74 protein-coding genes, 1 tRNA gene and 1 pseudogene are annotated in these 90,778 nt (G+C 72.9%); 54 read left to right on the top strand and 22 right to left on the bottom strand.

The genetic code is table 11. From position 1 onward, the window contains the following. Positions 1 to 103: 103 nt before the first annotated feature. The 6 genes from ACZ58X_RS13300 to ACZ58X_RS13275 all read right to left on the bottom strand — a co-directional run bounded on the left by ACZ58X_RS13300 (position 104) and on the right by ACZ58X_RS13275 (position 8,611). Entirely contained in the window at positions 104 to 1,183 is a 1,080-nt protein-coding gene (locus ACZ58X_RS13300; RefSeq protein ID WP_470333772.1) for a PadR family transcriptional regulator, read from the bottom strand. Between the two features lies 1 nt (position 1,184). Continuing rightward, positions 1,185 to 2,108, bottom strand: coding sequence for a DUF4097 family beta strand repeat-containing protein (locus ACZ58X_RS13295; RefSeq protein WP_470333771.1), 924 nt, complete (start codon positions 2,106 to 2,108; stop codon positions 1,185 to 1,187). Positions 2,109 to 2,303: 195 nt separating this feature from the next. Beyond that, positions 2,304 to 2,486 carry a DUF6104 family protein gene (locus ACZ58X_RS13290; protein WP_350504423.1) on the bottom strand — a complete coding sequence of 61 codons (183 nt, stop codon included), beginning with the start codon at positions 2,484 to 2,486 and terminating at the stop codon, positions 2,304 to 2,306. Positions 2,487 to 2,637: 151 nt separating this feature from the next. Then, positions 2,638 to 6,375, bottom strand: a complete 3,738-nt coding sequence (locus ACZ58X_RS13285; RefSeq protein ID WP_470333770.1) for a multifunctional oxoglutarate decarboxylase/oxoglutarate dehydrogenase thiamine pyrophosphate-binding subunit/dihydrolipoyllysine-residue succinyltransferase subunit — start codon at positions 6,373 to 6,375, stop codon at positions 2,638 to 2,640. Positions 6,376 to 6,662: 287 nt separating this feature from the next. Continuing rightward, positions 6,663 to 7,793 carry a sensor histidine kinase gene (locus tag ACZ58X_RS13280; RefSeq protein ID WP_402481259.1) on the bottom strand — a complete coding sequence of 377 codons (1,131 nt, stop codon included), beginning with the start codon at positions 7,791 to 7,793 and terminating at the stop codon, positions 6,663 to 6,665. A gap of 80 nt (positions 7,794 to 7,873) precedes the next feature. After that, positions 7,874 to 8,611, bottom strand: a complete 738-nt coding sequence (locus ACZ58X_RS13275) for a response regulator transcription factor (protein WP_094742879.1) — start codon at positions 8,609 to 8,611, stop codon at positions 7,874 to 7,876. 564 nt (positions 8,612 to 9,175) lie between these two features. On the opposite strand from ACZ58X_RS13275, the gene ACZ58X_RS13270 reads away from it, so the two are divergent. The 4 genes from ACZ58X_RS13270 to ACZ58X_RS13255 all read left to right on the top strand — a co-directional run bounded on the left by ACZ58X_RS13270 (position 9,176) and on the right by ACZ58X_RS13255 (position 14,461). After that, positions 9,176 to 10,027, top strand: a complete 852-nt coding sequence (locus tag ACZ58X_RS13270; protein ID WP_470333769.1) for a rhomboid-like protein — start codon at positions 9,176 to 9,178, stop codon at positions 10,025 to 10,027. 166 nt (positions 10,028 to 10,193) lie between these two features. Then, positions 10,194 to 12,605: an endopeptidase La gene (lon, locus tag ACZ58X_RS13265; RefSeq protein WP_470333768.1), complete on the top strand. Its 2,412-nt coding sequence runs from the start codon at positions 10,194 to 10,196 to the stop codon at positions 12,603 to 12,605. A 79-nt stretch (positions 12,606 to 12,684) separates the two neighbouring features. Continuing rightward, on the top strand, positions 12,685 to 13,236 hold the full coding sequence (locus tag ACZ58X_RS13260) for a GtrA family protein (RefSeq protein ID WP_470333767.1): 552 nt from the start codon (positions 12,685 to 12,687) through the stop codon (positions 13,234 to 13,236). 10 nt (positions 13,237 to 13,246) lie between these two features. Beyond that, positions 13,247 to 14,461 (top strand): ROK family transcriptional regulator, encoded by a 1,215-nt coding sequence (locus tag ACZ58X_RS13255; RefSeq protein ID WP_470333766.1) that lies wholly within the window; start codon positions 13,247 to 13,249, stop codon positions 14,459 to 14,461. A gap of 117 nt (positions 14,462 to 14,578) precedes the next feature. Here ACZ58X_RS13255 and ACZ58X_RS13250 read toward each other — a convergent pair whose 3' ends face one another. Next, positions 14,579 to 15,628 carry an ABC transporter permease gene (locus ACZ58X_RS13250; protein WP_470333765.1) on the bottom strand — a complete coding sequence of 350 codons (1,050 nt, stop codon included), beginning with the start codon at positions 15,626 to 15,628 and terminating at the stop codon, positions 14,579 to 14,581. A 420-nt stretch (positions 15,629 to 16,048) separates the two neighbouring features. Between ACZ58X_RS13250 and ACZ58X_RS13245 the strand changes: the two genes are divergently transcribed. Beyond that, positions 16,049 to 17,545 carry an MDR family MFS transporter gene (locus ACZ58X_RS13245; RefSeq protein WP_470333869.1) on the top strand — a complete coding sequence of 499 codons (1,497 nt, stop codon included), beginning with the start codon at positions 16,049 to 16,051 and terminating at the stop codon, positions 17,543 to 17,545. 91 nt (positions 17,546 to 17,636) lie between these two features. Here the strand turns inward: ACZ58X_RS13245 and ACZ58X_RS13240 are convergent, their stop codons facing one another. Beyond that, positions 17,637 to 17,885: a hypothetical protein gene (locus ACZ58X_RS13240; protein ID WP_470333764.1), complete on the bottom strand. Its 249-nt coding sequence runs from the start codon at positions 17,883 to 17,885 to the stop codon at positions 17,637 to 17,639. A gap of 26 nt (positions 17,886 to 17,911) precedes the next feature. Beyond that, positions 17,912 to 19,093 carry an inorganic phosphate transporter gene (locus ACZ58X_RS13235; RefSeq protein WP_470333763.1) on the bottom strand — a complete coding sequence of 394 codons (1,182 nt, stop codon included), beginning with the start codon at positions 19,091 to 19,093 and terminating at the stop codon, positions 17,912 to 17,914. A 392-nt stretch (positions 19,094 to 19,485) separates the two neighbouring features. Here ACZ58X_RS13235 and ACZ58X_RS13230 point away from each other — a divergent pair, with 392 nt between their 5' ends. Further along, complete coding sequence (locus ACZ58X_RS13230; protein ID WP_470333762.1) at positions 19,486 to 21,051, top strand: NlpC/P60 family protein; 1,566 nt, start codon at positions 19,486 to 19,488, stop codon at positions 21,049 to 21,051. Between the two features lie 75 nt (positions 21,052 to 21,126). Here the strand turns inward: ACZ58X_RS13230 and ACZ58X_RS13225 are convergent, their stop codons facing one another. Continuing rightward, positions 21,127 to 23,412, bottom strand: coding sequence for an FdhF/YdeP family oxidoreductase (locus ACZ58X_RS13225; protein ID WP_470333761.1), 2,286 nt, complete (start codon positions 23,410 to 23,412; stop codon positions 21,127 to 21,129). Between the two features lie 159 nt (positions 23,413 to 23,571). Between ACZ58X_RS13225 and ACZ58X_RS13220 the strand changes: the two genes are divergently transcribed. Both ACZ58X_RS13220 and ACZ58X_RS13215 read left to right on the top strand, forming a co-directional pair. Then, the gene (locus ACZ58X_RS13220) at positions 23,572 to 25,431 is read left to right on the top strand and encodes a serine/threonine-protein kinase (protein WP_470333760.1); all 1,860 of its coding nucleotides are present in this window, start codon (positions 23,572 to 23,574) and stop codon (positions 25,429 to 25,431) included. A 70-nt stretch (positions 25,432 to 25,501) separates the two neighbouring features. Further along, complete coding sequence (locus tag ACZ58X_RS13215; RefSeq protein WP_470333759.1) at positions 25,502 to 27,370, top strand: serine/threonine-protein kinase; 1,869 nt, start codon at positions 25,502 to 25,504, stop codon at positions 27,368 to 27,370. A 16-nt stretch (positions 27,371 to 27,386) separates the two neighbouring features. On the opposite strand, the gene ACZ58X_RS13210 is transcribed toward ACZ58X_RS13215, so the two are convergent. Together ACZ58X_RS13210 and ACZ58X_RS13205 are read right to left on the bottom strand one after the other, a co-directional pair. Continuing rightward, entirely contained in the window at positions 27,387 to 29,315 is a 1,929-nt protein-coding gene (locus ACZ58X_RS13210) for an FAD/NAD(P)-binding protein (RefSeq protein WP_470333758.1), read from the bottom strand. Next, positions 29,312 to 30,277 carry an amino acid ABC transporter permease gene (locus tag ACZ58X_RS13205; protein ID WP_470333757.1) on the bottom strand — a complete coding sequence of 322 codons (966 nt, stop codon included), beginning with the start codon at positions 30,275 to 30,277 and terminating at the stop codon, positions 29,312 to 29,314. The genes ACZ58X_RS13210 and ACZ58X_RS13205 overlap by 4 nt, the downstream gene beginning before the upstream one ends. A gap of 759 nt (positions 30,278 to 31,036) precedes the next feature. Here ACZ58X_RS13205 and ACZ58X_RS13200 point away from each other — a divergent pair. The 7 genes from ACZ58X_RS13200 (at position 31,037) to ACZ58X_RS13170 (ending at position 37,898) form a co-directional block, all read left to right on the top strand. Further along, positions 31,037 to 32,191, top strand: coding sequence for an LLM class flavin-dependent oxidoreductase (locus tag ACZ58X_RS13200; RefSeq protein WP_470333756.1), 1,155 nt, complete (start codon positions 31,037 to 31,039; stop codon positions 32,189 to 32,191). Then, positions 32,188 to 32,685: a GNAT family N-acetyltransferase gene (locus ACZ58X_RS13195; RefSeq protein WP_470333755.1), complete on the top strand. Its 498-nt coding sequence runs from the start codon at positions 32,188 to 32,190 to the stop codon at positions 32,683 to 32,685. The genes ACZ58X_RS13200 and ACZ58X_RS13195 overlap by 4 nt, the downstream gene beginning before the upstream one ends. 10 nt (positions 32,686 to 32,695) lie before the next feature. Further along, positions 32,696 to 33,643, top strand: a complete 948-nt coding sequence (locus ACZ58X_RS13190; RefSeq protein WP_470333754.1) for an ABC transporter substrate-binding protein — start codon at positions 32,696 to 32,698, stop codon at positions 33,641 to 33,643. Positions 33,644 to 33,671: 28 nt separating this feature from the next. Further along, positions 33,672 to 34,709 (top strand): amino acid ABC transporter permease, encoded by a 1,038-nt coding sequence (locus ACZ58X_RS13185; RefSeq protein WP_470333753.1) that lies wholly within the window; start codon positions 33,672 to 33,674, stop codon positions 34,707 to 34,709. A 65-nt stretch (positions 34,710 to 34,774) separates the two neighbouring features. Then, positions 34,775 to 35,527, top strand: a complete 753-nt coding sequence (locus ACZ58X_RS13180; RefSeq protein WP_360233704.1) for an amino acid ABC transporter ATP-binding protein — start codon at positions 34,775 to 34,777, stop codon at positions 35,525 to 35,527. A 71-nt stretch (positions 35,528 to 35,598) separates the two neighbouring features. Further along, positions 35,599 to 36,582 carry an ABC transporter substrate-binding protein gene (locus tag ACZ58X_RS13175; protein ID WP_470333752.1) on the top strand — a complete coding sequence of 328 codons (984 nt, stop codon included), beginning with the start codon at positions 35,599 to 35,601 and terminating at the stop codon, positions 36,580 to 36,582. A 107-nt stretch (positions 36,583 to 36,689) separates the two neighbouring features. Continuing rightward, positions 36,690 to 37,898, top strand: coding sequence for a serine/threonine-protein kinase (locus ACZ58X_RS13170; protein WP_470333751.1), 1,209 nt, complete (start codon positions 36,690 to 36,692; stop codon positions 37,896 to 37,898). Here ACZ58X_RS13170 and ACZ58X_RS13165 read toward each other — a convergent pair. Beyond that, positions 37,854 to 38,552, bottom strand: a complete 699-nt coding sequence (locus ACZ58X_RS13165; protein WP_470333750.1) for an MBL fold metallo-hydrolase — start codon at positions 38,550 to 38,552, stop codon at positions 37,854 to 37,856. The two genes, ACZ58X_RS13170 and ACZ58X_RS13165, sit on opposite strands and share 45 nt — an antisense overlap. Positions 38,553 to 38,843: 291 nt before the next feature. Here ACZ58X_RS13165 and ACZ58X_RS13160 point away from each other — a divergent pair, with 291 nt between their 5' ends. Further along, the gene (locus ACZ58X_RS13160; protein ID WP_470333749.1) at positions 38,844 to 39,695 is read left to right on the top strand and encodes a fumarylacetoacetate hydrolase family protein; all 852 of its coding nucleotides are present in this window, start codon (positions 38,844 to 38,846) and stop codon (positions 39,693 to 39,695) included. Between the two features lie 107 nt (positions 39,696 to 39,802). Here the strand turns inward: ACZ58X_RS13160 and ACZ58X_RS13155 are convergent, their stop codons facing one another. Continuing rightward, the gene (locus tag ACZ58X_RS13155; protein WP_470333748.1) at positions 39,803 to 40,561 is read right to left on the bottom strand and encodes a TetR/AcrR family transcriptional regulator; all 759 of its coding nucleotides are present in this window, start codon (positions 40,559 to 40,561) and stop codon (positions 39,803 to 39,805) included. 164 nt (positions 40,562 to 40,725) lie between these two features. Here ACZ58X_RS13155 and ACZ58X_RS13150 point away from each other — a divergent pair, with 164 nt between their 5' ends. From ACZ58X_RS13150 to ACZ58X_RS13140, 3 genes are all read left to right on the top strand, one after another. Continuing rightward, the gene (locus ACZ58X_RS13150; RefSeq protein WP_470333747.1) at positions 40,726 to 42,432 is read left to right on the top strand and encodes a DUF885 domain-containing protein; all 1,707 of its coding nucleotides are present in this window, start codon (positions 40,726 to 40,728) and stop codon (positions 42,430 to 42,432) included. 215 nt (positions 42,433 to 42,647) lie between these two features. Continuing rightward, positions 42,648 to 44,267, top strand: coding sequence for an MFS transporter (locus ACZ58X_RS13145; protein WP_470333746.1), 1,620 nt, complete (start codon positions 42,648 to 42,650; stop codon positions 44,265 to 44,267). A 256-nt stretch (positions 44,268 to 44,523) separates the two neighbouring features. Then, a complete protein-coding gene (locus tag ACZ58X_RS13140) occupies positions 44,524 to 45,525 on the top strand; it encodes a trypsin-like serine peptidase (protein ID WP_470333745.1) in 1,002 nt (333 codons plus the stop codon). 139 nt (positions 45,526 to 45,664) lie between these two features. Here the strand turns inward: ACZ58X_RS13140 and ACZ58X_RS13135 are convergent. Beyond that, positions 45,665 to 45,736: transfer RNA gene (locus ACZ58X_RS13135), tRNA-Arg, on the bottom strand. Positions 45,737 to 45,917: 181 nt separating this feature from the next. Here ACZ58X_RS13135 and ACZ58X_RS13130 point away from each other — a divergent pair. The 26 genes from ACZ58X_RS13130 (at position 45,918) to ACZ58X_RS13005 (ending at position 73,841) form a co-directional block, all read left to right on the top strand. Beyond that, the gene (locus ACZ58X_RS13130) at positions 45,918 to 46,337 is read left to right on the top strand and encodes a response regulator (protein WP_470333868.1); all 420 of its coding nucleotides are present in this window, start codon (positions 45,918 to 45,920) and stop codon (positions 46,335 to 46,337) included. A gap of 84 nt (positions 46,338 to 46,421) precedes the next feature. Continuing rightward, positions 46,422 to 48,077 (top strand): arginine--tRNA ligase, encoded by a 1,656-nt coding sequence (argS, locus tag ACZ58X_RS13125; protein WP_470333744.1) that lies wholly within the window; start codon positions 46,422 to 46,424, stop codon positions 48,075 to 48,077. Positions 48,078 to 48,168: 91 nt separating this feature from the next. After that, a complete protein-coding gene (lysA, locus tag ACZ58X_RS13120) occupies positions 48,169 to 49,560 on the top strand; it encodes a diaminopimelate decarboxylase (protein ID WP_470333743.1) in 1,392 nt (463 codons plus the stop codon). Positions 49,561 to 49,697: 137 nt separating this feature from the next. Then, positions 49,698 to 50,990, top strand: a complete 1,293-nt coding sequence (locus tag ACZ58X_RS13115; RefSeq protein ID WP_470333742.1) for a homoserine dehydrogenase — start codon at positions 49,698 to 49,700, stop codon at positions 50,988 to 50,990. Between the two features lie 10 nt (positions 50,991 to 51,000). Then, positions 51,001 to 52,098 (top strand): threonine synthase, encoded by a 1,098-nt coding sequence (gene thrC / locus ACZ58X_RS13110; RefSeq protein WP_375892994.1) that lies wholly within the window; start codon positions 51,001 to 51,003, stop codon positions 52,096 to 52,098. A 366-nt stretch (positions 52,099 to 52,464) separates the two neighbouring features. Further along, positions 52,465 to 53,403, top strand: a complete 939-nt coding sequence (gene thrB, locus ACZ58X_RS13105) for a homoserine kinase (protein WP_470333741.1) — start codon at positions 52,465 to 52,467, stop codon at positions 53,401 to 53,403. 577 nt (positions 53,404 to 53,980) lie between these two features. Further along, entirely contained in the window at positions 53,981 to 56,104 is a 2,124-nt protein-coding gene (gene rho / locus ACZ58X_RS13100; RefSeq protein ID WP_470333740.1) for a transcription termination factor Rho, read from the top strand. Positions 56,105 to 56,244: 140 nt separating this feature from the next. Further along, a complete protein-coding gene (locus ACZ58X_RS13095) occupies positions 56,245 to 57,369 on the top strand; it encodes an LCP family protein (RefSeq protein ID WP_470333739.1) in 1,125 nt (374 codons plus the stop codon). Positions 57,370 to 57,565: 196 nt separating this feature from the next. Then, positions 57,566 to 57,787 (top strand): 50S ribosomal protein L31, encoded by a 222-nt coding sequence (gene rpmE, locus ACZ58X_RS13090; protein WP_350504385.1) that lies wholly within the window; start codon positions 57,566 to 57,568, stop codon positions 57,785 to 57,787. A gap of 151 nt (positions 57,788 to 57,938) precedes the next feature. Then, complete coding sequence (gene prfA / locus ACZ58X_RS13085) at positions 57,939 to 59,015, top strand: peptide chain release factor 1 (protein WP_470333738.1); 1,077 nt, start codon at positions 57,939 to 57,941, stop codon at positions 59,013 to 59,015. 63 nt (positions 59,016 to 59,078) lie between these two features. Continuing rightward, on the top strand, positions 59,079 to 59,945 hold the full coding sequence (gene prmC, locus ACZ58X_RS13080) for a peptide chain release factor N(5)-glutamine methyltransferase (RefSeq protein ID WP_470333737.1): 867 nt from the start codon (positions 59,079 to 59,081) through the stop codon (positions 59,943 to 59,945). A 129-nt stretch (positions 59,946 to 60,074) separates the two neighbouring features. Beyond that, entirely contained in the window at positions 60,075 to 60,722 is a 648-nt protein-coding gene (locus ACZ58X_RS13075; protein ID WP_360233605.1) for an L-threonylcarbamoyladenylate synthase, read from the top strand. Between the two features lie 32 nt (positions 60,723 to 60,754). Beyond that, positions 60,755 to 61,396 (top strand): arsenate reductase/protein-tyrosine-phosphatase family protein, encoded by a 642-nt coding sequence (locus ACZ58X_RS13070; RefSeq protein ID WP_360233710.1) that lies wholly within the window; start codon positions 60,755 to 60,757, stop codon positions 61,394 to 61,396. 88 nt (positions 61,397 to 61,484) lie between these two features. Then, entirely contained in the window at positions 61,485 to 62,765 is a 1,281-nt protein-coding gene (locus ACZ58X_RS13065; RefSeq protein ID WP_470333736.1) for a serine hydroxymethyltransferase, read from the top strand. A 173-nt stretch (positions 62,766 to 62,938) separates the two neighbouring features. Further along, entirely contained in the window at positions 62,939 to 64,219 is a 1,281-nt protein-coding gene (locus tag ACZ58X_RS13060; protein WP_470333735.1) for an MraY family glycosyltransferase, read from the top strand. A gap of 301 nt (positions 64,220 to 64,520) precedes the next feature. Further along, positions 64,521 to 64,964, top strand: coding sequence for a hypothetical protein (locus ACZ58X_RS13055; protein WP_470333734.1), 444 nt, complete (start codon positions 64,521 to 64,523; stop codon positions 64,962 to 64,964). 285 nt (positions 64,965 to 65,249) lie between these two features. Next, positions 65,250 to 66,065, top strand: coding sequence for a F0F1 ATP synthase subunit A (atpB, locus tag ACZ58X_RS13050; protein WP_470333733.1), 816 nt, complete (start codon positions 65,250 to 65,252; stop codon positions 66,063 to 66,065). Positions 66,066 to 66,149: 84 nt separating this feature from the next. Then, a complete protein-coding gene (atpE, locus tag ACZ58X_RS13045) occupies positions 66,150 to 66,383 on the top strand; it encodes an ATP synthase F0 subunit C (protein ID WP_350511999.1) in 234 nt (77 codons plus the stop codon). A 37-nt stretch (positions 66,384 to 66,420) separates the two neighbouring features. Beyond that, entirely contained in the window at positions 66,421 to 66,981 is a 561-nt protein-coding gene (locus ACZ58X_RS13040) for a F0F1 ATP synthase subunit B (protein ID WP_470333732.1), read from the top strand. Then, positions 66,978 to 67,793 (top strand): F0F1 ATP synthase subunit delta, encoded by an 816-nt coding sequence (locus ACZ58X_RS13035; protein ID WP_470333731.1) that lies wholly within the window; start codon positions 66,978 to 66,980, stop codon positions 67,791 to 67,793. Before ACZ58X_RS13040 ends, ACZ58X_RS13035 begins: the two co-directional genes overlap by 4 nt. A 162-nt stretch (positions 67,794 to 67,955) precedes the next feature. Beyond that, positions 67,956 to 69,530 carry a F0F1 ATP synthase subunit alpha gene (gene atpA / locus ACZ58X_RS13030; RefSeq protein WP_363429370.1) on the top strand — a complete coding sequence of 525 codons (1,575 nt, stop codon included), beginning with the start codon at positions 67,956 to 67,958 and terminating at the stop codon, positions 69,528 to 69,530. A gap of 32 nt (positions 69,531 to 69,562) precedes the next feature. Next, positions 69,563 to 70,477 carry a F0F1 ATP synthase subunit gamma gene (locus tag ACZ58X_RS13025; protein ID WP_375892970.1) on the top strand — a complete coding sequence of 305 codons (915 nt, stop codon included), beginning with the start codon at positions 69,563 to 69,565 and terminating at the stop codon, positions 70,475 to 70,477. A gap of 2 nt (positions 70,478 to 70,479) precedes the next feature. Further along, positions 70,480 to 71,925 carry a F0F1 ATP synthase subunit beta gene (gene atpD / locus ACZ58X_RS13020; protein ID WP_470333730.1) on the top strand — a complete coding sequence of 482 codons (1,446 nt, stop codon included), beginning with the start codon at positions 70,480 to 70,482 and terminating at the stop codon, positions 71,923 to 71,925. 184 nt (positions 71,926 to 72,109) lie between these two features. Continuing rightward, on the top strand, positions 72,110 to 72,493 hold the full coding sequence (locus tag ACZ58X_RS13015; protein ID WP_470333729.1) for a F0F1 ATP synthase subunit epsilon: 384 nt from the start codon (positions 72,110 to 72,112) through the stop codon (positions 72,491 to 72,493). Positions 72,494 to 72,642: 149 nt separating this feature from the next. Then, positions 72,643 to 73,143: a DUF2550 domain-containing protein gene (locus ACZ58X_RS13010; protein WP_030057523.1), complete on the top strand. Its 501-nt coding sequence runs from the start codon at positions 72,643 to 72,645 to the stop codon at positions 73,141 to 73,143. A gap of 125 nt (positions 73,144 to 73,268) precedes the next feature. Beyond that, a complete protein-coding gene (locus tag ACZ58X_RS13005; protein WP_470333728.1) occupies positions 73,269 to 73,841 on the top strand; it encodes a cob(I)yrinic acid a,c-diamide adenosyltransferase in 573 nt (190 codons plus the stop codon). Between the two features lie 31 nt (positions 73,842 to 73,872). Here the strand turns inward: ACZ58X_RS13005 and ACZ58X_RS13000 are convergent, their stop codons facing one another. Continuing rightward, entirely contained in the window at positions 73,873 to 74,478 is a 606-nt protein-coding gene (locus ACZ58X_RS13000) for a hypothetical protein (RefSeq protein WP_470333727.1), read from the bottom strand. Between the two features lie 157 nt (positions 74,479 to 74,635). On the opposite strand from ACZ58X_RS13000, the gene ACZ58X_RS12995 reads away from it, so the two are divergent. The 5 genes from ACZ58X_RS12995 (at position 74,636) to ACZ58X_RS12975 (ending at position 80,863) form a co-directional block, all read left to right on the top strand. Further along, positions 74,636 to 75,838, top strand: coding sequence for a sensor histidine kinase (locus ACZ58X_RS12995; protein WP_470333726.1), 1,203 nt, complete (start codon positions 74,636 to 74,638; stop codon positions 75,836 to 75,838). Further along, entirely contained in the window at positions 75,835 to 76,485 is a 651-nt protein-coding gene (locus ACZ58X_RS12990; RefSeq protein WP_470333725.1) for a response regulator, read from the top strand. Before ACZ58X_RS12995 ends, ACZ58X_RS12990 begins: the two co-directional genes overlap by 4 nt. A gap of 178 nt (positions 76,486 to 76,663) precedes the next feature. After that, on the top strand, positions 76,664 to 77,533 hold the full coding sequence (locus ACZ58X_RS12985) for a 3-hydroxyacyl-CoA dehydrogenase family protein (RefSeq protein WP_470333724.1): 870 nt from the start codon (positions 76,664 to 76,666) through the stop codon (positions 77,531 to 77,533). A 390-nt stretch (positions 77,534 to 77,923) separates the two neighbouring features. After that, complete coding sequence (locus ACZ58X_RS12980; protein WP_470333723.1) at positions 77,924 to 78,241, top strand: STAS domain-containing protein; 318 nt, start codon at positions 77,924 to 77,926, stop codon at positions 78,239 to 78,241. 285 nt (positions 78,242 to 78,526) lie between these two features. Then, on the top strand, positions 78,527 to 80,863 hold the full coding sequence (locus ACZ58X_RS12975) for an ATP-binding protein (RefSeq protein ID WP_470333722.1): 2,337 nt from the start codon (positions 78,527 to 78,529) through the stop codon (positions 80,861 to 80,863). A 4-nt stretch (positions 80,864 to 80,867) separates the two neighbouring features. Here ACZ58X_RS12975 and nucS read toward each other — a convergent pair whose 3' ends face one another. Next, positions 80,868 to 81,527 carry an endonuclease NucS gene (gene nucS / locus ACZ58X_RS12970; RefSeq protein ID WP_465717726.1) on the bottom strand — a complete coding sequence of 220 codons (660 nt, stop codon included), beginning with the start codon at positions 81,525 to 81,527 and terminating at the stop codon, positions 80,868 to 80,870. 481 nt (positions 81,528 to 82,008) lie between these two features. Here nucS and ACZ58X_RS12965 point away from each other — a divergent pair, with 481 nt between their 5' ends. Beyond that, on the top strand, positions 82,009 to 82,401 hold the full coding sequence (locus ACZ58X_RS12965; protein ID WP_350504362.1) for an SCO5389 family protein: 393 nt from the start codon (positions 82,009 to 82,011) through the stop codon (positions 82,399 to 82,401). Positions 82,402 to 82,468: 67 nt separating this feature from the next. Here ACZ58X_RS12965 and ACZ58X_RS12960 read toward each other — a convergent pair whose 3' ends face one another. Beyond that, positions 82,469 to 83,776 carry an LLM class flavin-dependent oxidoreductase gene (locus tag ACZ58X_RS12960; protein ID WP_470333721.1) on the bottom strand — a complete coding sequence of 436 codons (1,308 nt, stop codon included), beginning with the start codon at positions 83,774 to 83,776 and terminating at the stop codon, positions 82,469 to 82,471. A gap of 230 nt (positions 83,777 to 84,006) precedes the next feature. Between ACZ58X_RS12960 and ACZ58X_RS12955 the strand changes: the two genes are divergently transcribed. Beyond that, positions 84,007 to 84,330, top strand: a complete 324-nt coding sequence (locus ACZ58X_RS12955) for an ATP/GTP-binding protein (RefSeq protein ID WP_470333720.1) — start codon at positions 84,007 to 84,009, stop codon at positions 84,328 to 84,330. 37 nt (positions 84,331 to 84,367) lie between these two features. On the opposite strand, the gene ACZ58X_RS12950 is transcribed toward ACZ58X_RS12955, so the two are convergent. After that, a complete protein-coding gene (locus ACZ58X_RS12950) occupies positions 84,368 to 85,135 on the bottom strand; it encodes an ABC transporter permease (RefSeq protein WP_470333719.1) in 768 nt (255 codons plus the stop codon). 1 nt (position 85,136) lies between these two features. Next, positions 85,137 to 86,141 carry an ABC transporter ATP-binding protein gene (locus ACZ58X_RS12945; RefSeq protein WP_470333718.1) on the bottom strand — a complete coding sequence of 335 codons (1,005 nt, stop codon included), beginning with the start codon at positions 86,139 to 86,141 and terminating at the stop codon, positions 85,137 to 85,139. Between the two features lie 92 nt (positions 86,142 to 86,233). Between ACZ58X_RS12945 and ACZ58X_RS12940 the strand changes: the two genes are divergently transcribed. After that, complete coding sequence (locus ACZ58X_RS12940; RefSeq protein ID WP_470333717.1) at positions 86,234 to 87,031, top strand: alpha/beta fold hydrolase; 798 nt, start codon at positions 86,234 to 86,236, stop codon at positions 87,029 to 87,031. Continuing rightward, positions 87,028 to 87,339 carry a hypothetical protein gene (locus ACZ58X_RS12935; protein WP_470333716.1) on the top strand — a complete coding sequence of 104 codons (312 nt, stop codon included), beginning with the start codon at positions 87,028 to 87,030 and terminating at the stop codon, positions 87,337 to 87,339. The genes ACZ58X_RS12940 and ACZ58X_RS12935 overlap by 4 nt, the downstream gene beginning before the upstream one ends. Positions 87,340 to 87,427: 88 nt before the next feature. Here ACZ58X_RS12935 and ACZ58X_RS12930 read toward each other — a convergent pair whose 3' ends face one another. Beyond that, the gene (locus ACZ58X_RS12930) at positions 87,428 to 88,357 is read right to left on the bottom strand and encodes a coiled-coil domain-containing protein (RefSeq protein WP_188306039.1); all 930 of its coding nucleotides are present in this window, start codon (positions 88,355 to 88,357) and stop codon (positions 87,428 to 87,430) included. Between the two features lie 117 nt (positions 88,358 to 88,474). Beyond that, positions 88,475 to 90,778 (bottom strand): annotated as a pseudogene (locus ACZ58X_RS12925) (hypothetical protein); the annotation flags it as partial.

Below are 90,778 nucleotides of genomic sequence, written 5' to 3'. Positions count from 1 at the left end.
TCTCATTAAATTCCCTCCCCCCCCCCCCCCCCCCCCCCCCCCCCCCCCCCCCCCCCCCCCCCCCCCCCTTCCCCCCCCCCCCGGGCCCGGGCGGGCGGTCGGCTCAGCCGAGCAGCCGCTTCAACCGTTCGCCGGCGGCGCCCAGCACCGCGCGGGCCTCGGCCAGCCGGTCGGCGCTCACCGCGCCGTCCCGGGCCGCGTCGCGGACCTGGTCGCGGAAGCGGTCGAGCAGCCGCTCCAGTTCGCGGGCCGGGTCGCCGTCCGGATCGGTGTGCGCCCACGGCGGCAGGTCGGCGGTGGCGGTCGGCCCGTCCTGGCCCTTGCCCGAGTCCTTGTCCAGGTCGATCCGGGTGGCCGTGATCCGCTCGGACGACTCGGCGCCCTCGGCCGCCCCGGTGGCCTGGCCGGCCTCACCGGTCGGGTGGCCCCAGCGGGCCGCGTCGGCCAGCCCGGCCAGGCCCTTGGTCAGCTCGGACAGGCCCTCGGCCAGCCCAGTCGGCCAGTCGCCCTTGGCGGCGTGCTCGCGGACCTGCTGCTCGACCCGGCGCTTGATCCGCAGCGCCTCCTGCTGGGCGGCGGTGCGGGAGGCCTTGGCCTGCTCGCGCAGCCGGCGGGCCTCCTCCTCGGCGGCCTTCGCCTTGGCCTTGGCGGCCAGCTCCTGCTCCCGGGCGCGCTTGGCCTGCTCCTTGGCCTGCCGCTTGAACTGGGCGAACTCCTCCTTGGCGCGCTGCCAGGAGTCGTTGTCGCCCCAGGGCCCGGCCCACGGGTCGCCGCCGGTCTCGGCGCGGCCCGGCCGGGGGGCCTGCTTGGCCGCCTGCCAGAGCTCCTCGCGCAGGTCCTTGGCGCTGTCCCGGACGTCCTCCCGGATCGCGCCGGCGAGCTGGGCCACCGAGTCGTGGATCTCCAGCTCCAGCTCGTCCAACTCGACCTGCCGGGCTTCGAGTTCGGCGCGCCCGGCGTCGGTCAGCCGGTAGACCTTGCGGCCGCCCTCGGTGCTGTGGCTGACCAGGCCCTCCTGCTCCAGCTTCGCCAGCCGCGGGTAGACCGTGCCGGCGGACGGCGCGTACAGGCCCTGGAAGCGCTCCTCCAGCAGGCGGATCACCTCGTAGCCGTGCCGCGGGGCTTCGTCCAGCAGCTTGAGCAGGTAGAGCCGGAGCCGGCCGTGACCGAAGACGGGGCTCATCTCAGGCCTCCTTGGTGAGGTCGGGGCCGGTGGGCGCGTCGGAGGCGGGGCCGGCCGGGAGCTCCCGGACCACCACCGGGGCGTCGTCCTCCGACTCGGGGCGGCGCAGCACGGTGACCGCGCCGGAGACGGTGGTGACGTTGAGGCTGCCGCGGCCCTCGCCGAGCTGGCCGGTGATCTTCTTGGCGCCCCAGGTGCTGCTCATCGTGAGCTCGTCGAAGGTGCTGGAGACGTCGCCGCTGGTGGAGCCGGCCTCGACGGTGGCGTCGGCCAGCGAGGGAATCCGGACCACGACCGGGCCGCTGACCGTGTTGACCTTGACGTCGGTCTCGCCCGCCACGTCGAGGTCCAGGGTGACGGCGCCGGTGACGGTGTTGGCCTGGACCCGGTCGGCGGTGCCCGCGATCACGGTGAGCTGCCCGGAGACGGTGTTGACCTTGAGCTGGCCGCCGACCGCCTGGGCGTCCACGTCGCCGGTGACGGTGCTGGCGTCGATCCGGCCGGTGACCCCGGCCAGGGTGGTGTCGCCGCTGGCGCTCTGCACCGAGACGTGGCCGTCGATGCCGCTCACGGTGGCGTGCGCCGACACGGTGCCGACCTTGACCTCGGTGCCGGCCGGCACGGTCAGGGTGACGCCGACCGAGCGCTTGCGCTTGAAGGAGTCGAAGAAGCTGCGGACCGAGCCGACCGACTTGATCCAGTTGCCGAACTCGCCCCAGCTGTTGATGTCCTTGTAGGTGACGGTCAGGACGCCGTCGACCAGCGTCAGGTGCAGCGGGTCGCCGGTGAGGTCGGTGACCTCCAGGCGGGCCGGGCCCTCGGCCGCGACCACGTTCACCGTGCCGTCGATGACGCGCACGTGCAGCGCGCGGACCGCGTCCTCGAACGTGGTCCTGCCCGGCTCCTCGATCGTCCACTGGCTCATCTCTGCCGCCTCCCGTAGCGGATCGCGATGTATCGCGTTCTCTTCCAAAGACGATATATCGCGTGCCGGGAAAAGCAAGCGGTTCCACCCCTGAACCCGGCCCGGATGCGTCCCGGAGCCGTCCCCTACGGGAGACGCGCGAAGGGCCCGGGAGGCGGTCGCCTCCCGGGCCCTCTCACGAGCGGCCGCCGGGGCTCACTCGTCGTCGTCCTCGTCGTCGAGCCGGGCCAGCCAGGTGGCCAGCCGCTCGACCGGGATCTCGAAGTCCGGGTTGAGGTCGACGAACTCGCGCAGGCGCTCGGCGAGCCACTCGAAGGTGACCTCCTCCTCGCCGCGCCGGCTCTCCAGCTCCTCGATGCCTCGGTCGGTGAAGTACACGGTTCGCTCCGGTCGGATGGGGATTGACCCGGTCAGGATAGTCGGGGCCGGCCGACCGGTGCGGTGCCGGCCGGCCGGTACGCCCGCGGCCCCGCCCCCCTGGTCGGGGGCGGGGCCGCGGGCGTCGCTGGTGCTGCGGAGCCTGCGCGCGTCAGAGCGCGAAGATCTCCTCGAGCAGCGCCTGCTGCTCGGCCGCGTGCCGCTTGGCGGAGCCGACCGCCGGCGACGAGGCCGCGGTGCGGGCCACCCGGCGCAGACGGGCGTCGCCGCCGCTGCGGCCGATCACGACCTGGAGGTGGTCGACCAGGTTCATCGCGATGAACGGCCAGGCACCCTGGTTGGCCGGCTCCTCCTGCGCCCAGACGAACTGGACGTCGTCGCCGTAGCGGGCCAGCTCCTCCTGGAGCTCGGCCACCGGCAGCGGGTAGAGCCGCTCGACCCGGACGATCGCGGTGTCGGTGACACCGCGCTCGGCGCGGGCGGCCGCCACGTCGTAGTAGAACTTGCCGGCGGTGATGACCACCTTGCGGACCTGCGCCGGGTCGACGGTGGTGTCGCCGATGACCGGGCGGAACGAGCCGGACAGGAACTCCTCGGTCGCACTCGCCGCGGCCTTGAGACGCAGCATCGACTTCGGGGTGAAGACGACCAGCGGCTTGTGGTGCGGGTTGTGCGCCTGCCAGCGCAGCAGGTGGAAGTAGTTCGACGGCAGGGTCGGCATCGCGACCGTCATGTTGTCCTGCGCGCACATCTGCAGGAAACGCTCCGGGCGGGCGGACGAGTGGTCCGGCCCCTGGCCCTCGTAGCCGTGCGGCAGCAGCAGGGTGACGCCGGAGTGCTGGCCCCACTTCTGCTCGGCGGAGGCGATGTACTCGTCCACCATGGTCTGCGCGCCGTTGACGAAGTCGCCGAACTGCGCCTCCCACATGACCAGCGCGTTCGGGCGGGTCAGCGAGTAGCCGTACTCGAAGCCCATGGCCGCGTACTCCGACAGCAGGCTGTCGTAGACGGTGTAGCGGGCCTGGTCCTCGGTGAGGTACTGCAGCGGGGTGTAGTCCTCGCCGGTCTTGCGGTCGATCAGCACGGCGTGCCGCTGGCCGAAGGTGCCGCGGCGGCTGTCCTGGCCGGCCAGGCGGACCGGGTGGCCCTCCATGAGCAGCGAGCCGATGGCGAGGGTCTCGCCCATCGCCCAGTCGATGGTGTTGTCCTCGACCGAGGCGGCGCGGCGCTGCAGCTGCGGCAGCAGGCGCGGGTGGACGGTCAGCCAGTCCGGCAGGTTGACCTGCGAGGCGGCGATCCGCTTGACCATCTCCTGGGAGATGCCGGTCTGGATGTTGACCGGGAAGTCGGCCTGCGGCTTGCCGCCGGCGGTCGGGGCCGGCGCCTGGGCGGCGTCGCGGACCTCGGCGAAGACCTTCTCCAGCTGGCCCTGGAAGTCCTGGAGTGCCTGCTCCGCCTCTTCCATGGTGATGTCGCCGCGACCGATCAGGCCCTCGGTGTACAGCTTGCGCACCGAGCGCTTCTTGTCGATCAGGTCGTACATCAGCGGCTGGGTGAACGACGGGTTGTCGGCCTCGTTGTGACCGCGGCGGCGGTAGCAGATGAGGTCGATCACGACGTCCTTGTGGAACGCCTGGCGGAACTCGAAGGCGAGCCGCGCGACGCGGACCACGGCCTCCGGGTCGTCGCCGTTCACGTGGAAGATCGGGGCCTCGATCATGCGGGCCACGTCGGTGCAGTACATCGAGGAGCGCGAGGACGCCGGGGCGGCGGTGAAGCCGACCTGGTTGTTCACCACGACGTGCACGGTGCCGCCGGTGCGGTAGCCGCGCAGCTGCGACATGTTCAGGGTCTCCGCGACGACGCCCTGGCCGGCGAAGGCCGCGTCGCCGTGGATCTGGATCGGCAGCACCGGGAAGGTGGTGCCGCCCTGGTCCAGGATGTCCTGCTTGGCGCGGGCGATGCCCTCGACGACCGGGTCCACGGCCTCCAGGTGGGAGGGGTTCGCGGCGAGCGAGACCTTGATGGTCTCGCCGTCCAGGCCGGTGAAGGTGCCCTCGGCGCCCAGGTGGTACTTGACGTCGCCGGAGCCGTGCATCGACTTCGGGTCGAGGTTGCCCTCGAACTCGCCGAAGATCTTGCCGTACGGCTTGCCGACGATGTTGGCCAGCACGTTCAGGCGGCCGCGGTGGGCCATGCCGATGACGGCCTCGTCCAGGCGGTGCTCGGCGGCGGCGTCGATGGTCGCGTCCAGCATCGCGATCAGCGACTCACCGCCCTCCAGCGAGAAGCGCTTCTGGCCGACGTACTTGGTCTGCAGGAAGGTCTCGAAGGCCTCCGCCGAGTTCAGCCGGCGCAGGATCCGCAGCTGCTCCTCGCGCTCCGGCTTCGAGTACGGCTTCTCCAGGCGCTCCTGCAGCCACTTGCGCTGCTTCGGGTCCTGGATGTGCATGTACTCGATGCCGACGGTGCGGCAGTAGGTGTTGCGCAGCAGGCCGAGGATGTCGCGGAGCTTCATCATCCGCTGGCCGCCGAAGCCGCCGACCGCGAACTCGCGCTCCAGGTCCCACAGGGTGAGGCCGTGGGTGGTGACGTCCAGGTCGGGGTGCTTGCGCTGCTTGTACTCCAGCGGGTCGGTGTCGGCCATCAGGTGACCGCGGACCCGGTAGGAGTGGATCAGCTCCATGACGCGCGCGGTCTTGTTGACCTCGTCGTCGTGGGTGGTGGCGACGTCGGTGGCCCAGCGGACCGGCTCGTACGGGATCCGCAGCGACTCGAAGATCTCGTCGTAGAAGCCGTTCTCGCCGAGCAGCAGGCGGTGGATCTCGCGCAGGAACTCGCCGGACGCCGCGCCCTGGATGACGCGGTGGTCGTAGGTCGAGGTCAGCGTCATGATCTTGGAGACGCCCAGCCGGGACAGGGTCTCCGGAGCGGAGCCCTGGAACTCGGCCGGGTACTCCATGGCGCCGACGCCGACGATGGTGCCCTGGTTCTGCATCAGGCGCGGCACGGAGTGCACGGTGCCGATGCCGCCGGGGTTGGTCAGCGAGACCGTGACGCCGGTGAAGTCGTCCATGGTCAGCTTGTTGGCGCGGGCCCGGCGGACGATGTCCTCGTAGGCCTGCCAGAAGCCGAAGAAGTCGAGGGTCTCGGCCTTCTTGATGGCCGCGACGACGAGCTGGCGGTCACCGTTCGGCTTGACCAGGTCGATCGCCAGGCCGAGGTTGACGTGCTCCGGCTTGACCAGGAAGGCCTTGCCGTCCTCCACCTTGTAGCTGTGGTTCATGCCCGGGGCGGCCTTGATGGCCTGGACCAGGGCGTAACCGATCAGGTGGGTGAAGGAGACCTTGCCGCCGCGGGCGCGCTGCAGGTGGTTGTTGATGACGATGCGGTTGTCGATCAACAGCTTCGCCGGGACGGCGCGGACCGAGGTCGCGGTCGGCACCTCCAGCGAGGCGTCCATGTTGGTGGCGACGGCCTTGGCCGGGCCGCGCAGCTGGACCAGCTCGGGGCCGGCCGCGGCGGTGGCGGCGGGCGCGGCCGGGGCGGCGGCCTTGGGGGCCGGGGGCGCGGCGGGCGCGGCGGCGAGCGGGGCGGCGGCGGCCGGGGCCGGAGCGGCCGGGGCGGCGGGTGCGGCCGGCGCAGCAGCTGCGGCGGGCGCGGGGGCAGCGGCAGGGGTCGGCGTGGGGCCGGCCTGGGTCGCGGCCTGGGTCACTGGGGTCACCTCGGTACCGGGCTTGTAGTCGGCGAAAAAGTCCCACCAGGCTCGGTCGACCGAGTTCGGGTCCTGGAGGTACTGCTGGTAGATCTCATCGACGAGCCACTCATTGGGGCCGAAGCCAGTGGAACTTGCCGAGCTGTTGGGGGTTTCAGGGGACTGTGGCGACACGGCGGCAACCGCCCTCTTCCGCTTCCTTTTGGGATGTTTGGACAGCGGGGATTAAGGCTACGCCCCTGACCAGTGATCGCGCAGTCCCCGGGCCCCAGGCGTCGCCCAGATCACAGTCCTGACCTGCAGATTGGCTGAAAAAGCACGTTAGAAAGCCGTATCTGAGGGGAACCGATCGGGCCCGATCACCCCCTAAAGCAGGGCGAAACCGGACAAACGCCCAGGTTCATCCGTCGACGATCTTCGTATGCGTCTGTGTCGGATCTGTGACAAATGTCCCGCCCGGCTCAGGACTGCCCGGGCAGCCGGACCTCGATCCGGCAGCCGCGCGGCGACTCGGCGACGGCGATCCGTCCGCCGTGCAGGTCCACCGCCCAGCGGGCGATCGCCAGGCCCAGCCCGGTGCCGCCGTCCGAGCCCGGCCCGGAGGCCGTCGCGGTGCCGCTGCGGCTGAACCGCTCGAAGACCCGGCCGCGGTCGGCCGGCGGGATGCCGGGCCCCTCGTCCTGGACCTCCAGCAGCAGGCCGCCGTCCTCGCCGTCGGGCCGGGCGCGCACCGTCACGGTGCCGCCGGGCGGGGAGTGCTTGCAGGCGTTGTCGACCAGGTTGGCGACCACCTGGTGGAGGCGTTCCGGGTCCGCCACGGCGGTCAGGCCGACCGGGCTGACCTCCAGGGCGAGCCGGACGTCGCCGCGCCGGGAGAAGGCCCCGCCGGCCGTCGCGCCGTCCACGGTGACCCCGCGCAGCACGCCGTCCAGGAACTCGCGCACCTCGAACGGGCGGGCGTCCAGGTCGACCACGCCGTCGTCGATCTTGGAGAGGTCCAGCAGGTGGGTGACCAGGCGGCCGAGCCGCTCGGTCTGCTCCAGCGCGGCCCCCAGGGTCGCCGGGTTGGGCTGGACGACGCCGTCCACCACGTTCTCCAGCACGGCGCGCAGCGCCGCGATCGGCGTGCGCAGCTCGTGCGAGACGTTGGCGACCAGCTCCCGGCGGTGCCGGTCGGCGGCCTGCAGGTCGGCGGCCATGCCGTTGAAGGCGGCCGCCAGTTCGCCGATCTCGTCGCGCGAGTTCACCTCGACCCGGCGGCTGTAGTCGCCGGAGGCCATCGCGCGGGCGGCGTCCGTCATCTCGCGCAGCGGGGCGGTCAGCCCGTGCGCGAGGAACTGCATGAACAGCAGCGAGGCGATCATGGAGAAGACCATGATGATCCGGATCTGGGTCTCGGACCGGATCGCCACGACCACCATCCCGGTGGCCAGGAACACGGAGACGATCACCAGCAGGGCGAGCTTGCCCTTGATCGAGCGGACCGGGTCGAGCGGACGGATGTCGGCCCAGACCCGGCTGGCCGCCCGTGCGGCCAGGGTCTGCGGGCGCGCGCCGTCGGCGTCCCCGTTGCGTTGCTGTGGAAAGGTCATTGGTCCCCTGTGATCCCCGCGTGTTGTCACGGCGGTGCCGGGACACGGGCCCCCCGGTGGCCCGTCGCCCGAAGCCCCCGTCAGGAGAGCGGGGCCTCCAGCGCGTATCCGACGCCGTGGACGGTGCGGATCCAGCTGGCGCCGATCTTGCGCCGCAGCGCCTTCACGTGGCTGTCCACGGTCCGGGTGCCGGACGCGTCGGTCCAGTCCCAGACCTCGGCCAGCAACTGCTCACGGGTGAGCACCGCGCGCGGCTGCGCGGCCAGGCAGGCCAGCAGGTCGAACTCGGTCGGCGTCAGGTGGACGTCGCCCGAGGCGAGTCGCACCCGGCGCTGCACGTGGTCGATCTCCAACTCGCCGAAGCGCAGGCTGCCGAGCGCGGGCGTGCGGGCCGCCTGCTGGGCACGCTCGACGCGGCGCAGCAGCACGTTGACCCGGGCGGCCAGTTCGCGCATGGAGAACGGCTTGGTCATGTAGTCGTCGGCACCGACGCCGAGGCCGACCAGCAGGTCCGTCTCGTCGTCGCGGGCGGTCAGCATCAGTACCGGCACCGGGCGTTGGGCCTGGATCCGGCGGCACACCTCCAGCCCGTCGAAGCCGGGCAGCATGATGTCCAGGACCACCAGGTCCGGCTGCCAGGTGTGGAAGCCGTCCACCGCGCCGGGGCCGTCGTGGGCCACGGCGACCTTGAACCCCTCGGCGCCCAGTCGCGCCGCGATCGACTCGGCGATCGTGGGTTCGTCCTCCACCACCAGCACTCTGCGCTGGCTGCTCACAGTGCCGCCGGTGTTGGGGTTGTCCTGCTGAATTTCTGTCACGGTCACGCCACCGCCCCCAGGGCTGCGGGCCGGCCACCTGTGGGGATGGCGGGGCTCCGCTCGTAGTCTTGTTCCGTCGTGGACTGTGCCGGGTCCGCCGTCCCGTTCGTGCACCGGGGAGTGGAGGACGGATGGTCTTCCGCCCACTCCTCCCACGCACTTCGCAGCGTACGGACAGCGGATGCCTCCCGGCAGGCGGACCGGACGTTTCCGGCCCGCTGGGCCGGCTGTCCGGCCGCCCTCGGGCCCACCGCACGAGTGGGCACGGGCCGATACCTTACCCGGCGAATTTTCACTGCGTAACGGTACGTATGCAGTCCAGTTGACGCCAAGTCGCCGGTCAGAGGCCCTACTGACGCGTTAATCGGGAGAAGGTCTGGACCAATGTCGGGAATCCGGCCGCTTCCGCCGTCGACGGTCTTCACGGGCTTTTCTCAGCTGCCTCTCAGAACCTCGACGTAGCGTGGCCGCGACAACGCCCCGCAGGGCGGAATCCGGCCTCCGCGCCGGGGCGTCGGGCGCCTCCGGGCGCCGTGCGGCTGCGGGTGTGGGAGCGGAGGCGTCATGGCTGGACTGCGGTGGGGTGCCGGCGGGCGCGCGCCTTCGGGGGCGCCGTACGGAATGCTCCCGGCCCGGCTGCGCGGCGGTGCCGTCGAATGGCTGCTGGAACGCGTGCCGACACCTCGGCGCACCCCGTTCACGATCGGATATCTCGCGGTCGTCGGACTCACCTCGACCTTCGCCGGGATCGCCGATCCGGAACTCGTCCAGCGTTTGCAGGAAGCTTCCAGCTCGGACGGCCACAACCTGCTCCAGCACCCGCTGCGCGCCCTGCTGCTCAGCGGCTTCTGGGTGGCCGGGGGATCGTGGCTGCCCTACCTGTGGGGTTTCGCCGTCACCCTGGCCCCGCTGGAGCGCCGGGTCGGTCCGGCCCGGGCGGCGGCGGTGTTCGCCGCCGGGCACGTCGCGGCCACCCTGCTCTCCCAGGGCGTGGTGATCACCGCGGTGGAGACCGGACGGCTGGCCCCGGCGGCGATGGACCAGCTGGACATCGGCGTCAGCTACGGCGTGCTCGCCTGCCTGGGCGCGGCGGCCGGGGCGCTGCCGCCGCGTGCGCGGGCGGTGGCGCTGGCCGGCGTCGGGCTGCTGCTCGCCCAGCAGATCGCCACCCAGAAGGACCTGGTCACGGCGGTGGGGCACCCGGCCGCGCTGCTCACCGGGATGGCGCTGTGGCGCTGGCTGGGCCGGATCGAGCGGCGTCCGCCCGGGCCTCGGCCGCGGCCGGCACGGGTGCGGGCGGTCGGCTCCGCCGCTTCCCGGTCCGCCTCCTCGGTGCTCTCCTCGGTCGCCTCCCCGGTCGTCTCCCAGGCCGCCGCGGTGGTGCGGGCCGGGCGCCGGCCGTCCACCGCGCGCTGAGGCCGGGGTCCTCTTGGGCCGTTCTTTCCGCTCTCTTTTGACGGGGCCTCCCCCCGGCCGTTCCGGTGACGGTCCTGTTCGCTCACAGCGAACACGATGGGGGGAACAACCGGCGCTCGCGAATCCTTAGTCAGGTCGACTCAAGTTCACTGACCGGGGAGAGATCATGGCATCGACGTCCACACCGCTCACCCTGCCCGTGCTGCCCCTCGACGACGAGGTCGTGCTCCCGGGCATGGTCGTCCCGCTGGACCTCAAGGACACCGAGGTGCGCGCCGCGGTCGAGGCCGCCCGCGCCGCGGCCACCGGCTCCGGCAAGCCCCAGGTCCTGCTGGTCCCGCGGGTGGACGGCTCGTACGCGGCGGCCGGCACGCTGGCCACCGTGGAGCAGGTCGGCCGGCTGGCCGACGGCCCGGGCACGATCGGGCAGCCGGCGGCGCTGGTGCGCGCCGTGCGCCGGGTCCGGATCGGGGTCGGCACCACCGGCCCCGGCGCCGCCCTCTGGGTGGAGACCACACCGTTCAAGGAGTCCTCGGTCGGCATGCCGGTGGCCGGGCGGGCCGCCGAGCTGGTCAAGGAGTACAAGGCGCTGTCCACCCAGTGGCTGCGCAAGCGCGGCGCCTGGCAGATCGTCGACCGGGTGGCGCAGATCGAGGGCGTCGGCGAGCTCGCCGACAACATCGGCTACGCGCCCTTCGCCACCGCCGAGCAGAAGCTCAAGGTGCTGCTGGAGGCCGACCAGGTCGCCCGCCTGGAGTACGCGCTCACCCTGCTGCGCGACCACCTCGCCGAGGAGGAGGTCAACGACACCATCCGCAAGGACGTCGAGGAGGGCGTGGCCAAGCAGCAGAAGGAGTTCCTGCTCCGCCGCCAGCTGGAGGCCGTCCGCAAGGAGCTGGCCGAGCTGAACGGCGACCCGGCCGACGAGGAGGGCGACTACCGCGCCCGGGTCGAGGCCGCCGACCTGCCCGAGAAGGTCCGCGAGGCCGCGCTCAAGGAGGTCGACAAGCTGGAGCGCTCCTCCGACCAGTCGCCCGAGGGCTCCTGGATCCGCACCTGGCTGGACACCGTCCTGGAGCTGCCCTGGAACGAGCGCACCGAGGACGCGTACGACATCGCCGGCGCCCGCGCCGTGCTCGACGCCGACCACGCCGGTCTCACCGACGTCAAGGAGCGGATCGTCGAGTACCTGGCCGTCCGCAAGCGCCGGGCCGACCAGGGGCTCGGCCTGATCGGCGGCCGCCGGGGCGGCGCGGTGCTCGCCCTGGTCGGGCCGCCCGGCGTCGGCAAGACCTCGCTCGGCGAGAGCGTGGCCCGCGCCATGGGCCGCACGTTCGTCCGGGTCGCGCTCGGCGGCGTCCGGGACGAGGCGGAGATCCGCGGCCACCGGCGCACCTACGTCGGCGCGCTGCCCGGCCGGCTGGTCCGGGCGATCAAGGAGGCCGGTTCGATGAACCCGGTCGTCCTGCTCGACGAGATCGACAAGGTCGGCTCCGACTACCGGGGCGACCCGTCCGCCGCCCTGCTGGAGGTGCTGGACCCGGCCCAGAACCACACCTTCCGGGACCACTACCTGGAGGTCGAACTCGACCTCTCCGACGTGGTCTTCCTCGCCACCGCCAACGTGCTGGAGGCCATCCCCGAGCCGCTGCTCGACCGGATGGAGCTGGTCCGCCTGGACGGCTACACCGAGGACGAGAAGGTCGTCATCGCCCGCGACCACCTGCTCCCGCGCCAGCTGGAGAAGGCCGGCCTGGCCGACGGACAGGTCAGCGTGGACGAGGAGGCGCTGCGCCGGCTCGCCGGGGAGTACACCCGGGAGGCGGGCGTGCGCACCCTGGAGCGCTCGATCGCCCGGGTGCTGCGCAAGATCGCCGCACAGGCCGAGCTCGGCGAGCGCGAGCTGCCCGCCGCGGTCGGCGCGACGGACCTGCCCGCCCTGATCGGCCGCCCGCACCACGTGCCGGAGGCCGCCCAGGCACCCGCCGAGCGGCGCACCGCCGTCCCCGGGGTGGCCACCGGCCTCGCCGTCACCGGCGCCGGCGGCGACGTCCTCTACATCGAGGCCTCGCTGGCCGACGCCGAGACGGGCGGCACCGGGCTGACCCTGACCGGACAGCTGGGCGACGTGATGAAGGAGTCCGCGCACATCGCGCTCTCCTACCTCCGCTCGCGCGGCGCCGAGCTGGAACTGCCGGTCACCTCGCTGCGCGACCGCGGCGTGCACCTGCACGTCCCGGCCGGGGCCGTCCCCAAGGACGGGCCGAGCGCCGGCATCACCATGACCACGGCGCTGGCCTCGCTGCTCTCCGGCCGAAAGGTGCGCACCGACGTGGCGATGACGGGCGAGGTGTCGCTGACCGGGCGGGTGCTGCCGATCGGCGGGGTGAAGCAGAAGCTGCTCGCCGCCGACCGGGCCGGCGTCACCACGGTGATCATCCCCAAGCGCAACGAGGCCGACCTGGACGACGTCCCGGCCGAGGTGCTGGAGCGGCTCACCGTCCACCCGGTGGCCGACGTGCGGGAGGTGCTGGCGCTGGCCCTGGAGCCGGCCGGGGTGCTGGTCGCCGCGGCCTGAGGTGGCCGCCGGGCCGACGTGACCGCCGGCCCGGCGTGATCGACAGGGGGACGGCGGCTCCGCGTGCCACACTGCGGAGATGCCGTCCCCCACGCAGCGCGTCCTGGCCCGGGTGCCGGCGCGGCTGCGGCCGTTCCTGGTGCGGCACCGCCGGCTGGTGAAGTTCCTGACGGTGGGCAGCGGCTGCTTCGTCCTCACCACGGTGATCGACGTCGAGCTCAAGTTCACCGTCCTGCAGCACCAGCCGGTGGTGGCCCTGACGGTGGCGACGGTGATCGCCACCGTCGTCTCCTACGTGCTCAACCGCCGCTGGGCCTTCCGGACGGACGGGCGCCGGCCGGAGGCCCTGCTGTTCTTCCTGGTCAGCGTGGTGGCGATCGGCGTCAACGACATCCCGCTGGCGCTCTCCCGGTACGCCCTCGACCTGCGCGAGCCGTACGTCGACCCGTTCCAGCAGGAGGTCGCCGACTTCCTCAGCGGGATGGTGGTCGGCACCTTCGTCGCCATGCTGTTCCGCTTCTGGGCGATGCGGCGCTGGGTCTTCACCAGCCCCGCCGCCCGGGCGCACGCGGAGCCGGAACCCGGTTACGCTGCACCCGAGATGCCACGGGATGTGCCGGAAAGACCGTGAGGTGAGGGTTATGCGCGGGGAGCCGGACGGCGTCCGGACCGGGCCCGCCAGTCAGCAGGGGATGCGCCGGGCCAACCTGGCCCTGGTGCTCGGCCTGATCGCGCGCGGCCCCCGCTCGCGCGCCGAGGTGGCCGCCGGAACCGGGCTGACCAGGGCCGCGGTCTCCTCGCTCGCCGAACAGCTGATCTCGGCGGGCCTGGTCGTCGAGGAGGGCCCGGCCGCCCCCAGCGGCAAGGTCGGCCGCCCCGGCACCGCGCTCGGCCTCAACCCGCTCGGGCCCGGCGGCCTCGGCGCCGAGATCGGGGTCCGCCACCTCGGCGTCTGCGTGGTCGACCTGCGCGGTGAGGTCCGGGCCTGGCGGCGCGAGGAGAGCGCCAACCACGGCCGGGAACCCACCGCCGTCATGGCCGACCTGGCCCGGTTGGTGCGCTCGGCCGTCGCCGAGTCCGGTCTGCGCCCGGCCGGGCTGACCCTGGCCGTGCCCGGGCTGGTCGGCAGCGGCGGGGTGCTCCAGCGGGCCGCCAACCTCGGCTGGCAGGACGTCCCGCTGGCCGCCGAACTGCGTCCGGCGCTGCGCGTGGTCGGCGACGGCCTGGCGGAGCTGCCGGTCGACGCGGACAACGAGGCCAACCTCGGCGGCCTGGCCGAGCGCTGGCTGGGCGAGGGCCCGGAGGACTTCCTCTACGTCTCCGCCGAGGCCGGCGTCGGCGCCGCCGTGGTGGTCGGCGGCCGGCTGCTGCGCGGGTCGCGCGGCTACGCGGGCGAGCTGGGCCACGTGCCCGTCCACCCGGAGGGGCGGCGCTGCGCCTGCGGGTCGCACGGCTGCCTGGAGCAGTACGCGGGCGAGGCGGCGGTGCTGCGGGCGGCCGGGCTGGCCGGGGTGCGCGGCGACTGGGTGGCGCTGCTCGCCGAACGCGCCGGCGCCGGCGACGAGCCGGTGCGGGCGGCGCTGGCCGGTGCGGGCGCCGCGCTCGGCATCGCCGCCGCCGGGGCGGTCAACCTGCTGGACCCGGCCGAGGTGGTGCTGGGCGGCGGCTACGCCCGGCTGGCGCCCTGGCTGCTGCCGGCGATGCGGCACGAGCTGGCGGCCCGGGTGACGGTCCGGCCCTGGGCGGAGGGCCGGCTGACGGTCTCCCGGCTCGGTCGGCGCGGGCCGTTGCTGGGGGCGGCGGTGGGCGTGGTGCGCGCGATCGTCGCGGACCCGGGGCCGCTCGCGGGCGGCTGAGCCGACCGCCCCGGAACGGGAACGGGCCCCCGTAACGGGAACGGGCCCCGGAACGCGACCGGGCCCCCGACCACTGCGGTCGGGGGCCCGGTCGGTGCTGCGGGCGGTGGGCCGGGCTCAGGCCGCGGCGGGGGCCCCGGCGTCGAGTTCGCGCCCGGCCTCGCGCGGGGTGCGCAGGACGGCGAGGAAGGCGACGGCGACGCCGACCAGCGCCCAGATCACCAGGACCAGGATCGGCATGCCCAGGTTGGTCGAGCCGAAGTAGGCGATCGACTTGGTGGCGCTGGTACCGGCGCCGTTCGGGATCAGCGAGCCGATCGCCCGCCAGAACGGCGGCATCATCGGGGCCGGGTAGACACCGCCGGCGCTCGGGTTGCCGAGCACCACGAAGACCAGCACCGCCAGGCCGATGCCGATGATGCCGAACAGGCACTGCAGCGCCATGGTGAAGGCGCCGACGGCGAACACCACGAGGGCGCCGATGGCGGTCAGCGACAGGATCGAGCCGGGCATCGCGTCCAGCACCGGCCCGGCGATGATCGTGCCGCCGAGGCCGGCGCCGACCGAGTACAGCGCGAGGACGCCGAGGCGGATCAGCAGGCGGTGGACGTTGGCGGGCTTGGAGCCGGCGCTGATGCCGAGGATGGAGGCGACCAGGTAGCCGCCGACGCACCAGCCGATGACCAGGTAGAAGCCGGTGAGGCCGTTGGTGTCGCCCTTGGCCAGCGGCACGACGTCCTCGACCTTGACGGTGCGGCCCTGGGACTTGTCCAGCGCGGTGGTGATGCTCTCGGCGGCCTTGGCGGCCGAGGTGCCGCGGGCGCCGGCGGTCAGCAGGGTGTCCTGGGTGCCGTTCGGGTCCACGACCAGCGCGGCGTAGATCTTCTGGTCCTTGATCTGCTGGGTCGCCGTCTCGGTGTCCGGCGCGGTGACCGGCTTGACCGCCTCGTCCGGCACCGACTCCAGGGCCTGGACCAGCTTGGGCGTGACCTGCGGCGGGGCGACCACCGCGATCGACAGCTTGTGCGGGGTCGGGTGGTGCAGCGCCCCGACGTACGAGGTGATGAACCCGAGCTGCAGCAGCAGCACGCCGATCACCAGCAGTGCCGCACGCGGTGTGACCGCGCCCTTCAGTTCGGCGACGAATCCCTGCCCCGGGGCGGTCATCCAGATCTCCTTCGCGTATCGGTGGAAAACGGATACTTAATACCATGAACTAACTCGCTTGTCCTACCCCACGCGCCGGTTCTCGGCCACTGCCACCGGGCGGCGCCGGTGCCGCGGCGGACGAGGAGCGCCTGGTGGTGACGGGGTGTCGGGTCGGGGCAGGGGCCTGGCGGGCCGCGCCGGAGTGGCGGAACTCTCACGCCGGACGGGGGCTTTGCTTGGGCTTGAAGAAGGTTGCCTTACTCAACTATCAGTCGTATGGTTGCTTAAGGCAACAAATTGTCCGGCCCATGTACCCAGCACCCCGCACGCCGCGCCCTGTGCCCCGCGCCCCGTAGCCGCCCGCCTCGCCGAAGGACCCAGATGACCGTGACCACCCAGGCCTCGACCGGCGCCGCAGCCGCCGTCGACGACCGCCCGATGACCCACCGGCAGGTGATGGAGGCACTCTCCGGCCTGCTGCTCGGCCTGTTCGTGGCCGTGCTCTCGTCGACCGTCGTCTCCAACGCCCTGCCGCACATCCTCACCGACCTGCACGGCGGCCAGTCCGCCTACACCTGGGTGATCACCGCGGCCCTGCTCACGCTGACCGCCTCCACCCCGATCTGGGGCAAGCTCTCCGACCTGGCCAGCAAGAAGCTGCTGCTCCAGATCGCCCTGCTGATCTACATCGCCACCTCCGCGCTGGCCGGGCTCTCGCAGAACACCGGCGAGCTGATCGCCTGCCGCGCCCTCCAGGGCATCGGCGCCGGCGGCGTCGTCGCGCTCGGCCAGATCTGCCTGGCCGCGATGGTCCCGCCGCGCGAGCGCGGCCGGTACAGCGGCTACTTCGGCGCGGTGTTCGCCCTCGCCACCATCGGCGGCCCGCTGATCGGCGGCGTCATCGTCGACACCTCCTGGCTCGGCTGGCGCTGGTGCTTCTACGTCGGCATCCCGTTCGCGCTGGCCGCGATCCTGGTGGTGCAGCGCACCCTCAAGCTGCCGGTGGTCAAGCGCCCGGCGAAGATCGACTACCTGGGCGCGCTGGTCATCACCGGCGCCGTCAGCCTGCTGATGATCTGGATCACGCTGGCCGGCACCAACTACCCGTGGCTGTCCTGGCAGACCGCGGCCATGGTCGGCGGCGGCCTGCTGCTGGCCGCGCTGGCCGTGGTGGTCGAGCGTCGCGCCGCCGAGCCGATCATCCCGCCGTCGCTGTTCAAGTACCGCACCGTCACCCTGGCCGCGATCGCCAGCGTGCTGGTCGGCGTCGGGATGTACGGCGCGACCACCTTCCTCAGCCAGTACTTCCAGCTGGCCCGGGACAAGTCCCCGACGACGGCCGGCCTGATGACGCTGCCGATGATCATCGGCCTGGCGGTCTCCTCCGCGGTGGCCGGCCGGCTGATCACCAAGTACGGCAAGTGGAAGGCCTACCTGGTCGCCGGTACCGCGCTGCTCGCGATCGGCTTCGGCCTGCTCGGCACCGCCCGGGCCGACACCGACTACGGGCTGCTCTCCCTCTACATGGCGCTCACCGGCATCGGCCTCGGCCTGACCAGCCAGAACCTGGTGCTCGCGGTGCAGAACACGGTGCCCCGGCACGAGCTCGGCGCGGCCAGCTCCGTCGTCACCTTCTTCCGCACCATGGGCGGCGCGATGGGCGTCTCCGCACTGGGCGCGCTGATGTCCAACAAGGTCGGCCACTACCTGGCCGAGAACCTCGCCGCCGCGCACATCCCGGCCGGGGCCGCGGCCTCCGGCGGCGGCATCCCGGACCTGGCGAAGCTGCCGGCCCCGATCCTGCCGCTGGTCACCGACGCGTTCGGCCACGGCGTCGGCACGGTCTTCCTGTGGGCCGCGCCCTTCGCGGCGCTGGCCTTCGTCACCGTGCTGTTCATCCGGGAGACCGCGCTGCGGACCACCCAGGAGAGCTGACCGGGGCGGGGAACGCGCGGGCGTGACGCCGACGGGCCGGGGAGAGTTCGACTCTCCCCGGCCCGTCGGCGTTGCTCGGTGCCGTGACGCCCTACGGCGCGGCGATCAGTACCAGGCCGTAGACCACGGCGCAGGCGCAGAGCGCGAAGCAGGTGTACGCGCCGGCCAGCAGCGCGGGCTTGCCGCCGCCGGCGGCCTGGCCGCCCGCCTCGCGGGAGCTCAGCGCGGCCTCCCGGCGGGACAGCGCCAGGATGCCGAGGGCGAAGACGGCGACCACGGCGACGGTGACGCCGAAGCTGATGCCGGCGGTCTGGGCCAGGGCGTTCCACTTGATGTGCATGGTGAAGGCTCCTCGGTCTGCGGCGCTCAGGCCGCGACCGTGGTCGAGGCGGGGGTGGGGGCGGCGGTGGCCGGGGTGGTGGCGACCTCGACCGGGGTGACCTCGGGGACGTCGTTGACGTTGTCCGCGCCGACCGGCTGGCGGCGGGAGATGACCCACATCGTGGCCGAACCGGCCACCAGCACGGCACCGACCAGGGCGACGCCCCAGGCGCCCTGGCGGGCCAGCACGGCCGCCCCGCCGGAGACCAGGCCGGCGGCCGGCAGGGTCAGGCCCCAGGTGTAGACCATGCGGCGGACCAGGCTCCAGCGCAGCTCCGGCTTCGGGCCGCCGAGGCCGGCGCCCATGATGCCGCCGGTGCAGACCTGGGTGGTGGAGAGGCCGAAGCCCATGTGCGAGGAGGTCAGGATGACGGTGGAGACGGCCGACTCGGAGGCGAAGCCCTGCAGCGGCTTGATGTCCGCCAGGCCCTTGCCCATCGAGCGGATGATCCGCCAGCCGCCCATGTAGGTGCCGAGCGCGATCGCGGCGCCCGCCGAGACGATCACCCAGGTGGGGGGCAGCGCGCCGTGCGGCAGGGCGCCGACCGAGACCAGGGTCAGGGTGATGATGCCCATCGTCTTCTGGGCGTCGTTGGTGCCGTGCGCCAGCGAGATCAGCGAGGAGGAGAAGATCTGGCCGGTCTTGAAGCCCTTGTCGGTGGCGGCGCCGTTGCCCTTGCGGGTGATCGCGTAGGCCAGCTTGGTGGCGCCCCAGGAGGCGAGGCCGGCGACCAGGGGGGAGGCGACCGCCGGAATGATGATCTTGGTGATCACGGTGTCGAAGTTGACGCCGTTCATGCCGACGCCGACGATCGTGGCGCCGATCAGGCCGCCGTACAGGGCGTGCGAGGAACTGGACGGCAGACCGCGCAGCCAGGTCAGCAGGTTCCAGAGGATCGCGCCGGCCAGGGCGGCGAAGATCACCTCGGGGTGGATGCCGGCCTTCTCGTTGACGATGCCACCGGAGATGGTGGTGGCGACCTTCACCGACAGGAACGCGCCTGCGAAGTTGAGCAGGGCCGCGATGGTGACCGCGACCTTCGGACGGAGGGCCCCGGTCGCGATCGCGGTGGCGGACGCGTTGGCGGTGTCGTGGAACCCGTTGGTGAAGTCGAAGGCGAGCGCCGTGATGATCACAACGGCTACCAGGAACGAGATGTGTTCCATACCCAAACAATCGTCGTAGTTGTCGCACGGACGTTGATGACGTCGCGACCGTAGGTCTGTTGGGTAAACGGAAGGTGAACTGAGCCGGGAATCGTGGTTCCGCTGGTGACCCACCGGTGTCCGGGAGCTTTCCAGGGAGTGACCCGGGCCGCGCTGAGCTGGACATTAGCGGAGAACGTCCGGGTTCGCCCCCGTTTGCTGAGACCTGTCTCACAGCTGCCGGGCAGGTCGGCTTCCGCGCGGATCAACAGATCAATCGAGAATTAACCTCCCGGTCCGCGTGCGCTCTGTTTCCGACGAGTAACCCGTGGGAGGATCTGCGGGATCGTCCCCGGGGAGCCCGCGGACGGCGCCACCGGGGCAGGGCAGGGCAAGGGCGGGGAGGACCACCCATGGGCGGGGCTGCACAGCGCACGGAGACGTCAGGAGTGCGCCCCTGGGTGCGGGCCGCCCTGCGGTGCGGAGCCGTCCTCGCGGCCGCCGCGCTGGCGCTGCCGCTCGCCGCCCAGGCCGCCTACGCGGCGCCCGACCCGGGCGCCGGCATCGCCGTCGCCCCCGGAGCCGACCCGCTCGCCGCGGCCAAGGCCACCCTCGGCCCGCTGCTCGACCAGCTGCACGGGCTCTACCAGAGCGCCGAGGCCGCCACCGAGCAGTACAACGGCGCGGTCGCCAAGGTCACCGAGCAGCAGACCGCGCTCACCGACCTCCAGGGCAAGCTCGACAAGCAGCAGAAGCAGGTCGACGCCGGGACGGACATCGCCTCCCAGCTCGCCGCCGCCCAGTACCGCAACGGCGCCTCCTCCGCCTACGCCGAGCTGCTGCTCTCCAAGGACCCGTACGAGGCCGTCACCATCGCCGAACTGCTCGCCGCGGCCAGCCGCTCGCAGTCCGAGTTCCTGGACAAGCTCAAGGCCGACCGGGACGCGCTCGACGGCTTGAAGAAGCAGACCGAGGAAGCCCTCAAGACCTCGCAGGCGCTGGTCGTCCAGCAGGACGCCGCCAAGGCCAAGGTCACGGCCGACCTCGCCTCGGTCGAACAGCTGGTCTCCTCGCTCACCGGCGCCCAGCGCACCGAACTCGAACAGCTGGAGAAGGCCAAGGCCGACGAGGCACAGCTCGCCTTCCTCGCCTCCGGTGCCCTCGGCAAGGGCGAGCGCACCCCCTCGCTGGCCGGCCGCGGGGCCGTCGCCTTCGCCCTCGCCCAGCTCGGCAAGCCGTACCTGTGGGGCGGTACCGGCCCGGACTCCTACGACTGCTCCGGCCTCACCTCGCAGGCCTGGCTGCACGCGGGGAAGCCGATCCCGCGCACCAGCCAGGAGCAGTGGGCCCAGCTGCAGCACGTCCCGCTGAACCAGCTGCGGCCCGGCGACCTGGTGGTCTACTTCCAGGACGCCTCGCACGTCGCGATGTACATCGGCGGCGGACTGGTCGTCCAGGCGCCGCGGCCGGGTGCGTTCATCAAGGTCTCGCCGATCGGCTCGATGGCGATCCTCGGCGCCGTCCGCCCCGACCCGGACGGCGCGGCCGACGACGCCGGCGGCGCCTGGAAGGTGCCGGACCTGCCCAAGGGCTGGGACACCGTCACCCCGATCGCGCCGAGCCCGGCCAACCAGACGCCGGCCCCGCCGGCCACCGGCGGCACCCCGGCCACGCCCACCCCGGGCGGCACCGGCACGCCGACCGGGACGCCGTCCGGCACCGGCACGCCGACGACGCCGACCGACCCGGGCACGCCGACCGGCACGCCCACCGGGACCCCGACGGGCACGCCGACCCAGACGCCGAGCGACAAGCCCACCCAGACCCCGACCGGCACCCCGACCGGCACCCCGACCGGCACGCCGTCCGGCACCGGGACGCCGTCCGGCACCGGCACCCCGAGCGGCACCGGCTCGGCGAGCGCCCCCGTCCCGGGCAGCCCCAGCGCGACGCTGCCGCTCGGTGGCCTGCCGCACTGACCGCGTACGGCTCCGGCATCAGGAGGCCGCCCCGCGTCCCAGGACGCGGGGCGGCCTCCGTGCCGTCCGGGGGCGCTACCCGGCCGCGCCGGTGTCGGGCTCGAAGCGGATCACCACGGCCTTGGAGGTCGGGGTGTTGCTGATGTCGGCCGTGGAGTCGAGCGGCACCAGCACGTTGGTCTCCGGGTAGTAGGCCGCCGCACCGCCGCGGGCGACGGGGTAGTGGACCACCCGGAAGTGCGGGGCGCGGCGCTCGGTGCCGTCCGTCCACTCACTGACCAGGTCGACGTACCGGCCCTCGGCGAGGTCGAGTTCGGCGGCGTCCGCCGGGTTGACCAGGACGACGCGGCGGCCGCCCTTGATCCCGCGGTAGCGGTCGTCGAGGCCGTAGATCGTGGTGTTGTACTGGTCGTGCGAGCGCAGGGTCTGCAGCAGCAGCCGCCCCGGCGGGACCTCGGGGGCGGTCAGCGGGTTGACCGTGAAGTTGGCCTTCCCGGTGGCGGTGGGGAAGGTGCGGGTGTCCCGGGGGCCGTGCGGGAGGGTGAAGCCGCCGGGGCGGCGGACCTTCTCGTTGAAGTCCTCGAAGCCCGGCACCACCCGGGCGATCCGGGCGCGCAGGGTGTCGTAGTCGGTCGCGAAGTCCTCCCACGGCACGGTGTCCCGCGGGCCGAGGACGGTGCGGGCGAGGCGGCAGACGATCGCCGTCTCGGAGAGCAGCCCCGGTGCGGGCGGGCGCAGTCCGCCGCGCGAGGAGTGGACCTGGCCCATCGAGTCCTCGACGCTGACGAACTGGGCGCCGGCCGCGGTGACGTCCCGGTCGGTGCGGCCCAGGGTGGGCAGGATCAGGGCGCGGGCGCCGGTGACCACGTGCGAGCGGTTGAGCTTGGTGGAGACGTGGACGGTCAGCCGGCAGCGGCGCATCGCGGCCTCGGTGACCTCGGTGTCCGGGGTCGCGGCGACGAAGTTGCCGCCCATCGCGAAGAACACCTTGACCTTGCCGTCGCGCATCGCCCGGATGGTGTCCACCGAGTCGAGGCCGTGCGCGCGCGGCGGCTCGAAGCCGAACTCGTTCTCCAGCGCGTCCAGGAAGGCCTTGGCGGGCCGCTCGAAGATGCCCATGGTGCGGTCGCCCTGGACGTTGCTGTGCCCGCGCACCGGGCAGACCCCGGCGCCGGGGCGGCCCACGTTGCCGCGCAGCAGCAGGAAGTTGACCACCTCGCGGATGGTCGGCACCGCGTGCTTGTGCTGGGTGAGCCCCATCGCCCAGCAGACGATGATCTTCTTCGAGGCCAGCACCAGCCGGCCGAGCTCCTCGATCTGCTCCCAGGGCAGACCGGTCGCCGCGAGCACCTCGTCGCGGTCCGTCTTCCCGGCCTGCTCCTCGAACTCCTCGAAGCCGTGGCAGTGTTCGGCGACGAAGGCGCGGTCGACGCCGTCCGCCTCCAGGATCATCCGGTTGAGCGCGCGGAACAGCGCGAGGTCGCCGCCGAGGCGGATCTGCAGGAAGAGGTCGGTCAGCTTGGTGCCGTGGCCGACCAGGCCGCGGGCGTTCTGCGGGTTCTTGAACCGCTCCAGGCCCGCCTCCGGCAGCGGGTTGACGCTCACCACGGTGGCACCGGCCCGCTTGGCGCGCTCCAGCGCGGAGAGCATCCGGGGGTGGTTGGTGCCCGGGTTCTGGCCGGCCACGATGATCAGGTCGGCCTGGTAGAGGTCCTTGAGGCTGACGCTGCCCTTGCCGACGCCGAGCGTCTCGGTGAGCGCCGAACCGGACGACTCGTGGCACATGTTGGAGCAGTCCGGCAGGTTGTTGGTGCCGAGCCGGCGGGCGAACAGCTGGTACGCGAAGGCGGCCTCGTTGCTGGTGCGGCCGGAGGTGTAGAAGGCGGCGCCGTCCGGGGTGTCCAGGGCGCGCAGCTCCTCGGCGATCAGCGCGAAGGCGTCGTCCCAGGAGACCGGGGTGTAGTGGGTGGCGCCCTCGTCCAGCAGCATCGGCTGGGTGAGCCGGCCCTGCTGGCCCAGCCAGTAGCCGGAGCGTTCGGCCAGGTCGGCGACCGGGTGGGCGGCGAAGAAGTCGGCCCGGACCCGGCGTTCGGTGGCCTCCTCGGCGACGGCCTTGGCGCCGTTCTCGCAGAACTCGGCGGTGTGCGTCCTACCCGGCTCCGGCCAGGCGCAGCCGGGGCAGTCGAAGCCGTCCGGCTGGTTGACCTTGAGCAGCGTGGCGAGGGTGCGCCGGGCGCCCATCTGCTCGGCGGCCATCCGCAGGCTGTGACCGACGGCGGGCAGGCCGGCGGCCGCGTGCTGGGGCGCGGACACCTCGGGGGCGTCCTGCACCGGGTCGCTCTGCGGGGCCTGCTTGGCCATGACTGCGCTCCTCGGGGCTGTACGGGTCCGAGCCGTCGCACCGTCGCGGGCTCTCCGCCCATCCTTCCACCTGGGCCGTCGGGTGGGGAGGGCCGTCGGGTGGGGAGGCCGTCGGCCGTCGGTAGAGTCTGGGCGTCACAACGGGTGGGGGAGGGGCGCGTGCGAGTCGGGGACGTTCTGGACGGCCGGTACGAGCTGCGGGAGAAGCTCGGCCAGGGCGGGTTCGGAGTGGTCTGGCGGGCCCAGGACACCCGGATGCGGCGGCCGGTGGCGGTCAAGGTCATCGGGCACCACGGCGGCGACCAGGCGAAGGCCGCACTGCGCTTCGTCCGGGAGGCCTGCGCGGCCGGGAACCTCTCGCACCCGCACATCGTCACCGTGCACGACCTGGGGCAGAGCGAACCCGGCGACGATCAGGTCACCTTCCTGGTGATGGAGCTGCTCACCGGCCGCACGCTGACCGAGGTGCTCCGGGCCGGACTGCCCGAGCCCGCGCTCAGCCTGCGCTGGGGGCGGGAGATCTGCGGGGCCCTGGCGGCCGCGCACGACGCGGGGATGGTGCACCGGGACATCAAGCCGGACAACGTGATGATCACCGACGCCGGGCACCTCAAGGTGCTGGACTTCGGCATCGCCCAGCTGGACACCGGCGCCGGCGGGCTGACCACCACCGGGACGATCGTCGGCAGCCCCGCCTACATGGCGCCGGAGCGGTGGACCGGCGGCCGGGTGGACGGGCGGGCGGACCTCTACGCGCTGGGCTGCGTCCTGGTCGAACTCTTCACCGGGGCACGGCCGTTCGGTGGGGACTCGACGCCGGTGCTGATGTACCAGCACCTCAACGAGCCGCCCCCGGCGCTCGATCCGGCCCAGTTCGGGCTGCCGCCGCAGGTGGCCGGGCTGGTCGCGGAGCTGCTGGCGAAGGACCCGGCGGAGCGGCCGGCCGACGCCCGTACGGTCGAGCGCCGGCTCGCCGAGCTGGCCGGGTGGCCGGTCGGCGGGGCGGCGGCGGGGGCGGGGGTGCCGACGGTGCCGGACCGGGCGGCTCCGGTCGCTCCGGTGGCTCCTGCCGTGCGCGCTGCGCCCGCTGCTCCGGTCGTGCCGCCCGCGCCGGTCGCGCCGCCTCCGGTGCCACCCGTCGCGCCGCCTCCGGTGCCGCCCGTCGCGCCCTCCGTGCTGTCCCCGCTGACCACCCCGCCGGTGGTCGCGGCCCCCGCGTCCGAGGACGCCGTCCGGGCCGGGCTGCGCGAGCGCCGTGCGGCCGCGTACCGGGCCGCGACGGCGGGCGAGTCGGCGATCCTGCTGCAGGCGGTCGCCCAGGAGAGCGTCACCGCGCTCGGCGCGGGCGACCGGGACACCCTGGGCGCCTGGCGGGACTTCACCTGGTACCTGAGCCGGACCGGGGACCTGGACGGCGCGATCCGGCTGCTCTCCAGCGTGGTGGCCGACATGCGCTCCGCGCTCGGCCCGACCGACCCGGACACCCTCGGCGCCCGCTACCACCTCGCCTGGTGCATCGGCGAGAGCGGTTCGGCGGTCACCGCGATCCGGCTGCTGCGCGAACTGCTGCCGGACCTGGCCGCGGCCTGGGGCCCGCAGGACAGCCGGGTCCTCAAGGCCCGGCACGACCTCGCCGTCCACCAGGCCAACCGGGGCGACCTCCAGGGCGCGGTGGTCCAGTTGCACGCGCTGCTGCCCGAGCTGGCCCGGGCACTGGGCGACCACCACCCGAGCACCGTCCAGGCCTGGCAGGACCTGGCCGGCTACCAGCAGCGGCTGGCCCAGTCCGGCCGCAAGGGCGGCGGCCACCGCCGCCGGGCGCCGCGGATGAGCCCGATCGAGGCCCTGGTGCTGGTCCGCCGGCTGCGGGTGTGGGACTTCGCCACCGACCAGGAGGCGGCGGCCTGCGTCGGCGCGCTGGAGCGGGGCATCGGCCTCAAGGGCGTCGCCGACGTGGTGTTCGAGGCGCCGGACCACGTCTCGGACGAGGACGTGGTGGAGGAGATCTTCGGCCCGTGAGGGCGGGGCGGGCCGCTGCCCGGGCCGCTCGCTAGAGTCGGTGGGTACACAGCCGATGGGGGGAGGGCAGGTGCGGGTCGGTGACGTCCTCGACGACCGGTACGAGCTCCAGGAGAAGCTCGGCCAGGGCGGGTTCGGGGTGGTCTGGCGGGCCCGGGACACCCGGGTCGGGCGGCCGGTGGCGGTCAAGGTCATCCGGCACGACGACGGCGACCAGGCGAAGGCCGCGCTGCGGTTCGCCCGGGAGGCCTCGGCGGCGGGCAACCTGTCGCACCCGCACATCGTCACCGTGCACGACCTCGGCCACGGCGAGGCCGACGGGCAGCAGGTCACCTACCTGGTGATGGAGCTGCTCACCGGCCGCACCCTGACCCAGGTGATCCGGGAGGGCCGGCCGGATCCGCAGGTGGGCCTGCGCTGGGCCCGGCAGATCTGCGAGGCGCTGGCGGCCGCGCACGACGCGGGGATGGTGCACCGGGACATCAAGCCGGACAACGTGATGATCACCGAGGACGGCCTGCCCAAGGTGCTGGACTTCGGTATCGCCCAACTGGACCTCGGGGCCAGCGGGTTGACCACCATCGGGACGGTGATCGGCAGCCCGCCGTACATGGCCCCGGAGCGGTGGACCGGCGGCCGGGTGGACGGGCGGGCGGACCTCTACGCGCTGGGCTGCGTCCTGGTCGAACTCTTCACTGGGAAGCGGCTGTTCACCGGGGACTCGACGCCGGTGCTGATGTACCAGCACCTCAACGAGCCGCCCCCGGCGGTGGACCCGGTGAAGTACGGTCTGCCGCGGCAACTCCCCGACCTGTTGGGGCAGTTGCTGGCGAAGGAGCCGGCGGAGCGGCCGACCGACGCCCGGACGGTGGCCCGGCGCTTCGCGGACCTGGCGGAGGGCCGGGAGCTGCCGGCGACGGCGACACCGGTCGACCGGGTCGGGCCGGACGCGGCTGCCCCGGAACCGGCTGCCCCGGACGCGGCTGCCCCGGAACCGGCTGCCCCGGAAGCGGCGTTGGTGAAGCGGCCCGCGCCCGCCCGGCGGCGTGCCCCGGCCCGGGAGCCCAAGCTCCGGCCGGTGGGCCGGCCCGCGCTGCTGTACCCGGCGCCCCGGCCGGTCGGGCGCCCCGTCGAAGCGCCGGTGCCGGTCGAGGACGCGGCGGCCGCCCGGGCCCGGCTGGCGACGACCGTACGGGCCGTGCGGGACGAGCGGCCCGCGGCGGCCGTGCACCGGCTCCGGCCGGTGGTCGAGGCGGCCGTGCGCTCGCTCGGCGGGACGGATCCGGAGGTCGTCGCCGCCCGGCGGGACCTCGCCCGGTACCTCGACCGGGACCGCCGCCCGGCGCAGGCCGTCGGGCTGCTGGAGGACCTGCTGGCGGACCTCCAGGCCGCCCTCGGGCAGATCGACCCCCTGGTGCTGGAGGTGCGGTACGACCTGGCCGGGGTGGTCCGCGGGAGCGGCCACCCGGCCACCGCCGTCCGTCTGTTGACCGCGCTCCTGCCCGCACTGCGCAGCGCCCGGGGCCCGCGCGGCCCGCTCGTCCTCCAGGCCGGCGTCGACCTCGCGGCGTGCTCCGCGCAGCTGGGCGACTTCCCGGCCGCCGCGGCCCGCCTGGAGGAGCTGCTGCCCCAGCTGGTCGAGGCCTTCGGCCCGACCCACCGGCGCTGCGCGCAGGCCCGGGCCGACCTGGCGGAGTACCGGAAGCGGGCCCGGTTCCACCGCGCGCCGACCCGGGCCGTCCGCGCCTGGCGGGTGCGGATCGACCGTGACCGGGCGCTGCGGCTGGTCCGGTGGATCCGGTCCGCCGGGGAGCCCGTCCCGGAGCTGTCCCGCGAGCTGGAGCGCGGGACGGGCGTCAAGGGCCTCGCGGAACGGGTGGCCTCGGCGCCGTCCTTCGTCTCGGACGAGGACCTCCTGGTGGAGGTCTTCGGGCCGTGACGCCCCGCCCCCGGCCTCACCCCACCAGGGCCGCCGCCGGGAGTGCGGCCAGGGCGCGGAGCAGGGCCCGGGCGGCGGCGTCGTTCTGGCGGAAGCCCGGGGCGTTGGTGCGGGGCCGGGCGAAGGCGGCGGCGGCCCGGAGGCTGGTGTGCGGGCCGAGCGCGGTGCGGCGTGGGTGCGGGGCGCCGCCCAGGGCCGGGTCGATCAGGCGGCTGTCGGCGGGGTCGATGGTGACCAGCCCGGAGCGGTGGGTGTGCTCCGCGTCGCTCACCACCTCCTCCGCGACCCGCCCGGCGCGGTGCAGCGAGTCCAGCACCGGGTCGAGGGTGCGGGCCAGCGCGTGCTTGGGCAGGTACGCCTCGACCAGCGCGGTGACGGTGACGGCGTGGCCGGGCACAGTGGCGCCGGAGGCCCGCCAGGTGCCGGTGGCCTCGTCCCGCTCGATCCGCACGCCCGCGCCGAGGAAGCGCACCACCCCGGCCTCGGAGAGCGCGAGCAGCTGGCGCAGCCGGAAGCCGGGCGGGCCGGAGGCGAGGAAGCTGAAATAGCCGAAGAACCACTCGTCGACGTCCTCGGCGACCGAGCGGGCGGTGAGCCGGCCGGAGGCGAGGATCCGCGGGAGCTGGCCGAACAGCGACAGCAGGGCGAGGAAGGCGCCCAGGTCGGCGCTGTGGGCCGGGTCGGCGCGGCGGTCGGCGTCGGCGGTGACGTAGTCGCGCAGGTGGGCCTGGAGCTCCTCGGCGGAGCCGAGTTCGAGCCCGGCCAGCGGGTGGTCGAGCCGTTCGAAGTCGATCCGGTCGGCCGGGTCGGGGACGGCCTCGGCGACGAGTGCGGCCAGTTCGGGGGAGTACCAGTCGTGCCGGTCGTACCGGGCGAGGAACTCGGTCCAGGGCAGCGCGGTGCGCTCCGGGTGGGCGTGGAACAGCTCGTGGTAGTGCCCGAAGCCGACCTCCTTGGCCATGGCCGGCCAGACGTCGCGGCGCAGCCGCAGCGGCCGGCCGGTGGCGAGCAGGGCGTCCACGGCGGCCGCGTCGAAGTACCGGGGGAGCGGGGCGGGCGGTCCCTGGAGCCGGTAGTCGGTCTTGGAGTGGTAGGGCACGCCGCGCCGGGAGCCCAGGTGCAGCACCGGTTCGCGGCCGGACGGGAGGTAGCGCAGGGCTGGCCCCTCGCCGGTGGGTTCGAAGCGGCCGCCGCGCCCCTCGGTGAGCATCGCGACCAGGTCGACGGAGGCCAGGCCGAAGCCGCGCAGCGCCACCTGCTCGCCGGGGGCGATCCGGGCCAACTCGGCCTCGACGTCCGCGGAGTAGGCGGGCGGCAGGTGGAAGCGGCCGTGCCGGGCGGCGAAGGCGGCGTCGTCGGCGTACCGGGGGTGCGGGGCGGAGTCGAGGTGGCCGAGGGTGAGGGCGACGTGGTCGGCGGTGAGGGTGGCGCCGTCCAGGTGGACGGTCTGCGGGCCGTCGGCCGGTCCGTCGATCCGCCGTACCGTGCCCCGGTGGACGGTGACCGTGACGTGGGCCGGCAGGTCGGCGACGGCGCGGCGGAACACCCAGTCCAGGTAGGCGCTCTGGGCGCGCCGGGTGGGGAAGTCGGTGGGCGCCAGGGTGCTCAGCTCGGCCCGTACGGCCGGGTCGGCGACCTCCCGGTAGGGCGCGAACTCCCGTTGCCGCAGGGCCCATTCGGCCAGTGAGGGGCCGGGGCGGACCGGACCCTCGACGGTGGAGCGCTCGTCGGTGAACATGGTGACGTCCTCGGCCATCGAGTTCATCCGCAGCAGCGGGGACTGGTCGTGGCGCCAGATCCGGCCCGCACCGGGCGGGTGCGGGTCGACCAGGTGGATCTCCAACGGCCGCTCGGCGGGGAGGAGTTCGGCGGCGTTGGCGGCGATCCGCTCCAGCAGCCCGGTGCCGCGCGGCCCGGCGCCGACGATCACGAGCGTCGCCGTCATGCCCGGACCACCCGGGCGAGGGCGGCGCGGGCGCGTTGCAGCGGGGTGGGCGGCAGGCCGTCCCGGGTGGCGCCCCTGGCGAAGTGGCGTTCGACGTAGTACTGGCCGATCGACAGCACGGTGGTGACCACCAGGTACCAGAGGGTGGCGACCAGCAGCATCGGGATGACCTGGTAGGACTGCAGGTAGACCAGTTGCACCGAGTAGAGCAGGTCGGAGACGGCCAGCACACTGACGATGCTGGTGCCCTTCAACGCCCCGATCAGCATGTTCCCGGCGCTCGGCACGATCGCGCGCATCGCCTGCGGCACCACGATCCGGCGCAGCACCCGCCGGCGGCCGAGCCCGAGCGCGGCGGCCGCCTCCAGCTGACCGCGGTCGACGGAGAGGATGCCGCCGCGGATCACCTCGGCGGCGTACGCGGACTCCAGCAGGGTGAGGCCGATGACGGCGGTCAGGGTCGGGCCGATCAGGTTGACGGTCCTGACCGTGACGAACTCGGGGCCGAAGGGGATGCCGAGGCCGAGGGTCGGGTAGAGCGCGCCGATGTTGAAGAAGAACAGCAGCTGCACCAGCGGCGGGGTGGAGCGGAAGATCCAGATGTAGCCCCAACTGAGCGTGCGCAGCACCGGGTTGGCGGACAGCCGCATGGTGGCCAGGACGGTGCCGAGGACGAAGCCGAGGGCGAGGGTGACGGCGGTCAGCCAGAGGGTGAGGGTCAGGCCGTCGAGGACGGACCGGGCGGTGAACCACTCGGCGACCACGCCCCACTGGAAGGCCTTGTTGCGGACCACCGAGCCGACCGCCATCGCGGCCAGCAGCAGGGCGACGGCCGCGGCGATCCACTGCCCGGGCCTGCGGCGGGCGACGATCCGGGCCTCGGGGGGCGGGGGCGGGCTCTCGGTGAGGGCGGGCGCGGCGGCGGGTGCGGGGGCGGGCAGGAGGTCCTGCGGGGTGGCCATGGCGGCGGCTCCTGGGCGGAGTGCGGGCGGGGAGAGGTACGGGTGTGATCACGTACGGGCCCTCGGGCACCGGCCCGCGTCCCTCAACGCGGCCGGCGCAGCGCACTGCACTCCGCGTCGATCGTACGCATGCGCGATCGACGGCTGTCAAGGGTGATCGGGGGGGCGGCCGGGGTGCGGTCCGGGCCGCTCGGGGGCGGTGGGAGAAGCGACAGGAGATCGCAACAGTGCGGCAATGATGCACGGTTGACGTACCGCTCGGCCGACTGCTCAACTTGAGGACATGTACGCCGAGCTGCCCCTGGTCACCCGCGACCACATCGACTTCGGTCGGGTGTGGTCCGCGGCGTGTCGCGGCTGACCCGGCAGCGGGCCGCCCGTCCGGCCCTGAATCCCTTCGGGGAGACCTCCCTCGGTGTGCCCCCTCGCGGGCCGGGAGCCATGGTCCGTCACGGTAGTTGACGGACCGTCAGGCGCACGCTGCCGCCTCGCCCTCCACCGCCCTCGTTCTGCGCTCCGGCAGTTCCGCTCGCGTCCGCCCTCCTCCCGCGTTCCTTCGCCCGCGTTCCTCCGTCCGCGTCCGCACGCCCGCGCCACCGCGCCACCGTGTCACCGCACGTCCGCGTACGCACGCCCGCGTCACCGCTCCACCGTTCCACCGTTCCACCGCCCCGCGCCCGACGGCCGCGCCCCGCCGCGGCCGCCTCCGGCCTGCCCACCCGCAGCCCACCGGAGTCAGCCCACCCGAAAGGTTCCGCCATGCCCGTCGAATTCCTCGGCATCGCCGCCACCGGCGACGCTTCGGAGACCAACCCGCGCACCACCGCCGCCTTCGACCGCGATTACACCCTGCGGCTGGCCCGGGCGCACGAGGACCACGGCTGGGACCGGGTGCTCTTCGCGTACGGCTCCGGCTCCCCGGAGCCCGCGGCCGCGGCGGCCTTCCTCGCCTCGCACCTCGACAAGCTGCAGATCCTGCTCGCCCACCGGCCGAACGTCTCCTACCCGACCTTCGCCGCCAAGACCTTCGCGACCCTCGACCAGGTCAGCGAGGGCCGGCTGACCGTCCACTTCATCACCGGCGGCACCGACCACGAGCAGCAGCGCGAGGGTGACTTCCTCACCAAGGACCAGCGCTACGAGCGCACCCGCGAGTACATCGGCATCGTGAAGAAGGCCTGGACCAGCCGGGAGCCCTTCGACCACGAGGGCCCGCACTACCGCTTCAACGACTTCGTCTCCGACGTCTTCCCGGTCCAGCAGCCGCGCCCGGCGGTCTCCTTCGGCGGCTCCTCGGACGCCGCCTACGCGGCCGGCGGGGCCGAGGCCGACATCTACTGCCTGTGGGGCGAGCCGCTGGCCCGCACCGCCGAGCAGATCGAGCGGGTGCGGGAGGCGGCCCGGGCCGCCGGGCGGACCGACCAGCCGCGGATCCAGGTGGCGTTCCGGCCGATCATCGCGCCCACCGAGGAACTGGCCTGGGAGAAGGCGCACCGCACGGTGGCCGCCATCCGGGCCCGCCGGGAGAGCGGGGAGCCGGTGACCAGGCGCCGCCCGGTCGGCGCGGCCCCGGAGAACACCGGATCGCAGCGCCTGATCGAGATCGCCGAGGCCGGCGAGCGCTACGACCGCGCGCTGTGGACCCCGACCGCCGCGGCCACCGGCGGGGCCGGCAACTCCAACGCGCTGGTCGGCACCCCCGAGACGGTCGCCCAGGCGCTGCTGGACTACTACGACCTCGGCGTGGACATCCTCTCCGCGCGCGGCTACGACCTGCTGGACGACGCGATCGACTTCGGCCGGTACGTGATCCCGATCGTCCGCGAGGAGGTCGCCAAGCGCGACGCGGCCAAGGCCGAGACGGCGGCCCGCGCCGAGCGGGACCGGCACCAGCTGATCGCGGTGCAGGCGTGAGCCCCGTCCCCGGGTGGGAGTTCCGCCGGGTCACCCTGGCGGACCCGCTGGTGGAGCCGCTGCTGCGCGAGCTCACCCAGGAGTACGTCACCCGCTACGGCCCCGAGGCCCACCAGGAGATGACCCGCTACCCGGACGACGCCTTCGCCGAGCCGCACGGAGTGCTGCTGCTCCTGCTGGAGGACGGCGAGCCGGTGGCCGGCGGGGCGTACAAGCGGTACGACGGGCGCACCGCCGAGGTGAAGCGGATGTGGACCCACTCCGCGCACCGCCGCCGGGGCCTGGCCCGGCGGGTGCTCGCCGAACTGGAGCGGACCGCCGCGGCCGCCGGCTACCGGCGGATCCACCTCACCACCGGCCCGCGCCAGCCCGAGGCCAAGGGCCTCTACCTGGCCGCCGGCTACACCCCGCTGTTCGACCTCGGCGCCGACCCCCTGACCATCGGCCCGCTCCCGTTCGAGAAGTCCCTGCCCGCGCTGGTCCCGTCCCACTGAAAGGCCCCTCGTGAGAACCACCACCGTCCGCCGCCGCCTCCTCGCGACCACCGCGCTGCTGCCGGTCCTGGCGTTGGCCGCGTGCGGCTCGGACCCGAAGATCGCGGGCGCGGCCGGGGCGGGCGGACCGGCCGCCACCGCCACCGAGGACGTCGTCTCCGGGCTCGGGAAGTCGGAGGCCGCCGCCGCGCTGCTGCCCGAGGAGGTGCGCAAGTCCGGGGTGGTGAAGTTCGGCTCGTCCTTCGGTGCCCCGCCCAGCGCCTACTACGCCGACCAGGCCACCAAGAAGCCGGTCGGGGTCGACGTGGACTTCACCGACGCCGTCGCCAAGGTCCTCGGCCTGACGGTGCAGCGCCAGGACGCCGCCTTCGAGACCATCCTGCCCGCCCTGGACAGCGGCAAGTTCGACGTCGGCACCGGCAACTTCGGGGTCACCGCCGCCCGCTTGAAGACCATCGACTTCGTCACCTACATCGACGACGGCCAGGGCTTCGCGGTGAAGAAGGACAACACGTCCGTCCAGCCGGTCACCGACCTGGCCCAGCTCTGCGGACTGACCATCGGCACCGGCGCCGGCACCACCTTCGAGACCACGCTCAACAACAAGAAGAACGTCTGCACCGACGCCGGGAAGAAGCCGTACGAGGTGAAGGCGTTCAGCGAGGGCGGCGCCCTGCTGACCGGCCTCCAGCAGGGCCGGGTGGACGTCGAGATGTCCACCATCAACGGACTGCGCCACCAGGCCGCGCAGGAGGCCGCCGGGGTGCGCTTCCTCAACGAGTTCCACCGCCTGGACGTCGGCTTCGCCTTCAAGAAGGGCTCCCCGCTCACCCCGGCCTTCCAGGCGGCGGTCAACCAGCTGATCAAGGACGGGACGTACGAGCGGATCCTCCGGAAGTGGGGGCTCACCGACTCGGCGATCAAGGAGTCGCAGATCAGCCCGCCCGAACACCCGTGACCGCAGGGCCTGTCGAAGGAGTCCTCCGATGACCACCAGTACCCCGGCACCGCCGTCCCCGCCGAGACCCGCGACCGCCCCCGCCCCCGGCCCCGGCCTCGACGCCGCCGAGCTGGCCGGCCTGCGGACCGTCCCCGCCCGGCACCCGTGGCGCTGGGCGGCCGGGGCGGCCGCCCTCGTCGTCCTGCTCCAGTTCCTGCACGGCCTGGCCACCAACCCCGGCTGGGACTGGGCCACCTTCCGGCTCTACTTCACCGCCGACACCATCCTCCAGGCGATCGGCCGCACCCTCGAACTCACCGCCTACGGCACGGTGCTGGGCTTCGTGCTCGGCGCCGTGGTGGCCGGGATGCGGCTGTCCCGCAGCGCGGTGCTGCGGACCATCGCCTGGGCGTACGTCTGGGTGTTCCGCTCGATCCCGCTGATCGTCCAGCTGGTGTTCTGGTTCAACCTCTCCTACCTCTACAAGCGGTTCGGCTTCGGCATCCCGTTCGGCCCGACCTTCGGCGAGTTCGAGACGGTCGGGGTGCTCGGCGCGCTCGGCGCCGCGGTGCTCGGCCTCGGGCTGCACCAGGCCGCGTTCGCCGCCGAGATCATCCGCGGCGGGATCATCGCGGTGGAGGCCGGCCAGCGCGAGGCCGCCGCCGCGCTCGGCATCCCGCGCTGGCGGCAGGCCTGGCGGATCGTGCTGCCGCAGGCCATGCGGGGCATCCTGCCGGCCGCCGCCAACGAGGTGATCTCGCTGCTCAAGGGCACCTCGGTGGTCTACGTGATGGCCATCGGCGAGCTCTTCTACCAGGCCCAGGTGATCTACGGCCGGACCGGCCGGGTGGTGCCGCTGCTGATGGTGGCCACCGTCTGGTACGTGGTGCTGACCACGGTGCTGTCGATCGGCCAGTACTACGTCGAGCGCTACTTCGCCCGCGGCTCCCGGCGCACCCCGCCGCCCGGACCGCTGCACCGCCTGCGGACGCTGCTGCGCGGCCTGCCCGTCCGCACCGACGCCCGCGCCGCCGTCCGCGCCGGTGCCCGCACCGCCGCCCGTACCCCCGGAGGAACCCCGTGACCACGCTGACCAAGGCCGACCCGACCCCTCCGGCCGACCGCGCCGACGGTGCCGGGGCCGCCCCGATGGTGCAGGTCCGCGGCCTGCACAAGAGCTTCGGCCGGCTGGAGGTGCTGCGCGGGGTCGACCTGGACGTCCCGGCCGGCTCGGTCACCGTGGTGCTCGGCCCCTCCGGCTCCGGCAAGTCCACCCTGCTGCGGGCGATCAACCACCTGGAGAAGCTGGACCGCGGCCACGTCGCCATCGACGGCGAGCTGATCGGCTACCGGCGCTCCGGAGACCGGCTGTACGAGCTCAAGGAGCGCGAGGTGCTGCGCCAGCGCACCGGCATCGGCTTCGTGTTCCAGAACTTCAACCTGTTCCCGCACCTGACCGTGCTGGAGAACCTGGTCGAGGCGCCGATCGCCGCCCTGGGCCGCCCGCGGGCCGAGGCCAGGGCGGCGGCGCTGGCGCTGCTGGAGCGGGTCGGCCTGGCCGACAAGGCCGCCGCCTACCCCCGGCAGCTGTCCGGTGGCCAGCAGCAGCGGGTGGCGATCGCCCGGGCGCTGGCCCTGGAGCCCAAGGTGCTGCTGTTCGACGAGCCGACCTCGGCGCTCGACCCCGAACTGGTCGGCGAGGTGCTGGACGTCATCAAGGACCTCGCCCGCAGCGGCACCACGATGATCGTGGTCACCCACGAGATCGGCTTCGCCCGCGAGGTCGCCGACACCGTGGTCTTCATGGACGGCGGCGTGGTGGTCGAGCAGGGCCCGCCCGCCGAGGTCCTGGACCGCCCGCGGCAGGAGCGCACCCGGGCCTTCCTGGCCAAGGTGCTGTAGCACCCCGTCCGCCCGCCCCCGCCGTCCGCACCCTCTCCCCGAACCCCCTTCACCCGAGCAGGAGTTCCGCCATGTCCCTACCCCGTCGCGCCCTCGTGACCGCCGCCGGCGCGCTCGCCGCCGCCCTTGTCCTGGCCGGCTGCGGCAGCGGCGCGAACGGCGCCTCGGCGGAACTCGCCCCGGCCAAGGGCAGCACGGCGCCGAACGGCACCGTGGTGAACCTGTCGCCGCAGCAGAACCGGGTCTCGACGGCCAAGGTCGACGCGATCGCGGCACTGGTCCCGGAGGAGATCCGGAAGAGAGGCACCTTGAAGGTCGTCGACTCGATCGGCACCACCCCGCCGCTGGACTTCTACGCCAACGACGACAAGACGATCATCGGCATCGAGCCGGACATCGCCTCGCTGATCGGCGACGTGCTCGGCCTCAAGGTCGAGTTCAACCCGGTCTCCTGGGAGAACATCTTCGTCGGCCTGGACAGCGGCAAGTACGACGCCGGCCTGTCCAACATCACCGTCACCGAGGAGCGCAAGGAGAAGTACGACTTCGCCACCTACCGGCTGGACGTCCTCGGTTTCGAGACCAAGAAGGGCAGCGGGATCAAGGTCACCGGCGCCAAGGACCTGGCCGGCCGGTCCGTCGGCGTCGCCACCGGCACCAACCAGGAGAAGCTGCTGATCTCCTGGAGCGAGGAGAACGTCCGCAACGGCCTCAAGCCGATCGACATCAAGTACTTCTCCGGCACCGAGTACTACCTGGCGCTCTCCTCCGGCCGGATCGACGTCTACACCGGCCCCAACCCCAGCCTGGCCTTCCACGCCGTGCAGACCGGCGAGACCGAGGTGGTCGGCACCTACTCGGGCGGCGGCGCGGACGTCCTCGGCAAGATCGCGGCCACCACCCGCAAGGACAACGGCCTGGTCAAGGCGCTCAACGGCGCCGTCAACGAGCTGATCAGGAACGGGACGTACGGGCAGGTGCTCAAGCGCTGGGGCCTGGAGAACGAGGCCGTCCAGACCTCCGAGATCAACCCCGTCGGCCTGCCCAAGCCTTAGGGCCGGTCGCCGGAGGGCGCTCCGTTCACCCGTTCGTCCCCGACCGCCGCTATGGTGACCCCTCCGACGGCGAACGCCGTTCGGGCGGGGGCACGTTGGGGGAGGGCATGCGCAAGGGTGAGGTGCTCGGCGGCCGCTTCCGGCTGGAGGAGTGGCTGGGCAAGGGCGGCTTCGGCGTGGTCTGGCGGGCGACCGACACCGTGCTGGACCGGCCGGTCGCGGTCAAGCTGCTGCTGGCCGAGCACGCGGCCGACCAGGAGGCCGTCGGCCGGTTCGTCCGCGAGGCCAAGCTGGCCGGGAACCTGTCCCATCCGCACATCGTCACGGTGCACGACTACGGCCGGGTCACCGGTGCCGAGGGGGAGGTCCACTACCTGGTGATGGAGCTGGTCCGCGGCCGCCCGCTGTCCGCGGTGCTCAAGGACGGCCTGCCGGAGCACGGAATCGCGCTGGCCTGGATGACCCAGGTCTGCGAGGCGCTCGACGTCGCGCACCGCAGCGGGGTGATCCACCGGGACATCAAGCCGGAGAACGTCATGATCCTGGACGGCGGGGGCCGGGCCAAGGTGCTGGACTTCGGCATCGCCCGGCTGCTCACCCAGTCGGTCGGGCTCACCTCCACCGGCAGCGTGGTCGGCACCGTCCCGTACCTGGCGCCCGAGTGCTGGTCCGGCGGCACCGTGGACGGCCGGGCCGACCTCTACGCCTTCGGCGTGATGCTGTACGAGGTCAGCACCGGCCGCCGGCCGTTCCGCGCCGACTCGCCGTACGAGTACATGCGCAAGCACATGGACGAGACCCCGCCCCGGGTGCGCGGCACGGACCCGGCGCTGGCCGAGCTGGTGGCCGGGCTGCTGGCCAAGCGGCCCGCGGACCGGCCCGCCGACGCCGCCGAGGTGCTGGAGCGGCTGCGCGCGGTCCGGCCCGGGCTGCAGGGGCCGGGGCCCAGCCCGGAGCAGCTGCGCCGCCGGGCCGACCAGGCCTGGCAGCACGGCGCCGAGGGCCGGCCCGGGGACGCGGTGGACATGCTGCTCCAGCTCGTCCCCGACTTCGCCCGGACCTGCGGCCCGGCCGACCCGCGCACCCTGCGCACCTGCCACGACCTGGCCCTCTGGCTGGCCCGGGACGGCGGCCGGGCCGCCGCCGTCGCCCTGCTGGAGGCGCTGGCCGAGCAGCCCGGCACCGCCCCGGAGGCCCGGGCCGACCTGCGCCGCGACCTCGCGCACTGGCGGCGGGAGGCCGAGCGGCTCGGCCCGGGCCGGGGGCCCTCGCTAGACCTGCGGGTGCTGCTCGGCGGCGGCGCGCAGCGCGGCTGAGGCGCCGGCGGCGATCGGGTCGCCGTGCCCGAAGACGGCGGTCTCCACCGGCAGCGCGGCGAGCCGGTGGAAGGAGGCGAGGGCCAGTGCCGGGTCGGTGTGGAACACCCCCGGCCGGGTCCGCCCCTGGACGTTGGACACCACGTCCCCGGTGAACAGCACCCCGGGCCCGGGCAGGTGCAGGGCGATGCTGCCGTCGGTGTGCCCGGGCACGTGCACGACCACGGCGCCGCCGCCGATGTCCAGCACGTCCCCGTCCTCGACCTCGCGGTGCACCGGGCAGGGCTCGGCCGGCGGGATCGGCGGCAGCCCGTCCCACAGCTGCTGCTCGAAGGGGCTGAGCACGGGCGGCACCGCCGGCTGCTCGCGCCGCACCACCGGCGCCTCCAGCCGGTGCGCCACCACCTCGGCGGACCAGCGGCGGGCCAGCTCGGCGGCGGAGCCGGTGTGGTCCTCGTGGTGGTGGGTGAGCACGATCCGGCGTACGGCCGTCGGCTCCGGTCCGATGGTGCGGATCGCCTTCTCGATGCCGTCCGCCGACCCGGCGATGCCGGTGTCGATCAGGGTCGGTCCGTGGTCGTCCTGCCAGAGGTAGGCGGTGCCGAACTCCAGGGTGATCATGTGCAACTCGTCGCGTACCCGGGTGATCTCCATGCCCCGGATCCTGCGCCCTGCGGAGCCCTGGTACACGGACGTTCGCCCTGGGCGTGCTTCCCGGTCCGGTGCATTCGTCCGCCCGGTCCGGCGGATCCGTTGGACCGGGAGGTCTGTCAACCGTACGGGCCACCTATTCGGGCCCCCGTGGCTTCGTGCGATTTGATGGGAATCCGCCCATCGGGACGGTCTGGTCCACCGGCCCGGCCCGTTGATATACCTCGTTGCCAGACTCGGGAGCGGTGTCCGCGCCGCCCCGGTGAGCTGCGACGAAAGGCTGGTGACGGATCGATGAAGCTCCTCCGCGTCGGACCCCCGGGCGCCGAGCGCCCGGTCGTACTGGGCCAGGACGGCACCGCGTACGACCTCTCCGGGCGGGCCCGCGACCTCGACGGGGCCTTCCTCGCCGGGCTGGACACCGCCGAGCTGGCCCGGGAGGTGGCCGCCGGCGCGTTGCCGGTGGTGGACCTGGCCGGCCTGCGGGTGGGCGCCCCGGTGGCCCGGCCGGGCAAGGTGGTCGGCATCGGGCTCAACTACCGCGACCACGCGGCCGAGGCCGGGGCCGCGATCCCGGACGAGCCGGTGATCTTCCTCAAGCCGAGTTCCACCGTGGTCGGCCCCTACGACGAGGTGCTGGTGCCGCGCGGCGGTGAGAAGACCGACTACGAGGCCGAGCTGGCGATCGTGATCGGCCGCACCGCCCGCTACCTGGACTCGCACGCCGAGGCCGCCGCCGTGATCGCCGGCTACACGATCGCCAACGACGTCACCGAGCGGGCCTTCCAGTTCGAGCGCGGCGGCCAGTGGGACAAGGGCAAGTCGGCGGAGACCTTCACCCCGCTCGGGCCCTGGCTGGTCACCGCGGACGAGGTGGCCGACCCGCAGGCCCTGGCGCTGCGGCTCTGGGTCAACGGCGAGCGGCGGCAGCACGGCAGCACCGCGGAGATGATCTTCCCGGTGCTCGAACTCGTCCGCTACGCCAGCCAGTTCATGGTGCTGGAGCCCGGCGACGTGATGGTCACCGGCACCCCGGCCGGGGTCACCCTGGGCCACCCGGGCAGGCCGTTCCTGGCCCCCGGGGACGTCGTCGAGATCGAGATCGACGGCCTCGGCCGGCAGCGCCAGGTGATCGGCAAGGCCTGAGGCCTGAGGCCTGAGGCCCGAGGCCCGAGGCCGTAGGCCGTAAGCCTTCCCGCCGCGCCGCGCCGCATGGCGCCGCCCCGACCCTTGGCACGGGGGTCGGGAGGCCGTCAGGCCCCGTCCGGGCGAGCGCCGCCCAGCACCGCCCGCAGCCGTTCGGCCCGTTCCGCCCGCGGCCCCTCCAGCGCGAGCAGCCCCGCCAGCACCTCCGCCGTCTGCGGATCGTGCAGCGCCGTCGCCGCGGCCATCGCCGTGAACTGGTCCACCAGCCAGTCCCGCAGCCCCTCCACCGGCAGCGCGCGCCCCTCGTCCAGCCAGCTCAGCGACGCGCCCTCGACGACCGCGATCCAGGAGCGCACCAGCAGGGTCAGCCGCGGCCCGGCCTCCCGTACGCCCAGGTGCCGCAGGGTCCGCCGGAGCGCCGCCCGCCGGACGTCGTCCACGATGGCCGTGGTCCGGGCCGTCTCCACCACCGAACCGCCGCGCAGCAGCGCCGAGTAGCCCGCGTCGTGCTCGGCCACGAAGGCGAAGTAGCCGTCCAGAGCGGCGGCCAGCTGCTCGGAGGGCCGCCCGGTCGACGGGACGGCGAACCGGCCGGTCAGCTCGTCCGCCGCGGTGCGCAACGCGGCCTCGTACAACTGCTGCTTGCCGCCCGCGAAGTAGCGGTAGACCAGCGGCCGGGAGGCGCCGGCGGCCTCGGCGACGTCGTCCAGGCCGACCTCCTCGGGCGGCCGGGCGGCGAACAGTTCCAGGGCGACCGCGATCAGTTGCTCGCGCCGCTGTTCGACCGGCAGTCGCCGATAGCCGGAGCGGCGCGGGCGCGGTCCGGGGGCGGCCGGGTCGGTTGCCGAGGTGGGGCGGGCTTCCATGGCCGTCAGCGTAATGGGCGTCGTACCGATCGGGACCTGTCGCGCACCGGATCTCTCCGAACGGGCGTTTGCCTCGCTCACCCGGTGTCAGAGCCCCGGCCGCAGCCGGTCAACGGTCGATGACGGGGGCTTGCAATCGGCCCGGGCACCGCGATGATGTCCGAATGGTTGAAGAACTGATCACCACCGGCGGCGACACTCCCCGCCGCATCGCCGACGGTTACGTCCAGGCCCTGGCCGACCTCGACCCGCTGACCGCGGTCTACCTTGGCCTCAACCCCGAGGACGACCGGCTGCCCGACCTCTCCCCGGACGGCGCCGAGCGGATCGCCGACCTCGCCCGCCGCACCCTGGCCCGGCTGGACGAGGCCGAGCGGGCCGGCGCCGCCGACGACGAGGCCGAGCGCCGCTGCGCCCGCCTGCTGCGCGAGCGGCTGACCGCCGAACTCGCCGTGCACGACGCCGGGGAGGACTACCGCGCGGTGCGCAACCTCGGCTCCCCGGTGCACAACACGCGGGAGGCCTTCACCCTGATGGCCACCGGCACCGAGGCCGAGTGGCAGCTGATCGGCCGCCGGCTGGCCCGCGTCCCGCTGGCGCTGGAGCAGTACCGGCGGACGCTGACCGAGGGCATCGAGCGCGGTCTGCTGTCCGGCCCGCGCCAGGTCGAGACGGTGGTCGGCCAGTTCGGCGAGTGGCTGGCCGGGGACGTCCCGGGCGGCTGGTTCGGCGAGTTCGTCCAGGACGCCCCGGAGGGCGTGCGGGCCGAGCTGTCCGTGCACGCGGTGGCCGCCGCCGAGGCGCTGGCCGCGCTGCGCGACTGGCTGCGCGACGTGTACGGCCCGGCCGCCGCCGACACCCCGGACACCGCGGGGCGGGAGCGCTACGCCCGCTGGGTGCGCTACTGGACGGGCGCGGACCTGGACCTGGACGAGGCGTACGCGTGGGCCTGGAGCGAGTTCCACGACCTGCTCGCGCAGATGGAGGCCGAGGCCGAGAAGGTCCGCCCGGGCGTCGGCCCGATGGCGGCGATGAAGTGGCTGGAGACGGACGGCCCGGCGATCGAGGGCGCCGAGGCGGCCCGGGAGTACCTCCAGGGCCTGATGGACCAGGCCATCCGGGACCTCCAGGGCACCCACTTCGACCTGGCCGAGCCGGTCACCCGGGTCGAGTCGCGGATCGCCCCGCCCGGCAGCGCCGCCGCGCCGTACTACACCCAGCCCGCCCTGGATTTCAGCCGTCCCGGCCGGACCTGGCTGCCGGTGCTCGGCGAGGAGCGCTTCCCGGTCTGGGACCTGGTGTCGACCTGGTACCACGAGGGCGTCCCCGGCCACCACCTCCAGCTCGCGCAGTGGGTGTACGTCGCCGACCGGCTCTCCAGCTACCAGGTGAGCCTCGGCGGGGTGAGCGCCAACCTGGAGGGCTGGGCGCTGTACGCCGAGCGCCTGATGGACGAGCTCGGCTACCTCACCGACCCGGGCCACCGGCTGGGCTTCCTCAACGCCCAGATGATGCGGGCGCTGCGGGTCATCGTCGACATCGGCATGCACGTCGGCCTGGACTTCCCGGCGGACTCCCCGTACCGGCCGGGCGAGCCGGTGAGCCCGGAGCACGGGCGGGAGTTCTTCGGCAGGTACTGCGGCCTGTCGGCCGACTTCCTGGACAGTGAGCTGGTCCGCTACCTGGGCATGCCCGGCCAGGCGATCGGCTACAAGCTGGGCGAGCGCGCCTGGCTCCAGGGCCGGGCGGCGGCGCGGGCGGCGCACGAGGCGCGCGGCGAGGAGTTCGACCTCAAGGCCTGGCACATGGCGGCGCTCTCGCAGGGCTCGCTGGGGCTGGACGACCTGGTCGCGGAGCTCTCGGCGCTCTGAGCGGGGCTCCCGACACGCCGGGTGGAGCTCCCGGCACGCTGAGGCACGTGGTGGGGACCAGGGCCCCGGGACTCGGTCACAAGTCCCGGGGCCCTGGTCCTTTTGTCCGACAAAGGTCGATTTGGTGAGGTTTTTCCTTGCCATTCCCCGACGTCGGCGTTTGGCTGGAAGGCGACTGCGTGACCTCTCCGTACCCCCTCCGGAAGGCTCGACCAGTGTCTGCTCACCCCGCCGCCATCGGTCATGAGACCGCCGACAGTCGCCGCTGGTGGGCGCTGACGGTGATCGCCATCGCCCAGCTCATGATCGTCCTCGACATCACCATCGTGAACATCGCGCTGCCGTCGGCCCAGCGCGACCTGGGCATCTCCGACGCCGACCGGCAGTGGGTGATCACCGCCTACACCCTCGCCTTCGGCGGCCTGCTGCTGCTCGGCGGCCGGCTGGGCGACCTCTTCGGCCGCAAACGCGTCTTCATCGTCGGCCTGCTGGGCTTCGCCCTCGCCTCCGCCCTCGGCGGCGCGGCGGTCGACCCGTCCATGCTGTTCGGCGCCCGGGCCCTCCAAGGCGCGTTCGGCGCCCTGCTCGCCCCCTCCGCGCTGGGGCTGCTCTCCACCACCTTCTCCGACCCGAAGGAACGCAGTACGGCCTTCGGCATCTTCGGGGCGATCGCCGGTGGCGGCGCCGCGATCGGCTTCATCGCCGGCGGGCTGCTCACCGAGTACCTGGACTGGCGCTGGTGCCTGTTCGTGAACGCCCCGATCGCCGGGGTGACCGCCTTCGCGGCGTTCCGGGTGCTCAACCGCGACCACGTCGAGAAGGGGCGCCGGATCAAGCTGGACCTGCCCGGGGCGCTGCTCGGCTGCGGCGGCCTGCTGGCCATCGTGTTCGGCACCTCCGAGGCCGTCACCCGGGGCTGGAGCGACGGTCTGGTGATCGGCTCGCTGCTGCTGGGCGTGGCGCTGCTCGGGGCGTTCGTGCTGGTCGAGAAGCGCTCCGCGCACCCGCTGCTGCCGATCCACATCGTGGCCGAGCGCAACCGCGGCGGCGGCGCCCTCTCGGTGGGCCTGGCCATGGTCGGCATGTTCGGCCTGTTCCTGTTCCTCACCTACTACATGCAGGCGATCAAGCACTTCTCGCCGGTGGTCTCGGGCGTCTCCTTCCTGCCCATGACGGCGGCCATCATCCTGAGTTCGACCGGGGTGGCGGCGCGGCTGATGACCAGGGTGCCGTCCCGGAACCTGATCACCCCCGGGCTGCTGCTGGCCGCGGGCGGCATGGCCTGGCTGACCCAGATGAAGGTGGACAGCCCGTGGGCCGCCATGGTGCTGCCCTCGGTGCTGCTGATCGGCTTCGGCATGGGCCTGGTGTTCATGCCGGCGATGAGCCTGGCCACCCTCGGGGTCGCCCCGAACGAGGCCGGCGCGGCCTCGGCCACCATCAACTCGGCCCAGCAGGTGGGCGGTTCGCTCGGCACGGCGCTGCTGAACACGATCGCCGCCAGTGCCACCGCGACCTACCTGTCCACCCGGATCACGAGCGATCCGCTGGTGCGGGCCCAGGGCGCGGTGCACGGCTACGTCATCGCCACCTGGGTCGCGATGGGCGTGCTGCTGATGGCCGCCCTGGTCGCCTTCCTGATGATCGACCACCGGCCGGCGCCCGCCGAGGCGACCGCCGTCCCGGGCGGCGCGGAGGCGTCGGTCGTGGCACCGGCGGCCGTGGACGGCCGGCCGAGCCCGCGGGCCGTGGCCATGGCCGACGTGAAGGCCAACGTGAAGCCGGCCGCGGAGCTCCGCGCGGAGGCGGGGGCGGAGCGGCCGCCGGCCGACTGACCGCGGCGGTGCACCGGAACCCCGGCGCCCCCGCGCTTCCCGGCCACCGCCCGGGGAGCGCGGGGGCGCCGCCGTGCCGCGACGTCCACCGCGTTCGAGGTCCACCGCCTTCATCGCGGGGCGCGTTCCGGTTACGCTCCTGCTCGGGTGGGCGCTTTCTCATCGAGCTCCAAGCCGACGGTAACGAGCCTTCCAGGCTGAGGCGCCATAGTCATTGACCGAACGAGGCGCCACCGACCAGGGCAGGGAGTCAGGAATGGGCCAGCACAGCCGCGCGAGGTCACGCCGTCACCGTCTGCTCGCCCCTTCGCTGTTCACCGCGCTGTCCGCCCTCGTGGTGGCCGCCGTGGTCGCCGGGACGCACGGGTTCAGCCTGTCCGACGCGACGGCCGCCGGGAAGGTGGCCCGCAGCACCCGGGCCGTCGTACCCGCCCCGGCCACCGCCACCGCGGCGCCGGCCTCGGCCGGCCCGGCCGCGGACACCACCCCGAGCGCGACCCCGACCCCGACCGACACCCCCACCCCCACCCCGACGCCGACCGCCACGGACACCCCGGCGGCCCCCGCCCCGACCGCGTCCGCCGCGCCCGACGTGCGCAGCGTCGCGCTCGGGCGCACCGCCGCCGCACCCGCCGACGACCGGGAGTCCTCCACCGTCGGCGCTCTGTTCAGCGGTTCGGTCGGGCCCGGCAACCACTTCTGCACCGCCAGCGTGCTGCACAGCGCGACCGGCAACCTGCTGCTGACCGCCGCGCACTGCGTCAGCAGCCCCGGCGGCGTGACCTTCGCCCCCGGCTACCGCGACGGCTCCGCGCCGTACGGCACCTGGCAGGTGACCGCGGTCCACACCGCCGACGGCTGGACCCAGAACGGCGACGTGGACGAGGACTTCGCGATCCTGGAGACCGCGCCCAACAACGGCCGCAACGTCGAGGACGTGGTCGGCGGCAACAAGCTCGGCACCGACGAGTCCTTCGGCGCCACCGTCCGCCTCTACGGCTACCCGGCCGACGCCGAGACGCCCAGCCTCTGCACCAACACCACTGCCCAGCACAGCGCCTACCAGCGGGTGATCGACTGCCCGGCGTACCCGTCCGGCACCAGCGGCGGCCCCTGGATCAACACCGCGACCGGGGACGTGGTCGGCGCGATCGGCGGTTACCAGCAGGGCGGCGACAGCGACGACACCTCGTACAGCGCCTACTTCGACCACACCATCGCGACCCTGTACACCCAGGTCGAGGGCAGCGCCCCCTGACCCGACGGGTCCGGGCCCGTCCCCCCGGGGCCCGGGCCCGTCGGCACCCCGTCCGGGGCGTCCGGGCCCGGACATGACGAAGGCCCAGATCCGTGGATCGACTCCACTGATCTGGGCCTCATGCGCACTTCCCGCGAAGTGCCCCCGGTAGGATTCGAACCTACGCACCCGCCTCCGGAGGGCGGTGCTCTATCCCCTGAGCTACGGGGGCCGGTTGGCCTGTCGGTCACTCGCGCGTTCCGACGGGATGAACACTACCAGGCTTCCGGTGGGGTCCGTGCACGGGTTTCCGGAAAGATCGTCGGGGCGCCGGCCGGCCGCGCGACGGGCGGAAGTGCCCAAAGGCCGGACGGGGCGGCGGGGCCGCCGATACCCTCGGTGAGGTGTCGGGAGTGTCCGGGCGGGTCCTCGTGGTGGACGACAGCGAGGTGATCCGCCAGCTGATCAGGGTCAACCTGGAGCTCGAGGGCTTCGAGGTGGTGACCGCCGCCGACGGCGCCGAGTGCCTGGAGGTCATCCGCCGGGTGAAGCCGGACGTGGTGACGCTGGACGTGGTGATGCCGCGGCTGGACGGTCTGCGGACGGCGGCCCGGCTGCGCGCGACCCCGGACACCAGCGGACTGCCGATCGCGATCGTGAGCGCGTGCACCCCGGCGGACCTCGACCTGGGGGAGGCGGTCGGGGTGGACGGCTACCTCGGCAAGCCCTTCGACCCCGCCGACCTGGTGGCCCTGGTCCGGCGGCTGATGCGGGCCGCGGAACGGCCCGGCGCGTTTCGCCCTGAGCGAACAGAGCGTACGGATCACGGCTGACACCCCAGGGGGCGCCGTCCCGCGCCGTCTCAACCGGCAAACCGAGTGGCGGGCGGGCACCCCGTCTCGCCTACGCTTGGCGTCGTGACCCCCGCAGACCTTTCCCAGGCAATCCAGGCCGCAGTGAGCTCCGCCGTCGAGGCGGGCGAGCTGGCCGTCGCCGTGCCCGAGCACGTGACGGTCGAGCGGCCCAAGAACCGGGACCACGGCGACTACGCGACGAACGTGGCCCTCCAGCTCGCCAAGGCGGCCGGCAAGCCGCCGCGAGCCGTTGCCGAGGCCCTGGCCGAGCGCCTGCGAGGGATCACCGGCGTCGCCAAGGTCGACATCGCCGGTCCGGGCTTCCTGAACATCACCCTGGACACCGCCACCGCCGGTGCGCTCGCCCGCACCATCGTCGAGGCGGGCGACGCCTACGGCCGCAACGAGGCCCTCAAGGGCTTGAAGATCAACCTGGAGTTCGTCTCCGCCAACCCGACCGGCCCGATCCACATCGGCGGCGTCCGCTGGGCCGCCGTCGGCGACTCGCTGGCGCGGGTGCTGCGGGCCTCCGGCGCCGACGTCACCACCGAGTACTACCTCAACGACGCCGGCGTGCAGATCAGCAAGTTCGCCGCCTCGCTCCAGGCCGCCGCGAACGGCCGCGAGGTGCCGGAGGGCGGCTACGTCGGCGAGTACATCGTCGACATCGCCAAGGCGCTCACCAATGCGATCCCGGGCGTGCTCGACCTGCCCGAGGCCGAGCAGCTGGAGGTCTTCCGCACCGAGGGCCTCAAGCTCATGGTGGCCGAGATCAAGCGCTCGATGGACGAGTTCGGCACCCACTTCGACGTGTGGTTCTCGGAGAAGACGCTGCACGACTCGGGCGCCGTCGAGAAGGCCATCGAGCGGCTGCGCGAGCAGGGCCACGTCTTCGACCAGGACGGCGCGGTCTTCCTGCGCACCACCGACTTCGGCGACGACAAGGACCGCGTCCTGATCAAGGCCGACGGTGACAAGACCTACTTCGCCGCCGACGCCGCGTACTACCTGTCCAAGCGGGACCGCGGGGCCGAGGTCGCGCTCTACATGCTGGGCGCCGACCACCACGGCTACGTCAACCGCCTCAAGGCCATCGCGGCCTGCGCGGGCGACGACATGAACCACAACATCGAGGTGAAGATCGGCCAGTTCGTGAAGATGCTTCGCGACGGCGAAGAGGTCCGCATGTCCAAGCGGGCCGGCAACATCATCACGATCGACGACGTGGTCGAGTGGATCGGCGTCGACGCCGCCCGCTACACCCTGGCGCGCTCCTCCACGGACTCGACGATCACGCTGGACATCAACATCCTGACCAGCCAGACCAACGAGAACCGGGTCTTCTACGTCCAGTACGCGCACGCCCGGATGTCCTCGCTCCAGCGCAAGGCGGCGGACCTCGGCGTCACGCGCTCGGCGGACTTCAAACCGGAGCTGCTGAGCACGGAGTGGGAGACCGACCTGCTCGGTCAGCTCGGTGAGTTCCCGCGCGTCATCGCCGCCGCCGGCGAACTGCGCGAGCCGCACCGGGTCGCCCGCTACCTGGAGGACCTGGCCGGCGCGTACCACCGTTTCTGGGACAACTGCCAGGTCCTGCCCAAGGGCGACGAGGAGGTCACGGACCTCACGCACGCCCGTCTCTGGCTGGTCGAGGCGACGCGCACGGTGCTCGCCAACGGCCTGACGCTCCTGGGCGTCTCGACGCCCGAGCGGATGTAGGCACCACCCCCAAGCGCACAGCGGGGGGCGGCTGACGGTCAACGAGGACCGTCGCCGCCCCTTGCCATAGGTCTCGAAGGACTTAGAGGACATGAGTCGCTCCGCACACCCGGCAGGCCCCCGTCACGGTGACGTCCTGCCCGAGGGCCACTACCAGGCCCCGCCGGCCGACCTCAACGCGCTCGACCCCAAGGTCTGGTCGCGCACCGTCGCCCGCGACGCCGAGGGCGTGGCCACGGTCGGCGGGATCGACGTCAAGCGGCTGGCGGCCGAGTTCGGCACCCCGGCCTACGTGCTGGACGAGGAGGACTTCCGCAGCCGGGCCCGCGCCTGGCGGGACGCCTTCGGCACCGACGCGGACGTCTACTACGCCGGCAAGGCCTTCCTCTCCAAGGCGGTCGTGCGCTGGCTGCACGAGGAGGGCCTCAACCTCGACGTGTGCAGCGCCGGGGAGTTGGCGGTGGCGCTGGCCGCCGGGATGCCGGCGGAGCGGATCGCGCTGCACGGCAACAACAAGTCGGTGGACGAGCTCGAGCACGCCGTGAAGACCGGTGTCGGGCACATCGTGGTCGACTCCTACGAGGAGATCGAGCGGCTGGCCGCGATCGCCGCCCGCCAGGGCGTGCGCCAGCAGGTGCTGATCCGGATCACCGTCGGCGTCGAGGCGCACACCCACGAGTTCATCGCCACGGCGCACGAGGACCAGAAGTTCGGCCTGTCCCTCAACGGGGGAGCGGCCGCCGAGGCGGTGCGCCGGGTGCTCGGCCACGACAGCCTGGAGCTGCGCGGCATCCACTCGCACATCGGCTCGCAGATCTTCGACATGGCGGGCTTCGAGGTCGCCGCCCGCCGGGTGGTCGGCCTGCTGGCCGGGATCCGCGACGAGCACGGCGTCGAGCTGCCCGAGATCGACCTCGGCGGCGGACTGGGCATCGCCTACACCAGCGAGGACGACCCGCGCGAGCCGGCCGAGATCGCCGCCGCGCTGGCCGAGATCGTCCGCCGGGAGTGTGCCGCCGCGAACCTGGACGCCCCCCGGCTGAGCGTGGAGCCGGGCCGGGCGATCGTCGGCCCGACCGCGTTCACGCTGTACGAGGTCGGCACCGTCAAGCCGCTGGAGGGCCTGCGCACCTACGTCAGCGTGGACGGCGGGATGTCCGACAACATCCGCACCGCGCTGTACGACGCCGAGTACTCGGTGGCCCTGGTGTCGCGCACCAGCGACGCCGAGCCGATGCTGGTGCGGGTGGTCGGCAAGCACTGCGAGTCCGGCGACATCGTCGTCCGGGACGCCTTCCTGCCGTCCGACCTGGCCCCGGGTGACCTGATCGCGGTGCCCGCCACCGGCGCCTACTGCCGCTCGATGGCGAGCAACTACAACCACGCCCTCAGGCCTCCGGTGCTCGCCGTCAAGGACGGCGCGGCCCGGGTGATCGTCCGGCGCGAGACGGAGGAGGATCTCCTGCGCCTGGATATCGGATGACGAAATTCTCGTCTCAGATCATGGAACGACCGTAGATCCGTGCGGAAAGTCCCCGAGACTGGTACGGACCGAAGTTACCGGCGGCCCCTGAAAACCGCCGGAAATACCGAAGCACGAAGAATGCAGAGCGGAGTCGGATGATGCGTACGCGCCCGCTGAAGGTGGCGTTGCTGGGTTGTGGTGTGGTGGGCTCCGAGGTGGCGCGCATCATGACGACGACGGCCGACGACCTCGCCGCTCGCATCGGTGCCCCGGTCGAGCTCGCCGGGATCGCGGTCCGCCGGGCCGGCCGGGTGCGCCCCGGGGTGCCCGAGCACCTGATCACCACCGACGCCGAGGCCCTGGTGGGCCGCGGCGACATCGACGTCGTCGTCGAGGTGGTGGGCGGCATCGAGCCGTCCAAATCGCTGATCCTGTCCGCCTTCGCGAAGGGTGCCTCGGTGGTCAGCGCCAACAAGGCGCTGCTCGCCAAGGACGGCACCGAGCTGCACGCGGCGGCCGCCGCGGCCGGCGTGGACCTGTACTACGAGGCCGCGGTGGCGGGCGCGATCCCGCTGCTGCGCCCGCTGCGCGAGTCCCTCGCGGGGGACAAGGTCAACCGGGTGCTGGGCATCGTCAACGGCACCACCAACTTCATCCTCGACAAGATGGACACCACCGGCGCCGGCTACTCGGAGGCGCTGGAGGAGGCCACCGCGCTCGGCTACGCCGAGGCGGACCCGACGGCCGACGTCGAGGGCTTCGACGCCGCCGCCAAGGCCGCCATCCTGGCCGGGATCGCGTTCCACACCGAGGTCACCGCGGCGGACGTCTACCGCGAGGGCATCACCGAGGTCACCGCCGCCGACATCGCCTCCGCCAAGGCGATGGGCTGCGTGGTCAAGCTGCTGGCGATCTGCGAGCGGGCCGCCGACGGCGAGTCCGTCACCGCGCGGGTCCACCCGGCGATGATCCCGCTCTCGCACCCGCTGGCGTCCGTCCGCGAGGCGTACAACGCGGTGTTCGTCGAGGCCGAGGCGGCCGGCCGGCTGATGTTCTACGGTCCGGGCGCGGGCGGCTCGCCGACCGCCTCCGCGGTGCTCGGCGACCTGGTCGCGGTGTGCCGCAACAAGCTGGCCGGGTCCACCGGTCCCGGTGACTCCGTGTACACGCAGCTGCCCGCCAAGCCGATGGACGAGGTGGTCACCCGCTACCACGTCAGCCTGGACGTGGACGACCGGGCGGGCGTGCTCGCCCAGGTCGCGTCCGTCTTCGCCGAGCACGGCGTCTCCATCGACACCGTGCGCCAGCAGGGCCGCGACGGCGACGCCTCGCTCGTCGTGGTCACCCACCGTGCCACCGACGCCGCGCTGTCGGCGACGGTCGACAAGCTCCGCGCGCTGGACAGCGTGCGGGACGTGGCCAGCATCATGCGGGTCGAAGGGGAATAAGGAACCAGCCATGAACGCCGTTGCCGAGAACGTCGTCCGAGGCGCGCACACCCACCAGTGGCGCGGCCTGATCGAGGAGTACCGGGACCGCCTGCCGGTCACCGCGGCCACCCCGGTGGTCACCCTGCTGGAGGGCGGCACGCCCCTGGTACCCGCCCAGGTGCTCTCCGAGCGCACCGGCTGCGAGGTCTACCTCAAGGTCGAGGGCGCCAACCCGACCGGTTCCTTCAAGGACCGCGGGATGACGATGGCCATCTCCAAGGCCAAGGAGGAGGGCGCCCAGGCCGTCATCTGCGCCTCCACCGGCAACACCTCGGCCTCCGCCGCCGCCTACGCGGTGCGGGCCGGGATGGTCTCCGCCGTGCTCGTCCCGCAGGGCAAGATCGCCCTGGGCAAGATGGGCCAGGCGCTGGTGCACGGCGCGAAGATCCTCCAGGTCGACGGGAACTTCGACGACTGCCTGACGCTCGCCCGCGAACTGTCCGAGAAGTACCCGGTGGCGCTGGTCAACTCGGTGAACCCGGTGCGGATCGAGGGCCAGAAGACGGCGGCCTTCGAGATCGTCGACATGCTCGGCGACGCCCCGGACATCCACGTCCTGCCGGTCGGCAACGCGGGCAACATCACGGCCTACTGGAAGGGCTACCGGGAGTACGCCGCCGACGGGATGGCCGCCCGCACCCCGCGGATGTGGGGCTTCCAGGCCGCCGGTTCGGCCCCGATCGTGGACGGCGCGCCCGTCCTCAAGCCGCAGACCATCGCCACCGCGATCCGGATCGGCAACCCGGCCTCCTGGGACTTCGCGCTCGCCGCGCGGGACGAGTCCGGCGGCCTCATCGACAAGGTGACGGACCGTCAGATCCTCGCCGCCTACCGGCTGTTGGCCGCGCAGGAGGGCGTCTTCGTGGAGCCCGCCTCGGCCGCCTCGGTGGCCGGGCTGCTGGCCAAGGCGGAGGCCGGCCTGGTCGACCCGGGCCAGCGGATCGTTTGCACGGTGACCGGCAACGGCCTCAAGGACCCGGACTGGGCGGTGGCCGGCGCCCCGCAGCCGCAGGTCGTCCCGGTCGACCCGGAGGCCGCGGCCCAGCGGCTCGGACTGCTGGACTGACGCCGGGGCCTGACACTTCGACGGGCCGACCCTTTCGGGGGTCGGCCCGTCAAAGTTCTCCGGTGACACTTTTGTGTCAATTCCGCTGCGCATTCCGATCCGATTCCACCCCGTTCCCTGACCGCGGGGGGTGCGCATTCCGGCCAGAACCGGCAACACACCAGATCGAAGGCCCACGGGGTGTACCACTGGGGAACCTCTCTTCGATACTCTGGGTCCGGCCGTGTGGCACATGCCCCGGGCCCGTCCTGGTACGGGCCGCGCCGACGACAGTGACCGCCAGGCCCGAGGGGCCCGCGGCCCTTTCCCCACCTCGCACCGACGACGCGCTCCGCGCCGCCCGATTTCCCCAGGAGAGTCCACCGCATGGCCGGTCCTGCGTTCCGTGCCGCCGCCGTCCGGGTCCGGGTTCCCGCGACCAGCGCCAACCTCGGCCCGGGCTTCGACGCCTTCGGGCTCGCGCTGGGTCTGTACGACGACGTCGTCGTCCGGGTCTCCGACTCCGGCCTCTCCGTCGACATCGCCGGCGAGGGCGCGCAGACGCTGCCGCGGGACGAGCGCCACCTGCTGGTCCGCTCGATGCGGGCCGCCTTCGACCGGCTCGGCGGCCAGCCGCGCGGCCTCGAAGTGGTCTGCGCCAACCGGATACCGCACGGCCGCGGCCTGGGCTCCTCCTCGGCCGCCATCTGCGCCGGGATCGTGGCCGCCCGCGCCGTCACCATCGGCGGCCCGTCCGCGCTGGACGACGACGCGCTGCTGGCCCTCGCCTCCGAGCTGGAGGGCCACCCGGACAACGTCGCGGCCTGCCTGCGCGGCAACTTCACCATCGCCTGGACCGACGAGGAGTCGGCCAAGGCGGTCGCCCTGGAGCCCTCCGGGCAGGTCGTCCCGGTGGTGTTCGTGCCGGCCGGCGAGGTGCTCACCGAGACCGCCCGCGGCCTGCTGCCGAAGACCGTCCCGCTGGCCGACGCCGCCGTCAACGCGGGCCGCTCCGGGCTGCTGGTGGAGGCCCTGACCAGGCGCCCCGAGCTGCTCCTCGCCGCCACCGAGGACCGGCTGCACCAGGACTACCGCGCCTCCGCCATGCCGGACAGCGCCGCGCTGGTCGGCGCGCTGCGCGCGGAGGGCGTCCCCGCGGTCATCTCCGGGGCCGGCCCGACCGTGCTGGCGCTCACCGACGAGGCGGGCGTCGACAAGGTGCTCTCCTTCGCCGGGCACCACGGCCACGGCGGCGACCCGGCGTTCGCCGCGCACCGGCTCGACGTCGACCGCACCGGGGCCACCGTGCTCCCACTGGGCGTCTGAGCTGCCGGTTCGGCCCGGCGCAGAGCCGGGCCGTCCGGACACGATTGGCAAGCTCGAGGTCGGGGAATGTCTGAGGGGGTCGGTAGTGTTAACCTCATTGCTGCACCAGGTGCCCTCCGGGGCTAGGTGCGCCGCGTCCCGATCCCAGCGTTCCACTGCCGTGGAACCGCCGCGATGTCCGGGGCGACGATTCTCCGGGAGCCCACCGCAGCGCGTACGCAGCCTGCCTGCGCGACAAGCGGTCGCATCCCGAAGCCGTGACGGCACCTGACTCCCACCCGCGGTCTCCACCTAGAGGCCAGGACGGGCGGAGCGCGGGCCACCGTCACGCGACGGGGGCCCGGGATTCGCAGGCAGCGTGGGCGCAACGCCCTCTGGGGAGGTCGACACACGACCGGCCCACGCGCCACCTCAGCACCACCGTGCTTCACGCACCGCACCTCGCAGCTCTCCCTCGACGGGCTCCCGCCATTCGAGGGATCACCGCCTCGGACCGACGCAGTCGAGCGTTGGTCAGGACAGCACAACCGGTCGCCGAGCCAGACAGGCCGACGTCCGCTCCAGGGAAGGACCCTTAGTGAGCGACTCCACCGATCTGATGGGCGCGCGCCCGGACGCCGAAGCGTCGGACGCGACCGCCGCCCCCGCTGCCCCGGCCCGCCGCCGCCGCAGTGCCGCCGCGGGCCTGGACGGCATGGTCCTCGCCGAGCTGCAGAAGCTCGCCGCGGACCTGGGCATCACCGGTACCGGGCGCATGCGCAAGAGCCAGCTGATCGAGACCATCAAGGAGAAGAGCGGCGGGGACCCGCTGCTCGCCGCCGGTGGCGCCCCGGCCGCCAAGCGCACCGCCGCCAAGGCGGACGCCGAGGCCCCGGCCGAGAAGCCGGCCCGCCGTACCAAGGCCGCCGCCGCGGCCGCCGCCGCGGCCCCGGCCGCCGAGCCGCAGGCCCAGATCGAGATCCCGGTCCAGGCCGCCGCCGAGACCGCCGCGCCGGCCCGTGCCGAGCGCACCCGCCGCCGCGCCACCTCGGCCGCCGGCGCCCCGACCGCGCCCGTCGCGGCCGCGGAGGCCGTCGCCGAGGCCGCCACCGTCGCGGTGGCCGAGCCCAAGCAGGCCGACCGTCCGGCCGAGACCCGCGCCTTCGAGGGCCGCGAGGAGGGTCGCGAGACCCGTCGCGACCGCCGCGAGCGCCGTGACCGCCGGGACGGCGGCGAGCGCACGGAGCGGACGGAGCGCACCGAGCGCACCGAGCGTCAGGACGCCGGCGAGGCCCAGGCCGGGCAGGACGCCGACGGCCGCGAGTCGCGTCGCGACCGCCGCAACCGCCGCGAGCGCACCGACCGCCAGGGCCAGCAGGGCCAGCAGGGCCAGGGCGACGGCCAGCAGCGCCGCGAGGGCGGCCAGGGCCAGCAGGCCCAGCAGCCGCAGGCCCAGCAGGGCGGCTACGACGACGACGAGTTCGGCGAGGGCCGTCGGGGCCGTCGCGGCCGTTACCGCGACCGTCGGGGCCGGCGCGGCCGTGACGGCTTCGAGGCCGGTCCGGTCGAGACCCAGATCGGCGAGGACGACGTCCTGATCCCGGTCGCGGGCATCCTCGACATCCTCGACAACTACGCCTTCGTGCGCACCTCCGGCTACCTGCCGGGCCAGAACGACGTCTACGTCTCGCTCGCCCAGGTCCGCAAGAACGGCCTGCGCAAGGGTGACGCCATCACCGGTGCCGTGCGCCAGCCGCGCGAGGGCGAGCGCCGCGAGAAGTTCAACGCCATGGTGCGGCTGGACTCCGTCAACGGCATGGACCCGGAGACCGGCCGCGGCCGCCCCGAGTTCAACAAGCTCACCCCGCTGTACCCGCAGGAGCGGCTGCGCCTGGAGACCGACCCGGGCGTGCTGACCACCCGGATCATCGACCTGGTGTCGCCGATCGGCAAGGGCCAGCGCGGTCTGATCGTCGCGCCGCCGAAGACCGGCAAGACCATGGTGCTCCAGGCGGTCGCCAACGCGATCACCCACAACAACCCCGAGTGCCACCTGATGGTCGTCCTGGTCGACGAGCGTCCGGAAGAGGTCACCGACATGCAGCGGTCGGTCAAGGGCGAGGTCATCTCCTCGACCTTCGACCGCCCGGCCGAGGACCACACCACCGTTGCCGAGCTGGCCATCGAGCGCGCCAAGCGCCTGGTCGAGCTGGGCCACGACGTGGTCATCCTGCTGGACTCGATCACCCGCCTGGGCCGCGCCTACAACCTGGCGGCGCCGGCCTCCGGCCGCATCCTGTCCGGTGGTGTCGACTCGACCGCGCTGTACCCGCCGAAGAAGTTCTTCGGTGCCGCGCGCAACATCGAGAACGGCGGCTCGCTGACCATCCTGGCCACCGCGCTGGTCGAGACCGGCTCGCGGATGGACGAGGTGATCTTCGAGGAGTTCAAGGGCACCGGCAACATGGAGCTCAAGCTCGACCGGAAGCTCTCGGACAAGCGCATCTTCCCGGCCGTCGACGTGGACGCCTCCAGCACCCGCAAGGAGGAGATCCTGCTCGGCAGCGAGGAGCTGGCCATCGTCTGGAAGCTGCGCCGGGTGCTGCACGCGCTCGACTCGCAGCAGGCGATCGAGCTGCTCCTGGACAAGATGAAGCAGACCAAGAGCAACGCCGAGTTCCTGATGCAGATCGCCAAGACCACCCCCGGTTCGGGCGACTGACCGTAATCGGACACCCGGCACTGCACGGAACCCCGGATCGCGCGAGCGGTCCGGGGTTCCGTGCGTCGGTGGCCGCTTTGTTCCAGAGTTGGGACAGCTTGGGACTATTTGATCTTCTTGTCCGATTTACTCTGGACCGTATGGCCGAGCACAAGAGGGTCCCGAGTCGCCGCCGCAAGGTCCTGCGGTGGTCCGCCTGCGCGGTCGCCGCGCTCGTCGTCGCCGGCGGCGGTGCGGGGGCGTACGCGTACCTGAAGCTCAACGGCAACATCAAGAGCGTCGACATCGACTCCCGCCTCGGCGACGCCCGGCCCCCGGCCGCCACCGACGGCTCCTTCAACATCCTGGTGCTGGGCTCCGACTCGCGGGTCGGCGAGAACGGCGACCTGGCCGGCGGGGACACCGGCGACTCCGCCCGCTCCGACACCGCGATGGTGGTCCACGTCTACCAGGACCACTCCAGGGCCTCGGTCGTCTCGATCCCGCGCGACACCCTGGTCGACCGCCCGCAGTGCACCGACGGCGCCGGCAAGGCCGTCCCGGCGGCCAAGCGCGCGATGTACAACAGCGCCTTCGAGGCGGGCGGTGCGGCCTGCGCCGTCAAGACCACCGAGCAGCTCACCGGGCTGCGGATGGACCACTACCTCCAGGTGGACTTCGCCGGCTTCGCCCGGGTCGTGGACGCGATAGGCGGGGCCACCGTGACCACCACGGTGGCCATCCACGACAAGGACAGCGGGCTCGACCTGCCGGCCGGGCAGCACCACCTGGACGGGCAGCAGGCGCTGGCCTTCGTGCGCACCCGGCACGGCGTCGGCGACGGCAGCGACCTCGGCCGGATCGAGCTGCAGAAGCAGATGGTCAAGTCGCTGCTCCAGCAGGCCGGCGGGATCGGACTGTTCTCCAACCCGGTCAAGCTGTGGTCGATCGGCGACACCATGACCAAGAGCGTCACCACCGACTCCGCGCTCGGCTCGGTGAACTCCCTGGTCGGGCTGGTGCAGGAGCTCAAGGGGATCGGGCCGGACCAGCTGAGCATGGTCACCCTGCCGGTGGTGACCGCGCCCAGCGACCCCAACCGGGTGGTGGAGCAGCAGCCGCAGGCCGGGAACGTCTGGGCGGCGCTCAAGGCCGACCAGCCCCTCCCGCAGGCGGTCGTCTCGGCCCAGCCGGAGAACCCCGCCCAGGCGGCCCCCACGGCCCCGGCGGCGGGCACCGTGAAGCCGTCCGTGAAGCCCACCGCGAAGGCCTCCGCCGTCCGCTGAGCCGCCGGCCCGGGCCCGGGCCCGCCACCGCCCGGGCGGCCGCTCGGAGGTGCCCGGAACGCCCCCCGGAATAAGCCGCGGCGGGCCCCGGTTTGGGAAGATGCGGCCGGTCCTGGCAGACTGGTCCGTCGGTCCCGGTTCACGTGCGGCATCCCAGCCGCCGACCCGGTGCCCTCCCGAAAACTAGGAGATCCCCTTGAAGTCCAACGTTCACCCGGAGTACGTGGTCACCAACGTGACCTGCACCTGCGGCGCCGAGTTCACCACCCGCTCGACCGAGACCAGCGGCGTGATCCGCGCCGAGGTCTGCTCGCAGTGCCACCCGTTCTACACCGGCAAGCAGAAGATCCTCGACACCGGTGGCCGCGTGGCCCGCTTCGAGGCCCGCTTCGGCAAGCAGCACAGCGCGAAGGCCTAGCGCTCCCTCGGCGCCGGTTCCCGGTGCCCCCGTACTCGTTGTCGGGGGCGCTGGGGGCCGGCGCCGTTCGCGTCCCAGCGCGAACCGCACAGCTCCGCCCCCGTTCCGAACCCCCCCCGCACGTCCGAGTCCCCGGGAAGAAGGCCACCCCATGTTCGAGGCAGTCGAAGAGCTCCTCGTCGAGCACGCCGACCTCGAGACGAGGCTGGCCGACCCGTCGGTCCACGCGGACCAGAACAACGCCCGCAAGCTGGCCAAGCGGTACGCCGAGCTCACCCCGATCACCCGGGTCTACCGGAAGTGGCGGCAGGCCGGCGAGGACATCGAGGCCGCGCGCGAACTCGCCGCCGAGGAGCCGGAGTTCCTCTCCGAGGTGAAGGAGTCCGAGGCGCGCCGCGACGAGCTGACCGAGGAACTGCGGCTGCTGCTCGTCCCGCGCGACCCGAGCGACGACAAGGACGTCATCCTGGAGATCAAGGCGGGTGAGGGCGGCGAGGAGTCCGCGCTGTTCGCCGGCGACCTGCTCCGGATGTACCTGCGCTACGCCGAGCGGATCGGCTGGAAGACCGAGATCATCGACTCCAACGAGTCCGACCTCGGCGGCTACAAGGACGTCTCGGTGGCCGTGAAGACCAAGGGCAACACCGAGCCTGGCCAGGGCGTCTGGGCCCGGTTGAAGTACGAGGGCGGCGTGCACCGCGTGCAGCGCGTCCCCGCCACCGAGTCGCAGGGCCGCATCCACACCTCCGCGGCGGGCGTGCTGGTCACCCCCGAGGCGGAGGAGGTCGAGGTCGAGATCGTCGCCAACGACCTGCGGATCGACGTCTACCGCTCCTCCGGTCCCGGCGGCCAGTCGGTCAACACCACCGACTCGGCGGTCCGGATCACCCACCTGCCGACCGGTATCGTGGCGTCCTGCCAGAACGAGAAGAGCCAGCTGCAGAACAAGGAGCAGGCGATGCGCATCCTGCGTTCGCGGCTGCTGGCCGCCGCGCAGGAGGAGGCCGAGCGGGAGGCCTCGGACGCGCGTCGCAGCCAGGTCCGCACGGTGGACCGCTCCGAGCGGATCCGGACGTACAACTACCCGGAGAACCGCATCTCGGACCACCGCACGGGGTTCAAGGCGTACAACCTGGACCAGGTCCTGGACGGCGACCTGAACGCCGTGATCCAGTCCTGCGTCGACAAGGACGCGGCGGCCAAGCTCGCCGCGGCCCAAGAGAACTGAGACCGGCGCGCCCCAGCCCGACGCAAGACCGAAGCCGGAGCGCAGAAACATGAGGTCGTACGGATGAACCTGCTGCTCGCCGAGGTGGCCCAGGCCACCCAGCGGTTGGCCGCGGCCGGCGTGCCGTCGCCGCGCTTCGACGCGGAGGAACTCGCCGCCTACGTCCACAACGTCAAGCGCAGCCAGCTGCACACCGTGCAGGACGCCGACTTCGACGCCCGCTACTGGGAGGCGGTCTCGCGCCGCGAGGCCCGCGAGCCGCTGCAGCACATCACCGGGCGGGCGTTCTTCCGCTACCTCGAACTGGCGGTCGGCCCCGGGGTGTTCGTGCCCCGGCCGGAGACCGAGACGGTCGTCGAGTGGGCCATAGACGCCGTGCGCGACATGGACGTCGCCGAGCCGCTGGTGGTCGACCTGTGCTCCGGCTCGGGCGCCATCGCGCTCGCCCTGGCCCAGGAGCTGCCGCGCTCGACCGTGCACGCCTTCGAGCTGGACGAGGGGGCGCTGGAGTACACCCGGCGCAACATCGAGGCCAGCCCGGACCGCGCCAGGGTCACCCTGCACGCCGGTGACGCCACCAAGGCCTTCGAGGACGACCGCTCCTGGGACGGCCGCTTCGACCTGGTGATCTCCAACCCGCCGTACATCCCGCTCACCGAGTGGGAGTACGTCGCGCCGGAGGCCCGCGACCACGACCCGCAGATGTCCCTGTTCTCCGGCGAGGACGGCCTGGACACCATCCGCGGCATCGAGCGGGTGGCCGCCCGGCTGCTCCGCCCGGGCGGCGCGGTGGTGATCGAGCACGCCGACCAGCAGGGCGGCCAGGTGCCGTGGATCTTCAACGAGGAACGCGGTTGGACGGACACGGCCGACCACCGCGACCTGAACAACCGACCGCGCTTCACGACCGCCCGGAGGGTCGGGTCGTGAACCTCAAGCGCAGCACGGCCGCCCGCAGGGTCGGGTCGTGAACGGTCGAACCCGGCACGACCGCCCGCAGGGCCGGTTCGTGCACACCGCCGTGAACGTCATGAGCCTTTCCGGAAGGGGACCGCACCGATGAGCCGCCGCTACGACTGTGCCGACGCCGGGGACCGCGCCACCGGCCTGCGTGAGGCCGCATCGGCCATCCGCCGCGGCGAACTCGTCGTGCTGCCCACCGACACCCTGTACGGGGTCGGCGCGGACGCCTTCTCCCCGGAGGCCGTCGGCGAGCTGCTGGCCGCCAAGGGCCGTGGCCGCAACATGCCCTCGCCCGTCCTGGTCGGCTCGCCGACCACCCTGCACGGCCTGGTCACCGACTTCTCCGAGCAGGCCTGGGAACTGGTCGACGCGTTCTGGCCCGGCGGCCTCACCCTGGTCGCCAAGCACCAGCCCTCGCTGCGCTGGGACCTCGGCGAGACCCGCGGCACCGTCGCGGTCCGGATGCCGCTGCACCCGGTCGCCATCGAGCTGCTGAACAGCACCGGCCCGCTCGCCGTCTCCAGCGCCAACAAGACCGGTGGCCCGTCCCCGGCGACCTGTGACGAGGCGCAGGCCCAGCTGGGCGACGCGATCTCGGTCTACCTGGACGGCGGCACCGCCGACCACGCCACCGCCTCGTCCATCGTCGACGTGACCGGCAAGGTGCCCGTGCTCCTGCGGGCCGGGGCGATCAGCATCGAGCAGCTGAGGGAGGTCGTCCCCGACCTGGAGGCCGGAAGTTGACACCCACCGCCTCGCTCCATGACGGGCCCGGCATAGCGCCGTACCTGAGCGTGGGTCCCAGGCCGCTGGACCACTTCCGGATCCTGTTCGTCTGCACGGGGAACATCTGCCGCTCGCCGATAGCCGAGCGGCTCACCCGGCGTGAGCTGGACACCCGGCTCAGCCCCCGGGTGGCCGGGCGGATCCTGGTGGAGAGCGCCGGCACCTGGGGCCACGTGGGCGCGCCGATGGAGGACCACGCGGCGACCGTGCTCGACGAGTACGGCGCCGACAGCGGTGGCTTCACCGGTCGGGAACTGCTGGACGAGCACGTGGTCGAGGCCGACCTGGTGCTGACCGCGACCCTGGACCACCGCGCCCAGGTGATCTCGATGGGCCACGAGGCGGGCCTGCGCACCTTCACGATGAAGGAGTTCACCCGGCTGGTCCGGACGATCGACCCGGGCACCCTGCCCGACCCGCGCCGCGGCGCCGACGTCACCGAGCGGGCCCGCGCCCTGGTGCGGGCCGCCGCCGCGCTGCGCGGCTGGCTGCTGGCCGCGACCCCGGAGTCCGACGAGGTGGACGACCCGTACGGCGCGCCGATCGGCATGTTCCGCAACTGCGGCGAGGAGATATTCCACGCGGTCGACCCGGTGGTCACCGCGCTGACGGGCGTGCCCGCGCCGCGCTGACGGCCGAACGGCCCCTTCTCGGCGGGCCGGACGGGGTCGACGGTCCTACGCTGGGGGCACCGTCCCTGCCGCGCCCGGGAGCCCTGCCATGACCGTCACCGATGCCGCGACCGGCTCGACCGCGACGACGGGGCGCCCGTGGGCGTCCGAAGCGCTGCACCGGGCGGATCCGCAGATCGCCGACCTGCTGGCCGCCGAGTCCGAGCGGCGCGCCGAAACGATCCAGCTGCTGGCGGGGGAGAACCTGACCACGCCCGCCGTGCTGGCGGCGCTGACCGGGCCGCTGATCGACAAGTACGCCGAGGGCTACCCCGGCCGCCGGCACCACACCGGCTGCGCGCTGGCGGACGCCGCGGAGCTGCTGGCGATCGACCGGGCACGCGCACTCTTCGCCGCGCCGCACGCCAACGTCCAGCCCCGGTCGGCGACTTCGGCGCTGCTCGCGGCCTACGCGGCGCTGCTGCGGCCCGGTGACAGGGTGCTGGCGATGTCGCTGGAGCACGGCGGCCACCTCAGCTGCGGCTCGCGGGCCAACTTCTCCGGCCGCTGGTTCGAGTTCACCGGCTACGGCGTGCGCGAGGACGACGGCCTGATCGACCTCGACCAGGTGCGCGAGCTGGCCCGGCGGCACCGCCCGAAGGCCATCGTGGCGGGTTCGATCTCCCACCCCCGGCACCCGGACTGGGCGGCCTTCCGGGAGATCGCCGACGAGGTGGACGCCTATCTGATCGCCTCCGTCGCGCAGACCACCGGCCTGGTCGCGGCCGGGGTGGCGCCCTCCCCGGTGCCGTACGCGGACGTCACGGTGGCCGCCACCCACAAGCTGCTGCGCGGCCCGCGCGGCGGTCTGCTGCTGTCCACCGCGGAGCTGGCCGAGCGGATCGACCGGGCGGTGTTCCCGTTCAGCCAGGGCGGCGCGGCGATGAACGAGGTGGCCGGCAAGGCGGTGGCCCTCGCGGAGGCCGGGACGCCCGCCTACCGGGCGTACGCGCAGCGGACGGTGTCCGGGGCGCAGGCGCTCGCCAGGGGGCTCGCAGAGGCCGGTATGCGCCCTCTGACGGGCGGGACCGACACCCACCTGGTCACCGCCGACGTCAGCCCGCTCGGCGTGACCGGCGCGGAGGCCGAACGGCGCTGCGCGGCGGCCGGGTTGCTGCTCGGCAAGTGCGCGCTGCCGTACGACCCGGCGCCGGCCGCCGACGCCTCCGGGATCAGGCTGGGCACGGGTACCGTGACCAGCCAGGGGATGGGGGAGGCGGAGCTGACCGGGATCGCCGCGCTGATCGGCCGGCTGCTCGCCGGGGAGGCCCCGGGGCCGGTCGCGGCACGGGTCCGGGAGCTGGCGGCGGCCTTCGCCGGGGGAGCCTGAGGCCCGGGCGTCCACAGGTATTCGGTTCTCCTACCCGGGAGAGCGAACCGCGATGCACGTCCCGGGCGTCCGACTCAATAAGGTGTGTGCCGTGGCGACGCACCTCGAACCCCGGGAAGGCAGGGGAGTACCTTCGGTACCTCCCCGTTCGACAGTGATGCAGGAGGCCAGTGGTGCGTGAGTATCTGCTGGTGCTGTTCTGCACCGCCGCCGTCACCTACCTGCTGACCGGTCCGGTCCGGAAGTTCGCCATCGCGGCGGGCGCGATGCCCCCGGTCCGCGCCCGCGACGTGCACCGCGAGCCCACTCCGCGGCTCGGCGGCATCGCGATGTTCGGCGGACTGTGCGCGGGCATCCTGGTCGCCTCCCAGCTGGACAACCTGAGCAAGGTGTTCAACGGGGGCAGCGACATCCGCGCGCTGCTGTCCGGCGCCGGGATCATGTTCCTGCTCGGGGTGCTGGACGACAAGTGGGGCGTGGACGCCCTGGTCAAGCTGGGCGGCCAGATGATCGCCGCCGGCGTGATGGTCTGGCAGGGCGTCACGGTGATCAGCCTCCCGGTGCCCGGCGTCGGCTCGGTCGCGGTGAGCCCGACCCAGGGCATGGTCATCTCGGTCACCCTGGTCGTCGTCATGGTCAACGCGGTGAACTTCATCGACGGACTGGACGGCCTGGCGGGCGGCATGGTCTGCATCGCCGCGATGGCCTTCTTCCTGTACAGCTACCGGCTCTGGTACGGCTACACGATCTCCGACGCGGCCCCCGCCGTGCTGTTCAGCGTGCTGCTGATCGGCATGTGCCTGGGCTTCCTGGCGCACAACATGCACCCCGCGCGGATCTTCATGGGCGACTCCGGCTCGATGATGCTCGGCCTGATGCTGGCCGTCGCGGCGATCTCGATCACCGGCCGGGTCGACCCGGACCTGATCAACAGCGAGACCGGTTCGCAGACCGCCACCGTGCACACCCTGGTGCCGATCTACATCCCGCTGCTGCTGCCGCTGACGGTCATCGCGCTGCCGCTGGCCGACCTGCTGCTCGCGGTGGTGCGCCGCACCTGGGCCGGCCAGTCCCCGTTCGCGGCCGACAAGCGCCACCTGCACCACCGGCTGCTCCAGGTCGGGCACTCGCACAGCCGGGCCGTGCTGATCATGTACTTCTGGGCCGCGCTGATCGCCTTCGGCACGGTCGCCTTCTCGGTGACCAACACCGGCCGCGCGGTGGTGCTGACCCTCGCCGGGCTCTGCCTGGTCGGCCTGGTGGTCCTGCTGACGCCGCGGTTCCGGCCGCGGGCGCCCCGGGCGGTGCAGTCCTTCGTCCCGCCGCGGTACCGGCGGCGCTCGCCGTCCGCCCCGATGGCCGAACTGTCGGCGAAGGACAAGCAACTTCTGGGTGAAGCCGGCCGGGGGTCCACCGCGTCCGGCGACCACCACAAGGCCACCGGCCGCCGGTGACAGCCACGTTGACGATCCGTCAAATGGGCTCACCCGTACGGCGGATTCGTTGCGCCATCGGTGTGACAGGAGCCACACATTCATGGTAAAGCTCTCATCAAATAGTTTGTGATACCGTTCACGAGTACCGAGAACACGCCGAAAGACCTGACAGGTGGAGGACTTCCGTCCCTGGTCGGTCTCCTTCGACGGATCCGCCGCTCACCGCGGGCGGTCCGGCGGCGGCCACTCGGTCCGGTGTCACCCCGCCACCATCTGTGCCCGTCCCCCGCCACATCGACATGCCGCCGGAGCTGCCGACATGCCGTCCACCGACGCCCAGATCCTCCGGGGCGCCGCGATTCCCACTGCGGTCGCCGGGATCATCGCCATGGCGATCTCCTTCGCCGTCGCCGGTGGGAAGGGCCTGCTCGGCGCCCTCTTCGGCGCCCTCCTGGTGCTGGCCTTCTTCAGCTCCGGCCAGTTCGCGCTCGAGCGGCTGACCAGGTCGAACCCGCAGATCATGATGGCCGCGGCGCTGATGGTGTACACCACCCAGATCCTGCTGGTCGGCATCGTGCTCGCGGTGTTCAAGGACACCGAGCTCTTCAACCGGCAGACCTTCGCCTTCACGTTGATCGGCTGCGTGCTGATCTTCACCGGCTTCCAGGTGCGCGGAGCACTCAAGGCCAAGATGTTCTACGTCGACCCCCACGCCTCGGAAAGCAAGGGCGACAAGCCCTCCGACAAGGGTCGTCAACAGTGACGAGGCCCAGCTGTCCCCCCAACGAGGGGGGCGGTGTTTATGCCGCACTGACGGGCTGCTATCGTCCGTCGCAACAACGGAGTACGGGAAGAGGCCTGGTCTGTCCGGATCGCGGACTGATCGCCCCCCGGACCCGCGAAGTCTTCGATGATCCCGCGGTCGTGCAGTACGCCGTCGTGCGGGATCGGCGAGATACCCATCAAGTTCCAGTGCCGCTCCGTGGTCGCAGGCCACGCCGACACACCGAGGTTGCCGTAACCATGCGCCACGACGAAGGAGTCCGCGGTGAGTGCTGAACTCACGTCCTCGCTCGCCTCAGGCAGTTGCCACTTCGGGGACGCTGGCTGCGGCTTCCCGGCCCCGGGCCTGAACGAGTTCCAGTTCAAGCCGATCTTCTCGGTCGGCGGCGTCGACTTCAACAAGCCGATGCTGCTGTCGATCATCGTCGCGTTGCTGGTCGTCGTGTTCTTCTGGGCCGCTTTCGCCAAGCCGCGCCTGGTCCCCGGCAAGCTGCAGCTGGTCGGCGAGATCGGCTACGACTTCGTCAAGCGCTCCATCGTGCTGGAGACGATCGGCAAGAAGGGCGAGAAGTACGTCCCGATGCTGGTCTCGATGTTCTTCTTCGTCTGGTTGATGAACATCATGTCGATCATCCCGTTCGCGCAGTTCCCGGTGACGGCGTCGATCGCCTTCCCCGCGGGTCTGGCCGCGGTCGTGTGGATCACCTACATGACGCTGACCTTCAAGAAGCACGGGTTCGTCGGCGGTCTCAAGAACCTCTGCTGGCCGTCGGGCATCCCCGGCTGGGTCATGTTCATCCTGGTCCCGATCGAGTTCTTCTCGAACATCTTCGTGCGCCCCTTCACCCTGGCGGTCCGAGCCTTCGCGAACATGTTCGCCGGCCACCTGCTGGTCGTGATGTTCTCCGTCGCCTCCTGGTACCTGCTCAGCCCGACCCTGGGCGCGCTGTACGGCTCGGCCTCCTTCGTGGTCGCCGTCGGCCTCACCGCCTTCGAGCTGCTGGTGCAGTTCCTGCAGGCCTACATCTTCGTGATGCTGGCCAGCAGCTACATCGCCGGTGCCCTGGAAGAAGCGCACTGAGCCACGCAGCTTCGGCTGCTTCCCCTCCCGAACGCCCGGTGGCCAACCACCACCGGTCCACCACCCCGCAAAGGACAAGCTGAAATGCAGCAGCTCGCTGAGGTCTACGGTTCCGTCGCCTCGATCGGTTACGGCCTCGCCGCGATCGGCCCCGGCATCGGTGTTGGTCTCATCTTCGGTAACGGTGTCCAGGCCATGGCTCGTCAGCCCGAGGCTGCCGGCCTGATCCGCTCCAACATGTTCATCGGCTTCGCGCTGACCGAGGCGCTCGCCCTCATCGGCATCGTCATGCCGTTCGTCTTCGGCGCCGGCAAGTAATTCCCACGCCGTAGACCCTTTCGAGGAAGGTCCAGATATGAGTTTCGCGGCTCAGCTCGCGGAGGAGGGGGAGAAGATGAACCCCCTGCTTCCCGCGTGGCCCGAGGTCATCATCGGCCTGCTCTGCTTCTTCATCGTCTTCGGTCTGCTCGGCAAGAAGCTCCTCCCCAGCATCGAGAAGGTGCTGTCGGAGCGCCGGGACGCCATCGAAGGCGGCATGGAGCGCGCCGAGGCCGCCCAGGCGGAGGCCCAGGCCCTGCTTGAGCAGTACCGCGCCGAGCTCGCCGAGGCGCGCCACGAGGCTGCCCGCATCGTCGAGCAGGCTCGCGAGCAGGGCGCCGCCCAGCTCACCGAGATGCGCGAGGAGGGCCAGCGTCAGCGCGAGGCCATCGTCGCCGCCGGCCACGCCCAGATCGAGGCCGACAAGAAGCAGGCGACTGCCGCCCTGCGTCAGGACGTGGGTTCGCTGGCCACCCAGCTGGCTTCCCGCATCGTCGGCGAGTCCCTCGAGGACAACGCCCGGCAGAGCGGCGTGATCGACCGCTTCCTGAACGAGCTCGAGGCCAAGGCCGCCGTGGCTCAGGGTGCGGCCAAGTGATCGGCGCCAGCCGCGAGGCTCTCGCCGCCGGTCGGCAGAACCTGGACAGCCTGACCGACTCCACCTCGGTGGACGCGGCCGAGCTCGCCGAGGAACTCGCCGCCGTCACGGCCGTGCTGGACCGCGAGGTGTCGCTGCGCCGCGTCCTGACCGACCCGTCCCGGTCGGGCCAGGACAAGGCCCAGCTGGTCACCTCGCTGCTGACCGGTCAGGTCTCCGGCGAGACCGTCGACCTGGTCTCCGGCCTGGTCCGCTCCCGCTGGTCGGGTGCGCGTGACCTGGTGGACGCGGTCGAGGAGCTCGCCGCCTACGCCGAGGTCATCGCCGCGGACAAGGCCGGCGTCCTGGACGACGTCGAGGACGAGCTGTTCCGCTTCGGCCGGGTGGTCAGCGGCTCGCACGAGCTGCGCGCCGCGCTCACCGAGCCGAAGGCCGGCGCCGGCGCGAAGGCCGGGCTGATCAACAAGCTGCTCGGCGGCCGCGCCAACGCCGGCACCGTCCGGCTGGTCACCGCCCTCGTCAACGCGCCGCGCGGCCGTAGCCTGGAGCAGGGCCTCGAGTCCTACTCGAAGCTCGCCGCCGCGCGCCGCGGCCGCATGGTGGCCCTGGTCACCAGCGCGGTGCCGCTGTCGGACACCCAGAAGGAGCGCCTCGCCGGTGCTCTGGGCCGGATGTACGGCCGCCAGGTCCACCTGAACATCGACGTCGACCCCGAGGTCGTCGGTGGTGTCCGGGTGCAGATCGGCGACGAGATCATCGACGGCACCGTGTCGAGCCGCCTCGAAGGCGCTCGCCAGTCGCTCGAAGGCTGAGCAGGACCGAGCAGCACATCCGACCCTCGGTCGGGAAACCGGCTCCCCATGGAGTCGGCAAAACGTACGGCCGGTTCATACGACCCGGCCGAGAGTCGAGTACTTGCGGCCGGCCCTCAACGGCGGGCCGAGGATCGCAAACTAGGAGAGCAGGGAAGCCTGATGGCGGAGCTTACGATCCGTCCGGAGGAGATCCGGGACGCGCTGGCCGACTTTGTCCAGTCGTACCAGCCGGACGCCGCTTCTGTGGAAGAGGTCGGCACGGTCACTGACGCGGCGGACGGCATCGCGCATGTCGAGGGCCTGCCCTCGGTCATGGCGAACGAGCTGCTGAAGTTCGAGGACGGCACGCTCGGCCTCGCGCTGAACCTCGACACCCGCGAGATCGGTGTCGTCGTCCTCGGTGAGTTCGGCGGTATCGAAGAGGGCCAGACCGTGCGCCGCACCGGCGAGGTCCTCTCGGTTCCGGTCGGCGACGGCTACCTCGGCCGCGTCGTGGACCCGCTGGGCAACCCGATCGACGGCCTCGGCGAGATCGCCGCCAGCGGCCGTCGCGCCCTTGAGCTGCAGGCCCCCGGCGTCATGGCCCGCAAGTCGGTCAAGCAGCCGCTGCAGACCGGTATCAAGGCCATCGACGCGATGACCCCGATCGGCCGTGGCCAGCGTCAGCTGATCATCGGTGACCGCCAGACCGGCAAGACCGCGGTGGCCGTCGACACGATCATCAACCAGCGTGACAACTGGCGCTCGGGCGACCCGGAGAAGCAGGTCCGCTGCATCTACGTCGCCGTGGGCCAGAAGGGCTCCACCATCGCGTCCGTCCGCGGCGCCCTGGAGGAGGCCGGCGCGCTGGAGTACACCACCATCGTGGCCGCTCCCGCGTCCGACCCGGCCGGTTTCAAGTACCTGGCCCCGTACACCGGTTCGGCCATCGGCCAGGAGTGGATGTACGACGGCAAGCACGTCCTGATCATCTTCGACGACCTGTCGAAGCAGGCCGAGGCCTACCGTTCCGTCTCCCTGCTGCTGCGCCGCCCGCCGGGCCGCGAGGCCTACCCGGGTGACGTCTTCTACCTGCACTCCCGCCTGCTGGAGCGCTGCGCGAAGCTGAACGACGCCCTGGGCGGCGGCTCGATGACCGGTCTGCCGATCATCGAGACCAAGGCCAACGACGTCTCGGCGTACATCCCGACCAACGTCATCTCCATCACCGACGGCCAGTGCTTCCTGGAGTCCGACCTGTTCAACGCCGGCATCCGCCCGGCCGTGAACGTCGGTATCTCGGTCTCCCGCGTCGGTGGCTCCGCCCAGATCAAGGCCATGCGCTCGGTCGCCGGCCGTCTGCGCCTGGACCTCGCCCAGTACCGTGAGCTGGAGGCCTTCGCCGGCTTCGGTTCCGACCTGGACGCGGCCTCCAAGGCCCAGCTGGAGCGCGGTGCGCGCATGGTCGAGCTGCTCAAGCAGGGCCAGTACCAGCCGTTCCCGGTCGAGGAGCAGGTCGTCTCCATCTGGGCCGGCACCACCGGCAAGCTGGACGACGTCCCGGTCGCCGAGATCCGCCGCTTCGAGCGCGAGTTCCTGGACCACGTCCGCCTGCAGCACAAGGACCTGCTCGCCGGCATCGTCGAGACCGGCCTGCTGGCCGACGGCACCGTCGACGCCCTGACCGGCGCGATCGAGGCCTTCAAGCAGGGTTACCAGACCGCCGACGGCAAGCTGCTCTCCGAGCAGGCCTGAGTCCGGTAGCGAGGGAAAGGACGTAACGACCCATGGGAGCACAGCTTCGGGTCTACAAGCGCCGGATCCGCTCTGTCACCGCGACGAAGAAGATCACCAAGGCGATGGAGATGATCTCCGCGGCGCGCATCGGCAAGGCGCAGCGCGCGGTGGCGGCCTCCGCTCCGTACGCCGATGAGCTCACCCGGGCGGTGACGGCGGTGGCCACCCGGTCCAACGCCAAGCACCCGCTCACCACCGAGAACCCGAACGCCACCCGCGCTGCGGTCCTGCTGATCACGGCGGACCGCGGCCTGGCCGGCGGTTACTCGTCCAACGCCATCAAGGCCTCGCTGACGCTCTCCGAGCGCCTGCGCGGCGAGGGCAAGGACGTCGTGACCTACATCGTCGGTCGGAAGGGTCTGTCGTACTACACCTTCCGCAACCTGGCGGTCGGGAACTCGTGGACGGGCTTCTCGGACAAGCCGACCTACGGCGACGCGAAGACGGTGGCGGCCGAGCTGATCGAGGCCTTCACGGCCGAGACCGGCGGCGTGGACGAACTCCACGTGGTCTCGACCGAGTTCGTGTCCATGCTGACGCAGGACGCGGTCGCGGCGCGGCTGCTGCCGCTGAAGCTGGACGAGGTCCAGCTCAGCGACCAGACGCCGGCCAAGTCGGAGATCTTCCCGCTGTACGACTTCGAACCGTCGGCGGAGGGCGTGCTCGACGCGCTGCTGCCGCGGTACGTCGAGAGCCGGATCTACAACGCGCTGCTGCAGTCGGCCGCTTCCGAGCACGCCGCCCGCCGCCGCGCGATGAAGAGCGCGACGGACAATGCCGGCGAGCTCATCAAGTCGCTCACGCGGCTTGCCAACTCGGCCCGTCAGGCCGAGATCACCCAGGAAATCAGCGAGATCGTCGGCGGCGCCAACGCCCTCGCCGACGCTAGCCGCGGGAGCGAATGAGTATGACCACCACTGTTGAGCCGACCACGGCGACGGGCCGCGTCGCGCGGGTCATCGGCCCGGTCGTCGACGTGGAGTTCCCCGTCGACGCGATTCCGGAGATGTTCAACGCCCTGCACGTCGAGGTGGACAACCCCGACGGCTCGGGCAAGAAGACCCTCACCCTCGAGGTCGCCCAGCACCTCGGCGACGGCCTGATCCGCGGCATCTCGATGCAGCCGACCGACGGCCTGGTCCGCGGTTCGCAGGTCACCGACACCGGTTCGGCGATCTCCGTGCCGGTCGGCCAGATCACCAAGGGCAAGGTGTTCAACGCCCTCGGTGACGTGCTGAACGTCGACAAGGCGGAGTTCGACAAGCAGGTCGAGGTCCGCTGGCCGATCCACCGCAAGGCCCCCGAGTTCAAGGACCTCGAGTCCAAGACCGAGATGTTCGAGACCGGCATCAAGGTCATCGACCTGCTCACCCCGTACGTCACGGGTGGCAAGATCGGTCTGTTCGGTGGTGCCGGTGTCGGCAAGACCGTTCTGATCCAGGAGATGATCTACCGCGTCGCCGAGAACTTCGGTGGTGTGTCGGTGTTCGCCGGTGTCGGCGAGCGCACCCGTGAGGGCAACGACCTCATCGACGAGATGGTCGACTCGGGCGTCCTGGACAAGACCGCGCTGGTCTTCGGCCAGATGGACGAGCCGCCGGGCACCCGTCTGCGGGTCGCGCTCTCCGCGCTGACCATGGCGGAGTACTTCCGTGACGTCGAGAAGCAGGACGTGCTCCTCTTCATCGACAACATCTTCCGGTTCACCCAGGCCGGTTCCGAGGTGTCGACCCTGCTCGGCCGCATGCCCTCCGCGGTGGGCTACCAGCCGAACCTGGCCGACGAGATGGGCCTCCTCCAGGAGCGCATCACCTCGACCCGCGGTCACTCGATCACCTCGATGCAGGCGATCTACGTCCCCGCGGACGACCTGACCGACCCGGCGCCGGCCACCACCTTCGCCCACCTGGACGCGACCACCGTTCTGTCGCGTCCGATCTCGGAGAAGGGCATCTACCCGGCCGTCGACCCGCTGGACTCCACGTCCCGCATCCTCGACCCGCGGTACATCACGGCGACCCACTACGAGACGGCCGTCCGTATCAAGGGGATCCTGCAGAAGTACAAGGACCTCCAGGACATCATCGCCATCCTCGGTATGGACGAGCTGTCCGAAGAGGACAAGATCACGGTGCACCGCGCCCGTCGCATCGAGCGCTTCCTCTCGCAGAACACCTACGTGGCGAAGCAGTTCACCGGTGTCGAGGGCTCGACCGTGCCGCTGTCGGAGACCATCGAGGCCTTCAACTCGATCGCCGACGGCAAGTACGACTCCGTCCCGGAGCAGGCCTTCTTCATGTGCGGTGGCATCGAGGACCTCGAGAAGAACGCCGCCGAGCTGGCGAAGAAGTAGTCGCGGCCGGTAGCAGCTGAGTGACCGTGAGGGGTGGCCCCCGAGCCTGGGGACCACCCCTCGCGGCACATCGGCTGTGATTCCGGTCAAATCCGTGCCGCCGGTTTCATGCCGGAGGCGCGGGGCCGTTATTCTTACCGAAACTCCCGAGTAATCGGGGGTTGCATGAGCCTAGGAGCCCACGTTGGCTGAGCTGCACGTCGAGCTGGTCGCAGCCGACCGCAAGGTGTGGTCCGGTGCGGCCACCATCGTCGTCGCCCGTACGGCCTCCGGTGACACCGGCATCATGCCGGGCCACACCCCGGTGCTGAGCGTGCTGGAGACCGGTCCGGTCACCATCCGCACGGTGGACGGCGGCACCGTCGTCGCCGCGGTGCACGGCGGCTTCATCTCCTTCGCCGACAACAAGCTGTCTCTGCTCGCGGAGATCGCCGAGCTGGCGGACGAGATCGATGTCGCGCGTGCCGAGCGCGCGCTGGAGGAGGCCAAGTCCGACCTGGACGCGCACGCCGAGCGTCGCGCCGAGGTCCGGCTGTTCGCGGCGCGCGGCCTCAAGGCCCACGCCTGAGTGTGCCGGACCCCGACTTGGCGGGGTCGACCGACGGTCCCGGGGACGCGCGAGCGTGACCCCGGGACTGTCGTCGTAGTTGGTAGGTCAGCGCGGTCGTCCGGGACGGCCGCAAACGGGGAACGCGGGTAGCGAGGAGGTAGGTGAGCATGGTCCTCGCGCTTGTGGTGTGTGCGGCGGTCGTGGCGCTGGGAGTGATCGGCCTGATGGCCTTCGCCGTACGCCGCCGCCTGATCCAGCGGGTCGGCGGCACGTTCGACTGCAGTTACCGGCTCAAAATGCCCGCCGACGCCTCGACGCAGCCCGACCTCGACGAGAATGGCAAACCCACCTCAGCCCCGGTCCCCCCGACCGACGGCAAGGGGTGGGTTTTTGGTATCGGGCGGTACAGCGGCGACTCGATCGAGTGGTTCCGGGTCTTCTCGTACGCCCCGCGCCCGCGCAAGGTCCTGCCCCGCCGGGAGATCGAGGTCCTCGGCCGGCGCTACCCGGAGGGCCAGGAGGAGCTGGCCCTGCTCTCCGGCTCGGTGGTGCTGCGCTGCCTGCACAACGGGGCGCCGCTGGAGCTGGCGATGAGCGAGGACGCGCTCACCGGCTTCCTGGCCTGGCTGGAGGCGGCTCCCCCCGGGCAGAGGGTCAACGTCGCGTAGCGGCGAGACCCTCGGGGTGGGGGTACCCCCGGCCGAAGGCTGGGGGAGGTCAACGTCGCGTAGCGACGAGACCCTCGGGGTGGGGGAGGTTAACGTCGCCTAACCTCCCCGGCTAGGCTGGCCGCATGGTCAATCTGACGCGCATCTACACCCGTACCGGGGACGACGGCAGCACCGCGCTCGGTGACATGAGCCGGACCACCAAGACCGACCCGCGGCTGATGGCGTACGCCGACGCCAACGAGGCGAACGCGGCGATCGGGGTGGCCCTCGCGGTCGGCGCGCTGCCGGACGACGTCGCGGCCGTGCTCGTGCGGGTCCAGAACGACCTGTTCGACGTCGGCGCCGACCTCTCCACGCCCGTGGTCGAGGACCCGAAGTACCCGCCGCTGCGGGTGCTGCAGTCCTACGTGGACCGGCTGGAGGGGGACTGCGACCACTACCTGGAGCAGGTGGAGAAGCTGCGCAGCTTCATCCTCCCCGGCGGCACGCCCGGCGCGGCCCACCTGCACCTGGCCTGCACGGTGGTGCGGCGGGCCGAGCGCTCGACCTGGGCGGCGATCGACGCGTACGGGGACTCCGTCAACCCGCTGACCGCGAAGTACCTCAACCGGCTGTCCGACCTGCTGTTCATCCTGGCCCGGGTGGCCAACAAGGAGCGCGGCGACGTGCTCTGGGTGCCGGGGGAGAACCGCTAGGGCCCGTGTCCTAGGGCCGTCGTCGACGGCCCTAGGAGGCGTCCTGGGAGACCTTCTCCGGGTCGGGCCGCTCGACCGCCCGGCCGTCCACCACGGTCACGCCCGCCGGCGGCTCCTTCGGCCAGAGCGAGAAGCAGCCGGCCACGACGACGTTGACCACGGCCGCGATGCCCAGCTTCCAGTACCACTGGGCGAAGGTGCCGAAGTGGGCGGAGCCGGCCGAGAGCGGGACGAGCAGGCTGATCAGGGCCAGGGTGATCGCGGCGGAGACGACCGTCCGCTTGGCGATCTGCCACTCGTACGCCGTCCGCTCCGGTCCGTACTTGGGGGAGGGCAGTGGCTTGGGGCCGCCGGCGAAGCGGTGCAGGAAGTGCCGGTCGGCCCAGGCGACCAGCGAGGGGCCGTAGCCGACCGAGAAGCCGGCGTAGCTCGCGGCCAGGGCGTGCATCCAGCTCGCCTCCGCGCCGCCGCGCAGGTTCAGCACGGTGAGGGCGTACAGGGCGAGGTCCACCACCGGCAGGCCGATCAGCAGCACGGTGCTGGTGCGGCGCAGGCGCAGCAGGTAGCGGGCGGAGAGGGCGAGGCCGAGCACGATCCACCAGGAGATCTCGGCCGCGACGATGAGGGTGACGATCACTTTCTGCTCCCGGTCGTTTCGACGGTGTCTCCAGCCTGGTGCGCGGGCGCGGTGCTGTCGTCGTCGGCCGGTGCCGTCCGGGCCTGCACCTTTCGATGTAGGGGGCTCCTCCGCGCACCGGAGCCGGGCGGGCGGCCGGGGATGGTGAGATGGGGGTGTGCTCGTACCGTCCCTCCCCCCGCGGCAACTGGACCGGCTGATCGCCCTGTGCGGGGTGCTCGGCGGTGCGGTGCTGATCGCCTTCAAGGTCTACGACCGGGCCGACCGCCTGCCGCTGTGGGCGGTGGCAGCGCCGCTGCTGGTGATGGCGGGGCTGGAGCTGGTCCGGCGGAGCCGGCCGGTGCTCACGGTGTCGCTGGGCGGGCTGGCCTTCGCGGGGAGCATCCTCGCCGGCAGTCTGCTGGCGACGACGATCATGTACACCGACCTGCTGTACGCGGCGGTGGTCTACGGCACCCACCGGATGTCGCGGGTGCTGCACCTGACCGGTGGTTCCACGGTGCTGGTGCTCTCCGCCCTGGCGTGGTGGGCGTCCGGCACGGCGGTCGGGCTGCTGGTCGTGGTGGCCAGCGCCCTGGTGTTCCTGGCACCGGTGTGGACCGGGGACCTGGTGCGCAAGCACCGCGAGCAGGCGGAGAACGAGCGGCTGCGGGCCGAACAGACCGCGCTGCTCTCGGAGATGGACCGGCGCGAGGCGGTCGTCGCGGAACGGGCCCGGATGGCGCGGGAGTTGCACGACGTGGTGGCCAACCACCTGTCGGCGATCGCGATCCACGCCACCGGCGCCCAGTCGGCCGCGCGGCGGCGGCGGTTGCCCGAGGGCGATCCGCTGGTCGAGGTGCTGGCGGTGATCCGGGAGAACAGCGTCCAGGGATTGGCCGAAATGCGTCGCATGATCGGACTGCTCCGGGACAGCGGCGGGGGCGAGGCCGACGAGTCGTACGCGGCCCCCGACCTCGCCGCGGTGGACGCCCTGCTGGAGAAGGCCCGGGCCGCCGGGCAGGACGTCGGACTGGACTTCGAGCTGACCGAGAGCGGTGAGCGCGGCGACCTCCCGGTGCCGGTCGGGCTGGCCGCCTACCGGATCGTGCAGGAGTCGCTGACCAACGCGCTCAAGCACGCCGCGCCCGGACCGGTCGCGCTGCGGCTGGAGTTCGGCCCGGACGCGCTGCGGATCGCGGTCGACAGCCCGTACCGCGGCGGGCCGGGCCGCGAACTGCCCGGCGCCCGGGCCGGACTGGTGGGGATGTCGGAGCGGGCCGCGCTGCTCGGCGGCAGCTTCGAGGCCGGGCCGCGGGACGGGTACTGGAGGGTGCGCGCGGAGTTGCCGCGCGGCCGGGAGAGCGAGGGACGGGCATGACGATCCGGGTGCTGGTGGCCGAGGACCAGGCGGCGGTGCGGGCGGCGCTGGTGATGATCCTGCGGGCCGAGCCCGGCTTCGAGGTGGTCGGGCAGGCCGTCGACGGGCAGGAGGCCGTCCGGCTGGCCCTGGAGCTGCGGCCCGACGTGGTGCTGATGGACGTGCAGATGCCCCGGCTGGACGGCGTGTCGGCGACCCGCCAGGTGGTGGACGCCGGGGCGGCCCAGGTGCTGGTGCTGACCACCTTCGACCTGGACGAGTACGTCTACGGCGCGCTGCGGGCCGGCGCGGCCGGCTTCCTGCTCAAGGACCTGGAGGCGGACACCCTGGTCGAGGGCATCCGTACGGTGGCGCGTGGGGACGGCATGCTGGCACCCTCGGTGACCAGGCGGCTGATCGGCACCTTCGCCCGCCCCGGGCGCCCGGTCGGACCGGAGGCCCGGACGGCGGTGGCGGGTCTGACCGGGCGGGAGCGGGAGGTGCTGGCCTGCCTCGGGTCGGGGATGTCTAACGGGGAGATCGCGCTCCGGCTGGAGATGGCGGAGGCGACCACCAAGACCCACGTCAGCCGGATCCTGGCGAAGCTGGGGCTGCGCAGCCGGGTGCAGGCGGCGATCCTCGCCCAGGACCTCGGTCTGACCATCTGACGGTCATCCTGGTCGGGTGACCAGGTCGGTTGCAGATCACACTCCCGATTGCTATTGCACGGACGATTTGGGCATTAGAGTCCCCGCCAGAGCAAAGCGGCTCCCGGTGGGTGATCCCTGCCCTGAGCCGCCTTCAGGGCCCGCCCGCGAGGCGGCGACGGCATCGGGAGACCCAGCCATGAGCAATGCGTCCAGCAAGCAGATCGCCGTGATCGGTGCCGGCCTGATGGGCGCCGGCATCGCCCAGGTGTCCGCGCAGGCCGGTCACCCGGTGGTGCTGCGGGACGTGACCGAGGAGGCGCTGCAGCGGGGCCTGGCCGGCATCCGTGCCTCGTACGAGAAGTTCGTCTCCAAGGGCAAGCTGAGCGCCGAGGACGCCGAGGCCGCGCTGGGCCGGATCACCACCACCACCGACCTGGGCGCCGTCGCCGAGGCCGACATCGTGGTCGAGGCCGTGTTCGAGAACCTGGAGGTCAAGGAGGGCGTGTTCCGCGAGCTGGACAAGCTCGCCAAGGACGGCGCCGTCCTCGCCTCCAACACCTCCGCCATCCCGATCACCCGGATCGCCGCCGTCACCCGGCGGCCGGAGTCGGTCGTCGGCGTCCACTTCTTCTCGCCCGTCCCGATGATGAAGCTGGTCGAGCTGGTCCGCGGCTACAAGACCAGCGATGAGACGCTGGCCGCCGCCCGCGCCTACGCCGAGGGCGTCGGCAAGGACGTCGTGGTGGTCAACCGCGACGTGGCGGGCTTCATCACCACCCGCCTGATCACCGCGCTGGTCGTCGAGGCCGCCAAGCTCTACGAGTCGGGCGTGGCCACCGCCGAGGACATCGACACCGCCTGCCGCCTCGGCTTCGGCCACGCGATGGGCCCGCTGCAGACCGCCGACCTGACCGGCGTCGACATCCTGCTGCACGCCGCCCACAACATCTACACCGAGACCAAGGACGAGAAGTTCGCCGCCCCGGAGATCATGGCCCGCATGGTCACCGCCGGCGACCTCGGCCGCAAGAGCGGCCGCGGCTTCTACCCGTACGAGGCCAAGTGAGCCCGCGGGACTGAGCGAACGCCCTGGTGGGCCGTGCGATCGGGGCATCGTACGGCCCGCCGTACCGGGGCGGGTGAGTTTCCTCACGCCGGGTGCCGCAGACGGGTGATTTGGGCGGTAATCGAGCGTAGGTGTGGAGAGTTCCTGCGTATATTCCCTCGGACGAGTGAAGTTGCTTCAGATCAGGGCGGAAACCAGCAACCTGCGGCGCTGCTCCACCGTCAGATGAGGGAACCCGGCACTTTGACCGGGGCCGGGCGCGAGCCGAGCCGTCACAGGCGTTCCGCCCGGGCCGTCCCACTCCGATCCAGCGGCCGCCCCGCCTCCCGGTCCGTCCCGGCCGAGGTCGGACCCGCCCCGCACCAGGCCACCCAGGCGAAGGAGGAGAGCATGCGCATCACCGGCGACCACACGGCGCTGGCCATCGAAGGCCGCCTCGACGTGCGCACCGCCGCCGACGCCCGGGCCCGGCTGCACCAGGCCGTGGACGGCGGCCTCGGCGACCTCGTGCTCGACCTCGGCCGGCTGGAGTTCTGGGACGCCACCGGCCTCGGCGTGATCATGGGCACCCACCGGCGGGCCGGCCGGATCGGCCGCCGGCTCGTGCTGCGGGCCGTCCCCGCTCAGCTCCAGCGGCTGCTGGTGGCCACCAAGTTGCACCGCATCCTCGCCGTCGAGGGCGGGATCCCCGAGGTCCAGGTCTCCTGACGCCCGTTCCGGGGGCGTACGGAGCAGCTCGCGGGGCGGTCCGCACGGCCGTTCGCGCGCCCCTCGGGACGCCCGCCGCGACCGGGCCGGGCCCGACCGGCCCCGTCGGCCTTCACCTTCCCCGCACCCGGACCGCACTGCACGGCCGGGCCCGGATGTGCAAGAGTCTGCCCGTCAGATGACGGCCGCCCGGGGCCGGCTGCCCACAGCCCGCCCGCGGCCGCGACCGAGACGTGTGCCGGCCGGCGCGGGGCGCCGGCGGCCGAACACGATGCGGAGCAGAACGTGGCACAGCCATCCGGGGAGTTCCGGCAGGAGGCCGCCCGCACCCGCGGCGGCGAACTGGTCTCCGGCGGCCTGCTGGTCGGCGTCGGCGCCCCGGACGGCTCCGAGGCCCGGCCCTGTCCGGAGGAGTGGCGGCCCCGCCCGCGCCGGATCGAACGCAGCGAGCCCGCCCGCGGCCCGGTCGGCGGCGTCGGCCGGGCGGTCGGCCCGCTCGCCCTCGGCGCCGGCCCCACCGACCTGCCGCTGCTCGACCGCGAGGCCGACATCGCCGAACTCCTCGGCCTGCTCGCCGAGGGCCGCTCGATACGCCTGGTCGGCCAGGCCGGCTCGGGCCGCAGCACCCTGCTGTCGGCCGTCGCCGAGGCCGCCGCCGACCTCGCCCCCGGCGGCGTCGTCCAGCTCTGCGGCCACCACCGCACCGCCGCCGACCTGCTCCAGGACCTCTTCGCGGCCACCCACCACGCCCCCGGCTACCGCCCCGACCCGGGCCGGCTGGCCGCCCACCTCGCCGGGGTCGGCGCGGTCGTCGTGATCGACGGGGCCGAGCCCGTCGGCGACGAGCTGGAGCAGCTGCTCGCCGCCGCCCCCGGCTGCGCCTTCCTGATCTCGGTCGCCCCCGGCGGCCCGCCGCTGCCCGCCGACTCCCGGCTGCGCGACCACCTCGTCCCCGGCCTCTCCCGGCCCGCCTGCCTGGCCCTCACCGCCCGGCTCGCCGGGCGGCCGCTGGACGTGGCCGAGAAGGCCTGGGCGGTCGACCTCTGGTTCGAGTCCGAGGGGCTGCCGCTGCGCTTCGTCCAGGCCGCCGCGCTGCTGCGGCAGCGGGACGTCTCGGTGGACGCCCTGGTCGCCGCCGAGGAGGACCGGCTGGACGTCTTCGGCGCGGTCGACGAGCCCGCCCACGACCCCGACCCGGCGATCCGGGAGAACGCGCTGCGGCGCACCGTGCCGCTGCCCTCGGTCGCCGAGACCGCCTCGCCCGCCGTCCGGCTCGCCGAAGGGCTCGGCGAGTCCGCGCAGGCCGTGCTCCGGCTGGCCGTCGCGCTCGGCGGCGAGTGCCCCACCGCGCCGCACCTGCCCGCGCTGATCGACGTCGGCCAGGGCGAGAGCGCGCTGGCCGAACTCGCCGACGCCGGGCTCGCGGTGTCCATCGGCGGGCACCACCGGCTGACCGCCGGGGCGCTCGAACTGCTCGCCCCGCACTGGCCGGCCCGCGGCTGCGTGGACGGCGCCGCCCAGCACTTCGCCTGGTGGGTCGGGCACAGCTCGGTGTCGCTGGCGCAGATCGCCGCCGAGGCCGAGGTGCTGGTCGGCGTGCTGCTCGCGGACCGGACGGCCGGGCGGCACGAGGCGGTCGTCCGGCTGGCCCGGGCGGCGGCGCCCGCCCTGGCCCTGGCGCTGCGCTGGGGAGCCTGGGAGCGGGTCCTCCAGCTCGGCCTGGAGGCGGCCCGGCGGACCGGCTCGACGGTCGACCAGGCCTGGTTCCACCACGAGGCGGGCGTGCTCGCGATCTGCCTCCAGCAGCCCTCCCGGGCGATCGCCGAACTGGAGACCGCCCTCACCCTGCGGGCCACCGCGGGGGAGCCGCGCGGGGTCGCCGCCGCGGGCCGGATGCTCGACCTGCTGCGCGCCGACGGCCGTCAGCTGCCGGCCGCCGCGACCGCGGCGGCCGCGTCGGGCCGCGGGCCGGTGATCCGGAAGATCGCCGCCCGGGTGCCGGCCGGCCTCAAGGCCCGGGCCCGGACCGGGCGGCGGCGCAAGGCGGTGGTGGCCTCCGCGGCCCTGCTCACCTTCGGGGTGCTCGGCACGGCGGTGGCGATGAGCCTCACCGGGCCCGAGGACCACAAGGGCAAGGACCCGCGCGCTCAGCTGGACCAGGTCGGCGACACCGGCAACGCGCCGATGCCGGTGCCGTCCGCCGACGGCTCCCCGGGCACGGCCGGGGCGGGCGGCACCGAGCCGGGCGGCCCGGCGGGGACGGGCGCCGGTGCGGAGCCCTCGGCGAGCGGCAGTGCCTCGCACGCGCCGAGCGCCACGCCGTCGAAGCGGCCGAGCGCCTCGCCGGGGGCCACCGGGTCGGCGGCCCCGCAGCAGTCGCAGCAGCCCGCCCCGGGGCAGCCGCAGCCGTCGGAGCAGCCGCCGGGGCAGAAGCCCGGCGGGTCGGGCGGGGGCGGCAACGGCGGGGGAGGCGGCGGTCAGACCGGTGGCGGCACCGGTGGTGGGACCGGCAACTCGCCGTCGTCGAGCCCGTCCGCGCCGACGGCCAAGCCGAGCCCGACGCCGACCGCGTCCGCCAGTCAGACCGGCCAGCCCAGCCCGACGTCGAGCACGCCGAGCTGACCGGTCAGAACAGCTTGAGCTTGTCGTCGTCGATGCCGCGCAGCTCGTCGTAGTCCAGCACCACGCAGCCGATGCCCCGGTCGGTGGCCAGGACGCGGGCCTGGGGCTTGATCTCCTGCGCGGCGAAGACGCCCTTGACCGGGGCCAACAGCGGGTCCCGGTTGAGGAGTTCGAGGTAGCGGGTGAGCTGTTCGACGCCGTCGATCTCGCCGCGGCGCTTGATCTCGACGGCGACGGTGGCGCCGTCGGCGTCACGGCAGAGGATGTCGACCGGGCCGATCGCGGTCGGGTACTCACGGCGGATCAGCGACCAGCCGGTGCCGAGCACCTCCATCCGGTCCGCGAGCAGCTCCTGGAGGTGTGCCTCGACGCCGTCCTTGATCAGACCCGGGTCCACCCCGAGTTCGTGGGAGGAGTCGTGCAGCACCTCCTCCAGCGTGATGATGAGCTTCTCGCCGGCCTTGTTCTCCACCGTCCAGACCCCGTCGGCCTCCTTGAGGACGCACGGCGGGGACATCCAGTTGAGCGGCTTGTAGGCGCGGTCGTCGGCGTGGATGCTGACGCTGCCGTCGGCCTTGACCAGGATCAGCCTGGTGGCGGAGGGCAGATGGGCGGAGAGCCGACCGGCATAGTCGACTGAGCAGCGGGCAATTACGAGACGCACGGTCGACCACGCTAGCCCACCGGGGCCAGTTGATGCGATTCCGCGACGACCGGGTGAAGAAAGCGCGAACCCCGCGAACATGGAGGTTCGGCGGACCCGCCGCCGCTCGCCGCGCTCTGGCGTACGCCCCCCGGGGTCGCTACGGTGTGTGACGCCACGGATGCGGGGTCGCTGTCAACGGGGACGGAGACTTCAGATGAACGATCCGACGGGATCAGGCCAATCTGGTGCACCACTGCGTATTTCCGGAGCAATCCGTAGGAACGACCGGCCTGCTCCGCCGTTGGCTGCCACGCTGTTCTGACGCGGTCGGTGTTCAGGACGTCACGTCCCGTGGCGCCGCCGCCTTCGCAACAGGTGCCGGAAACCCCCGTCCGACGGTGTTCCGGACACCGCCTGCGATTTCGCCCACCCTCACTGTGAGCTTGGACTACGCACGACCACCCGGGCGCCGCGCGGGTGGACCGCGAGAGGAGAATCCATGTCGCTCGACGTCTCACCGGCCCTGCTGGAAAAGGCCGAGCGGGGCGAGGTCGACGAGCGGGAATTCGTCGACTGCGTCCGCGTCTCGCTGCCGTACGCCTGGGACCTGATCAGCTCGCTGGTCGCCCAGGCGAAGGTCGACGGTACCGACTTCGCCGACAACCAGGTGCCGCCGCCCAGTGAGCAGGCCCGCGGCCAGCTTCTGCGCGCCCTGGCCAGCGATGCCATCCGGGGCGCCCTGCAGCGCCACTTCGGCGTCCGGCTGGCCTTCCAGAACTGTCACCGGGTGGCGGTGTTCGTGCCGTCGGAGGCCAACGAGGCGCGGTACGACCGCTTCACCTCCGTCCGGGAGCAGCTGCTCAACCAGTCCGAGGAGCTGCGGGACTGCTGATCCGGCCGGAGCCGGCCGCCCCCGTCCCCCGGTGCGGGGGGAGGGGTCGGCGGTCCGGGCCCGGTGGTCAGCCCAGCTGCGGCAGCACCTCGGAGCCGAGCCGGGCGATGTTGTTCAGGGTCGCCTCGCGGTCGCCGCTGCCCTCCGCGAGCAGGGCGAAGCGGCGGATCCCGGTGCGCTCGGCGGTGGCCAGCAGCCGGTCGGCGCACTGCTTCGGGGTACCCACCGCGTGCAGGTCGCAGAGCAGTTCGGTGTACTGGTGCGGGTCGCGCATCTTGCGTTCGCGGCCGTCCACGGTGCGGTGGGCGCCGAGCCCGTGCTCGAACCAGGCGGGCATCGCGTTCAGCAGGGTGGCCCGGGCCGCCGAGGTGCGGTCGTCCACCTGGGCCACGCCCGCCGCGACGTGCTGGCGGGTCACCCGGCGCAGCTGCTCCTCGCCGCGCCCGGCGGCCAGCCAGGCGGCCCGGTAGAGCTCCAGCATCCGCACCTTGTCGTCGTCGCCGGAGTGCATGCCGAGCAGCATCGGCAGGCCGCGCTCGGCGGCCAGCCGCACCCCGCCCGGGGAGGTGCAGGCGACCACCACCGGCGGGCCGGCCACCGGCCGTCCGGTGCGGTCGCGTTCCTCGGCGAGGCCGTCGGCGTCCTGGCGTTGGCGGGGGAAGCGCACCGGGCCGGACGGCTCGTCCAGGCCGAGCCAGCTGCCCAGGCCCGGTCGGCGCACCGACTCGGTGGCCCGCGGCACCACCGCGACCTCGGGGAAGGAGAACTGCGGTCCGTCCGCGCCGACCCGGGAGCCGCGCAGCCAGCGCAGCAGCAGGTCCAGCCGCTCGGGGAAGCCGTTCTCGAAGGCGGCCACGCCGCTGCCGAACACGTCCAGGTCGATCCACGGCCCGCCGCGGCCCACCCCGAGCGTGAAGCGCCCGCCGGAGGTGAGGTGCAGCAGCGCGGCCTGCTCGCCGAGTGCCACCGGGTGGCTGGTGGAGAGCACGCTGACGGCGGTGCCGATGCCGATCCGGCGGGTGCGGCCGAGCAGCAGCGCGGCGAGGGTCGCGGCGTTGGGGCAGACCCCGTACGGGACGAAGTGGTGCTCGGCCAGCCAGACGCTGTCCAGGCCCGCGCGTTCCGCCTCGACGGTGGCCCGGACGGTGCGCTCCAGCACCTCGCCGTGGCTCTGCCCGGGGAACTGCGCCGACAACAGGAACGCGCCGACCCGTACCGGGGCGGTGTCCGGCGGCAGCGCGCCGGTGCGCTGGGCGGCGGTCAGCGGTTCGCCGGCGACGGCCAGCGGCGGTGCGCAGGTGAGCGCCGGACCCGGGGCGGGTGGGCGCACGCCGACGGGTCGGCGGGTCTCGGCGCGCGGGCTGGTCTTGGTCATCCTGGGAGCCTCCTCGGGTGCACGCAGGGTCTGCGGGCCCCGCCTGTCCACTCGTGGGTATCCGATGTCATGTGCCAATGGCACGCGGAACCCCGAATTTCCCCGATGATCGGGTGGATCTCGGCAAAAACCCCGGACGGGTCGGCCGAAGCCGTGATAGGGGCGAATGAAAGGGTTTGACACCCTTAGGCTGGAGCGACTTCGAGCCCCCGGAAGAGAGGCAGACCGCCGTGCCCCGCCGCAACCGGATCAAGAGCGCCGCCGACCGCGAGAACGCCGAACCGGCCGCCGCCCCGCTCGGCGGATCGCTGCGCCGCACCGAGAACTACCAGGGCGACGACTGGGTGGTGCAGACGGTCGCCGGGACGTCGGGGCGGTTCTACCGCTGCCCGGGCTGCGACCAGGAGATCCCGCCCGGGGTGGGCCACGTGGTCGCCTGGCCGATGCACGGCGGCGGGGTGGACGACCGACGGCACTGGCACCGGGCGTGCTGGGGCGCGCGGGAGCGCCGGGCCTCCAACGTGCTGCGGGGCCGCGGCGCTCCGCGCCACTGAGTCCGCGGCGCTCCGAGCCACTGAGTCCGCGGCGCCGTCACGCGTCCCGGTTCTTGAGCACCAGCGCGCCGCCGATCAGCGCGGCCGCGGTCCAGGCCAGGCAGATCGTGAAGCCCGCCCACGGCCCGTACGGCTGGCCGTTCTGCTCGTACACCAGCAGCATCCGCGAGCCGGCGTAGTCGGGGAAGTAGTGGGCCAGGGTCTTGACCTTCGGCACCGCCGAGAGGATCGGCGAGAGCAGGAAGAAGAACGGCACCAGCACGCCCAGGGCGAGGGTCTGGTTGTGCAGCATGGCGGTGACGCCGGCCGAGAACAGGCAGAGCATCGTCAGGTAGAGCGCGGCGCCGAGCACCGCGCGCAGCACGTTCGGCTCGCCCAGGGTGGTGGAGTGCGAGCCGAGCAGCGCCTGGCCGACGAAGAAGGTGACGAAGGCGGTCACCAGCGAGACCGCCAGGGCCAGCCCGCCGAGCACCGTCGCCTTCCCGACCAGCAGGGTGCCGCGCTGGGGGACGGCGGCCAGGGTGACCCGGATCATGCCGCTGCTGTACTCGTTGCCGATCGCCAGCACCCCGAAGACGATGATGGCCAGCTCGCCGAGCATGATGCCGGAGAAGGCGGTGCCGGTGGCGTCGAACGGGGTCTCGTCGTGGCGTCTGAACTCGGTGAAGTTGTTGTTGGTGAGCAGGGACAGCAGCGCGCCGATGCCGACGGTGACCACGAAGGCCAGCGCGAGGGTCCAGACGGTGGAGCGGACGCTGCGGATCTTCGTCCACTCGGAGCGCAGGATCGCCGGGAAGGACGTCATCTCAGTTCTCCTCCTGCTGCGCCGCCGCGGTCGGCCGGGTGCCGTCCGCCGTCCAGCCCGCGCCCCACTCCCCGGGGGCGCCGGCGGCGTCCCGGCCGGGGCCGTCGCCCGCGTGGTACTCCACCGAGTCCGCCGTCATCTGCAGGAACGCCTCCTCCAACGAGGCCTGCTGGGGGCTGAGTTCGTGCAGCACCACGCCGTGCGCGGCGAGCAGTTCGCCGAGCCGGGCGATGTCGCCGTCGACCACCTCGTAGGAGCCGTCGGGGCCCGGTTCGTGCCGCAGCCCGGCTCCGGCCAGCACGTCGAGCAGGCGCTCGGGCTGCGGGGTGCGCAGCCGGACGGCGGAGCGGGAGTTGCGCCGGATGAACTCCGGCATCGCCAGGTCGGCGAGCAGCCGGCCCTTGCCGATGACCACCAGGTGGTCGGCGGTGACGGCCATCTCGCTCATCAGGTGGGAGGAGACGAAGACGGTCCGGCCCTCGCCGGCCAGGCGCTTCATCAGGTTGCGGATCCAGAGGATGCCCTCCGGGTCGAGGCCGTTGACCGGCTCGTCGAACATGACGATCTCCGGGTCGCCGAGCAGGGCGGAGGCGATGCCCAGGCGCTGGCCCATGCCGAGCGAGAAGCCGCGGGCGCGCTTGCGGGCGACCGGGGTGAGGCCGACCAGGGCGAGCACCTCGTCCACCCGTCCGACCGGGATCCGGTTGCTCTGGGCGAGCCAGAGCAGGTGGTCGCGGGCGGTGCGGCCGGGGTGGACCGCCTTGGCCTCCAGCAGGGCGCCGATGTACTTGAGCGGCTCGCTGAGCTGCCCGTAGCGCTTGCCGTCGATGGTGACCCGGCCGCCGGTGGGGCGGTCCAGGTCGAGGATCATGCGCATGGTGGTGGACTTGCCCGCGCCGTTGGGCCCGAGGAAGCCGGTGACCACTCCCTGGGGGACCGAGAAGCTGAGCCGGTCCACCGCGAGCGTCTTGCCGTAACGTTTCGTCAGGTCGTGCAACTCGATCATTGGCGCTCCCTTGCTCTCTGGCAGGCTAGGACAAAGCGGATATCGCGGCCCGCTGAGTGGGCCCGTCGGGCGTGCCGCAATACGGTGGCTGCATGAGTCAGCTCCCCTCCGCAGTGTCCGTCCGCGAGAGCGGTACCGGAACACCCCTCGTGCTGCTGCACGCCTTCCCGTTGAACGCCTCGATGTGGTCCGCCCAGCTGGACGCGCTGCCCGGACTGACCGGGGACGAGGTCCGGGTGCTCGCCCCCGACCAGCGGGGTTTCGGCGGGACCGAGCTGGGCGCCGACGAACCCTCGCTGGACCTCGTCGCCGACGACCTGGCGCTGCTGCTGGACGCGGCCGGGATCGACCGCGCGGTGGTCGGCGGGCTCTCCATGGGCGGCTACGTGGCGCTCGCCTTCGCCCGCCGCCACCCGGACCGGTTGGCCGGCCTGCTGCTGGCCAACACCCGCGCCACCGCGGACCGGGACTCCGTCCGGGCCGACCGGGAGCGGATCGCCGCCGCCGTGACCGCGCGGGGCAGCGTCCAGCTGCTGCTGGACGAGCGGGTCGCGGCCGGGCAGCTCGGGCCCGACTCCCAGCACCTGGTGGAGCGGGTGCGGGCGATGGTGGCCGCCGCGCCGCCCGCCTCCGTCGCGTGGGCCCAGCGGGCCATGGCGGCCCGTCCGGACTCCCTGGAGGTGCTCGCCGGGCTCCGGGTGCCGGTGACGTTCCTCGCGGGCGCCCTGGACGCCCTGGTGGCGCCCGAGGAGGCCGAACTGATGCACCGGGTCCGCCCGGACGCCGAACTGACCGTCGTCCCCGGCGTGGGCCACCTGAGCGCCCTGGAGTCCCCGGGCGCGTTCGACGCCGCCGTCCGCCGGCTGCTCGCCCGGGTGGCCGCCGGATGACCCCGGACGCGGCGGGCTGGGACTACTCCGCGCTGGAGGTCACCGGTCGGATGCCGGTGACCAACCGCGGCGAGGGGCTGGTGGAGCTGACCCTGGAGCCGCTGGGCGAGGACTACTGGATGCGCCCCGGCGAGACCTTCATCGTCACCTCGTACGGCGACTACGGCTCCGGGCACCCCTTCGAGGTGCAGTACTGGCCCGACTCGGTGTCGGTCTGGTGCACCTCCTGGTACGGCACCGTGTCGGACGACGAGGGGAACCAGCTCAGCAGCGGGCACCAGCGGCCCGACGGGGCCTACCCCCGGTAAATGCCCCCGAGGTGATGACGGGCCGACGCACGACAGGCCCTCACCCGGGCGGGTGAGGGCCTGTCGTACGACCGCGTCGGCGGCTGCGTCAGCGCGACTGCTGGGCAGGCACGCCCATGGTGTCGTCGTTCGGCAGCGAGGCGGCGGCCACGGCCGCGCCGGTCAGCGTCGCCAGCATCTCGCGGACGTTGGTCAGCTGGGCGTTGATGCTGTCCCGACGGTTGGTCAGCGCCGCCAGCTCGCGCTCGGACTCGCTGCGGATGCGGTCCGCCTTGGCGTTGGCGTCCGCCACGATGTCCTCGGACTGGCGCTGGGCCGTCTCGACGGTCTGGCGGGCCCGGCGCTCGGCGTCGGTGCGCAGCTTCTCGGCCTCCAGGCGCAGCTGCTCGGCCCGGTGCTCGATCTCGGCCAGGCGCTTCTCGGCCTTGGCCTGACGGGCGGCCAGGTCGCGCTCGGACTGCTCGCGGCGCTTGGCCAGGTTCGTCTCGAACTCCAGCGCGGCCTGGGCGGCCTTGGTGCGGGTCTCCTCGAAGAGGGCGTCCGCCTCCTCGCGCTTGTTCTGGGCGTCCTTGTTGGCCTCGGCGCGCAGCTGGGCGGAGTCGCTCTTCGCCTTGTCGACGATCCGCAGCCCCTCGTCCTCCGCCTTGGCCTTGCGGTCCTTGGCGTAGTTCTCGGCCTCGGTGCGGACCTGCTGGGCGGCGGCCTCGGCCAGCTCGCGGTGCTGCTCGGAGGCGCGGTGCGCCTCGTCGCGCAGGTCCTTGGCCTCCTCCTCGGCGAGCCGCAGGATCTTCTCGACCCGGGCGCCGAGGCCGGCGTAGGAGGGCTCCTGCTCGGCGACCGCCGCCTGGGCGGTCTGGGTTTCGAGGTGGAGCTCCTCGATGCGCTTCTCCAGTGCGCTGATCCGGGTCAAGGCACTGTCACGGTCGGCCACCAGCTTGGTGATCCGCTCGTCGACCTGGGCGCGCTCGTACCCACGGCGTACCAGGTCGAAGCCGTGAGGGGAGTGACTGTCGCTCATGGGACTCTGGGCTTCCTGTCGTCAAACCGCTGAGGTGGTTGAGGGAATCCTGACACGGTACCGGAGTGTCGACGGCGAAATGCCGTTGTCTCACGGACAATGACCGCCAATGTCCGCTCAATCGGGTGGTGCGTTCTTGGAACGATTGCCACCCGACCGGGGGGAGCCAACTCCGGCACCGGCCTTGGCGCCCCCGTCCTTCTTGGTGTTGCTTCCCCCGTTGACCTGGGCGACCGGTGTCGGTGCCTCAAACGCCTCCAGCGCCGAGAGCACGTCCTGGACCCTGGAGATCTCGGTGTTGATGTCCTTGCGGCGGCGCACCAGTTCGTCCAGCTCGCGCCGCCCCTCGTCGGTGACCCGCTCGGCCTCGGCCTTCGCCTCGGCGATCAGTCGCTCGGCCTCCGCCTTCGCCAGCTCGATCTGCTCGTCCGCGGTGCGGTCGGCGTCGCGCAGCCGCTTCTCCGCCTCGGTGGCCGCGCCGTCGAGGCGCTCCTCGGCCTCCGCCTCGGCCGCGCGCAGCTTCGCCTCGGACTTCTCGATCAGCGACTCGGCCCGGTCGGTGGAGGTGGCGAGCTTGGTCTCCGCCTCCTTGAGCAGGCCCTCGGCCTTGCGGACGGCGGACAGCCGGACCTTGCTGGCCTCCGCGGAGGCCTCCGAGGTGAGCTCGGAGGCCCGCTCCTCGGCGGCCGCGACCAGGGCGGCGGCGCGGTCCTCGGCCTCGGCGACGGTGGCCACCGCCTGCTCCTCCGCCTCGGTCAGCTGCTCCTGGGCGGCCGTCACCAGCGCGTCCACCCGCTCGCCGGCCGACTTCATGGCCGCCGCGTTCTCCTTGCGGGCCCGCTCGTGCAGCGCCTCCACCTCGGCGTCGGTGCGCTCGCGCAGCTCCTCGGCGCGCTCGCGGATCGCGGTGGCGTCCCGGCGGGCCTCGGCGAGCAGCGTGTCGGCGTCGGCGCGGCCCTTCTCGACCTCGGCCTGACCGGCCGCCTCGCCGGCCGCGACCAGCCGGTCGGCCTCCTTGCGGGCGGCCGCGACCATCGCGTCCGCCTGCTCCTCGGCGGCGGCGGTGGTGGCCAGCGCGGTGGTCTGGGCGTCCTCGCCGAGCGACTCGGCGTCGGCGAAGGCCTTCTCCAGCACGGACGTGGCGCGCTCCCGGGTGGCCTTGTCGAACTGCTCGGCGGCCTCCCGGGTCTCCGCGTCGTAGGCGTCGGCGCGGGAGTGGGTGGCGGCGTCGTACTCGTCGGCCAGGGTGCGGGTGGCGAGCGCGTACTCCTCGGCCTCGGCGCGCAGCCCGGCGGCCAGCTCCTCGGCGTCGGCGATCGTCCGCCGGCCCTGGGCGTCGGCCTCGGCGACCGTACGGGCGGCCTGCGCCTCGGCGTCCGCGCGCAGCTGCTCGGCGGCCTCCTGGGCGGCCCGCAGTTCGGCGTCGGCCTCGGCGCGCAGCTGCTCGTCGTAGGCCTGGGCCTCGGCCCGCTGCCGGCCGAGCTCGGCCTCGACGGCCTCGCGCTCGGCGGTGAGCTCCAGCTCGGTCTGCTCGCGCAGGGCGGTGGTCTCGGCCTCGGTCCGGGCCCGCAGCTCGGCCGTTTCACGGTCGGCGAGCTCGCGCACCTCGGCGGCGTACCGGTCGGCGGCCTCGCGCTGCTCGGTGGTCTCCCGCTCGGCGAGCTCGCGCTGCTCGGCGGTCTCCCGCTCGGCCAGGTCGCGCACCTCGGCGGCGTCCTGCTCGGCCCGCTCGCGGGTGTCCGCGGCGTCCTGCTCGGCGGTGGCCCGCAGCGCGGCGATCTGCTCGGCGGCGGCCTCGTGCAGGCCGGCCACCGACTGGCGGACCTCGGCGGCCTCGTCCTCGGCGGCGGAGACCAGCTCGGCCCCCTCGGCCCGGGCGGCGGCCACCACGTCCTGGCCGTCGGCGCGCGCCTGCTCCAGCTCGGCGGCGGCCTCGGCGCGGATGGCGTCGGCGGTGGCGCGGGCCTCGGACAGCTCCCGGCCGGCCTCGGCCCGGACCGTCTCGGCCTGCTCGTCGGCCAGCGCCAGTTCGGCGGCGGCCTTCTCGCGGGTGGCCTTGGCGTCCTGGGCGGCCTCGGCCAGGCGCTGCTCGGCGGCGGCGCCGGCCTGGGCCAGCAGCTCGTCGGCCTCGGCGCGGTGGTCGGCGGCGTACTGCTCGACCTCGGTGCGCAGTTCGGTGGCGTGCTGTTCGGCTTCGGTGCGGACGCGGTCGGCGTAGGCCTCGGCCGTTTCGCGCTGCTGGGTGGTCTCCTGCTGGGCGAGGGTGCGCAGCTCGGCGGCGGCCCGTTCAGCCTCGGCGCGCTGCTCGGCCGCGTACAGCTCCGCCTCGGCGCGGTGGTCGGCGGCGTACTGCTCGACCTCGGTGCGCAGTTCGGTGGCGTGCTGTTCGGCTTCGGTGCGGACGCGGTCGGCGTAGGCCTT

Source organism: Kitasatospora sp. NPDC040550 (genome assembly GCF_055594965.1).
The sequence above is the reverse complement of the archived record's forward strand: the minus strand, read 5'-3'. Positions and strand labels throughout refer to the sequence as shown.

Bases quoted from the DNA above. Each gene is read 5' to 3' on its own strand.
- ACZ58X_RS13300 (WP_470333772.1), bottom strand. From the start codon at position 1,183: ATGAGCCCCGTCTTCGGTCACGGCCGGCTCCGGCTCTACCTGCTCAAG.
- ACZ58X_RS13295 (WP_470333771.1), bottom strand. From the start codon at position 2,108: ATGAGCCAGTGGACGATCGAGGAGCCGGGCAGGACCACGTTCGAGGAC.
- ACZ58X_RS13280 (WP_402481259.1), bottom strand. From the start codon at position 7,793: ATGACCTTTCCACAGCAACGCAACGGGGACGCCGACGGCGCGCGCCCG.
- ACZ58X_RS13270 (WP_470333769.1), top strand. From the start codon at position 9,176: ATGGCTGGACTGCGGTGGGGTGCCGGCGGGCGCGCGCCTTCGGGGGCG.
- lon (WP_470333768.1), top strand. From the start codon at position 10,194: ATGGCATCGACGTCCACACCGCTCACCCTGCCCGTGCTGCCCCTCGAC.
- ACZ58X_RS13260 (WP_470333767.1), top strand. From the start codon at position 12,685: ATGCCGTCCCCCACGCAGCGCGTCCTGGCCCGGGTGCCGGCGCGGCTG.
- ACZ58X_RS13255 (WP_470333766.1), top strand. From the start codon at position 13,247: ATGCGCGGGGAGCCGGACGGCGTCCGGACCGGGCCCGCCAGTCAGCAG.
- ACZ58X_RS13250 (WP_470333765.1), bottom strand. From the start codon at position 15,628: ATGACCGCCCCGGGGCAGGGATTCGTCGCCGAACTGAAGGGCGCGGTC.
- ACZ58X_RS13245 (WP_470333869.1), top strand. From the start codon at position 16,049: ATGACCCACCGGCAGGTGATGGAGGCACTCTCCGGCCTGCTGCTCGGC.
- ACZ58X_RS13240 (WP_470333764.1), bottom strand. From the start codon at position 17,885: ATGCACATCAAGTGGAACGCCCTGGCCCAGACCGCCGGCATCAGCTTC.
- ACZ58X_RS13235 (WP_470333763.1), bottom strand. From the start codon at position 19,093: ATGGAACACATCTCGTTCCTGGTAGCCGTTGTGATCATCACGGCGCTC.
- ACZ58X_RS13230 (WP_470333762.1), top strand. From the start codon at position 19,486: ATGGGCGGGGCTGCACAGCGCACGGAGACGTCAGGAGTGCGCCCCTGG.
- ACZ58X_RS13225 (WP_470333761.1), bottom strand. From the start codon at position 23,412: ATGGCCAAGCAGGCCCCGCAGAGCGACCCGGTGCAGGACGCCCCCGAG.
- ACZ58X_RS13210 (WP_470333758.1), bottom strand. From the start codon at position 29,315: ATGACGGCGACGCTCGTGATCGTCGGCGCCGGGCCGCGCGGCACCGGG.
- ACZ58X_RS13205 (WP_470333757.1), bottom strand. From the start codon at position 30,277: ATGGCCACCCCGCAGGACCTCCTGCCCGCCCCCGCACCCGCCGCCGCG.
- ACZ58X_RS13200 (WP_470333756.1), top strand. From the start codon at position 31,037: ATGCCCGTCGAATTCCTCGGCATCGCCGCCACCGGCGACGCTTCGGAG.
- ACZ58X_RS13185 (WP_470333753.1), top strand. From the start codon at position 33,672: ATGACCACCAGTACCCCGGCACCGCCGTCCCCGCCGAGACCCGCGACC.
- ACZ58X_RS13180 (WP_360233704.1), top strand. From the start codon at position 34,775: ATGGTGCAGGTCCGCGGCCTGCACAAGAGCTTCGGCCGGCTGGAGGTG.
- ACZ58X_RS13175 (WP_470333752.1), top strand. From the start codon at position 35,599: ATGTCCCTACCCCGTCGCGCCCTCGTGACCGCCGCCGGCGCGCTCGCC.
- ACZ58X_RS13170 (WP_470333751.1), top strand. From the start codon at position 36,690: ATGCGCAAGGGTGAGGTGCTCGGCGGCCGCTTCCGGCTGGAGGAGTGG.
- ACZ58X_RS13165 (WP_470333750.1), bottom strand. From the start codon at position 38,552: ATGGAGATCACCCGGGTACGCGACGAGTTGCACATGATCACCCTGGAG.
- ACZ58X_RS13160 (WP_470333749.1), top strand. From the start codon at position 38,844: ATGAAGCTCCTCCGCGTCGGACCCCCGGGCGCCGAGCGCCCGGTCGTA.
- ACZ58X_RS13155 (WP_470333748.1), bottom strand. From the start codon at position 40,561: ATGGAAGCCCGCCCCACCTCGGCAACCGACCCGGCCGCCCCCGGACCG.
- ACZ58X_RS13150 (WP_470333747.1), top strand. From the start codon at position 40,726: ATGGTTGAAGAACTGATCACCACCGGCGGCGACACTCCCCGCCGCATC.
- ACZ58X_RS13140 (WP_470333745.1), top strand. From the start codon at position 44,524: ATGGGCCAGCACAGCCGCGCGAGGTCACGCCGTCACCGTCTGCTCGCC.
- lysA (WP_470333743.1), top strand. From the start codon at position 48,169: ATGAGTCGCTCCGCACACCCGGCAGGCCCCCGTCACGGTGACGTCCTG.
- ACZ58X_RS13115 (WP_470333742.1), top strand. From the start codon at position 49,698: ATGATGCGTACGCGCCCGCTGAAGGTGGCGTTGCTGGGTTGTGGTGTG.
- thrC (WP_375892994.1), top strand. From the start codon at position 51,001: ATGAACGCCGTTGCCGAGAACGTCGTCCGAGGCGCGCACACCCACCAG.
- thrB (WP_470333741.1), top strand. From the start codon at position 52,465: ATGGCCGGTCCTGCGTTCCGTGCCGCCGCCGTCCGGGTCCGGGTTCCC.
- ACZ58X_RS13095 (WP_470333739.1), top strand. From the start codon at position 56,245: ATGGCCGAGCACAAGAGGGTCCCGAGTCGCCGCCGCAAGGTCCTGCGG.
- prfA (WP_470333738.1), top strand. From the start codon at position 57,939: ATGTTCGAGGCAGTCGAAGAGCTCCTCGTCGAGCACGCCGACCTCGAG.
- prmC (WP_470333737.1), top strand. From the start codon at position 59,079: ATGAACCTGCTGCTCGCCGAGGTGGCCCAGGCCACCCAGCGGTTGGCC.
- ACZ58X_RS13075 (WP_360233605.1), top strand. From the start codon at position 60,075: ATGAGCCGCCGCTACGACTGTGCCGACGCCGGGGACCGCGCCACCGGC.
- ACZ58X_RS13065 (WP_470333736.1), top strand. From the start codon at position 61,485: ATGACCGTCACCGATGCCGCGACCGGCTCGACCGCGACGACGGGGCGC.
- ACZ58X_RS13055 (WP_470333734.1), top strand. From the start codon at position 64,521: ATGCCGTCCACCGACGCCCAGATCCTCCGGGGCGCCGCGATTCCCACT.
- atpE (WP_350511999.1), top strand. From the start codon at position 66,150: ATGCAGCAGCTCGCTGAGGTCTACGGTTCCGTCGCCTCGATCGGTTAC.
- ACZ58X_RS13040 (WP_470333732.1), top strand. From the start codon at position 66,421: ATGAGTTTCGCGGCTCAGCTCGCGGAGGAGGGGGAGAAGATGAACCCC.
- atpA (WP_363429370.1), top strand. From the start codon at position 67,956: ATGGCGGAGCTTACGATCCGTCCGGAGGAGATCCGGGACGCGCTGGCC.
- ACZ58X_RS13025 (WP_375892970.1), top strand. From the start codon at position 69,563: ATGGGAGCACAGCTTCGGGTCTACAAGCGCCGGATCCGCTCTGTCACC.
- atpD (WP_470333730.1), top strand. From the start codon at position 70,480: ATGACCACCACTGTTGAGCCGACCACGGCGACGGGCCGCGTCGCGCGG.
- ACZ58X_RS13010 (WP_030057523.1), top strand. From the start codon at position 72,643: ATGGTCCTCGCGCTTGTGGTGTGTGCGGCGGTCGTGGCGCTGGGAGTG.
- ACZ58X_RS13005 (WP_470333728.1), top strand. From the start codon at position 73,269: ATGGTCAATCTGACGCGCATCTACACCCGTACCGGGGACGACGGCAGC.
- ACZ58X_RS12990 (WP_470333725.1), top strand. From the start codon at position 75,835: ATGACGATCCGGGTGCTGGTGGCCGAGGACCAGGCGGCGGTGCGGGCG.
- ACZ58X_RS12985 (WP_470333724.1), top strand. From the start codon at position 76,664: ATGAGCAATGCGTCCAGCAAGCAGATCGCCGTGATCGGTGCCGGCCTG.
- ACZ58X_RS12980 (WP_470333723.1), top strand. From the start codon at position 77,924: ATGCGCATCACCGGCGACCACACGGCGCTGGCCATCGAAGGCCGCCTC.
- ACZ58X_RS12965 (WP_350504362.1), top strand. From the start codon at position 82,009: ATGTCGCTCGACGTCTCACCGGCCCTGCTGGAAAAGGCCGAGCGGGGC.
- ACZ58X_RS12960 (WP_470333721.1), bottom strand. From the start codon at position 83,776: ATGACCAAGACCAGCCCGCGCGCCGAGACCCGCCGACCCGTCGGCGTG.
- ACZ58X_RS12950 (WP_470333719.1), bottom strand. From the start codon at position 85,135: ATGACGTCCTTCCCGGCGATCCTGCGCTCCGAGTGGACGAAGATCCGC.
- ACZ58X_RS12945 (WP_470333718.1), bottom strand. From the start codon at position 86,141: ATGATCGAGTTGCACGACCTGACGAAACGTTACGGCAAGACGCTCGCG.
- ACZ58X_RS12940 (WP_470333717.1), top strand. From the start codon at position 86,234: ATGAGTCAGCTCCCCTCCGCAGTGTCCGTCCGCGAGAGCGGTACCGGA.
- ACZ58X_RS12935 (WP_470333716.1), top strand. From the start codon at position 87,028: ATGACCCCGGACGCGGCGGGCTGGGACTACTCCGCGCTGGAGGTCACC.
- ACZ58X_RS12930 (WP_188306039.1), bottom strand. From the start codon at position 88,357: ATGAGCGACAGTCACTCCCCTCACGGCTTCGACCTGGTACGCCGTGGG.